The 111,540-nt window shown below is 72.2% G+C and carries 110 protein-coding genes, 9 pseudogenes and 1 riboswitch (1 of these 120 cut by a window edge); of the genes and pseudogenes, 57 read left to right on the top strand and 62 right to left on the bottom strand.

Features of this window, described 5'->3' with window-relative positions; all coding sequences use genetic code 11:
- From ACGFH9_RS07130 to ACGFH9_RS07110, 5 genes are all read left to right on the top strand, one after another.
- Positions 1–50, top strand: the 3' portion of a protein-coding gene (locus ACGFH9_RS07130) for a hypothetical protein (protein WP_393216505.1). It extends 1,228 nt beyond the left edge of the window; the window shows 50 of its 1,278 coding nt (coding positions 1,229–1,278); its start codon lies off the left edge, out of view; the stop codon is at positions 48–50.
- A complete protein-coding gene (locus ACGFH9_RS07125) occupies positions 47–1,813 on the top strand; it encodes a hypothetical protein (protein WP_393216503.1) in 1,767 nt (588 codons plus the stop codon). The genes ACGFH9_RS07130 and ACGFH9_RS07125 overlap by 4 nt, the downstream gene beginning before the upstream one ends.
- On the top strand, positions 1,810–4,188 hold the full coding sequence (locus ACGFH9_RS07120; protein ID WP_393216501.1) for a hypothetical protein: 2,379 nt from the start codon (positions 1,810–1,812) through the stop codon (positions 4,186–4,188). The genes ACGFH9_RS07125 and ACGFH9_RS07120 overlap by 4 nt, the downstream gene beginning before the upstream one ends.
- A gap of 72 nt (positions 4,189–4,260) precedes the next feature.
- A complete protein-coding gene (locus tag ACGFH9_RS07115; protein ID WP_393216499.1) occupies positions 4,261–4,884 on the top strand; it encodes an ATP-binding cassette domain-containing protein in 624 nt (207 codons plus the stop codon).
- Positions 4,881–6,311, top strand: a complete 1,431-nt coding sequence (locus tag ACGFH9_RS07110) for a DUF6297 family protein (protein WP_393216497.1) — start codon at positions 4,881–4,883, stop codon at positions 6,309–6,311. The genes ACGFH9_RS07115 and ACGFH9_RS07110 overlap by 4 nt, the downstream gene beginning before the upstream one ends.
- A 44-nt stretch (positions 6,312–6,355) precedes the next feature.
- Here ACGFH9_RS07110 and ACGFH9_RS07105 read toward each other — a convergent pair whose 3' ends face one another.
- The 6 genes and pseudogenes from ACGFH9_RS07105 to ACGFH9_RS07080 all read right to left on the bottom strand — a co-directional run bounded on the left by ACGFH9_RS07105 (position 6,356) and on the right by ACGFH9_RS07080 (position 14,348).
- The gene (locus ACGFH9_RS07105) at positions 6,356–7,120 is read right to left on the bottom strand and encodes a hypothetical protein (protein ID WP_393216495.1); all 765 of its coding nucleotides are present in this window, start codon (positions 7,118–7,120) and stop codon (positions 6,356–6,358) included.
- A gap of 52 nt (positions 7,121–7,172) precedes the next feature.
- Positions 7,173–8,891, bottom strand: coding sequence for an AIPR family protein (locus ACGFH9_RS07100; protein ID WP_393216493.1), 1,719 nt, complete (start codon positions 8,889–8,891; stop codon positions 7,173–7,175).
- A 21-nt stretch (positions 8,892–8,912) separates the two neighbouring features.
- The gene (locus ACGFH9_RS07095; RefSeq protein ID WP_393216491.1) at positions 8,913–12,128 is read right to left on the bottom strand and encodes a helicase HerA domain-containing protein; all 3,216 of its coding nucleotides are present in this window, start codon (positions 12,126–12,128) and stop codon (positions 8,913–8,915) included.
- The gene (locus ACGFH9_RS07090; protein WP_393216489.1) at positions 12,125–12,805 is read right to left on the bottom strand and encodes a hypothetical protein; all 681 of its coding nucleotides are present in this window, start codon (positions 12,803–12,805) and stop codon (positions 12,125–12,127) included. Before ACGFH9_RS07090 ends, ACGFH9_RS07095 begins: the two co-directional genes overlap by 4 nt.
- A gap of 260 nt (positions 12,806–13,065) precedes the next feature.
- Positions 13,066–13,663: pseudogene (locus tag ACGFH9_RS07085) on the bottom strand (MBL fold metallo-hydrolase).
- Between the two features lie 76 nt (positions 13,664–13,739).
- On the bottom strand, positions 13,740–14,348 hold the full coding sequence (locus tag ACGFH9_RS07080; protein ID WP_393216487.1) for a hypothetical protein: 609 nt from the start codon (positions 14,346–14,348) through the stop codon (positions 13,740–13,742).
- A gap of 159 nt (positions 14,349–14,507) precedes the next feature.
- Here ACGFH9_RS07080 and ACGFH9_RS07075 point away from each other — a divergent pair, with 159 nt between their 5' ends.
- Together ACGFH9_RS07075 and ACGFH9_RS07070 are read left to right on the top strand one after the other, a co-directional pair.
- Complete coding sequence (locus ACGFH9_RS07075; protein WP_393216485.1) at positions 14,508–15,608, top strand: DUF5919 domain-containing protein; 1,101 nt, start codon at positions 14,508–14,510, stop codon at positions 15,606–15,608.
- A 74-nt stretch (positions 15,609–15,682) separates the two neighbouring features.
- Positions 15,683–16,558, top strand: a complete 876-nt coding sequence (locus ACGFH9_RS07070) for a pentapeptide repeat-containing protein (RefSeq protein WP_393216483.1) — start codon at positions 15,683–15,685, stop codon at positions 16,556–16,558.
- Between the two features lie 108 nt (positions 16,559–16,666).
- Here ACGFH9_RS07070 and ACGFH9_RS07065 read toward each other — a convergent pair whose 3' ends face one another.
- Positions 16,667–16,852, bottom strand: a complete 186-nt coding sequence (locus ACGFH9_RS07065; protein WP_393216481.1) for a hypothetical protein — start codon at positions 16,850–16,852, stop codon at positions 16,667–16,669.
- Positions 16,853–16,907: 55 nt separating this feature from the next.
- Between ACGFH9_RS07065 and ACGFH9_RS07060 the strand changes: the two genes are divergently transcribed.
- Both ACGFH9_RS07060 and ACGFH9_RS07055 read left to right on the top strand, forming a co-directional pair.
- The gene (locus ACGFH9_RS07060) at positions 16,908–17,396 is read left to right on the top strand and encodes an MFS transporter (RefSeq protein WP_393216479.1); all 489 of its coding nucleotides are present in this window, start codon (positions 16,908–16,910) and stop codon (positions 17,394–17,396) included.
- 39 nt (positions 17,397–17,435) lie between these two features.
- The gene (locus ACGFH9_RS07055; protein ID WP_355233170.1) at positions 17,436–17,678 is read left to right on the top strand and encodes a preprotein translocase YidC; all 243 of its coding nucleotides are present in this window, start codon (positions 17,436–17,438) and stop codon (positions 17,676–17,678) included.
- Here the strand turns inward: ACGFH9_RS07055 and rnhA are convergent.
- A complete protein-coding gene (gene rnhA, locus ACGFH9_RS07050; RefSeq protein WP_393216476.1) occupies positions 17,675–18,148 on the bottom strand; it encodes a ribonuclease HI in 474 nt (157 codons plus the stop codon). The genes ACGFH9_RS07055 and rnhA overlap by 4 nt on opposite strands.
- Before the next feature lie 198 nt (positions 18,149–18,346).
- On the bottom strand, positions 18,347–19,600 hold the full coding sequence (locus ACGFH9_RS07045) for a lycopene cyclase family protein (RefSeq protein ID WP_393216474.1): 1,254 nt from the start codon (positions 19,598–19,600) through the stop codon (positions 18,347–18,349).
- A gap of 303 nt (positions 19,601–19,903) precedes the next feature.
- Between ACGFH9_RS07045 and ACGFH9_RS07040 the strand changes: the two genes are divergently transcribed.
- From ACGFH9_RS07040 to ACGFH9_RS07025, 4 genes are all read left to right on the top strand, one after another.
- On the top strand, positions 19,904–20,389 hold the full coding sequence (locus ACGFH9_RS07040; protein WP_393216472.1) for a hypothetical protein: 486 nt from the start codon (positions 19,904–19,906) through the stop codon (positions 20,387–20,389).
- A gap of 89 nt (positions 20,390–20,478) precedes the next feature.
- Positions 20,479–21,096, top strand: coding sequence for a class F sortase (locus tag ACGFH9_RS07035; protein ID WP_393216471.1), 618 nt, complete (start codon positions 20,479–20,481; stop codon positions 21,094–21,096).
- A gap of 213 nt (positions 21,097–21,309) precedes the next feature.
- The gene (locus ACGFH9_RS07030; protein WP_393216469.1) at positions 21,310–22,416 is read left to right on the top strand and encodes a magnesium and cobalt transport protein CorA; all 1,107 of its coding nucleotides are present in this window, start codon (positions 21,310–21,312) and stop codon (positions 22,414–22,416) included.
- A 400-nt stretch (positions 22,417–22,816) separates the two neighbouring features.
- Positions 22,817–23,236 carry a YchJ family protein gene (locus ACGFH9_RS07025; protein WP_393216621.1) on the top strand — a complete coding sequence of 140 codons (420 nt, stop codon included), beginning with the start codon at positions 22,817–22,819 and terminating at the stop codon, positions 23,234–23,236.
- A gap of 136 nt (positions 23,237–23,372) precedes the next feature.
- On the opposite strand, the pseudogene ACGFH9_RS07020 reads toward ACGFH9_RS07025, so the two are convergent.
- Positions 23,373–23,882: pseudogene (locus tag ACGFH9_RS07020) on the bottom strand (MFS transporter); the annotation flags it as partial.
- A gap of 708 nt (positions 23,883–24,590) precedes the next feature.
- Positions 24,591–25,376 (bottom strand): annotated as a pseudogene (locus ACGFH9_RS07015) (hypothetical protein); the annotation flags it as partial.
- Between the two features lie 175 nt (positions 25,377–25,551).
- On the opposite strand from ACGFH9_RS07015, the gene ACGFH9_RS07010 reads away from it, so the two are divergent.
- The 4 genes from ACGFH9_RS07010 to ACGFH9_RS06995 all read left to right on the top strand — a co-directional run bounded on the left by ACGFH9_RS07010 (position 25,552) and on the right by ACGFH9_RS06995 (position 29,429).
- A complete protein-coding gene (locus ACGFH9_RS07010) occupies positions 25,552–26,682 on the top strand; it encodes a peptidoglycan-binding protein (protein ID WP_393216467.1) in 1,131 nt (376 codons plus the stop codon).
- 120 nt (positions 26,683–26,802) lie between these two features.
- Positions 26,803–27,216, top strand: a complete 414-nt coding sequence (locus ACGFH9_RS07005; protein WP_393216465.1) for a VOC family protein — start codon at positions 26,803–26,805, stop codon at positions 27,214–27,216.
- Positions 27,217–27,277: 61 nt separating this feature from the next.
- Positions 27,278–28,852: an FMN-binding glutamate synthase family protein gene (locus ACGFH9_RS07000; RefSeq protein ID WP_393216463.1), complete on the top strand. Its 1,575-nt coding sequence runs from the start codon at positions 27,278–27,280 to the stop codon at positions 28,850–28,852.
- Between the two features lie 106 nt (positions 28,853–28,958).
- Positions 28,959–29,429 (top strand): GNAT family N-acetyltransferase, encoded by a 471-nt coding sequence (locus ACGFH9_RS06995; protein ID WP_393216461.1) that lies wholly within the window; start codon positions 28,959–28,961, stop codon positions 29,427–29,429.
- A 78-nt stretch (positions 29,430–29,507) separates the two neighbouring features.
- Here ACGFH9_RS06995 and ACGFH9_RS06990 read toward each other — a convergent pair.
- Positions 29,508–29,990 (bottom strand): annotated as a pseudogene (locus ACGFH9_RS06990) (helix-turn-helix transcriptional regulator); the annotation flags it as partial.
- A 265-nt stretch (positions 29,991–30,255) separates the two neighbouring features.
- Positions 30,256–30,360: pseudogene (locus ACGFH9_RS06985) on the bottom strand (HTH domain-containing protein); the annotation flags it as partial.
- A gap of 121 nt (positions 30,361–30,481) precedes the next feature.
- Here ACGFH9_RS06985 and ACGFH9_RS06980 point away from each other — a divergent pair.
- The 3 genes from ACGFH9_RS06980 (at position 30,482) to ACGFH9_RS06970 (ending at position 32,632) form a co-directional block, all read left to right on the top strand.
- Positions 30,482–30,919: a VOC family protein gene (locus ACGFH9_RS06980; protein WP_393216459.1), complete on the top strand. Its 438-nt coding sequence runs from the start codon at positions 30,482–30,484 to the stop codon at positions 30,917–30,919.
- Between the two features lie 57 nt (positions 30,920–30,976).
- Positions 30,977–32,164, top strand: a complete 1,188-nt coding sequence (gene dinB, locus ACGFH9_RS06975; protein WP_393216457.1) for a DNA polymerase IV — start codon at positions 30,977–30,979, stop codon at positions 32,162–32,164.
- A gap of 120 nt (positions 32,165–32,284) precedes the next feature.
- Positions 32,285–32,632 carry a hypothetical protein gene (locus ACGFH9_RS06970; protein ID WP_393216455.1) on the top strand — a complete coding sequence of 116 codons (348 nt, stop codon included), beginning with the start codon at positions 32,285–32,287 and terminating at the stop codon, positions 32,630–32,632.
- Between the two features lie 74 nt (positions 32,633–32,706).
- Here ACGFH9_RS06970 and ACGFH9_RS06965 read toward each other — a convergent pair whose 3' ends face one another.
- Positions 32,707–33,384, bottom strand: a complete 678-nt coding sequence (locus ACGFH9_RS06965; RefSeq protein ID WP_393216453.1) for a transglycosylase family protein — start codon at positions 33,382–33,384, stop codon at positions 32,707–32,709.
- Positions 33,384–33,554: riboswitch (cyclic di-AMP (ydaO/yuaA leader) on the bottom strand. It overlaps the preceding gene by 1 nt.
- A gap of 222 nt (positions 33,555–33,776) precedes the next feature.
- A complete protein-coding gene (gene htpG / locus ACGFH9_RS06960) occupies positions 33,777–35,693 on the bottom strand; it encodes a molecular chaperone HtpG (protein ID WP_393216451.1) in 1,917 nt (638 codons plus the stop codon).
- A gap of 194 nt (positions 35,694–35,887) precedes the next feature.
- On the opposite strand from htpG, the gene ACGFH9_RS06955 reads away from it, so the two are divergent.
- Complete coding sequence (locus tag ACGFH9_RS06955; RefSeq protein WP_393216449.1) at positions 35,888–36,586, top strand: SDR family oxidoreductase; 699 nt, start codon at positions 35,888–35,890, stop codon at positions 36,584–36,586.
- A 97-nt stretch (positions 36,587–36,683) separates the two neighbouring features.
- Here the strand turns inward: ACGFH9_RS06955 and ACGFH9_RS06950 are convergent, their stop codons facing one another.
- On the bottom strand, positions 36,684–37,190 hold the full coding sequence (locus ACGFH9_RS06950; protein WP_393216447.1) for a hypothetical protein: 507 nt from the start codon (positions 37,188–37,190) through the stop codon (positions 36,684–36,686).
- Between the two features lie 133 nt (positions 37,191–37,323).
- Positions 37,324–39,081 carry a M28 family peptidase gene (locus ACGFH9_RS06945; RefSeq protein WP_393216445.1) on the bottom strand — a complete coding sequence of 586 codons (1,758 nt, stop codon included), beginning with the start codon at positions 39,079–39,081 and terminating at the stop codon, positions 37,324–37,326.
- 203 nt (positions 39,082–39,284) lie between these two features.
- Here ACGFH9_RS06945 and ACGFH9_RS06940 point away from each other — a divergent pair, with 203 nt between their 5' ends.
- The gene (locus ACGFH9_RS06940; protein WP_393216443.1) at positions 39,285–42,113 is read left to right on the top strand and encodes an ATP-binding protein; all 2,829 of its coding nucleotides are present in this window, start codon (positions 39,285–39,287) and stop codon (positions 42,111–42,113) included.
- A gap of 264 nt (positions 42,114–42,377) precedes the next feature.
- Here the strand turns inward: ACGFH9_RS06940 and ACGFH9_RS06935 are convergent, their stop codons facing one another.
- Together ACGFH9_RS06935 and ACGFH9_RS06930 are read right to left on the bottom strand one after the other, a co-directional pair.
- Positions 42,378–43,139, bottom strand: a complete 762-nt coding sequence (locus tag ACGFH9_RS06935; RefSeq protein ID WP_393216441.1) for a hypothetical protein — start codon at positions 43,137–43,139, stop codon at positions 42,378–42,380.
- A complete protein-coding gene (locus ACGFH9_RS06930) occupies positions 43,136–43,636 on the bottom strand; it encodes a SigE family RNA polymerase sigma factor (protein ID WP_393216439.1) in 501 nt (166 codons plus the stop codon). The genes ACGFH9_RS06935 and ACGFH9_RS06930 overlap by 4 nt, the downstream gene beginning before the upstream one ends.
- A 143-nt stretch (positions 43,637–43,779) precedes the next feature.
- On the opposite strand from ACGFH9_RS06930, the gene ACGFH9_RS06925 reads away from it, so the two are divergent.
- The gene (locus ACGFH9_RS06925) at positions 43,780–44,610 is read left to right on the top strand and encodes a DUF3152 domain-containing protein (protein WP_393216437.1); all 831 of its coding nucleotides are present in this window, start codon (positions 43,780–43,782) and stop codon (positions 44,608–44,610) included.
- A 9-nt stretch (positions 44,611–44,619) separates the two neighbouring features.
- Here the strand turns inward: ACGFH9_RS06925 and ACGFH9_RS06920 are convergent, their stop codons facing one another.
- Positions 44,620–45,264 carry a hypothetical protein gene (locus tag ACGFH9_RS06920; RefSeq protein ID WP_393216435.1) on the bottom strand — a complete coding sequence of 215 codons (645 nt, stop codon included), beginning with the start codon at positions 45,262–45,264 and terminating at the stop codon, positions 44,620–44,622.
- A gap of 257 nt (positions 45,265–45,521) precedes the next feature.
- On the opposite strand from ACGFH9_RS06920, the gene ACGFH9_RS06915 reads away from it, so the two are divergent.
- On the top strand, positions 45,522–45,968 hold the full coding sequence (locus ACGFH9_RS06915) for a hypothetical protein (RefSeq protein WP_393216433.1): 447 nt from the start codon (positions 45,522–45,524) through the stop codon (positions 45,966–45,968).
- A gap of 63 nt (positions 45,969–46,031) precedes the next feature.
- Here ACGFH9_RS06915 and ACGFH9_RS06910 read toward each other — a convergent pair whose 3' ends face one another.
- The gene (locus ACGFH9_RS06910; RefSeq protein ID WP_393216430.1) at positions 46,032–46,364 is read right to left on the bottom strand and encodes an L-rhamnose mutarotase; all 333 of its coding nucleotides are present in this window, start codon (positions 46,362–46,364) and stop codon (positions 46,032–46,034) included.
- 134 nt (positions 46,365–46,498) lie between these two features.
- Between ACGFH9_RS06910 and ACGFH9_RS06905 the strand changes: the two genes are divergently transcribed.
- The 4 genes from ACGFH9_RS06905 (at position 46,499) to ACGFH9_RS06890 (ending at position 50,150) form a co-directional block, all read left to right on the top strand.
- Entirely contained in the window at positions 46,499–47,041 is a 543-nt protein-coding gene (locus tag ACGFH9_RS06905) for a Gmad2 immunoglobulin-like domain-containing protein (protein WP_393216427.1), read from the top strand.
- A gap of 130 nt (positions 47,042–47,171) precedes the next feature.
- Positions 47,172–47,783: a TetR/AcrR family transcriptional regulator gene (locus ACGFH9_RS06900; RefSeq protein ID WP_393216424.1), complete on the top strand. Its 612-nt coding sequence runs from the start codon at positions 47,172–47,174 to the stop codon at positions 47,781–47,783.
- A 34-nt stretch (positions 47,784–47,817) separates the two neighbouring features.
- The gene (locus ACGFH9_RS06895) at positions 47,818–49,311 is read left to right on the top strand and encodes an MFS transporter (RefSeq protein WP_355233132.1); all 1,494 of its coding nucleotides are present in this window, start codon (positions 47,818–47,820) and stop codon (positions 49,309–49,311) included.
- A gap of 47 nt (positions 49,312–49,358) precedes the next feature.
- Positions 49,359–50,150 carry a maleylpyruvate isomerase family mycothiol-dependent enzyme gene (locus ACGFH9_RS06890; RefSeq protein WP_393216421.1) on the top strand — a complete coding sequence of 264 codons (792 nt, stop codon included), beginning with the start codon at positions 49,359–49,361 and terminating at the stop codon, positions 50,148–50,150.
- 42 nt (positions 50,151–50,192) lie between these two features.
- Here ACGFH9_RS06890 and ACGFH9_RS06885 read toward each other — a convergent pair whose 3' ends face one another.
- The 4 genes from ACGFH9_RS06885 to ACGFH9_RS06870 all read right to left on the bottom strand — a co-directional run bounded on the left by ACGFH9_RS06885 (position 50,193) and on the right by ACGFH9_RS06870 (position 53,628).
- Positions 50,193–51,392 (bottom strand): RtcB family protein, encoded by a 1,200-nt coding sequence (locus ACGFH9_RS06885; protein ID WP_393216418.1) that lies wholly within the window; start codon positions 51,390–51,392, stop codon positions 50,193–50,195.
- A 137-nt stretch (positions 51,393–51,529) separates the two neighbouring features.
- Positions 51,530–51,655, bottom strand: a complete 126-nt coding sequence (locus ACGFH9_RS06880; protein ID WP_393216415.1) for a hypothetical protein — start codon at positions 51,653–51,655, stop codon at positions 51,530–51,532.
- A gap of 319 nt (positions 51,656–51,974) precedes the next feature.
- Positions 51,975–52,274: a hypothetical protein gene (locus tag ACGFH9_RS06875; RefSeq protein WP_393216412.1), complete on the bottom strand. Its 300-nt coding sequence runs from the start codon at positions 52,272–52,274 to the stop codon at positions 51,975–51,977.
- A gap of 37 nt (positions 52,275–52,311) precedes the next feature.
- The gene (locus tag ACGFH9_RS06870; RefSeq protein ID WP_393216410.1) at positions 52,312–53,628 is read right to left on the bottom strand and encodes an RICIN domain-containing protein; all 1,317 of its coding nucleotides are present in this window, start codon (positions 53,626–53,628) and stop codon (positions 52,312–52,314) included.
- Positions 53,629–53,789: 161 nt separating this feature from the next.
- On the opposite strand from ACGFH9_RS06870, the gene ACGFH9_RS06865 reads away from it, so the two are divergent.
- A complete protein-coding gene (locus ACGFH9_RS06865; protein WP_393216407.1) occupies positions 53,790–54,977 on the top strand; it encodes a spore photoproduct lyase family protein in 1,188 nt (395 codons plus the stop codon).
- A gap of 11 nt (positions 54,978–54,988) precedes the next feature.
- On the opposite strand, the gene ACGFH9_RS06860 is transcribed toward ACGFH9_RS06865, so the two are convergent.
- On the bottom strand, positions 54,989–55,861 hold the full coding sequence (locus ACGFH9_RS06860) for a M15 family metallopeptidase (protein ID WP_393216404.1): 873 nt from the start codon (positions 55,859–55,861) through the stop codon (positions 54,989–54,991).
- A gap of 80 nt (positions 55,862–55,941) precedes the next feature.
- Positions 55,942–56,961: an acetylxylan esterase gene (locus ACGFH9_RS06855; protein WP_393216401.1), complete on the bottom strand. Its 1,020-nt coding sequence runs from the start codon at positions 56,959–56,961 to the stop codon at positions 55,942–55,944.
- Between the two features lie 273 nt (positions 56,962–57,234).
- Here ACGFH9_RS06855 and ACGFH9_RS06850 point away from each other — a divergent pair, with 273 nt between their 5' ends.
- Positions 57,235–58,257 (top strand): LacI family DNA-binding transcriptional regulator, encoded by a 1,023-nt coding sequence (locus tag ACGFH9_RS06850; protein WP_355233124.1) that lies wholly within the window; start codon positions 57,235–57,237, stop codon positions 58,255–58,257.
- Between the two features lie 139 nt (positions 58,258–58,396).
- Here the strand turns inward: ACGFH9_RS06850 and ACGFH9_RS06845 are convergent, their stop codons facing one another.
- The 7 genes from ACGFH9_RS06845 to ACGFH9_RS06815 all read right to left on the bottom strand — a co-directional run bounded on the left by ACGFH9_RS06845 (position 58,397) and on the right by ACGFH9_RS06815 (position 65,136).
- Entirely contained in the window at positions 58,397–59,221 is an 825-nt protein-coding gene (locus ACGFH9_RS06845) for a peptidylprolyl isomerase (RefSeq protein ID WP_393216398.1), read from the bottom strand.
- Positions 59,222–59,261: 40 nt separating this feature from the next.
- A complete protein-coding gene (locus ACGFH9_RS06840) occupies positions 59,262–60,551 on the bottom strand; it encodes a D-alanyl-D-alanine carboxypeptidase family protein (protein WP_393216395.1) in 1,290 nt (429 codons plus the stop codon).
- 149 nt (positions 60,552–60,700) lie between these two features.
- Positions 60,701–61,120, bottom strand: a complete 420-nt coding sequence (locus ACGFH9_RS06835) for a protein-tyrosine phosphatase family protein (protein WP_393216392.1) — start codon at positions 61,118–61,120, stop codon at positions 60,701–60,703.
- 301 nt (positions 61,121–61,421) lie between these two features.
- Positions 61,422–62,006 (bottom strand): hypothetical protein, encoded by a 585-nt coding sequence (locus ACGFH9_RS06830; RefSeq protein WP_393216389.1) that lies wholly within the window; start codon positions 62,004–62,006, stop codon positions 61,422–61,424.
- Between the two features lie 496 nt (positions 62,007–62,502).
- Entirely contained in the window at positions 62,503–63,150 is a 648-nt protein-coding gene (locus tag ACGFH9_RS06825) for a response regulator (RefSeq protein ID WP_393216386.1), read from the bottom strand.
- A complete protein-coding gene (locus tag ACGFH9_RS06820; RefSeq protein WP_393216383.1) occupies positions 63,141–64,289 on the bottom strand; it encodes a sensor histidine kinase in 1,149 nt (382 codons plus the stop codon). Before ACGFH9_RS06820 ends, ACGFH9_RS06825 begins: the two co-directional genes overlap by 10 nt.
- A gap of 55 nt (positions 64,290–64,344) precedes the next feature.
- On the bottom strand, positions 64,345–65,136 hold the full coding sequence (locus ACGFH9_RS06815; RefSeq protein ID WP_393216380.1) for a DedA family protein: 792 nt from the start codon (positions 65,134–65,136) through the stop codon (positions 64,345–64,347).
- Between the two features lie 82 nt (positions 65,137–65,218).
- Between ACGFH9_RS06815 and ACGFH9_RS06810 the strand changes: the two are divergent.
- From ACGFH9_RS06810 to ACGFH9_RS06800, 3 genes and pseudogenes are all read left to right on the top strand, one after another.
- Positions 65,219–65,797: pseudogene (locus tag ACGFH9_RS06810) on the top strand (nitrilase-related carbon-nitrogen hydrolase); the annotation flags it as partial.
- The gene (locus ACGFH9_RS06805) at positions 65,774–66,220 is read left to right on the top strand and encodes a VOC family protein (RefSeq protein WP_393216619.1); all 447 of its coding nucleotides are present in this window, start codon (positions 65,774–65,776) and stop codon (positions 66,218–66,220) included. The pseudogene ACGFH9_RS06810 and the gene ACGFH9_RS06805, both read left to right, overlap by 24 nt.
- A 48-nt stretch (positions 66,221–66,268) precedes the next feature.
- Complete coding sequence (locus ACGFH9_RS06800) at positions 66,269–66,766, top strand: DinB family protein (protein WP_393216377.1); 498 nt, start codon at positions 66,269–66,271, stop codon at positions 66,764–66,766.
- Between the two features lie 60 nt (positions 66,767–66,826).
- Here ACGFH9_RS06800 and ACGFH9_RS06795 read toward each other — a convergent pair whose 3' ends face one another.
- From ACGFH9_RS06795 to ACGFH9_RS06770, 6 genes are all read right to left on the bottom strand, one after another.
- Positions 66,827–67,471 (bottom strand): histidine phosphatase family protein, encoded by a 645-nt coding sequence (locus ACGFH9_RS06795; protein WP_393216374.1) that lies wholly within the window; start codon positions 67,469–67,471, stop codon positions 66,827–66,829.
- A 60-nt stretch (positions 67,472–67,531) separates the two neighbouring features.
- Positions 67,532–68,407 carry an alpha/beta fold hydrolase gene (locus ACGFH9_RS06790; protein ID WP_393216371.1) on the bottom strand — a complete coding sequence of 292 codons (876 nt, stop codon included), beginning with the start codon at positions 68,405–68,407 and terminating at the stop codon, positions 67,532–67,534.
- A 40-nt stretch (positions 68,408–68,447) separates the two neighbouring features.
- Complete coding sequence (locus ACGFH9_RS06785) at positions 68,448–69,911, bottom strand: protein kinase (protein ID WP_393216369.1); 1,464 nt, start codon at positions 69,909–69,911, stop codon at positions 68,448–68,450.
- Between the two features lie 93 nt (positions 69,912–70,004).
- A complete protein-coding gene (locus ACGFH9_RS06780) occupies positions 70,005–70,877 on the bottom strand; it encodes a substrate-binding domain-containing protein (RefSeq protein ID WP_393216366.1) in 873 nt (290 codons plus the stop codon).
- 33 nt (positions 70,878–70,910) lie between these two features.
- A complete protein-coding gene (locus tag ACGFH9_RS06775) occupies positions 70,911–71,525 on the bottom strand; it encodes a zinc-binding dehydrogenase (RefSeq protein WP_393216363.1) in 615 nt (204 codons plus the stop codon).
- Between the two features lie 36 nt (positions 71,526–71,561).
- Positions 71,562–71,732, bottom strand: a complete 171-nt coding sequence (locus tag ACGFH9_RS06770) for a hypothetical protein (RefSeq protein WP_393216360.1) — start codon at positions 71,730–71,732, stop codon at positions 71,562–71,564.
- Between the two features lie 77 nt (positions 71,733–71,809).
- Between ACGFH9_RS06770 and ACGFH9_RS06765 the strand changes: the two are divergent.
- Positions 71,810–72,210, top strand: a pseudogene (locus ACGFH9_RS06765) (winged helix-turn-helix transcriptional regulator).
- A 33-nt stretch (positions 72,211–72,243) separates the two neighbouring features.
- Here ACGFH9_RS06765 and ACGFH9_RS06760 read toward each other — a convergent pair.
- Together ACGFH9_RS06760 and ACGFH9_RS06755 are read right to left on the bottom strand one after the other, a co-directional pair.
- Complete coding sequence (locus ACGFH9_RS06760) at positions 72,244–73,131, bottom strand: helix-turn-helix domain-containing protein (RefSeq protein ID WP_393216357.1); 888 nt, start codon at positions 73,129–73,131, stop codon at positions 72,244–72,246.
- Positions 73,132–73,269: 138 nt separating this feature from the next.
- The gene (locus ACGFH9_RS06755) at positions 73,270–73,509 is read right to left on the bottom strand and encodes a DUF397 domain-containing protein (RefSeq protein ID WP_355233113.1); all 240 of its coding nucleotides are present in this window, start codon (positions 73,507–73,509) and stop codon (positions 73,270–73,272) included.
- A gap of 269 nt (positions 73,510–73,778) precedes the next feature.
- Between ACGFH9_RS06755 and ACGFH9_RS06750 the strand changes: the two genes are divergently transcribed.
- Positions 73,779–74,426, top strand: coding sequence for a GGDEF domain-containing protein (locus tag ACGFH9_RS06750; protein ID WP_355233666.1), 648 nt, complete (start codon positions 73,779–73,781; stop codon positions 74,424–74,426).
- Positions 74,427–74,446: 20 nt separating this feature from the next.
- Here ACGFH9_RS06750 and ACGFH9_RS06745 read toward each other — a convergent pair.
- The 3 genes and pseudogenes from ACGFH9_RS06745 to ACGFH9_RS06735 all read right to left on the bottom strand — a co-directional run.
- A pseudogene (locus tag ACGFH9_RS06745) lies at positions 74,447–74,744 on the bottom strand (FAD-dependent oxidoreductase); the annotation flags it as partial.
- Positions 74,745–75,048: 304 nt separating this feature from the next.
- A complete protein-coding gene (locus ACGFH9_RS06740; RefSeq protein WP_355233110.1) occupies positions 75,049–75,522 on the bottom strand; it encodes an SRPBCC family protein in 474 nt (157 codons plus the stop codon).
- A complete protein-coding gene (locus tag ACGFH9_RS06735; protein ID WP_393216353.1) occupies positions 75,506–75,850 on the bottom strand; it encodes an ArsR/SmtB family transcription factor in 345 nt (114 codons plus the stop codon). The genes ACGFH9_RS06740 and ACGFH9_RS06735 overlap by 17 nt, the downstream gene beginning before the upstream one ends.
- Positions 75,851–76,011: 161 nt before the next feature.
- Here ACGFH9_RS06735 and ACGFH9_RS06730 point away from each other — a divergent pair, with 161 nt between their 5' ends.
- Positions 76,012–76,653 (top strand): flavodoxin family protein, encoded by a 642-nt coding sequence (locus ACGFH9_RS06730; RefSeq protein WP_393216616.1) that lies wholly within the window; start codon positions 76,012–76,014, stop codon positions 76,651–76,653.
- A gap of 22 nt (positions 76,654–76,675) precedes the next feature.
- On the opposite strand, the gene ACGFH9_RS06725 is transcribed toward ACGFH9_RS06730, so the two are convergent.
- Positions 76,676–77,167 (bottom strand): type II toxin-antitoxin system PemK/MazF family toxin, encoded by a 492-nt coding sequence (locus ACGFH9_RS06725; protein WP_355233107.1) that lies wholly within the window; start codon positions 77,165–77,167, stop codon positions 76,676–76,678.
- A 64-nt stretch (positions 77,168–77,231) separates the two neighbouring features.
- Here ACGFH9_RS06725 and ACGFH9_RS06720 point away from each other — a divergent pair, with 64 nt between their 5' ends.
- Both ACGFH9_RS06720 and ACGFH9_RS06715 read left to right on the top strand, forming a co-directional pair.
- Positions 77,232–77,747: an NUDIX hydrolase gene (locus ACGFH9_RS06720; RefSeq protein WP_393216350.1), complete on the top strand. Its 516-nt coding sequence runs from the start codon at positions 77,232–77,234 to the stop codon at positions 77,745–77,747.
- A gap of 49 nt (positions 77,748–77,796) precedes the next feature.
- Positions 77,797–79,068: a hypothetical protein gene (locus ACGFH9_RS06715; protein ID WP_393216347.1), complete on the top strand. Its 1,272-nt coding sequence runs from the start codon at positions 77,797–77,799 to the stop codon at positions 79,066–79,068.
- 87 nt (positions 79,069–79,155) lie between these two features.
- On the opposite strand, the gene ACGFH9_RS06710 is transcribed toward ACGFH9_RS06715, so the two are convergent.
- Genes ACGFH9_RS06710 through ACGFH9_RS06690 form a run of 5 tightly spaced genes read right to left on the bottom strand, consistent with a single transcriptional unit; the run spans position 79,156 to position 83,355 of the window.
- Positions 79,156–79,635: a DUF2267 domain-containing protein gene (locus ACGFH9_RS06710; RefSeq protein ID WP_393216344.1), complete on the bottom strand. Its 480-nt coding sequence runs from the start codon at positions 79,633–79,635 to the stop codon at positions 79,156–79,158.
- 58 nt (positions 79,636–79,693) lie between these two features.
- Positions 79,694–80,092 (bottom strand): NUDIX domain-containing protein, encoded by a 399-nt coding sequence (locus ACGFH9_RS06705; protein WP_393216614.1) that lies wholly within the window; start codon positions 80,090–80,092, stop codon positions 79,694–79,696.
- A 60-nt stretch (positions 80,093–80,152) separates the two neighbouring features.
- A complete protein-coding gene (locus tag ACGFH9_RS06700; protein ID WP_393216342.1) occupies positions 80,153–81,496 on the bottom strand; it encodes a hypothetical protein in 1,344 nt (447 codons plus the stop codon).
- Positions 81,493–82,317 (bottom strand): sugar phosphate isomerase/epimerase family protein, encoded by an 825-nt coding sequence (locus tag ACGFH9_RS06695; protein ID WP_393216339.1) that lies wholly within the window; start codon positions 82,315–82,317, stop codon positions 81,493–81,495. The genes ACGFH9_RS06700 and ACGFH9_RS06695 overlap by 4 nt, the downstream gene beginning before the upstream one ends.
- Positions 82,318–83,355: a zinc-binding alcohol dehydrogenase gene (locus tag ACGFH9_RS06690; RefSeq protein WP_393216337.1), complete on the bottom strand. Its 1,038-nt coding sequence runs from the start codon at positions 83,353–83,355 to the stop codon at positions 82,318–82,320. It abuts the gene before it with no gap.
- A 116-nt stretch (positions 83,356–83,471) separates the two neighbouring features.
- Between ACGFH9_RS06690 and ACGFH9_RS06685 the strand changes: the two genes are divergently transcribed.
- The 4 genes from ACGFH9_RS06685 to ACGFH9_RS06670 all read left to right on the top strand — a co-directional run bounded on the left by ACGFH9_RS06685 (position 83,472) and on the right by ACGFH9_RS06670 (position 87,411).
- Complete coding sequence (locus tag ACGFH9_RS06685; protein WP_393216334.1) at positions 83,472–84,866, top strand: ABC transporter substrate-binding protein; 1,395 nt, start codon at positions 83,472–83,474, stop codon at positions 84,864–84,866.
- Entirely contained in the window at positions 84,863–85,819 is a 957-nt protein-coding gene (locus ACGFH9_RS06680) for a carbohydrate ABC transporter permease (protein ID WP_393216331.1), read from the top strand. The genes ACGFH9_RS06685 and ACGFH9_RS06680 overlap by 4 nt, the downstream gene beginning before the upstream one ends.
- Positions 85,819–86,685, top strand: a complete 867-nt coding sequence (locus ACGFH9_RS06675) for a carbohydrate ABC transporter permease (protein WP_393216329.1) — start codon at positions 85,819–85,821, stop codon at positions 86,683–86,685. The genes ACGFH9_RS06680 and ACGFH9_RS06675 overlap by 1 nt, the downstream gene beginning before the upstream one ends.
- Before the next feature lie 120 nt (positions 86,686–86,805).
- Complete coding sequence (locus ACGFH9_RS06670) at positions 86,806–87,411, top strand: class I SAM-dependent methyltransferase (protein ID WP_393216328.1); 606 nt, start codon at positions 86,806–86,808, stop codon at positions 87,409–87,411.
- 106 nt (positions 87,412–87,517) lie between these two features.
- Here the strand turns inward: ACGFH9_RS06670 and eccB are convergent, their stop codons facing one another.
- Entirely contained in the window at positions 87,518–88,888 is a 1,371-nt protein-coding gene (gene eccB, locus ACGFH9_RS06665) for a type VII secretion protein EccB (RefSeq protein WP_393216325.1), read from the bottom strand.
- A 126-nt stretch (positions 88,889–89,014) separates the two neighbouring features.
- Between eccB and ACGFH9_RS06660 the strand changes: the two genes are divergently transcribed.
- Positions 89,015–89,728, top strand: a complete 714-nt coding sequence (locus tag ACGFH9_RS06660; RefSeq protein ID WP_393216322.1) for a spermidine synthase — start codon at positions 89,015–89,017, stop codon at positions 89,726–89,728.
- Between the two features lie 201 nt (positions 89,729–89,929).
- Positions 89,930–90,106 (top strand): hypothetical protein, encoded by a 177-nt coding sequence (locus ACGFH9_RS06655; RefSeq protein ID WP_393216319.1) that lies wholly within the window; start codon positions 89,930–89,932, stop codon positions 90,104–90,106.
- A 3-nt stretch (positions 90,107–90,109) separates the two neighbouring features.
- On the opposite strand, the gene ACGFH9_RS06650 is transcribed toward ACGFH9_RS06655, so the two are convergent.
- Entirely contained in the window at positions 90,110–91,912 is a 1,803-nt protein-coding gene (locus ACGFH9_RS06650; protein ID WP_393216316.1) for an acyl-CoA dehydrogenase, read from the bottom strand.
- Positions 91,913–92,161: 249 nt separating this feature from the next.
- Here ACGFH9_RS06650 and ACGFH9_RS06645 point away from each other — a divergent pair, with 249 nt between their 5' ends.
- From ACGFH9_RS06645 to ACGFH9_RS06615, 7 genes are all read left to right on the top strand, one after another.
- The gene (locus ACGFH9_RS06645) at positions 92,162–92,935 is read left to right on the top strand and encodes a hypothetical protein (RefSeq protein WP_393216313.1); all 774 of its coding nucleotides are present in this window, start codon (positions 92,162–92,164) and stop codon (positions 92,933–92,935) included.
- A 230-nt stretch (positions 92,936–93,165) separates the two neighbouring features.
- Positions 93,166–93,777, top strand: a complete 612-nt coding sequence (locus ACGFH9_RS06640) for a SipW-dependent-type signal peptide-containing protein (protein ID WP_393216310.1) — start codon at positions 93,166–93,168, stop codon at positions 93,775–93,777.
- A 9-nt stretch (positions 93,778–93,786) separates the two neighbouring features.
- Positions 93,787–94,419, top strand: coding sequence for a hypothetical protein (locus ACGFH9_RS06635; RefSeq protein ID WP_393216308.1), 633 nt, complete (start codon positions 93,787–93,789; stop codon positions 94,417–94,419).
- Between the two features lie 11 nt (positions 94,420–94,430).
- The gene (locus ACGFH9_RS06630) at positions 94,431–95,711 is read left to right on the top strand and encodes a signal peptidase I (protein WP_393216305.1); all 1,281 of its coding nucleotides are present in this window, start codon (positions 94,431–94,433) and stop codon (positions 95,709–95,711) included.
- A gap of 11 nt (positions 95,712–95,722) precedes the next feature.
- Positions 95,723–96,196, top strand: coding sequence for a hypothetical protein (locus ACGFH9_RS06625; protein WP_393216302.1), 474 nt, complete (start codon positions 95,723–95,725; stop codon positions 96,194–96,196).
- A gap of 45 nt (positions 96,197–96,241) precedes the next feature.
- The gene (locus ACGFH9_RS06620; protein WP_393216299.1) at positions 96,242–96,622 is read left to right on the top strand and encodes a VOC family protein; all 381 of its coding nucleotides are present in this window, start codon (positions 96,242–96,244) and stop codon (positions 96,620–96,622) included.
- A gap of 39 nt (positions 96,623–96,661) precedes the next feature.
- Positions 96,662–97,357, top strand: a complete 696-nt coding sequence (locus tag ACGFH9_RS06615; RefSeq protein WP_393216296.1) for an alpha/beta fold hydrolase — start codon at positions 96,662–96,664, stop codon at positions 97,355–97,357.
- 196 nt (positions 97,358–97,553) lie between these two features.
- On the opposite strand, the gene ACGFH9_RS06610 is transcribed toward ACGFH9_RS06615, so the two are convergent.
- The 3 genes from ACGFH9_RS06610 to ACGFH9_RS06600 are packed head-to-tail and all read right to left on the bottom strand — an operon-like array spanning position 97,554 to position 101,036.
- Positions 97,554–98,810, bottom strand: a complete 1,257-nt coding sequence (locus ACGFH9_RS06610) for an MFS transporter (RefSeq protein ID WP_393216293.1) — start codon at positions 98,808–98,810, stop codon at positions 97,554–97,556.
- Complete coding sequence (locus tag ACGFH9_RS06605) at positions 98,807–99,403, bottom strand: ArsR/SmtB family transcription factor (protein ID WP_393216290.1); 597 nt, start codon at positions 99,401–99,403, stop codon at positions 98,807–98,809. The genes ACGFH9_RS06610 and ACGFH9_RS06605 overlap by 4 nt, the downstream gene beginning before the upstream one ends.
- Positions 99,404–99,443: 40 nt before the next feature.
- Positions 99,444–101,036 carry an LLM class flavin-dependent oxidoreductase gene (locus ACGFH9_RS06600; protein WP_393216287.1) on the bottom strand — a complete coding sequence of 531 codons (1,593 nt, stop codon included), beginning with the start codon at positions 101,034–101,036 and terminating at the stop codon, positions 99,444–99,446.
- Positions 101,037–101,149: 113 nt separating this feature from the next.
- Between ACGFH9_RS06600 and ACGFH9_RS06595 the strand changes: the two genes are divergently transcribed.
- The gene (locus ACGFH9_RS06595; protein WP_393216285.1) at positions 101,150–101,731 is read left to right on the top strand and encodes a MarR family winged helix-turn-helix transcriptional regulator; all 582 of its coding nucleotides are present in this window, start codon (positions 101,150–101,152) and stop codon (positions 101,729–101,731) included.
- A 42-nt stretch (positions 101,732–101,773) separates the two neighbouring features.
- Here ACGFH9_RS06595 and ACGFH9_RS06590 read toward each other — a convergent pair whose 3' ends face one another.
- From ACGFH9_RS06590 to ACGFH9_RS06580, 3 genes are all read right to left on the bottom strand, one after another.
- The gene (locus ACGFH9_RS06590) at positions 101,774–103,285 is read right to left on the bottom strand and encodes a phosphoesterase (RefSeq protein ID WP_393216282.1); all 1,512 of its coding nucleotides are present in this window, start codon (positions 103,283–103,285) and stop codon (positions 101,774–101,776) included.
- A gap of 185 nt (positions 103,286–103,470) precedes the next feature.
- Positions 103,471–105,414, bottom strand: a complete 1,944-nt coding sequence (locus ACGFH9_RS06585) for a Xaa-Pro dipeptidyl-peptidase (RefSeq protein ID WP_393216279.1) — start codon at positions 105,412–105,414, stop codon at positions 103,471–103,473.
- An 84-nt stretch (positions 105,415–105,498) separates the two neighbouring features.
- Entirely contained in the window at positions 105,499–105,756 is a 258-nt protein-coding gene (locus ACGFH9_RS06580) for a hypothetical protein (RefSeq protein ID WP_393216277.1), read from the bottom strand.
- A gap of 402 nt (positions 105,757–106,158) precedes the next feature.
- Between ACGFH9_RS06580 and ACGFH9_RS06575 the strand changes: the two are divergent.
- Positions 106,159–106,563 (top strand): annotated as a pseudogene (locus ACGFH9_RS06575) (DUF6624 domain-containing protein); the annotation flags it as partial.
- Positions 106,564–106,597: 34 nt separating this feature from the next.
- Here ACGFH9_RS06575 and ACGFH9_RS06570 read toward each other — a convergent pair.
- Positions 106,598–106,993 carry a winged helix-turn-helix transcriptional regulator gene (locus ACGFH9_RS06570; protein ID WP_393216274.1) on the bottom strand — a complete coding sequence of 132 codons (396 nt, stop codon included), beginning with the start codon at positions 106,991–106,993 and terminating at the stop codon, positions 106,598–106,600.
- An 87-nt stretch (positions 106,994–107,080) separates the two neighbouring features.
- On the opposite strand from ACGFH9_RS06570, the gene ACGFH9_RS06565 reads away from it, so the two are divergent.
- Positions 107,081–107,938 (top strand): SDR family oxidoreductase, encoded by an 858-nt coding sequence (locus ACGFH9_RS06565; RefSeq protein ID WP_393216271.1) that lies wholly within the window; start codon positions 107,081–107,083, stop codon positions 107,936–107,938.
- A gap of 72 nt (positions 107,939–108,010) precedes the next feature.
- Here ACGFH9_RS06565 and ACGFH9_RS06560 read toward each other — a convergent pair whose 3' ends face one another.
- Positions 108,011–108,706, bottom strand: a complete 696-nt coding sequence (locus tag ACGFH9_RS06560; protein ID WP_393216268.1) for a TetR/AcrR family transcriptional regulator — start codon at positions 108,704–108,706, stop codon at positions 108,011–108,013.
- A gap of 176 nt (positions 108,707–108,882) precedes the next feature.
- Between ACGFH9_RS06560 and ACGFH9_RS06555 the strand changes: the two genes are divergently transcribed.
- From ACGFH9_RS06555 to ACGFH9_RS06545, 3 genes are all read left to right on the top strand, one after another.
- Positions 108,883–109,830, top strand: coding sequence for an ion transporter (locus tag ACGFH9_RS06555; protein WP_393216265.1), 948 nt, complete (start codon positions 108,883–108,885; stop codon positions 109,828–109,830).
- Between the two features lie 77 nt (positions 109,831–109,907).
- Positions 109,908–110,198 carry an acyl-CoA dehydrogenase family protein gene (locus tag ACGFH9_RS06550; protein ID WP_393216263.1) on the top strand — a complete coding sequence of 97 codons (291 nt, stop codon included), beginning with the start codon at positions 109,908–109,910 and terminating at the stop codon, positions 110,196–110,198.
- Between the two features lie 37 nt (positions 110,199–110,235).
- Positions 110,236–110,589, top strand: a complete 354-nt coding sequence (locus ACGFH9_RS06545; protein ID WP_393216260.1) for a TraR/DksA family transcriptional regulator — start codon at positions 110,236–110,238, stop codon at positions 110,587–110,589.
- Positions 110,590–110,679: 90 nt separating this feature from the next.
- Here ACGFH9_RS06545 and ACGFH9_RS06540 read toward each other — a convergent pair whose 3' ends face one another.
- Positions 110,680–111,174: a GNAT family N-acetyltransferase gene (locus ACGFH9_RS06540; protein ID WP_393216257.1), complete on the bottom strand. Its 495-nt coding sequence runs from the start codon at positions 111,172–111,174 to the stop codon at positions 110,680–110,682.
- Positions 111,175–111,540 lie beyond the last annotated feature (366 nt).

The following is a 111,540-nucleotide window of genomic DNA, read 5'->3' as shown; positions in this document are numbered from 1 at the left end:
CCACCAGGCAGCTCGCCGCGGCGGCCCGCGACGCGGATGGTGGCCGATGAGCCAGGTCAAGGTGCTCGGCGAGCTGGCGGTGCTGGACGACGTCGGCCCACCCCGACGCGGCAGGGCCTACCCGGCGGCCGGGGCGACCTCCGCGCTGCTGCTGCCGGCAGCGGTGCTGCTCGGCGCGCTGGTGCTGTGGCCGGTGCTGCGTACGCTGCACGCCAGCGTCACCACCGACGGTCGCTGGGTCGGCGCGCAGCACTTCCGGGCCGCACTCGCCGCGCCCGGCACCGGCGCGGTGGTCGGCCGTACGGTGCTCTGGGCGGTCCTGGTGCCGGCGGTGGTGACGGCGCTGGGCTACCTGTTCGCCGTCGCGTCCCGCCGCTCCCAGGAGGGCGGTCTGGTCCGCCTGATCCTGCTGGTGCCGGTCGCGTTGCCGCTGGTCGTCACCGGGGTGACCTTCCGGCTCATGTACGACCCCGACCCGACGCGTGGCGTGGCCACCCTGCTCGCGGCGCGACTCACCGGCCGCGCCGCCGACGACGCCCCACAGCTGCTCGGCCGGGGCCTGGTCACGGTGGCGCTGATGTCGGCGTTCGTGTGGGCGTGGGTGGGGTTGGCCGTGCTGGTCTTCCGCGCCGCACTGGACCGGCTGCCGCCGAGCCTGGCCGACGCGGTCCGCGCCTACGGCGGTGGCCGACGGCACGTCCTGTGGGACGCGCAGTGGCGGCCGCTGCTGCTGCGTACCGTCGCGGTGGTGTTCGCGCTGGTGGCGCTCGGCACCAGCCGGACGTTCGACCTGATCCTCGTCATGACGCCCGGGTCGGTCCGTGACGACGCCACGGTGCTCGCGTTGCAGGTGTGGCAGACCTCGGGCCGCACCACCACCGGGCAGGGCGCCGCGCTCGGCGTCGTCTGGCTGGTGGCGGTGGTCGCCGGGATGCTGGTGGCGGCGTTCTTCGTCCGACAGGCGTGGCCGCCGCCGCGCGTCGAGCCGTCACCCGACCCCGCCCCCACGACGCCGCCGCGACGACTGTTCCGGCTGCTCGCGGCGGGCGGCGCGGTGGCCTGGCTGATCCCGCTCGTGGTGCTCGTGGCGACCTCCGCGCACGGTCCGGTGGACGCCGCCGCGCGCGGCTGGTGGTCGGCACCACCCGGGACGGGCTCCTACACGGCACTGCTCGGTGGCGACGAGCTGTGGCGGGCGCTGGGCTTCACACTACTGCTGGCGACGGTCGTCACCGCCACGGTGCTGCTCGTCGCGCTGCTGGCCGCGTACCCGCTGGCGTGGCTCACCGGGCCGGCCGCACAGGCGACCGGGCTGCTGCTGATGGCCGCCACCGTCGTGCCGGTGCAGGTGATCGCCGGGCCGGTCAACGAGGTGCTCGGCGCGGTGCTCTCCTCCGGCACCGCGCGCGGGCTGGCCCTGGTGCACGTGGCGTTGGGGGTGCCGTTCGCGGTGCTGGTACTGCGCAACGCGTTCGCCGACCTGCCGGCCGAGCAGGTGCGGGGCGCGCGGCTCGGTGGGCGGCGCTGGTGGGGCACCCTGCACCGGCTGGCCCGGCACAACCTGCCGGCGGTGATCGCCGTCTCCGTGCTGGAGTTCGTCCAGGTCTGGAACGACCTGGCGGTGGGGCTGCTGTTCAGTGGGCCGGAGGCCACGCCGGTGGGGCTGTTCCTGGCCGGGCAGAGCCGCGGCTTCGTGTCCAACAGCGGCATCCTGGCCGCCGGGTCGGTGCTCGCCTCGGTGCTTCCGGTGCTGCTCATGGTGGTCGCCCGGCGGCAGCTCGTCGCCGGGCTGGTCTCCGGTGGTGTCCGGTGACCAGCCCCGGCGGCAACGGCCGGGCGCCGCGCTGGCCGGTGCTCATCGCGGTCGGCACGCTGGTCAGCGGGGTGCTCGGCAACCTCGCCAGCAACCTGCTCTCCGAGCTGGCGGCCAGCGTCCTCGGCCCGGCCGGCATCGCGCTGGCGGTCCTCGGTGGCGGGGGCTTCGTGGTGTTCGAGGTGCGACGGCGGCGAGCAGTGCGGCAGACCGGCCCGGAGCCGACCGACGTCGTCCCCACGCCGGTGACCGACGTGCCCAACCTGCCGTACACGGCCGGGTTCGCCGGTCGCGAGGAACACGTCCGGGCGGTGCTCGACCTGCTCGCCCGCGAGCACGCGGTGGCGGTGCTCGGCCGACGGGCGGTGGGCACGTCCGCGTGCGCCGTACAGGCCGCGAACCTGTGCCGGGAGGACTTCCCGGACGGGCAGTACCACTTCGACCTACGCCGTGGTGGTCGTCCCCGGTCCGCTCGGCAGGTGCTCACCGCGCTGGCCGGTGTGCTGGGCACCCCGCCGCCGACCTCCGGCCGCCCGGACGCCCTCGCGGTCGCCGCCGCCGCGCTGCGCCGCAAGCTGGACGGCCGCAAGATCCTGCTGGTGCTCGACAACGTCGACCGGCCCGAGCAGGTCCGGCCGCTGCTGCCACCGACCACGCGCACCTCCCGGTTGCTGCTGGCCGGCGGGCCCACGCTCAGCGGCCTCAACGGCGTGGTGGAGCACTGGATCGCCGAACCCGGCCCGGACGAGGCGGTCGAGTTGTTCGCGGACGCCGGCGGGGCCGCGCCCGCCGCCCGGCTCCGCCGCGCGGACCCGCGCACCGACCCGGCGGTACGCGAGATCGTCGACCTGTGCGGCCGGCAGCCCCGCATTGTGCGTGCTCTCGGCTACCGCACCGCCCAGCACGGCTGGCGGCACTCCGACGTGCTGGACGCGCTGCGCCGCGCGGCACGCACACCACCGCACCAGCGGGTCGCTGTCTCGCCCGCGGTGCAGCTGGTCACCGAGCGGGACACCGCGTACCGGGCGTTGACCCGCGAGGGGCGTCGGCTGTACCGGCTGATGTCCCTGAGCCCGGCCCCGGTGGACCGGCCGACCATCGCCGCCCTGGCCCGCCGCCACCCCGAGCGGGTGACCGCGCTGCTCGACCGGCTGGCCGCCGCCGCGTTCGTGGTCGGCGCGCCCGGCGACCGGTACGAGATCCGCCCGCTGCTCGCGCCGAGCGCCCGGCTGCACCTGCGCGACGCCGATCCGGCCGGCTCCCGGGTCGCCGCGCAGGCCCGGTTGACCCGTCACCTGGCCCGCCGCGCCGAACGGCACGCCGCCAACCTGGCCGTGCTCGGCTCACCGCCGGACCGGGAGTGGTCGCTGCCGCTCGACGACGACCCGTACGGCTGGTTCGACCTGCACCAGGAGCTGCTGCTGGCCGTCGTCCGGGTGCCGGCCGGGGCGGCGGAGGCGCTGCCCCGGCGGGTACGTCGGTGGTGGTTCCGGTTGGCCGTGGCGCTGTGCGGGTGGTTCGCGCACGTCGAGCGGCTCAACGAGTGGGAGCAGGTCTGCCGCACGGTGCTGGCCACCCCGACGGCCGACGACCGTCCGGAGATCGCCGGGTGGGCGCACAACGAGCTGGGCGTGCTGCGCCGGCGTCGGCACGACCCGCAGGGCGCGGCGACGGCGCTCACCCTCGCGGTGGCCGAACGCGGCCGTCGGGGCACCGCACAGGCGCGGATGAACCTCGGCCTGGCCCTGCTCGACCTGAGGCAGCTCGACGATGCCGTGGAGCACCTGGAGCTTTCCCGCCGGCACCGCTCGTCGGCGGACCGGTCCGGGCACGCCCTCACCGACCTGGGCCTGGGCGCGGCCCAGTTGGCCCGGGGTGAGCTGGAAACTGCGCACCGCCACCTGGTGCGGGCGGCGAACACGTTCCGGTCGGTGGGTGACGCGCGCGGTTACGCGGCCGCGCTGACCAACCTGGTGCTGGTGCACGCCAGCCTCGGCGAGCACCTGGACGCGGCGCAGGCCTGGCGGGCGGCCCTGCGCGAGTACGAGTCGGTCAACGACCCGACCAGCCGAGCGGCGGCGCTGCTCAACGCCGGCGCGACGCTGCTGACCAGCGCTCCGGGGCAGGCGCGGGCGGCGTACGAGCTGCTGGCCGAGAGCCGACGGCTGCGTGCCGAGACCCGACCCACGGCGGGGCTGGGGCGTACCCTGCTCTACCTGGGCGACGCCGCCGCCGCGCTGGGCGACCCGACGGACGCGCGGCGGCTCTGGGCGGACGCGGCGACGGTGGCCGAGGAGGTCGACGACGACCAGGCGCTCGCCGCTGCGGACGAGCGCCTGGAACACGACGTCGACGTGCCGCCGGCCATCCCCTGACCGGTGTGTCCCACCGGGTCGGCGTGATGTCGATCGCTCGTCGTGGCCGGTGGCGCGGGTCTGGGAGAGTGTGTGACCGTGGACGCTCTCTCGGTGCGGGGACTCAGCCGCAACTTCGGCAACCTGGTCGTGCTCGACGACGTGACCTTCACGCTGCCGGAGGGCCGGATCGCGGTGGTGCTCGGCCCCAACGGCAGCGGCAAGACAACCCTGCTGCGCTGCGTGGTGGGCGCCGACCGCCCGGACGCCGGTGAGGTGCTGGTGCAGGGCCGGCGCGCCGACGAGACCGACCCCGAGGTGCGGGCGATCGTCGCGGCCGCCCTGGACGACATCGACTTCTTTCCCGACCTGTCCGTGGTCGAGCACCTGGAACTGGTCGCGTACGCCCACGGGGGCGACGCCGAGCCGGTCGAGGAGGTGCTCACCGAGCTGGGCCTGGAACCGGCCCGCGACCAACTGCCGGTGACCCTCTCCAGCGGGCAGCGCCGACGGCTGGCGCTGGCCTCCTGCTTCGTGCGCCCGCGCCGGCTGCTGATCCTGGACGAGCCCGAGCAGCGGCTGGACGTGCGCGGCCGGCAGTGGCTGGCCGACCGGCTCCGCCGGGAGCGGAACGCCGGCACGGCCGTCCTGCTGGCCTCGCACGACCCGGAACTGATCGACGCGGTGGTCGACGAGCGGATCGAGATCGGCCGGTGAGCGCCCCACCGGCCACGGTCACCCCGACGCCCGCTGGGCTGCCGAGCGCCCGACAGGTACGGACGCACCTGCGCCGCGCCCGCCGCCGGCACCACGAGCACTCGCTGGGCGACGTGCTGGGCGACGCGTACGTCATCGTGCTCTTCGTGGGCATGTACGGCTGGTTCGCGGTCAGCGCCAGCCGCGACATGCTGGTCTCCCCCACCGTCGGCCGCGCCGACGCGGGGGTGCGCTGGTGGCTGGCGGTGGCCGCGCTGCTGGCCGGCGCGGGCCTTGCCTGGCGGGGTCTGCGCGCGCTCGGTCCGCTGCTGGTCACCCCGGCGACCCAGAGCTGGGTGACCAGCGCTCCGATCGACCGGCGGGCCTGGCTCGCGCCGCGACTCGGCGTCCTGCTGGTGGGCGCGGCGGCCGGCACGGCGCTGCTGGGCGTGGCCGTGGCCGTACTGGGCGGTGCCACCGACCTGGGCGCCGTGGGGTGGGCCGCGGCGGCCGGCGCCGGCTGGGGCGCTGCCGCGCTCGCCCTCGCCGTCGTCGCCCAGAGCAGTCGGGCGGGCCGCCGCTGGCCGACAGTTGTCGGGGCAACGCCGCTGGTGGCGGCCGCCGTCGTCGCGGCGGTGGTGGTGATCGCGGGTCGCCTCGGCGAGGCGCTGCCCCGGCCGGCGACACTGCCGACCGGCGTGCTGGTCGCCGTCGGGGTGCCGCTCGCGGTCGTCGTCACCGTGCTCGCCCTGCGGGCGCTGCCCCGGGTCGACCGGGCCACGCTGACGACCGGCGCGCAGTTCGCCAACGCCGCCGCGACGGCCACGATCCTGCTCGACCCGAGCATGCTCACCGGCCTCGTCGAGAGCCGCCGCTGGCGTCGCATCGGCCGGGTCCGCAGCCGACGCTTCCTGCCCGGCCCCGGCTGGTGGGCACTGCTCCAGGCCGACGTACGCCGGTTGCGCCGCCACCCCAGCGCCCTGCTGATCTGGGCGGGACTGGCCGGCGTCCAGTACGCGGCCGCGCTCGCCCTGCCCGGGTTGGCCGGCGCCGCGCAGGTGGTGCTCGCCTACGTCGCCACCGAACGGCTCACCGGCGGTCTGCGCGCGGTCAGTCGGTCACCGGGCCTGCGCCGGGCACTGGGCGGCAGCGACGCGGCGCTGCGCGGGATCCACGTGGTGGTGCCGGCGGCTGGCGCGGGCCTGTGGTGGCTGCTGACCCTGCCGAGTCTGCCGACCCTCGATGCCGGCCCGACCTGGCTCGCGCCGACGCTGGCGCTCGGCGTGGTCGCCGCCGCCTGGCGCAGCGGCACCCGCCCGCCGATCGACTACGGCGGCGCGACGGTCAACACGCCGTTCGGGATGGTCCCCGTCGACCTGCTGCGCCAGGGCGCCCGGGGGCGGGCGCTGCTCGCCGTCCTGGTGCTCGTCCAACTGTTCCTGGGCTGAGGGCAGCAGCGCTCTCAGCGGCCCACCCAGCTCAGCCGCCCAGCTCAGCCGTCCAGCCGGCGGACCATGTTCATGATGGTCTCCACCTGCGCGCCACCCTTGATCGGGAAGTTCGTCGCGCCCAGATAGCCCCACCAGTCCCAGCAGCCGTGCAGGGCGACCAGCAGCCGGCACGACTGCCCGGCCGCGCAGGCCGAGGGCACGTAGGCGAAACCGTTGGCGTCCATGCTCAACCCGTTGGCCCGGCCGTTGACCGCGAACGCGTTCTGGTCGAACCGGACGAGCGTGCCGCCGAGCGCCGCGGTGTTGGGCGCGTTCACACCGCCGAGCAGTGTGCGCAGCAAGGCGTTCTGCGGGTCGCTGCCGCAGTCGTCGAGGAACGGTGACGCGGTCGCCGTACACCCCAGCGTGCCGTACGGGGTGACCCACCCGTGACCGGCGGCGGAGCCGCTGTCGTACCGCACGCTCGCCCCGAAGCGCTGGTAGTAGCGGACCAGGTCGTCGGTGACGGACTTCTTGACGGTGGTGTCGTTGGCACCGTGCAGGACGTACACCGGGTCGCCGGAGAGGTCGCCGACCGGGTCGACCCAGCCGTACGCCGCCCACGTCCGGGTGTACGCCTCGAGGGCCGACACGTTCGTCGGGTACAGGTTGTCGCCGCAGCCGTAGAGCGCCTGGGCGACGGTGTTCTGGGAGCAGTAGTAGGGACCGGCCGCGAAGAGACCGGCGGCCTGGGCGGGGGCCGCGACGGTCAGGATCAGCAGCAGGACGGCGGTCAGGGCGGTGGCGGCTCTGCGCGGTGTGGTCAACCCTGTCGACCTGCCCTACAGATGGAACGTCGGAGCGCAGCGGAGGCGGCCGTCATCCTCGTAACACCGCCGCGCGAACAGCGTCGGCGAACCGGCGGTTGCGGACCATCTGCCCGAGGGCCACCCCACTCTGCTGTTCGGCGTCGATGATGCTGCCGAGGGTGGGCAGAAGTTTGAGGATGGCCTGCTCCGAGGCACCGGGATCCCACACCAGATCGAGTAGCCGTCGGCACTGCTCGCTGGCGCGCCGGGGATTGCCGGTGAGACGCTCTGTTCCGAGAACCTGCCACCGCATAGCAGCCATGAGGTGGTAGCGCGCCGGCCGTAGCGTCGCCCGAATTCGCCTTGTTCGCAGCAGCCACTCAAGGCGGTAGTGGGCAGCAGCAGCCGCGTAGTACGCGTCCGGTAGGTGGTCCTCCTGGAATAGCGCGTCGCGGTGACGCTGGGTCAGCTCGCGGTAGTGACCCGCGGCAGCCGGCTCTCCGAGGAACATCGCGGCGTAGGCGCGGGTGAGTTGGGCTCGGTTGACCACCCGTGTCTTCTCCACCTCATTGCGGGCCGCATACTGCTTGGAGCGGCGCTCGTACCACAGTCGACGCGCCTCCGGTTGCGCCGCAAACCAGTCCTCCAACCGTCGGTGGAAGTCCTCCCGCGTTGACAGCTCCTCCTCGCTGACCGCGGTCTGCCGGTTGGTCGCGGCGATGATGCCGGCGATAACCTTCTCGTCCTCGCTGTGCACGATACGTACGCTGACCTGCACATCGTCGGTGAGTCGATCTCGCTCGTCGAACAACACGTGACAGGTCTGGCAGCCGTTGACCACCTGGAAGTCTCGAATGTGCACCTCGTCGCCAACCACGTTGAGGCCCCGGGTGACGATGGTGACGCCGTTGTTGAGTACGGCGAATCGGCGGTGCTGGAGCGGATCTCGGATGGCGTCGCGGATCTGGCCGTTGACCCCGTTGTAGCCCTGGAAGTCCCGGACGTTCTCGTGAAAAAGGGCCTTGCGGATGTTGCCAGCCGGATCGGTCAGCACGCGGGACACCAACTCGCGGGCGGGCAGCAGGCCGAACAGCGACTGAACCACGCCGGGCATGGTCGGGGGTGAGAGCTTCTTGAGCATCTCGAAGGTGGCCGGTACCGCCTGTGTGGCGCGTTGGTACAGCTCACGCAACTCGTCACGGGTCACGCAGCGTACGTCGACTGTGTCGAAGCGGCCGGAGCGCATGAGCCCCCGCTCCGCCGACGCGGCCTTTTTGCGCAGCATGTCCGCCACCTGGCCACCGGTGGTGACGTACCGGACGTGCAACTTGGGACGGCCGCCGGAGAACTTCGCGATGTTCCCGTAGACCGCCCGGAGGCACCCTCGGAGGTTCTCCACGTCCGGCGAGGCGGGGTACGGCAGGTCGGCCTTGTCGACGACATGCGCCAGGTTGTCCGCCAGGTCGGCGATGACCTTCGACTCGAACTTGGGGCTAGTCTTCGCCTGCACGACGATGACCCGTACGTCTAATTGGCGTGCCTGCTCGGTCGCCGCCCTGACATCCGCCTCGTCGTGCAGCAGCTCACCGTTAACCAGTATGCCGAACACGTCGATGCCGAGGTCGTTGCCGCCGCCCATTCGGAAGACGTCTGGACTGAAGTCGCTTTCGTAGAAAGAGCTGAGCACACAGAAACCCGCAAAGGCCTCGAATGCCTCGTCCTGTGGCAGCCCGACGAGGTCGCGGTCGGTCTGAAACTGCCGAACCAGGCTGTCGATGACGATATCCATGCTGTTCCCCCTGCCGGTCTGTCAACTCCGGGCGCGGACCAATACCTCTTCCACGGTCAGCGCGCTCGTCGGGTGGTGGCTGAGGCACATCGGTGTTGCCAACTTCTGAAAGCCGAGGCCCTCACCCACGGCGTAGAACTGCCCGGCGGTCAGTCGGGAGATGTCCAGGACCGCGCTCGCCTTGGCCTGCGCCACCTCCTTCGCCGCCGCGATTTGGATCGGACTGTTGAGAAAGCCGAAAAACTGGGTCGCGGCGTTGCCGACGATCCGGTTGTGGATGCCTTTGGGTGCCTGCGTCGCGAAGATCAGGCCGAGGCCGTACTTGCGGGCCTGACTGGCCAGGGCGAGGGTGCTCTCGGTGCAGGCCGTCAGCGAACCCGACGGCGCGAGCGTCTGCGCCTCGTCCATCACGAAGAGGCCTCCGAGCGGGCGATCGCCGGCGGGATGTTGTTTGATCCACGCGAACAGCGCCATCTGCAACTGGTTCACAAAGCCCTGCCGCTGTTCGTTGCTGGGCAGTCCGACAAGACTGATCACCGAGATCCGCGCTCGTTTACCTGTCGACGGAGTCAGCAGGATGCCCGGATCGAGGGGCACGCCGGCACCGCCGAACAGCGGATCAAGGATCATCGCGGCCTTGAGGGTCTCGGCCATATCGTGGGCCAACTCACCGGCCCGGGTCAGCGTGGTGGCGTTGTCGGGCAGCTCCGCGAGCAACGCGACGAAGTCACGAAGACCCATCCCTCCACTGTGTGCGAAGTACGCCAGCGCCTCGCGCAGTACCGCCCGGCCGCGATCCATCTTCGCGGTCTTGCCGCCCATCCGTGCCCGCGGTGCGAGCCCGGCCACCGCCGTGTCCAGGGCGAGAGCGAGCTCGTCGGGCTCGTCGAGCACGGCGGCGAAGTCGGGTAGCGGCTGAAGACTGAGCGGACGACCGGCCTCCCGGCGGGGAGTCCACACCACCACGTCCGTGCCCTCCAGGTAAGCCGCTGCCCTCTCGGCGTCGCCTGGTTGCCACGATGGCGGGGCCTCCGGCCACGGATCACCGAGCCGCGCCAGGTCGTTGTTCGGATCGAGGACGATCGTGGAGACCCCCTGTAGGGCACACTCCTCGATCAGCCGCCGAATCAGGACGGTCTTGCCCGATCCCGAGCCGGCGAAAATGGCGGTGTGCTTGCGCAACGACTCCATCGGCACCCGAACCGCCGCGCCGGTCTCGACCGCCGTCCCAAGGAGGAGGCCCTCGCCACCGGCCGTCGGTGACCGCCGAACGGCGTCAACATCCCCGGGTGACGTCCTGCCCGGCTGGCCACGCTCGCCGGGATCCGCGGGGACCGGCTCCGGCAGGCGCGGTCCCCCGGTCGGGCCGTCGGGACCTGCGGGGCCGTGAGGCTGCGGATCCGCAGAGCCAGACGGCGTGCCGAAGACCGTCCGGAACAGCGTGGTGCTGCCCGCCGGCCGGTGCAGCCGCAGCCAGTCGCCGAGAGCAGTGGCGTTCTCGTCGAGCAGTGCCGCGAGAGCCGCGAAGGTACGCAGGTCCTCGGTGGACACCCTGGTGATTAACCCGCCTGCGTCTTCGAACTCCTGCAACAGACGTTTGGTCACCGGCCCGGTGGGCCAGCGGGTGTTGCGCAACAGCACTGCGCGCCGCTTGTCGACGGCGGGATCCAGGCCGACGAGCAGGCGAAGCCGCTCGATTCGCGCCTGCACGGCGCGGTGGTGCGTGTGCGACAGCGCCCGGAACGACCAGTGCGCCTCGTCCTCGGTCGACTCGTCGAGGCTCTCCCTGAGCCACGCGTGCATCGACGGGTTGCCGTCCTCGCCGAGCACGACCTTGTATCGCCCGTTCCGGTCGCCCTGTTCGATCGTCCACGCCCGCAGTCCGGCCCCGAGCAGCCGAGGCATCTCGACGTCTTCGCTGACGGGGTCCATCGCGCGGTCGACGCCGATCGATTCGCGCAGCACGACGAATCGTCGCTGCACCGACTCGACATCCTGCGACGGAGCCGTCGGTCCGTCTTCGGCAGGTGACGCGGGTGGTTGGTCCAACTCGCGAAGTGGCTCGACGTGGTCCGTCGTCAGACAGACCCGGAGGTGCTCGTCCACCCGCTCGAGCAGCGAACGCGGGGTGTAGTCGGGGGCGGCGGAGAACGCCGACGGCAGTACCGGCCAGGTCGGGTACGGCGCCACGAACCCCACCGCCTCGAACAGAGGGCCGAAGCGCGCGGCAACCAGCTCCGCGCCGACGTCCGGGGACGGCAGTCGACTCAGCCGCGTCTCCCGACGAAAACGGTCGCGTACGGAGTCGACCGTGTGGTTGCTGATCAGTTGCCAGGAGGTGGGCAGGCAGGCGACCACGGTCACGGTGCGCCGCAGCGCTTCCCGCAACTGCATCAGTCCGCGCCCGAGATCCTCGGCAACAGCGACCGACTCGGTCGGCATGGCTTCCGGCTGGCCGTGATGGACAGCGGAGGTGCGGGCCTGAGCGATGACGGTGTCGATCTGATCGACCGCGAGCATGCTGGCACCGGTGCTGGCCAGCAGCCGCGATATCTCCTCCGCGATCTCCTGTGCCGTCTTCGCCCGGCTCGGCAGACTCCACCGGGCATGGTCGCCCGGGTCCTCATCGGGGATCGACGTCAGGAACGCCTCGCCGAGATCCTGGATCGCGTCGTCAGTAGCGGCCAGCAACACCAGGGCCCGGACCGTGTGCCGGCACTCGCGCCCCAGGCCGGGGTCCGCCCGTCGCAGCGCGGTCACGAAGGCGTCGAGCGCCTCCGTGGTCAACTGTTGTCGCCCACGAATCTGGTCGCGCAGCTTCCGGCCCACGGCGGCGCGCTCACACAGCCGGTCGAGAAGCACCTCCAGCTGCGTGTGCCGGTACGAGCCCGAACGTCGCAGACCACGCAGAAGGGTCTGCACGACGTTCGGCCAGAAGGCCCTGCCGTCGGAGATCCCGAGGAGGAAGAAGTAGCCGCCGCCGCGTTGCACCTGCTCACGTGCCCACCGCAGAAGGTGGGTTTTGCCAGCGCCGTGCTGCCCCTCCAGAATCAACCCGAGCGGGCTCCGCCCGGTGCTGGTAGACGCCTCCCCGTACGCCCGCAGGAGGGCCGCTCCGGCCTCACCGTTGAGAGCGTCGATGTGGATGTCCAGCGGGGACCAGACGTCCTCCTGGGTTGGCGCCCAGTCCAGCCGCCGCAGCTCCAGCAGGGCTAGCCGCTGGGTCTCGTCGATCATGACTGGTCGATGGTGATGAGGTGTTTGTCTTCACCACCGATGACGACCGCCGCATCCCGGGCTGCCTGCGTCAACGCCTTCCGGTTGGGATCCGGCTCAAGGTGGATCTCCCGCCGTCGGTCCATCGCCCGGAGCACACGATCGAGGTCGTCGCGGGCAAGGTCCTCCAGGCTCCCCCGCAGGCGCGCCAGGCTGACCAGGTCGCCGGGCGCGTCGGCCAGCCGGAGGTACACGTTCCGCACCCGGGCCTCGATCCCGTCCGGTTCGCCCGCCGCCCTCTCTTCTTCCGCCGGGGCGGGCTGCCCGTCGATGTCAAGGGTGGCAGGCGGACCAATGTACAGGTCGGCCAGCTGCAGATTGTGGGCCGTGAGCAGGCGGTTCAGGTGCATCAGAGTTCCGTAGTGCAACAGCCAGGCAGACGACACCCGCTCGGGCGGGGCCGCACTCAGCTCGCGTCGCGCGCGTTCCCAGCCTTTCTCGGTCAACTCGTGAATGATCGTTCCGCGCATCCCCTTACGCCAGACGATGAACCCGGCATCTTGGAGCTCCTGCCGGACGTTCTTCTCAATCCGCACGCGGAACTGCTCGTACAACTCCGGATTTGACGCCTCCGAGACGTGGGTCATCAGCGCCACGAGCGCCTGCCGAGCTGACGTACCGAGGGGTTTGTTCGACATGAGGCAGTTCTCCGGGTGTGCGAGGGGGCACGGACGACGGCATGCCTCAGGGACCGGTCGTGAGTGGGAAGCCACGCCGCCGAGAAGAGCATCATTGCGGCACGAATGAATGAGCGCGAGCCCACAAGGGCACCTGACAGGTGTGAAGCGCTGTCGTATTCCGGACTTTCGATCAAGGCTGAAAGACATTGATTCCGTTGCCTCGTCCGGAATGGATCAGCCTTCAACGGCGTACCGCAGTGGCCCGGCGGCGCGGTCGTTCAGGCGGTGTCGACCGGAGCGAGGTGGCGGTAGCCGGGGATGGTCTCGGCGAACCAGCCGACGACGCTCGCCAGACCACGGTCGTTGAGTTGCGCGTCGTGGATGGGGTACGCGGCGGCGCCTACCGCGCGGGCGAAGCGGATCGCCTCGTCGAGGCGTAGCCACGATCCCTGGGCGGGGACGAGCAGGGTGTGCACCGGCTCGTCCGGCACGTGCACCGAGTCGCCCGGGTGGTACAGCCCGTCGCCGATGAGGTAGCCGAGGTTGGGGCAGTCGGGCTGCCCCTCGTGGATGACGGCGTGCCGGCCCCCGTGGGCGCTGACCGGGATGCCGGCGGCGGTGAAGCGCTGTCCCGCGCGTACCCGGGTCACCGGCAGCGGCGCGAGGTCGGGCAGCCGGGCGCTCTCGGGGGCGTACACCGGCACGCCGAGCCCGGCCAGCCGCAGCACGTCCACGTGGTCGGTGTGCTCGTGGGTGACCAGGACGGCGTCCGCGCCGACCAGCGCGCGCGGTTCGCTCCAGGTGCCGGTCGACGACGAGCACTACGCCCTCGTGCTCGATGCGGACGCACGAGTGCGTGAACCGGGTGATCCGCAGCCGGTGACGGTACGCCGCCACCGGGTCCGCAGGCCGACCCGCTGACAAGCGGCCGGGCGTCGGGAAGGAGTGGACGTCAGGTCCGGCGTCCCCTCGACATCCGGACGATGTAGAGGAACTGGGCCACGAATGCCGCGAGCGCGACCGCCACCCCGGCGACGACCATCAGCCAGTGCCAGTCCCCGACCATGCCGAGCACCAGAGCGACGCCCGACCCGACCAGCGCCGCGTTGACCGCGCCCACGAGCGCGGCCGTGGTGAGCAGCAACTCCCAGCGCCCCGACCGAATGCCGACCAGCATCCGGGCCGCCTCCGCGTTGTCCTCGGACGCCACCGCGTCGGCGAAGAAGTCGTGCTCGCTGGCGAGACGGTGGTGGTAGTAGGCGCGGATGCGCTGGATCCGCCTCATGTCCACCGAGTTCTCCACGGTGGTCTCGACCAGCCGCAGGAAGGTCAGTATCCCGATGATCACCAGGATCGGCAGCACCGCGCCCAGGTAGGGCCGGACCACCTGCTCGTTGCCGGCCGCGAAGCCGAGACCGATCAGGGCCGCTGACAGCACGGACAGGAAGATGGTGGCGCGGCCGGTGGCCTCCTCGATCGTGCCGGACCGGGACGTCTGCAGGGCGTGGTGCTCGGTGTTGAGAACGTTCAACAGCGCCTTCTCGCGTTCCGCGTCGTCCACACCGTCACCTTCCGCGCTCGCCCGACTCCGATACCGTCACCCTAAGAGCGGTACGGCGGGTCCAGCCGACGAAACTGCCGGTCCCGAACGGGACGGCGAGCGGCAAAGCCGGCACGTATCCTCCGCATCTCGGTGGGCCGTGACGGAAAAGGGGGCCGGATGCCCGAGTGGGCAGGTCGGGGCGAGGGTGGCGGCCGACAGCGACGTGCCTTCGTCGTCGGCGGGACGCTGCTCGGCATCGCGTTCGTGATGCTGCTCGCCGCCTGGCGCAGCAGCGGCTTCCTCAGCGACCTGCTGCTCAACATCGGCTCCAGCGTGGTCCTCGCCGCCATCTCGTACGTCATCTTCGACCCGCTGTTCGAGGAGGCGCGCCGGGCGCGGGTGCAGGAGCACCTGAGCTTCGACCAGCACGCGTTCGTGACCCGGCTGCACCGCTGCGCCCGCCGGGTGCGCATCCTCGACACCTGGACGATCCTGTTGGAGGACACGCACCGCGAGGAGACGCTGCGAGCGGTGCGCAGGGCCCTCGCCAACGGCGCGCAGGTGCAGTTGCTCCTGCTCGACCCGGACTGCACGGCAGCCCAGCAACGCTCGGAGGAGTTGGAACGGCAGCGGGTGGACGTGCCACGCCAGATCCGCACCAACCTGCGCCACCTGACGCTGTTCCAGGAGACCCTGGACGCCCGGCTACGGCACCGGCTGCAGGTCCGTCTGTACGACGCGTCCCCGTCCATCCAGCTCTACCAGTGGGACTCTCGGGCGCTGATCTCGTTCTTCCCGATCGGGAAGCTGTCGTTCAACGTGCCCCAGCTCGAGGTCGACATGGACAGCCCGTGGGGCGGGTTCGTGCACGCCCGTTTCGAGGAGCTGTGGGAGCACGAGCAGGCGACCGTCAACCTCGAACGGTACTGGTCGGTCACCGTGACGCTGCGCCATGACGACTCCGACGTGGTCACCATGCAGGTGCCCTACGTCAGCGTGGACGGGCAGCACTACGTCGACTGCGGCGGGTTCCAGGTGAACGGTCCGCTGACCGTGCGGGCCGTGCTGCCACCGCGCGCCCCGGGTGGCGCTCCGGCGGTGTTCGCGCTGGCGGAACCCGTCGAGGAGGACCCCACCCCGGCCGCCACCGTGCGCCGACACTTCGATCAGAAGTACGGCGAGGGGCAGCGGGAGATCCACCGGCTGGTGCCGCCGCCGGGCGCTCCGCGTACCCCCGATCCTCGCTCCGCGGCGGCCAGCGACGCGCACGGACGGTGACCCCCGCCCGGGCGGTGGCGACCACCCCCCGGGACAATGGGGTCGCCGCCCCGACCGCCAGGAGGACCGTTTCCGTGTCGACGCACCCCGCCCAGCCGTCGGGGTCGACGCGCCTCGCCGCCGACTGCGCGCGCTGCTTCGGGTTGTGCTGCGTGGTACCGGCCTTCGCCGCGTCGGCCGACTTCGCCATCGACAAGCCGGCCGGGCAGGCGTGCCCGAACCTGCGCCCGGACCACGGCTGCGGCATCCACACCACCCTGCGGGAGCGCGGGTTCGCCGGCTGCGCCGTCTTCGACTGCTTCGGCGCCGGGCAGCAGGTCGCGCAGGTCACCTTCGGTGGACAGGACTGGCGCGACGCCCCGGAGACCCTGCCGGCGATGGCCGAGGCGTTCCGGGTGCTGCGCCCGCTGCACGAACTGCTCTGGTATCTGACCGAGGCGGTGTCGCTGCGCCCGTCAGCCGAACTACGCGCCGAACTCGAGCGCGCCCGCGCCGAGATCGCCGGGCTGACCGCGGCCGATCCGACGCGCCTGCGAGCCGTGGACGTCGACGCGCACCGGGCCCGGGTCAACCCGCTGCTGTCGCGCGCCAGTGATGCGGCGCGCGCTCCCGGGGGCGTCGACCGCCGGGGTGCCCACCTGCTCGGGGTCGACCTGCGTCGGACGGACCTGCGCCGGGCCAACCTGCGCGGCGCGCTGCTGATCGGCGCCGACCTGCGCGGCGTGGATCTCGCTCTGGCCGACGTCACCGGCGCGGACCTGCGTGGGGCCGACCTGCGCGGCGCGGACCTACGGACCACGCTGTTCCTGCACCAGGCGCAACTCGACGCCGCGCGCGGTGACGCCCGCACGGACCTCCCGGGGACGCTGACCCGGCCGGCGCACTGGACGGCGCTCGCGCTCACACCGGTGCGCGCCGCCGCTCCGAGCCGCCGTGGGCGGCGTCGCTGACGACGGTACGGGTGCGCTGCCGGTCAGCTCCTCAGGTATGCATAGGTCGTGGTCGTCAAACTGCCCCGTCGAGCGGTCCTGCTCGTCGCGTCGATGACCGTGGCGCACCTACCGGTCGCCATGCGTCAGCTCCTCGTCGTGCTGCTCGGCCACGAGAACACGGGCAGCTTCGCCGCGGCCGGTGCGGCAAGCGCCGGCTGCGGGATCGGGCTGGCGCTCACCGCACCCTTCGTCGGCCGACTGCTGGGCCGGCTCGGCCACCGACCGGTGCTGCTCGGTACCGGCGTCATCCACCTGCTCGCCCTGGTCGGGCTGGCGGTGACCACCGCGCCGGTGGCGTTCGTGGCAGGTGGGCAGCCTGGCCGGTGGCCTGCTGCTGGCCCGCCGAGGTCGACCCGGCACTCCCGGGGGCGCCTACCTGACACTGGTCGGCACGTTGGCCGTCACCTCGCTGGCGCTGGCGCTGCCTCGGACCGTGCCGCAGATGGCCGCCGCGCTGGCGGTCTTCGGGCTCGCGCTCGCGCCGTTTCTGGCCGTCACCGACGAACTCCTGGCCCGGTCCACCCCGACGCCGCAGCTCGCCGAGGCGTACGGCTGGTTGCAGACAGCCGGACAGGTCGGTCTCGCCGTCGGCTCGGCCACCGCCGGAGCGATCACCGATCACGTCGGCAGCACCCCCGGCTTCCTGGCGGCGTCCGCGGCGCTGGTGCTCGCCACGGCCGTCGCGTTCACCCGCCGGCGGAGCCTGCGCCTGCCGAACGCCGCGCCGCAGGTCGCCCGGGTCGCCCAACCGGCGGCAGCCGCTCCGCGAGGTTTCGCGGGCGACGACGCCGGGTAGCCACTGCCGACGCGGACCGGCATCGACGGGAGGCACGGCGTGGGCTACCGAAAACGCGACGGTGAGCTGCCGGGCGACCCGCAGCACAGCGAGGACGAGAACGGCCAGGTGCCGTTGGTGCAGGTCGAGACGGACACCGAGGTCCCTGCCCCGGCCGATACGGACGAGCGGCCGGACATCGTGACGGAGGGCGACAACTCGGGTGTCGCCGGTGGCTCGTCCGGCAGCAGCGGCGGCGGGTCGAGCATGCCGGGGCACCCCGACGCGACCCGCCGAGGCTAGCGGGTCGCCGGCGCGGCGCGTGCCTCGGTCATGCCCTTGTTGGCCAGACCGTCCGCGCGCTCGTTCTCCGGGTGACCGTTGTGCCCCTTGACCCACAGCCAGGTGACCTCGTGACGCTCGCAGGCCGCCTCCAACCGCTGCCACAGGTCGGCGTTCTTCACCGGCTGCTTCGCGGCGGTCCGCCAGCCGTTGCGTTTCCACGACGCCAACCAACTCGTGATGCCGTTGCGCACGTAGGTGCTGTCGGTGTGCAGCTCGACGGTGACCGGCCGGTTCAGGCTCTCCAACGCCTGGATGGCCGCCATCAGCTCCATCCGGTTGTTGGTCGTCGGCGTGGCCTCGCCGCCGCACAGTTCCCGCTCGTGGTCGCCGTAACGCAGCAGCGCGCCCCAGCCGCCCGGCCCGGGGTTGCCACTGCACGCCCCGTCGGTCCAGATCTGCACGCCCCTGCCGGCCGCCACGTCCACCATGGCAGGCAACCTACCGGGTGGCGACCGTACGCCGGCCGCTCGGGGGCCGGCGCGCCCGCCGAAAATCGTGCGCGCGATCGTGGCCCGGTCTGTCAGAGTCGACCGTCGTGGACGGGAACTGGGACGGCCTGCGAGCCGATGGAGGACCTACGGGTGTTGATCCGCGACGCGGTGACGGCCCGGCGCTGACCGGGCCGGTCAGGTCTCCGAGTCGGCGAGTGGCCGGGGTTGACCACCCACCACGGCCGCCGGAATGGCCGGCGCAGGCCGCGCGGGCCGCAGGCGGTCGCGGACGCGGTGCGCGGCGTCGCCGGCCGTGGCGGCCATCATCGGCAGCAGTCGGGTCGAGTTCATGATCGCGATCTCCTCCGCCGGGGTGGTACGGCCGTCGAGGAAGCGTAGGACCCGCTCGGGTGGGTTGCGGTCGAAGAGCCGGTCGAAGAAGTCCGGCCCGCCGACGCCGCCTCGGTCGAGCGCCCGCAGCGCCACGGCGTCCATCCAGCGGTGCCGGGCCGGGTACGCGGGCGCCGGCACCGGCGGGCGACCGGCGGCCAGGGCACGGGCCACCTGGTCTGCCTGGCGGTACATGGCGGAGAAGGTGAACCCGGTCGAGGGTCGGGTCGCGCCACCGGCCGTGCCGAGGCGTACGACGCGCGGGGAGGGCCGGGCCGGGAACGGCGCGTCGGTCATCGGGATCACCCCGTTCTCGACCTCGCGGACGCGCAGCCCGCTCGGGTCGAGCCCGAGCAGGTCGCGGTAGGCGGCCAGCGCCGTGTCGTACCCGGCGTCGGTGAGCAGGTCGGGCGAGAACTCGGTGTACTCGACGAGGGCGTACCTGTCGTGGACCGGCAGCACGTACCCGAAGGAGACGCCCCGGGCCGGCTGTGGGGTGCGGAAGTCCATGAGCACCGCCCGCCGCCTGTCGAACACCGGCCGGTCGGCCTCCAGCCACCAGCCCCGGAAGTGCTGCAACCAGGTCGTCCGTCCGGCGCGCGCCGGTGGGCGGGGGCGGGAGTCGAGCACCCAGCCGGCCCGCACGACCGACCCGTCACCGCAGCGGACGACCACCCGGTCACCGTCGTCGGTGACCGTCTCGGCCGGGGCGACGATCCTGGTGGCGTCCAGCCGACGCTCGGCCTCGGCAGCCCGGTCGTAGACCGGGCCGGAGCGCAGCATGGCGTACCGCAGCGGGGTGAGGTCCAGGACGCGGCGCCGGGCGGGCGTGACCACCGCGACCTGATGCCAGCTCGCGCTGAGCAGCGGGTCCAGGTCGGTGTCGGGATGGCCCCAGAACGCCCAGGTGCGGTCCTGGCCGCGCCGACGGACCGGGTCGACGACCGCGATCCGCAGGCCCCGCACACCGTGCCGGTCGAGCGCGGCGAGCAGCAGCGAGGCGGCGCCCCCGCCGCCGAGCAGCGCGAGGTCGACGTCGAGCCGGACGGAGTCGGTCACCCGCACCACGCTGCCACACCATCGGGCCGACTCCCCCTTTGCCCAGCGATCTTGCAGTTCCTGTCGCGGTATACCGGGCATGGCACGCATATCGGCGACCGAAAGTGCAAGATCGGCGCAATCTCGTCGGGCTGCACCAGGACCCGCCTTCGGGTGGACACGTGACGGCAACGAAGATTTCTCATTTTCACCTGATCGGGGTCCCAACCCACCTAGTGTTGGGCACACCGGTGCTAGTCACGGAGTTGGCCACCCGAACGACGTCCCACGCAGTCAGCGGACGAAAAGTGAGGGAAGACGCGTATGAAGGTCTCAACAGCACTCTGCTCGACGGCACTCGGCGTGGGTCTCGGCACGCTTCTGCTGCCGGGCGCCGCACTGGCCGACACCGTCGTGTCACCGGCCACCACCCCGGTCGGAGGAACCGTCGTACTCACCGCGACGACCTGCAACCCGAAGTCCGGTGACGTCATCTTCCGGGTCACCGGACCCAACCGCGACGAGAACGTCCGATCCACCACGGCCGCCGCGGGCGGCGGGCTCAGCGCCGAACTGTTCACCGCCGGGTTCACCCTCGGCACCTACACGGTGGCCGCGACCTGCGGCGACGGCAGCTCGGCGGGTAGCGCCACCTTCACCGTCACCCCGATCGGCGGCGCGCCCGCCGGCTCCGGTGGCAACGACCGCGACAGCGGCGCGCTCGCCGCCGGCGGCACGCTGCTCGGCACCGCCGCCGCGGGCGCGGTGCTGCTGCTGCGCCGACGCCGTCCAGCATCCATCGTCGCCTGACCGGCGACCCGCTCCATCCCTGCGGAAGGGTGCCCGTGCCGGCGACACCGGCACGGGCACCCCGACCATCGGCGTACGGAGGTGAACACGTGTGGTGGCGGCGGCGCACTCTGGCGGCGGCGGTGGTCGCCCTGCTCGGCGTGTCCGGACTGGGGCTGATCACGGTCGGCCTCACCGACGGACCAGCACGCCCGCCACGCCCGCCGGCCGTCGCGCCGACACACTCCCGGCCCGCGCCGGACCTGGCGCCGCTGCCCCGCGCCGCGCCCGTCCGGGTCCAGATTCCCACCATCGGTGTACGCGCCGACATCGTCGCCGTCGGCGTGGATGCCGCCGGAGTGCTGGAAGTCCCCCCGCTGGACAAACCGACCCTCGCCGGCTGGTACCGGCACGGGGTCAGCCCCGGCGAGACCGGCAACGCCGTCCTGGTGGGACACGTCGACTCCCCGGCCGGGCCGGCTGTCTTCTTCGACCTCGGTCGCCTGCGCGCCGGCCAGGAGCTCCAGGTGACCCGTTCCGACGCGCGGGTCACCACGTTCACCGTGGACGGTGTCCAGGCGTACCCCAAGGACCGCTTCCCCAGCGGCCTGGTCTACGGCCCGGCGGACGTCGCCGGGCTGCGCCTGATCACCTGCGGCGGCCGGTTCGACGACGCGACCGGCAACTACGTGGACAACATCGTCGTCTTCGCCACCCGCACCGCCTGAGGGGCTGGGTCCGGGGCGGTCGGCGCCCGGTCGTCCGCTTCGGCTGTCCACCATGCCGATGTGCTGGTGAGCGGTATACCTCAGAGGAATGAATATGACTCTGAGGTATACCGATCACGACCACATCCGCCCCCACGAAGGTGGCCGAGCGTTCCGGTGGCACCATGCCCTGCGAGCACCGTGGCCGCGTCGGTGCACGGGAGGGGGCGCGTCGTGGATCAGCGAGCGGTACGGGACCGGGCCGGTCGGGGCGTACGCGCCCTGGCCCGTCGACTGCTCGGCCGTCCCGACGGGGACACTCCCACACCCCGCCGGTCCAACCCGGATGCTGTGGTCGACTGCGCCGTCTACGTCAACGGTCGACGGGAGCCGGGCCGACCGCACTACGACGACGCGTACGCCCGCGCCCGGCGGAGCCGCGACGCGTTCGTGTGGCTGGGACTGCACGAGCCGGGGCCGGCCGTGCTCGCCGCCGTGGGCCGCACCTTCGGGTTGGACGAGCTGACCGTCGAGCAGGCGCTCGCCGACGGGCACCGGCCCACCGTGCAGCGACACGGGCCGGTCACCCTGCTGGTGCTGCGCACCGCCGGGTACGTCGAGCACGCCGAGCTGACCGACACCTCCGAGGTGATCGACACGGGTGACGTGATGGTGCTGCTCGGTGACCGGTTCGCCGTCACCGTGCGGCACGGTGCCGCCGGAGCATTGCGCGACGTCCGCGCCGACATCGAGCGGCGGCCCGCGCTGCTGGCCGCCGGGCCCTGGGCGGTGGCGTACGCGGTCTGCGCCCGCATGGTCGACACGTACCTGGAGGTGGCCGGGCATGTGGAGCGCGACCTGGAGCGCGTCGAGGAGGCGGTCTTCGCCCGGGACCGATCGGCCGACATCCAGCACATCTACCAGCTCAAGCGCGAGGTGGTGGAGTTCAAGCGAGCGGTGCTCCCCCTCCAGACGCCCCTGCGCACGCTGCTCGACCCGACCGGTGACGGACCGCCGCGCGCCCTGCACCGCTGGTTCGTGCACGTGGACGGTCGACTGGGTCGGGCCGTGGACAAGGTGGCCGCGTACGACGACCTGCTCACCTCGATCGTCCAGTCCCGTCTGGCGCAGCTCGGCGTCGACCAGAACAACGACATGCGCAAGATCGCCGCGTGGGCCGCCATCGCCGCGACCCAGACCGGCATCGCCGGCGTCTACGGCATGAACTTCGACCACATGCCCGAACTGGCCTGGCGCTACGGGTACGCGGGCGCACTGGCCCTGATGGCGGTGGCCGCGCTCGCCCTCTACCGGCTGTTCCGCCGCTCCAACTGGCTCTGAACGGCCAAGACGACCGTAACTGTCCGCCGACCACCGCTCGGCGGGCCGACGAGCAGGGAACGACGTCCTGCGTCCCTCCTTCGATGCGGACCAGGTCGCCGAGGACGTCGCGGCGATGCAGCGGGCGCTGGTCGGCCAGGGCGCCACCGTGCTGACCTTCACGATGCCGGACCCGGCGCCGGTGATGCCGCTGGCCAGGCCGCTACGGGGCCGGATGCTGGCGCTCAACGCGGCGCTGCGCGCGGCCACCGCGCGGACCGGGGCCACACTGCTCGACCTGGGTGCGCACCCGGTCTCGTCGGATTCACCGGGTCGCCAAACGGCCGGTGCCCCTGCCGGTGGCGCTGGAAAGGTGACGGCCGGCCGCCGAGACCGCCCTGCGGTGCGGCAGGATGACGGCGTGGGCAAGGGTTCGGCACGCCGGCGGGCGAACGCGACGACGGGACGTACCTGCCCGTGCGGCTCCGGCCGGGCGTACGACGACTGCTGCTCCCCCATCCACGACGGCAGCACCCAGGCGTCGACCGCCGAGGCGCTGATGCGCTCCCGGTTCAGCGCCTTCGCCCTCGGCGACACCGCGTACCTGCTGGACAGTTGGCACTCCTCGACCCGGCCAGAGCGGCTGGAGCTGGACCGGGGTCAACGCTGGACCCGGCTGGAGATCGTCGACACCGAACGCGGGGGCCTGCTCGACGCCACCGGGACCGTGACGTTCCACGCCCACTACCGCGACGCCGGTCGGCCGGGCACGCTGACCGAGCGCAGCCGGTTCCTCCGCGAGGACGGCCGCTGGGTCTACGTCGACGGCGAGCAGTCGTAACGGCGGCGCCGCCGGCAGGACACGCCCATGCCGCGCCTCAGCCCGGGCCGCGCGTGCCGGCGGCGGCGACGCCGCTGCTCACGGTCGCGGCGCGCCGGCGGCGACCCAGCAGCACGAACCCGGCCGAATGCCGGACGAGCGCGCCCCCGGCCAGCGCCACGGCGACCAGCAGGACGGCGGACCGTACGGGTGGTCGCGTCCGGACCTGCGTCACGCCGGCCCGCAGCGTGTCCCACCAGGTCATGTCGCCGTCGTCGTCGGGTCCTGCCGAATCGGGCAGGTGGTCGCCGGGCGGCGGGCGGTGCTCGGGGAACCGGGTCGCGACGAGCGCGGCGAGCAGGCCGGCGAGCACGCTGCCGGCGCCGACCGCCGGGGAGCCGCCGGAGTCGAACACCGGACCGGGCAGCACCCCGGTGACCACCACGCCCAGCACACCCGCCGTCCGCGCTCGGCCGAGCACCCGGGCGTACCTGTCGACGACGTCGAGCCGGGCCAGCTCGGTCCAGACCAGCGCCTCCAGCGCGCCGGAGACCAACGCCCCACCGGCGCCCCAGAGCAGGAACCCGACCGCGAAGGCCGGATACGACGGGAGCAGCGCCCAGAGCGCATACCCGGCGGCGGTCACCAGCAGGGCGAGGCACAGCACCCGTAGCGGGTCGCCGAGAGTCGGCGCACCGCCGGGTCGGGCACGCGCGAGGCGAGGTGGGTCATGAGGCCTTCCCGTGGACGTGGAGACGGACACCGGACGTGCGGTGCCCGTGGCGGCCCACGGGTCGGGCCTACGGCGCTGGATCAATGTCGCCAGGTCATGTCGGCGATGGTAGACCGGCCGCGTCGACGCCGGCCAGCGCTTTCGGTGCAACGGGAGCGGGGGCGTGATCCAGGTGGATCACGCCCCCGCTCGTTCCGCAGCGATTCAGCGCCGGTCGGGGTCCGCCGGCGGGATGACCGTCGTGGTCTCGCTGTCGTCGCTGGTGCGCTGAGCGGGAACCCCGCCGGTGCCACCGCCGATCACCTGGGTCGTGCCGGCGTCCCGGTGGGGACCCACCACCTGCGTCGTGTCGTCAGTGGCCTCCCGGGTCGGAGCGGCGTCGACGGACGTCTCCCGGACGACGAACTGGGTGGTGTCGTCGGTCGACGACCGCACCACCTGCGTGGCGTCCGGGTCGGACGGCCGGGTCACGACCTGGGTGGCCTCCGGGTCGGACGGGCGGGTGACCACCTGCGTCACCTCGGGGTCGGACGGACGGGTCGTCACCTGCGTGGCGTCCGCCTCGGACGGCCAGGTCGACAGCTGCGTGGCATCCGCGTCGGAGGGGAGGGTCGTGACCGGCGTGCTGTCCGCGTCGGCGCGGGCGGCGGTCGAGCGGGCCGCCTCGGTCTCGGCCTTGGCGCGGGCCGCTTCGGTCTCGGCACGGGCGGCTTCGGCTTCGGCGTCGGCGCGGGCGGCCCGGTAGGCGCGGGTGTGCGTGGCGATGAGCTGCGACTCCTGCTCGGCGCGGGTCAGCCACGACTCCCAGCGGTTCTGCATCGGCCGGATGAGACCACCGCCGACCCCGACGACGAGGATGCCGCCGATCGTGGCCAGCACGGCGATCAGCACCGGCGTGGTGACGGCGGTGGCCACGCCGATCTGGTTCAGCGCGGCGATGACGCCCAGGCCGAGGATGAACACCGAGGCGGTACCGGCCAGCACCCGGCCGTAGGACAGGCCGCCGAGCGCGCCACCGATGATGTCCTTGACGGCGTTGGCGATGGCGGCGGCGACCACGACGATGACGATCGCGACGAAGGCGCGGGGCAACCACGCGACGACTGCGGTGATGAGGTCGGAGATCGGGTTGGGCCCCCAGATGCCGAAGGCGAGCTGGAGGGTGAGCAGCAGTACCGCGTAGTAGACGAGCTTCGCGACGATGTCGCTGGCGTCGTACCGGGAGCGGTTGAGGGCCCGGCGGATGCCGCCGCGCTCGACGGCGCGGTCGAAGCCCACCCGTTCGAGGACCTTCGCCACGATCTTCAGCACGGCCTTGGCGATCAGCCATCCGGCCACCAGGATCGCCAGGAAGGCGACGGCCTTGGGCAGGAAGAGCATCACCGAGCGAAGGGCGTCGCCCACCGCATCGCTGACGTTGTCACTCATATGGTCATTCCTTAGGGGCAGCGCGGACAGTCCGCCCCGACCTACCCCCATCAGCGCCCGAGGAAACTCCGAGCGGCCCTAGCGCGGCGGCGACTTTTGGCAATAATCTCCGTGATACGTGCGGCCACTGGAGCTACTTTTCATCCCCCGCCGTCGGCCGCAGGAGGAGATGTCAATGCACGTCGACCATTCCGAAGTGGACCGCCGGACGCTGCTGCGCGCCGGTCTCGGCGCGGCCACGGTCGCCGTCGTCGGAAGCGAACTCGCCTTCGCCGGCGCGGCGCAGGCCGCCCCCGGCACGGACCTGGACTGGATCATCAGTTGCGACGAGTGGGGCGCCCGCCCACCGGCGGACCCGCTGTCGGTCAGCGCCATCGCCACCAACAAGATCATCGTGCACCACATGGCGTTCCCGAACGTCACCGACTACTCCCGCGACCAGGCGGTCAAGCTGGCCCACGACTGCCAGGACCTGCACATGGACGGCAACGGCTGGTCCGACACCGGCCAGCACTTCACGGTGAGCCGGGGCGGCTACGTGCTGGAGGGCCGCAGGGGCAGCCTGGAACGCCTCGAAGCCGGCGACCGCCAGATGATCGCGGCGCACTGTCCGGGCGAGAACGGCCGGGCCATCGGCATCGAGAACGAGGGCACCTACGTCACCGAGACCCCGCCGCGGGCGCTGACCGACTCCCTGGTCGACCTCTGCGTCGCGATCTGCCGGCAGTACGGCCTGCACGCGTACGACATCTTCGGCCACTGGGACTTCCGCACCACCGAGTGCCCGGGCGCGGCCTTCTACCGGCAGTTCCCGGAGCTGCGGCGGCGGGTGCACACCGCCCTGGGCACCACGCTCGGTGATGTGCCGGCGCGCCGCTGGCCGGACCTGTGGCGGTTCGTCAACTCGCCGTCGGTCCGGGTGGTGCAGCACCTGCTCGCCTTCCGGGGCTACGCGGTGACGGTCAGCGGGACGTTCGACGCCGCGACCGTGGCCGCCGTGCAGGACTGGCAGGCCCGCAACAGCATCGCGGTCGACGTGGACGCCACGCTCACCACGCCCACCTGGGAGACCCTGGCGCCGGAGTTGGACCAGCACGCCGCCGGCGCGCCGGTCACGGCCGTCCAGGAAATCCTCGCCACCAAGGGGTACGCGGTCACCGCCACCGGGCTGTACGACCACGCCACCCGCAGGGCCGTGCAGGACGTGCAGGCGCTGCACGGGCTGCCCCGCGACGGCAAGCTCAGCACGAGCACCTGGTGTGTGATCGTCGGCGGCATGGTCCGCCAGTCGTTCAAGCGCCACTGACCTTCGGTCGGAGGCGGCCAGGATTGTTCCGCGCCGCCTCCGACGCGGCACCAGCGCGCCTCGTTGTCCACCCCCTCACGGCCTGCCACGATGATGCCGACCAGGGCGAAGGAGGGTGCTGTGCAGTCACGACTCAACCCGTACCTCAACTTCCCAGGCACGGCCCGGGAAGCGATGGAGTTCTACCATCGCGTGTTCGGCGGAAAGCTGACGATGATGACGTTCGGCGAGTTCGGCGCTGCCGAGCCTGATCTGGCCGACCAGATCATGCATGCGATGATCGAGAGCACGAGCGGCTTCGTCCTGATGGCCTCGGACACCGCGCCCGGCATGGACCACGTTCCCGGCACCAACATCGCGATCAGCCTGAGCGGTGACGACGCGGCCGAGCTGCGCGGGTACTGGGAGCAACTGTCCGTTACGGGTTCGGTGACGACGCCTCTGGAGAAGCAGATGTGGGGCGACGAGTACGGCATGTGTGTCGACGCGTACGGGATCGCCTGGCTCGTCAACATCACCCAGCCGGCGGCCTGAGCAGCGCGATGTCGCCGGCTGGCCGGTTTGGCAGGTGGCCCCGGCGGAAAGGTTGCCCGGCATGACTTGGGCCCGTCGAGCCGTACCTGCCGTCGCCGCCGCCGTCGCGGCTCTCGCCGCGCGCGACCTGATCCAGCGCGACCACGCGCTGCTGCGCAACTTCCCGGTGCTCGGCCGGGCGCGGTACCTGCTGGAGGCGATCGGGCCGGAGCTGCGGCAGTACATCGTGGCCGGCAACAACGAGGAACGCCCGTTCACCCGGGACCAGCGCCGCTGGGTCTACGCCTCGGCCAAGCAGGAGAACAACTACTTCGGCTTCGGTACGGACAACGACATCGAGTACACGCCCGGCTACCCGATCATCAAGCACCGGACGTTCGGCCGGGCCGTGCCACCGTCGTCCCCGACGGCCGGGCACGACGTACGGCTGCCGTGCGCGAAGGTGCTCGGCGCGGCCCGGGGACGGGCGCGCGCCTTCCGGCCGGAGTCGGTGGTCAACATCTCCGGGATGAGCTTCGGCTCGCTCTCGGGCAACGCCATCAGTGCGTTGAACAAGGGCGCGGCCCTCGCCGGGTGCCTTCAGAACACCGGCGAGGGCGGCCTGTCGCCGTACCACCGCAACGGCGGTGAGCTGGTCTTCCAGCTCGGGACGGCGTACTTCGGCTGCCGCGACGAACACGGCCGGTTCAGCCTCGACCGGCTGAAGGAGCTGGTCGCCGAGGCCCCCGTGCGCGCGTTGGAGATCAAGCTGAGCCAGGGCGCGAAGCCGAGCCTCGGTGGACTGCTGCCCGGGGCGAAGGTCTCCGCCGAGATCGCCGCCACCCGTGGCATCCCGGCCGGGCAGGACTGCGTGAGCCCGTCGCGGCACGCCGAGTTCTCCGACTGCGACAGTCTGCTGGACTGGGTGGAGTTGCTGGCCGCCGAGACCGGCCTGCCGGTCGGCATCAAGTCGGCGGTCGGCGACCTGAGCTTCTGGCAGGAGCTGGCCGGCCTGATGCGGGACACGGGTCGGGGCGTCGACTTCGTGACTGTCGACGGCGGCGAGGGGGGCACCGGCGCCGCGCCACTGATCTTCACTGACTCGGTGTCACTACCGTTCCAGCAGGGCTTCTCCCGGGTCTACAAGGTCTTCGCCGAGCACGACCTGCACGAACAGGTGGTGTTCGTCGGCAGCGGCAAACTCGGTCTGCCGGACAATGCCATCGTCGCCTTCGCACTCGGCTGCGACATGGTCAACGTGGGCCGGGAGGCGATGCTGTCGATCGGCTGCATCCAGGCGCAGAAGTGCCACACCGACACCTGCCCCACCGGGGTGGCGACCCAGAACTCCTGGCTGGCCCGGGGCCTCGACCCGGCGCTCAAGTCCGTCCGGGCAGCCAACTACCTGGCGACGTTGCGCCGGGACCTGACCAAGGTCGCCGAGGCCTGCGGCGTCGAACACCCCAGCCTGATCGACACGGATGCCGTGGAGATCCTGGACGGCCGCACCGGCTCCAGCCCACTGCACGAGGTGTACGGGTACCGGCCGGAATGGGGGCTGCCCTCCCCCGCCGACCAGAAGGAGATCATCCGGCTGATGACCCTGGAGGCGCCCCGAGGCGGCAGCGCCCCGCCGTCGGCCACCGCCGTCGGCTGACGGCGGCGGTACCGGGCGCGGCCCTCTGGTCCGGGCGGCCATGCTTCTGACGAGCCCACCGGTAGACGCCTGGAACCGCTGCCGGCGGCGCCCGTATCGTGGCGCGATGCTGATCAGACGTGAGACCCCCGCTGACGTCGACGCCATCCGGGCGGTGCACGCCGCCGCGTTCGCCAAGGCCGGCGACGATGGGAACGGCGACCGCGTACCGGTGGAGGCCACCCTCGTCGACGCGCTGCGCGCCGACGAGGGATGGCTGCCCGCGTACTCTCTGGCGGCTGTCGATTCGGACGGCCAGGTGGTGGGGCACGTGGTGGCCACCCGGGGCCGGGTGGCGCGCCTCTTCGTGGTGCCAAGCGCCAGAGGGTTGGCGCTGGGCGGTGCCTTGCTGGACCGGGTTCGCGAGTGGGCGAGCGCGCGTGGGACCGACCTGGTGCTGGAGGTGACGTCTGACGACGCCGCGGCGGTGGCCCTCTACGAGCGCGCCGGGTGGCGGTACACCGGGAGCAGCACCGCGCCGTGGACAGCACCGGACGGCAGCGCGGTGTCGCTGCGTCACTACACGCTGTCCTTGTGACGCCGTGCCGACCATCGCCGCGAGCCGACGGGCGAGCAGGGCTGCCGCGTCGCGCAACTCCGGAGGCTCCACCACCTCCACCTCGTAACTCAGACGGGCGAGGTGCGCGGCGAGCCAGTCCAGGCGCTCCCCGCCGACGATCAGCACGCACCACCCGTCGCGGTCGTCCTCGACCCGCCCCACCTGGGGCGGCACCAGCTTCCGCACCTGGTCGACCGTCGCACGCACGCGTGCCCGGGCGAGATAGCGGTACGACGCCTCGGTCACGGCCCGCTGCACGAAGGCGACCGGGTCCGGATGCTCGCGCGCCCGAAAACGCCAGGTCGTCGCGACAGCGGTAGCCATCCGGTCCAGGCGGAACGTCCGCCAGTCGTCGCGGTCCACGTCCCAGGCCATCAGGTACCAGCGGCGACCTGTCGTGACCATCCGGACCGGCTCGACCGTCCGCTCGTGTCGCCCACCGTTGCGTGTCTCGTAGGTGAAGCGCACCCGTACGGCATCGCGGCAGGCCCGGGCCAGCGTCACCAGCACCTCGGCGTCGACTTCGGCCACCGGACCCATGAGCGTCTCCGTGGAACCCGTGCACCGCCCGTACCTCGGCGCGTAACCGTGCCGGCATGACCTGGTCGAGCTTCGTGAGGGCCCGCAGGGCCGCCTCGCGCGCGCCGGCGATCGTGCCGCCCGAGGCGAGGCGCAGCGAGACCGCCGTCGCGATCGCCTCCTCGTCGTCGAGGAGCAACGGTGGCAGGCGGGTGCCCGCACCGAGCTGGTAGCCACCACCGACGCCCGGCACCGCGTGCACGGGGTAGCCCAGCGCGCGCAGTCGCTGCACGTCACGGCGAACACAACGGTCGGTGACACCGAGTTCGGCGGTAAGGTCCCGAGCCGTCCAGGATGGCCGCTGCTGAAGCAGCGCCAGCAACCGCAACACCCGCTCGGTCGTCGCCTCGACGGTCACGCACCGATCGTTACACAGATTGCGGAACAGAACTCTCCGCTATCCACGAGAGGCTGGCCCATGACCGACCAGGATCACGAGACAGGGAGCTGACATGGCCCGCGACATACAGATCACCCTCGACTGCGCCGACCCCGCCGCGTTGGCGGCGTTCTGGGCCGAGGCACTCGGCTACCAGGTGCAGGACCCGCCCGGGAACTTCGAGTCCTGGGAGCAGGCGCTCGACGCGATGGGGGTGCCGCCGGAGCACCGCAACGACGCATCGGCGGTGGTCGACCCCGAGGGTTCGCGACCACGGCTGTTCTTCCAACGGGTCCCCGAGCCCAAGCAGGTCAAGAATCGCGTACACATCGATGTGCGGGCCGCACCCGGACTGGAGGGTGACGAGCGGATGGCGGCCCTGGAGAAGGAAGCCGAACGGCTCGCCGCGCACGGCGCCACCCAGCTCAGTCGCCACGAGCCCGCTCCGCCGCTGGGTGCCGGTCACCTCGTCATGGCCGACCCGGAGGGCAACGAGTTCTGCCTCGACTGACGCCATGTTCGCCCAGGTCACTGCCGCGACCACCGGATGCCGTGCGAACATGTGTACGTGTCGCCCGGTGCCAGCATCCTGCACGCCGACCTGGACGCCTTCTACGCGTCGGTCGAGCAGCGCGACGATCCACGCCTGCGCGGCCGGCCGGTGATCGTCGGCGGGGGCGTGGTCCTCGCGGCCAGCTACGAGGCGAAGGCGCGGGGCGTCCGCAGCGCGATGGGCGGCCAGCAGGCACGCCGGCTGTGTCCGGACGCGATCGTGGTGCCGCCTCGGATGTCGGCGTACACGGCGGCGAGCCGCGCGGTCTTCGAGGTCTTCCGGCAGACCACTCCGCTGGTCGAGGGGATCTCCATCGACGAGGCGTTCCTGGACGTGGGCGGCCTGCGGCGGTTGGCCGGGTCACCGGCCGACATCGCGGCGCGACTGCGTCAGGAGGTCCGTGAACGGGTCCACCTTCCGATCACGGTGGGTGTGGCCCGCACGAAGTTCCTGGCCAAGGTGGCCAGCGGGGTGGCGAAACCGGACGGCCTGCTGGTGGTCGCACCGGATGCCGAGGTGGCGTTCCTGCACCCCCTCCCGGTCGAACGGTTGTGGGGCGTCGGCCCGGTCACCTCCGCGAAGCTGCGGGAGCACCGGATCCGTACCGTCGGCGACGTGGCCCGGCTCGGTGAGGCCGCGCTGGTGTCGCTGCTCGGGTCCGGTGCCGGTCGGCACCTGCACTCGCTGGCACACAACCGTGACCCACGCGCGGTGCAGGTCGGTCGCCGACGCGGCTCGATGGGTGCCCAACACGCGTTGAGTCGTACTCCGCACGCCCCGGCGGAACTGGACGCCATCCTCGCCGGTCTGGTCGACCGGGTCACCCGCCGGATGCGCGCGGCCGGGCGGTCCGGTCGCACCGTGGTGCTGCGGTTGCGCTTCGGCGACTACAGCCGGGCGACCCGCTCGCACACCATCGGCAAGGCGACCGCGGACACGACGCCGCTGCTCGCCGCGGCGCGCGCGTTGCTGCGGGCGGCCCGGTCCGAGATCGACGGTCGTGGTGTCACGCTGATCGGTGTGTCGGTGGGCAACCTGGACGATAGTCCGGTCCAGCCGGAGTTGCCGTTCCACCGCGACCCGGGCGCACAGTTGGACGCCGCGGTCGACGCGGTCCGCGACCGGTTCGGCTCGACGGCGCTCACCCGTGCGGTCCTGCTCGGCCGGGAGCCGGGTGTCGAGATACCGCTGCTGCCGGATTGACCGATCTGCGTGCGGTGTCCACGCGCCCAGTTGCGACAGGAGACACATCACAGCAGGTCGGCGGTTTAGCCGGCGGCCGACGGGTGACCCTTGTGGGGTACAGCCTGACGAGGGGGGCACATGTCCGACGACACCAGCAACCGATCGAGCCGCCGCGCCGAACGCCCGCACGACGTGACCGACCCGCTGCTCTGGCAGCTCGCGGTCGACGTGCTCGAGGCCCACGAGCCCGACGACGAGGGGCACTGCCGCAATCTCCAGTGCGCCGGCCAGGCCTGGCCGTGCGCGGCCCGCACGAGCGCCGAGCAGTCGGTGCGGCTGGCCCGCAGCACCCCCGACTCGGCCGAGATGACCGTCGACGGTGACGCCGCCGGCACCGGCTGGGCGGCCGCGCCGGCACCGCGCTGGGGCTGGAACGGCGAGGCGGCGGCGCGCCGTGAGCCCAGGAAGGCCGCCTCGGCAGCGTGACGCGTACCGCGCGGAGACCAGCAGACGAACGAACGCTCGGCCGGTGACCCGGCCGAGCGTTCGTCTGTCGAGCGTCAGAGAGCGAGTCGCTGGCCCGGGAGAATCAGCCCCGGGTCGGCGCCGACCAGCTGCCGGTTGCGCTCGTACAGGGCCTGCCAACCGCCGGCCTGGCGGTGCCGCTCGGCGATCTCCGACAGGGTGTCGCCCGGCTTGACCACGTACGTGTCGCCGCTGGCCGCCGGGGCGGTCCGCTCGTGACTACGGGTCGCCGGCTGGTCGCCCCGCGACGACCGCTCCTTGCCGGCGGTGGACTTCGACGAGCCGGTGGACGACTTTGTCGAGGGCTTCGCGGTGGACGTGGTCGACTTCGTGGCGGAGCCGCCCGACGAGCCGCCCTTGCGGCCGCAGGTCGGCCACGCGCCGATGCCCTGCCCGTCGAGCACCTTCTCGGCGATCGCGATCTGCTCCCCGCGGCTGGCCAGGTCGGCGCGGGCGGCGTACTTCGTGCCGCCGTAGCCGGCCCAGGTGCCCTGGGAGAACTGCAACCCGCCGTAGTAGCCGTTGCCGGTGTTGATCTTCCAGTTGCCGCCGGACTCGCACTGGGCGACCGCGTCCCAGTTGACGCCGGCCTGGGCCGGAGCCGCCGGGCCGAAGAGGGCGACGGCGCCGGTGACCGCGCCGACGGCCAGGGTGCCGACGGCGACGCGGCGGGTGGTGACCCGTCGATGACGGGGGGTGTACGCAGACGTCATGGTTCGTTCCTCCACGCCGGCGAGGTGAGCTGTCGGGTTCGGGCCGAGGAGCCCGGCCGCACGGTGGCGGCTTCACCCCGAGGTGACATGCACCGAGGAACGTTGGGTCCCCCGCTCCTGCCCGGGTTCTGTTTCCGACGACCGGGGGCAGGATTTGGCGTTGCCGGTCGCGGCGTCCACGGTGGTGGACCCGACCGACGGTAGGCACGGTCGGTGACGGTCGCCCACCGCTTGTGAAGTTGTTCACCGGCCCACGCGGGGCGTCCCGGCCAGCGGTTGCGGACGACGTCCACCTGTGCACCGACCATGATGGACCGTTTCCGATCAGGTCCGACGTCCACCTGCCAACCGGCCGACGGACCCCCGGATCGGGGTCCGCCGGCCGGGGGTGATCAGAGGGTGCGCGCCAGCCGGTCCGCGAGCGTACGGGTGAAGCGGGCCGGATCGGCCAGCTCACCGCCCTCGGCGAGGACCGCCAGGCCGTACAGCAGCTCGGCGGTCTCGGTCAGCGCCTCCGAGGAGTCGCCCTGCTCGTGGGCCTTGCGCAGCCCGGTGACCAGCGGGTGACCAGGATTGATCTCCAGGATCCGCTTGGTCGTGGGGACCTCGTGCCCCATCGCCCGGTACATCTTCTCCAGCGTCGGCGTGAGGTCGTGCGCGTCGCCCACCACACAGGCCGGTGAGGTGGTCAGCCGCGACGACAGCCGGACCTCCCGGACACTGTCGGCGAGGGTCGTGCCGAGCCACTGCACCAGCGCGCCGAACTCCTGCCGCTGCTGCTCGCGCTCGGCCTCGGCCTGCTGCTTCTCCTCGTCGGTGTCCAGGTCGACCTGGCCCTTGGCGATCGAGCGCAGCGGCCGGCCGTCGTACTCGCCGACCCGCTCGACCCACACCTCGTCGACCGGGTCGGTGAGCAGCAGCACCTCGTGACCCTTGGCCCGGAACGCCTCCAGGTGCGGGGAGTTCTCGATGGTGGCCCGGGAGTCGCCGGTGGCGTACCAGATGTCGGTCTGGCCGTCCTTCATCCGCGAGACGTAGCCGGCCAGGTCGGTGGGCTCCGCCGCGTCGTGGGTGGAGGCGACCGACAGGATCTCCAGCAGGGTGTCGCGGTTGTCGGTGTCGTCGAGCAACCCCTCCTTGACCACCGCGCCGAACTCGGTCCAGAAGGTGCGGTAGCGCTCGGGGTGGTTGGCCTTCAGGTCCTTGACCGTGGCGAGCACCTTACGGACCAGGCGGCGGCGGACGATCTGGATCTGCCGGTCCTGCTGGAGGATCTCGCGGGAGATGTTCAGCGACAGGTCGTGCGCGTCGACGACGCCCTTGACGAAGCGCAGGTATGTCGGGACCAGCGCCTCGCAGTCGTCCATGATGAACACGCGCTTGACGTAGAGCTGGACGCCGCGGCGGCCCTGCGGGGAGAACATGTCGAGTGGGGCGTGGCTGGGCAGGAACAGCAGCGCCTCGTACTCGAAGGTGCCCTCGCCCTTCATGTGCACGACCTCGAGCGGGTCCGCCCAGTCGTGGCTGACGTGCTTGTAGAACTCGTTGTACTCGGCGGCGTCGACCTCGTCGCGGGGGCGCGCCCAGAGCGCCTTCATCGAGTTGAGGGTCTGCACCTCGCTGGTGGCCGCCTCGCCCTCGGCGCCCGCACGTTCGACGGTCATCCGGATCGGCCAGGCGATGAAGTCGGAGTAGCGCTTGACGATCTCGCGGACCGTCCACTCGGCGGTGTAATCGTGCAGGTTGTCCTCGGTGTCGGCCGGCTTGAGGTGCAGGGTCACCGAGGTGCCCTGCGGCGCGTCGTCGACGGCCTCGACGGAGTAGGTGCCCTCGCCGGCGGACTCCCAGCGGGTGCCGCCGGTCTCGCCTGCCTTGCGGGTCAGCAGGGTGACCCGGTCGGCGACCATGAACGCGGCGTAGAAGCCGACGCCGAACTGCCCGATCAGCTCCTGCGAGGCGCGGGCGTCGGCGGACTCGCGCAGCTGGCGAAGCAGCTCGGCGGTGCCGGACTTGGCGATGGTGCCGATCAGCCGGACCACCTCGTCGCGGTTCATCCCGACGCCGTTGTCCCGCACGGTCAGCGTGCGGGCGTCCCGGTCGACCTCGATGGCGACGTGGAGGTCGTCGGTGTCGGCGACGAGATCCTTGTCGACGAGCGTCGCCAGCCGCAGCTTGTCCAGGGCGTCGGACGCGTTCGAGATGAGTTCCCGCAGGAAGACGTCCTTGTTCGAGTAGATCGAGTGGACGACCAGCTGCAGGAGCTGACGCGCCTCGGCCTGGAACTCCAACGTCTCGGCCTGGTTGCTCACACCGTCTCCCCTTCTCGGCTCGTGCGGAGGTTCGCGCAAAGGATACGAGCCGCCACCGGCGTACACGCGTGCGCCTCCGGGTCGTATTCCCGATTCCCGTGCGCCCGGCGCGCGACCTAGCTGACTTTGCCTAACAGAAGCCAGCCGGATAGCGTTCCGTGCGACACGCCCCGCCACGAACCTGGAGCAACCCCATGAAGATCGCTGGAAGCACCGCCCTCGTCACCGGCGCCAACCGGGGTTTCGGCCGGCACCTGGCCGCCGAACTCGTCTCCCGGGGCGCGACGGTCTACGCCGGCGCCCGCAACCCCGACAGCGTCGACCTGCCCGGCGTGACGCCGGTCCGGCTGGACATCACCGACCCCGCGTCGGTGGCCGCCGCCGCCGAGCTGGCCGGGGACGTGAACCTCCTGGTCAACAACGCCGGCATCGACAGCCGGGCGGACCTCCTCGACGGCGACCTGGACCTGATCCGGCTGGAGCTGGAGACCCACTACCTCGGCAACCTGTCGATGATCCGGTCCTTCGCCCCCGTCATCGCCGGCAACGGCGGCGGCACGGTCCTCAACGTGCTCTCCGTGCTGTCCTGGGTGAATTTCCCCCTGCACGGGGCGTACGGCGCCGCGAAGTCCGCCGAGTGGGCGATGACCAACGCGCTGCGTCTCCAGCTCGCCGAGCGGGGCGTCCGGGTCGCCGGCCTGCACGTCGGTTACATGGACACCGACATGGCCGCGACCATCACGGGCGCCAAGTCGGACCCGGCGGTGATCGCCCGGCTCGCCGTCGACGGCATCGAGGCCGACGCGTACGAGATCGTCTCCGACGACATCAGCCGGCAGGTGCAGGGCGGGCTCGCCGGCGGGGTCGCCGCGCTCTACCCGCAACTCCCCTGACCGCAGACGCGACGGGCCGCCGCCGGGAGCATCCGGCGGCGGCCCGTCCTCGGTTACGCGGCCAGCTCCATCCGCGCACCGGCTCGACATCCGTCGCTCAGCAGCCGCCGCAGCTGTAGAAGAGGATGTCCCAGTGGCTGCCCTCCTTGGTGTAGAGGTTGCCCGAGGCGGCCCGGTACTGGTAACCGAAGCCGGAGATGTAACCGACATAGGTGTAGTTCGCCGAGATGTAGTTCTGGATGCAGGTGCTCAGCGCGATGTCGAGCTTGTAGCCGTTCCAGTGGCTGTACGTGCCTCCGGCGTGCCCGACCTCGGTGCCGGCGGTGACGGTGACGGCGCAGCCGCTGGCCCGCTTGAAGGTGATGATGCCGTCGATGGTGGCCTGCCGAACCCCGTCGAACGAGGTGCAGGTGGCCACGTTGCGGTCGCTGCAGTTGCCGCTGGAGGTCCAGGAGATGCCGGCGGCGCGCAGCTGCGAGGTGGCGCTGGAGTGACTGATCGCGAAGGCCGGCGCGGCCAGGCCGAACGTGGCACAGAGCGTCGCCAGGGTGGCCACCAGCAGCGTGAGCACGCGGCGGCGCGGGGTGGATCGGTCGGGTGACATGGCACTCCCGTTCGCGTGAGGGGCGGAATTCTGCGAATCAGGGGCCGGCCTTGAAAGATTTCTACCAGAGATCGATGGCCATGACCAGATGTCGGATGGGAGCGGTGTGACCGCCACCCCCACCCGACATCCCTCAGCTGGCCTGGAGCGTCACGTCGTCGATCACGAAGCTGGTCTGCAACGACGAGTCCTCGGTGCCGGCGAACTTCAGCGTCACCGTCTGGCCCGCGAACCCGGCCACGCTGAACGTGCGCTGGGCGTAGCCGGAGGCGGCGTTCAGGTTCGAGTACGTCGCCAGCGTGGTCGAACCCACCTGCACGGTCAGCTTGTCGTACGCGGTGGAGCCGGTGGTCTCGGCGGTGTCCACGTGCAGCCAGAACGACAGCGTGTAGCTGGAACAGCCGGCCGGCACGGTCACCGACTGGGACAGGGTGTCGGTGTGGCTGCTGCCGTACCCGTCGAGCCACGCCTTGTACGACCCGGTCCGGGCCGGCTGGCTACCGGAGTTGGTGATCACGCCGGAGGAGGCGGTCCACGGCGTGGTGCCGCTCTCGAAGCCACCGTTGCCGATCACCTGGCCGCCGGCGCAGCCACCGGTGCCGGTGACCGTGAGGGTGAGGCTGGCGGTCCGGGTGACCGAGCCGGTGCCGGTGACCGTGACGGTCACCGTGCCCGTGGTGGCGCTGGACGACGCGGTGAGCGTCACCGTGGCCGACCCGCCGGAGGTCACCGACGACGGGCTGAAGGAGACACTCACCCCGCTGGGCGCTCCGGACGCGCTGAGGCTGACCGTCTGCGCGGAGCCGGAGGTGGTCGCGGTGCTGACCGTCGCGCTGGCGCTGGCGCCCCGGGCGACGGTGAGCGCGGTGGGGCTGACCGCGAGCGAGAAGTCGCTGGTCGGGGTCCCACTGCCCACGGCGAGCTGCCACAGCGCGTACGCGACGCCGTCCGCGGCCCGGTTCAGCACGGTGGCGCTGACGTTGGCGGTGGTGTCGCAGGAACGGTGGTAGCACGAGTCGTAGGCGGCGTTGGCCGTGCCGCCCCACTTGGCCGCCTGGCTGCTGGTCTTGCGGGCGCTCGCACCCGCCGCGTACCCGGAGGTGGGGATGCCGGCCTGCTGGAAGTAGTAGTCGTCGGAGCGGCCCTGGCCCTCGACGTTCTCCTCGGGTTGCAGCCCCAGCGAGTCCCAGTACGCCTTCAGCGGCGCCGCCGTGGTGGAGCTGACCCGGTTGATGAAGTAGCCGCCGTTGGTGGAGCCGACCATGTCGAAGTTGTAGTAGCCCTTGATGTAGCCGCGCTGGGTGGAGGTGAGCGAGTTGACGTAGAAGCGGGAGCCGTTGAGGCCCTGCTCCTCGTCGGTCCACCAGGCGAACCGGACCTTCTTCGTCACTGTCGGGTTCTGCGCGGCGAGGACCAGCGCGTTCTCCAGCAGGGTGGCCGAGCCGGACCCGTTGTCGTTGATGCCCGGACCGGCCGAGACGCTGTCCAGGTGCGCGCCGAACATGACCACCTGGTCGGACGGGCCGCCGGGCCACTCGGCGATGAGGTTGTTCGAGGGGTACGTGCAGCTGGAGCAGTACTGCTCGCTGACGGTGTAGCCGGCCGCCTGGAGCTTACCCTTGACGTAGCTGAGCGAGGCGGTGTAGCCGGCCGAACCGGCCCGCCGGTTGCCGCCGTTGCTGCTGGCGATGGAGTTGAACTGGGTCAGGTGCGCCTGGACGTTGCCGACGGAGATGTCCGGCGCCGCCAGGATGGCGGCGGACGCGGCGATCGGCCGGGCCGCTGTCGTCGTGGCGGAGGGTGACGCGGTCGCCGGCTGGGCGGCGAACGTCACCGTCATCCCGGTGAACACGGCGAGCGCGATTCCCGCGCTCAGCGTTCTACCTCTCATGAGGGCTCCTCGGGGTCGGAGAGATAACCGAGACACTTACAGATATCTATGTCTGTGACATCGGACGTTCGTCCCGAACCCCCGCCCGTTAGACGGTGGGTGCCGGCGTCGGCACAGGTGAGTAGAGGTGTCAGGATGGGTAGGTAACGCCAGCAGGGGTCGTCGGGCCCGGACGGGGGGCTAGCGATGAGGCCGGGGCGAGCGTGACACGACCCCGCACCGACCTGTTCGACGACGGCGGTGACACCGGCCGGCTGATGGCGGAGCTGGACTGGGCCGACACACCGCTCGGCGCGGTGTCCGACTGGCCACAGAGCCTGCGATCCGCCGTACGGGTGGTGCTCTCCTCCCGCTACCCCATGCTGCTGCTCTGGGGCGAGCGCTTCTCTCAGCTCTACAACGACGCGTACTCCGCGCTGATCGGCGACAAGCACCCCACCGCCCTGGGTGGCGACGTGCGGGTGACCCTGGCCGAGGGCTGGGACGTCCTCGCCCCCCTGATCGAGCAGGCCATGGTGACCGGCGTGGCCAGTTGGGTACCCGCCCTCCAACTCCTGCTGGAACGCGCCGGCTACCGCGAGGAGGCGTACTTCAGCGTCTCGCACGCCCCGGCCCGCGACGACGACGGCCGCACGGTCGGCGTGCTGACAGTGTGCAGCGAGGTCACCGAGCAGGTCGTCGGCGAACGGCGGCTGCGACTGCTCCGCGACCTGTCGCTACCCGGCGACGGGCGCACCGTCGACGTCGACGCGACGTGCGCGCGGCTGATCGACGCGATCGACGGCGATCCCATGGACGTACCCTTCGCCGCGATCTACCTGCGCGACGGCGCGACCCTGCGCCGGATCGCCTGCGCGGGCGGCGGCCCACACGATGCCACCGTCACCGGTGCGCTGCCGTCCGTCGTCGACCTGGCCGACCCGAGCCCGACGGCCCGGGCCTGGGCGCTGCCGGAGGCGGCGTCGGGTCGACCCACCGACCTGACCGGCGTCGCCGACCGGCTGTCGCTGCCCGCCGGCCCGTGGGGCGACCCGGCCCGCGCCGCGCTGGCCCTGCCGCTGCCCTCGGCCGCCGGGGACCAGCCGCTCGGCGTCCTGCTGGTCGGCGTCAGCCCCAACCGGGACCTGGACGAGGCCTACCGCTCCTTCTACCAACTGCTGACACAGCAGGTGTCCGCGGCGGTGCACAACGCCCAGGAGTACGAGCGGGAGCGACGCCGGGCCGAGACGCTGGCCGAGCTGGACCGGGTGAAGACCACCTTCTTCACCAACGTCAGCCACGAATTCCGTACCCCGTTGACCCTCATGCTCGGGCCGCTCGCCGACGCTCTCGCCGACACCGCCGCGCCGCTGGCACCCGCACAGCGAGAGCGGGTGGAGACCGCCTGGCGCAACGCGACCCGCCTCTTGACCCTGGTCAACAGCCTGCTCACCTTCTCCAGCCTGGAGGCCGGGCGGGCTCGCAGCGACGCCCACGAGGTCGACCTGCCCGCGCTCACCGCCGAGCTGGCCAGCGTCTTCCGCGCCGCCGTCGAGCGGGCCGGCCTGACGTTGGAGGTCGACTGCCCGCCCCTGCCCCGCCCGGTCAGCGTCGACCCGGTCAACTGGGAACGGATCGTCACCAACCTCCTGTCGAACGCCCTCAAGTACACGTTCATCGGTCGCATCCGCATCGCCGTGGACGCGGACCACGACGAGGTACGCCTCACCGTCGCCGACACCGGCATCGGGATCGCCGAGGCGGACCTGCCGAAGCTCTTCGAGCGCTTCCATCGCGTGCAGGGCGCACGGTCCCGCAGCCACGAGGGCACCGGGATCGGCCTGGCCCTGGTCCACGAGCTGGCCCGTCTGGAGGGCGGTGAGGTCCGGGTGACCAGCCGCGTGGGCTCCGGCACCACCTTCACCGTGGCCCTGCCCTGGTCGGCGACGCGACGCCCGGCCACGACCGAACCGCCCGCCGAGGGATGGGGCGACGCGGCACGCGCCGCCGTCCAGGAGGCGGTGAGCTGGCTGACCGACCCCACCGGCGACGTCGCCGAGCCCGCCACGGCGCCGGGCCCGGCCGCCGACGAGCTGGTCGGGGCACGCATCCTGGTCGCCGACGACAACAGCGACATGCGCGCGTACCTGAGCCGGCTGCTCGCCGCCCAGGGCTGGCGGGTGCGGTCGGTCACCGACGGGCTCCAGGCTCTCGACGCGATCCACCGGGAGCCACCGGACCTCGTGCTCACCGACGTCATGATGCCGGTGCTGGACGGCTTCGACCTCGTCCGCCGGTTGCGGGCCGACCCCGCAACCCGGACGCTGCCGGTGCTGGTGCTCTCCGCGCGGGCGGGCGAGGAGGCCAGCGTGGCCGGTCTGAGCCTCGGCGCCGACGACTACCTGGTCAAGCCGTTCGCCGCCGCCGAGCTGATCGCCCGGATCCGGACCGCCATCCGCCGCGCCCGCACCGAGGTAGCCGGCGACGACGCCCCCGCGCCGAGCGCCGACGGCGAGCCGGCGTCAAGCGCTCCCGCCCGGCACACAGTGGTCGAGGTCCAGCCCGAGCAGAGCGCGCCCCTCGCGGATCGTGTTGTCGATACCGTAACCGGCGACCCGGCCAGCACGTCGACAACCGACACGTCGACAGCCGGAGCCCCGCACGGCGACGGGTTCGGCGACCGGCTGGACGAGCAATGGACGTACCCGTCGGTGCCCACCTCGGCGGCCGCCATGCGACAGGACGTCCGGCTGGCGTTGGACGACCTCGACGTCGACGGGGAGGTGGCGGAGGATCTGCTGCTCGCCGCCTCCGAGGCGATGAACAACGCCGTCGAGCACGCGCAACGACCCAGCCGCCCCGAGGTGCGGGTCCGGCTCCAGGTGGGCGACACGCTGGTCCGGATCTCGGTACGCGACTTCGGCACCTGGCGGGACCGTCGGCCGGCCATGGACCGGGGCCGGGGCGCGCTGCTGATGAACGCCTACGGCGACGTACGGCTAATCTCCACCGGCGAGGGGACGACGGTGACCATCGAACGCCGGTTGGCCTGAAACGGGTGGCGCCGTTCCGCGTCTGCTCTGCTGAGTGGGGCTGGCGTCCCGCTCAGCTCTCCGGCGGCGGGGTTTCGTCCGCTCCCCTGGCCTTCCAGGGCTGATGCGCCGCTGTGGCTGCCCGCCCTGTCGATGTGCTGATGAGCGGTATACCGCCTACCAGCACATCCGCCGTCACGAAGGCGACCCAGGGTCACCGCAGGTCGCCGGCTACGCCCACCGCCCCAAAGGGTGGGAACTACTCGTCTAGGGCCCGTCCCGGTATCAGAGCCGGCGACCCGCGCTGTCGTGGGCGACGATGCCGTCCAGCCGGGCCCCCGGCGTGAGCGTGGTCGGATCGAACCAGAAGATCACGACCTGCTTGTCGAGACTCCACCGCGCCACCGTGGCGTCGACCTGCCGACCGTCGACGGTGCCGATGATCCGTGCCGCCGGGCCGACGAAGTAGCCGAAGGTGGGCACCGGAAAGGCCGACTCGCTCTCCTCGTACCCGATCTGGTGGAAACCGGGACTGCGGTCGGCGCCCTCGACGTCGTTGACCAGGATGTCCGTGCTCACCGTTCCGTCCGGGGCTTGGCGACCGGCGGCCAACCCGATGGTCACCCTGGGCGCCCCGGGGACCGTCACCGCGACGACGAAATAGACCCTCCGGTCGATGCCGTGCCCTATCCCGGAGTCGATCACCTGCCCCAGGGGCTTCGGATTCGGCACGCCACGAGCCCGCGTGGGCGGTGGCGTCGGCCCGTCCGACGTCGCCGCCGTCGTCGGCGCGACACCGGCCGGGGGCGAGGCCACGGCGACCGGGGACGCGGGCTCGGTCGGCAACGGATCGCGCGACCCGGTCGGGTCGACCACCACCGCGGTGACGGCGACCAGGCCGGCGGCGAACGTGGCCGCCGCAGCCCCGGTGATCCGCCGACGGGCGCGCAACCGCCGTCCCTCGCGCATGACGCTGGCCAGGTCGAGGATGGCGTCGGGGCGTTCGGTCGCCCGCATGGCCTCCCGGAGGCGATCCAGCTCGCTCATCGGCACGCCTCCTCGTCGGCGGCGCGCGGCGCTGCGGTCCGCAGCTTCTCCAAGGCTCGCGAGCTGGTGCTCTTGACGGTGCCCACGGACACGGCGAGTTCCCGAGCCACCTGTGCCTCCGGCAGGTCGAAGTAGTACCGCAGCACGACGATGGCCCGCTCCCGAGGGCTCAGCGCGCCGAGGATGGCGACCAGCCAGCGCCGGGTGGCCACGTCGTCGGCCACGTCCCCACATCGCTGCTCCGGCACCGCGTCGGTCGGGTACTCCCGCATCGGCCGCCGCCACCGGTCCACGAGGTGGTTGACGAGGGTGCGGCGCGCGTACCCGTAGGCGTCGTCGTCGTGGATCCGCGACCACGACACGTACGTGCGCACCAGCGCGGTCTGTGCGGCGTCCTCGGCCTGGTGGTGGTCGCCGGTCATCAGGAACGCTGCGTGCACCAGTCGCGCGGACGCCGCCCGCGCGAACTCGACGAACTCCGCGTCACCGCGCGCCACCGCGAACCCTCCCCCGTGCCACACCACTACAGACGGCACAGGCCGACAAAAAGTTGAGACCGGGGTCACTTCAACTTTTCGCCGCCCGCACCCGTCTTCTCCTTTGCGCGCCGCCACACTAGGCGGCGCGCGAGGGGAGAGACATGTCGACGAAGGGTACCCGCCGGTGGCTTCCTGCCTCTGGGGCGTCACTGCTGGTGGTGGCGCTGCTCACCGGGTGCACGGGACCGACGGCCGGGCAGTCCGGCGCCGGAGACCCCACCACCGGACCGCGACCCGGTGGTCACGCCGCAGCCTCGAACCGGCCGACCGGTGTCGGTATCCTCCGCCCCAGCAGCACGCCCAGTCGCCCGGTCAGCTATCCCGCCACCGGCGACAACCGCTGGACGGTGGCCGGGGCCGAGACGACGGGTGGCGGCGGGGACAGCGGCACCCTGCTGCGCTACCGGGTCGCCGTGGAACGCGACATCCATGGCCTTCCAGCGGGTGACATCGCCACCGCGATCTCCGCGACGTTGAACGACCCCCGCGGGTGGACGGCGGGCGGGAACTGGCGGCTGCGCCGGGTGGGCGCCGACCAGGCGGCCGACTTCACCATCTACCTGGCGACCCCCGGCACCCGCGACACCCTCTGCCAGGACGTGCCGGACGGCTACACGTCCTGCCGCAACGGGGCCAAGGTGGTGCTCAACGTGGCGCGCTGGGTCTCGGGCGTGCCGAACTACGGCGCGAGCCTGGCCACCTACCGGCAGTACATGGTCAACCACGAGGTCGGGCACAGGCTCGGATTCGGCCACGAACGCTGCCCGGGGCAGGGCCGGCCGGCGCCGGTGATGCAGCAGCAGACGTTGGGCCTGCACGGCTGCCGAGCCAGCGCGTGGCCCTACCCGAGCGGCACGGTCCGCTACCGCGGCCCGTCCGGGGCGTACGACGACGCGATTCCACGGCGCGAGGGCGCGTACCCGAAGCACTGAGACCGCCGGTCAGGGTCGGCGGCGGCGCTCCTGCTCGAGGCGCTCGTCGAGCCGACCCAGTTCGTACACGGCGTTGAGGCTCGTCGGCAGACGGCGGACGTTGTCTGGTCCGGGGTCGGGATCGTGGTCGGGAGTCGGTTCGGTGTCGGGTGTCGGTGGTGCGGGAGCGGCGGCATCACCGCGGCGCCGCAGCAGCAACGCTGCCAGCACCACCAGGAGCACCGCGACCAGCAGGTAGGACACGGGCGGCCAGCCATCGCGGACGGGGTCGGCGAGCGACGGCGCCACGACCGGAGCCGGCGTGTCACCACCGCGCAGGGGCACGGCCGCCTCGCGGTCGTCGGCACCTGCGCCCTTGCCGGGGCGGTCGGGGGAGACCACCGGCCGGCCACCGGATTGCGACCCGGCGGGCGCGCCGGGCGTCGACGGGCTGGACGGCCCGGTCGTCGATGGTCGGCTCGGCCCGGTGGTCGGGGCGCGGGTGCCCGTCGGGCTCGGCGTCGGAGTTGGCGTACCGTCGCCGCCCAGCAGGTCGCCGATAATCCGGCCGACACCACCGATCAGTTCACCGATCGGACCGGGGGTGACGGACACCGACGGCGTGGGCGTTGGCGCGAGCGCGAGGGTCAGCGCGAGGACGACGACGGCCGGCATACATCCACCTCCGATGTGCCGATGCGAGGCACCGTATCGCAATGTGGGATCGCCTGGGTGCCGCGCCACGCTGTACTGCGGCTGACGCTGATTGCGGCGGGGTGGACGGCTGTTACCCGGCGGTTACGCCACGGCGAGGTGCCCGTGTCCGGACGGGACGACGGTGACGGCAAAGGGTCACCGGCAGGGCCGCCGCGACGTGACCCCGGGACACCGAACAGAGAACGACGATGAGGATCAGGAGCACTCTGACCGCGATGGCGGTCGTCCTCGCCGGACTGCTCGGCAGCGCCGGCACCAACAGCGCGACCAGCACCAGCAGCGCGACGGGCAGCACGGCCAGCGCGGGCAGCACGGCCAGCGCGGCCGAGGCGGCGTACTGCGGGATCACCTGGGGCAGCGCGGACAAGTCGGCCGGCGCGCTGAGCGACGCCCCGCTCGTCGACGTGCGGACGGGCCGGCAGGACTGCTACGACCGGGTGGTGTTCGAGTTCGCCGGCCCGGTCGACGGTTACGCGGTCGACGCGCACGTCACGAACCTGCTGCGTTACCCCACGCTGCGCGACGTGGTCTTCGGCGGCAGCTTCGAGGGCTACACCACCTTCGCGGTCGGGGTACGGGCCCGGCTTCCGTGCCGCACCTTCGTGCTGGCCGGTCCGGGCACCCACAGCCGGATCGTGCTCGACGTCGCCCACCAGTGGTGACCACCGCCGGCCGACCTCCGCCGCGAGCAGGGCGGATGTCGGCCGGCGCGATCCGTTGAACGGCTAGCCAGCGGAGTTCTCCGGGGCCTCGTCCGCGAGGTGCCAGACCTCGCGCATCGGGGCCCACCAGTCCCCCGAGCCGGGCTCGGCCAGCGACTCCTGACACGGGTCCGTCAGCTTCCACCACTCCTGGGTCTGCGGGTCCGCGGCGATCAGTCGCAGGTCGGCCTCGTAGTCGTCGCCGACGTACTCGTAGTAGCCGAAGAGCAGGTCGTCGTGGAGAACGATGGTGTAGTTACGGAAGTTCGCCTCGCGCAGCGTCTGCTCGACGCTCGGCCAGACGGCGGCGTGTAACCGCGGGTAGGTCTCCCGCTGCTCGGGGCGGAGTCGAATCACGCAGCCATGACGTTGCACGTCGTGCACTTTCGTGTGAGGGGTGCCGAAGGCACCTGACCGTAGCCCGTGGACAGTGCCGGGCCGAGGACCCGACCGGCCCGGCGATGACGACCGTTCCGCCAGGGTTACGCACCGTGGCCGCGGTCTACCCTCGAATGGTGGAGGGCCGCGTACTGGTGGTCGAGGACGACGTCTCCATCCGGGAGGTCACCGCCCTCGGCCTGCGCAGCGCCGGCTTCCGGGTGGACACCGCGGCCGACGGGCGGCAGGCACTGGTGACGTGGACCCTCACCCAGTTCCCGACCGTCCGACAGGTCCGCTTTTCCGGCGGCGCACCGGTCGGTCGGGCCGACTATCCCCTGCTCGCGCCGATCGTGGTCACCGGCCCGAGCGTCGGCGACCGGGTCACCGCCCCACTCACCGTCACCGGCACGGCGGACGCGTTCGAGGCCACCGTGAGCGTCCGGGTGCTGGACGCCGACGGCCGTCAGGTGGCCGCCGCCTTCGGCGCCGCGAGCTGCGGCAGCGGCTGCCGGGGGGCCTACCGGGTGGTGGTCACCTGGCGCACGGCACGGGAGCAGCACGGCACGATCGAGGTGTACGAGGTGTCGGCCCGCGACGGCGCCCGGATCAACGCCGTGATCGTGCCGGTGCTCCTCGGCCCGCACGGGAGCTGACGGGAAACGTGACCGTTTCGCTCGTGCGGTGCGACACAACTCATAAAACCCTGCGCGAACCGCTACCAGCGAACTATGGTCGGTACGACATCGTTTCACGGGGGGTTTTCGGGTGGTGGAGGGTCAGCAGGTGAACACGGGCGTCGGGGTGCCGGCCGCCCGGGCAGCGCGGTGCACGACCACCGACCTGTTCACGGTGGTGATCGACCTGCTCCGCGAGGTCGGCTACGACCGGATGACCATCGACGCCGTCGCCGCCCGCGCCCACGTGAGCAAGGCCACCATCTACCGGCGGTGGGACGGCAAGGCCGAACTGGTCGTCGCCGCCCTGAGCGATCGCCAGGTCGGTGTGCTCAACCCACCCGACACCGGCTCGCTGCGGGGCGACCTGATCGAGCTGCTCCGCGCCACCGCCGCGATCTGCGTCGCCGACTGCGACCTGATGCAGGCGCTGACCTTCGCCATGCGGACCAGCCCGGAGCTGGAACGTCTGGTACGCCACCAGGTGCTGCCCGCCGGCCGGGTGGCCAGCACCGCAGTCCTCGTCCGTGCCGCCGCCCGCGGGGAGATCCCTCCGGAGGCCGGCGAACGGGAACTGTTCCACGACCTGGCGCCAGCGCTCCTCCTGTCCCGACTGGTCGCGCACGGCCTGCCCGCCGACGACGCGTTCCTCACGCAGGTCGTCGACCAGGTGCTCATCCCGGTTCTCCGCTACCGGCACGACCGCCCGTCCCAGGCCTGATCCCATCAACATCCGCACCACGGAAGGCTTCACCATGCCCGGAACCACCTCGACCGCCCCCGGAGCACCCGGCGCCGGGACGTCGACAGGCGCGCCGCACCCGCGGCGTTGGATCGCGCTCGCGGTCATCGCGGTCTCGCAGCTGATGGTCGTCCTCGACGCCACCATCGTGAACATCGCGCTCCCGCAGGCCCAGGCCGACCTGGGCATCACCGACGCGAACCGGCAGTGGGTGATCACCGCCTACACGCTGGCCTTCGGCGGTCTGCTCCTGCTCGGCGGCCGGATCGCCGACTACTGGGGGCGCAAGCGCACCTTCATCGTCGGCATGACCGGTTTCGCGCTTGCCTCCGCCCTGGGCGGCCTGGCCACCACCGGCGGGATGCTCTTCGCCGCCCGCGCGTTGCAGGGTGCCTTCGGCGCGCTGCTCGCGCCGGCCGCGCTGGCGCTGCTCACCGTGCTGTTCACCGAGGCCACCGAGCGCGCCAAGGCGTTCGCCGTGTACGGCGCGATCGCCGGCGGCGGGTCCGCGGTGGGACTGCTGCTCGGCGGCGTGCTGACCGAGTACGCCGACTGGCGCTGGTGCCTGCTGGTCAACATCCCGGTCGCCGCCATCGCGATCGCCTTCGCCCTCCCGCTCGTGCCGGAGAGCCGGGCCCAGGGCAACACCCGCTACGACGTGCCCGGCGCGGTCGTCGTCACCGCCGGTCTGGTCTCCCTCGTGTACGGCTTCACCAAGGCCGCCGAGGACGGTTGGGACGCCACCGCGACGCTCGGGTTCATCGCCGCCGGCGTGGTCCTGCTCGCCGCCTTCGTGGTGATCGAGCTGCGCACCAACCACCCGCTGCTGCCGCTGCGGATCATCCTGGACCGCAATCGGGGCGGGGCGTACCTGACCTCGACGCTGATCGGCGCGGGCCTGTTCGGGGCGTTCCTGTTCCTGACCTTCTACTTCCAGGTGGTCCTGCAGTACAAGCCCCTGGAGGCCGGTCTCGCCTCGCTGCCGGTGACCGCCGGTGTGCTGATCGCCGCGGGTGGCGCCAGCCAGCTCATGCCGCGACTGGGCGCCAAGCCGCTGATGGTCGCCGGAGCGGTGCTCGCCGCCCTCGGCATGCTGGTGCTGACCCAGATCGACGTGGACACCCCGTTCCTGACCCACCTGCTGCCCGCGCAGGTCATCCTGGGCCTGGGACTGGGCTTCACCTTCGTGCCGCTGTCCAGCCTCGCCCTGGTCGGAGTGCCGGAGCACGACGCCGGCGCGGCCAGCGCGACCCTCAACGCCACCCAGCAGGTCGGTGGCTCGCTCGGCACCGCGCTGCTGAACACCTTCTACACCAGCGCGGTCGCCGCGTACCTGGTCGGCCGGGCGCCGAGCCCGGTCACCCAGGTGGAGGCGCTGGTGCACGGCTACCGCGTCGCGTTCGCCTGGGGCGCGGTCCTCATCGTGCTCGCCGGGCTGGTCACCCTGGTCCTGGTGAAGGTGCGCAAGGAGGACATCCCGGCTGGCAACGCCGTGCACATGGGCTGAAGCGGGTAGCGTGCCGAACCCTGTCGAAGATCCGTTGAGGAGACATCATGTCCACGCCTGCCGACCAGATCATCCACGCGCTACGGGCAGGCCACGAGGAGCTTGCCGCGCTCGTGCGCGACCTCAAGGAGGACGACCTGCGCCAGCCCTCGGGCGCCAGTGAGTGGCAGGTCTCCCAGGTGCTCAGCCACCTGGGCAGCGGCGCCGAGATCGGCCTCGCGGGGCTGAAGGCCTCCATCGAGGGCACGCCCGCTCCGGACGGCGACTTCAACCGCGGCGTGTGGCAGCGCTGGGACGCCATGTCCCCGGAGGACCACGCCGCCGGCTTCCTGGAGTCCAACCAGCGGCTGGTCGAGGCGTACGAGGCACTGGACGCCGAGACCCGCGAGACGCTGCGGATCAACCTCGGCTTCCTGCCCGAACCGGTCGACGTCGCCACGGCCGCCCGGTTCCGGCTCAGCGAGTTCGCCTTTCACCAGTGGGACGCCGAGGTGGCGTTCAACCCGTTCGCGGCGGTCACGCCGGAGGCGGTGCCGCTGCTGATCGAGCAGATCGGCGGCATGCTCGGCTGGACCAGCCGACCGAAGGAGCTGGACGGCCGCGAGGCGACCCTGCTGGTACGGCTGCGCGACCCCGAGCGGACGTTCGGGCTGCGGCTGGGCGAGCAGATCACGCTGACCGACGCGCCGGAGCAGCCGGACGGCGAGCTGTCCCTGCCGGCCGAGGCGTGGCTGCGCCTGGTGGTGGGCCGGCTCGGGTCGCGCTACACCCCGGACGGCGTGCAGGTGAGCGGGCCGGTGACCCTCGACGACCTGCGCCGGGTCTTCGTCGGCTTCTGAGGGATTGCGCGCGGGCCGGGAGTCCCGGCCCGCGCGTACCCCTCAGCCCTTCACGCAGACGACCTGCTTGAGGTGCGCGACCACCTCCACCAGGTCGTCCTGCTGGGCCATCACCGCGGTGATGTCCTTGTACGCGCCGGGGATCTCGTCGACGACCCCGGCGTCCTTGCGGCACTCCACGCCGGCGGTCTGCGCGGCCAGGTCGGCGGTGCTGAACGTCCGCTTCGCCTGCGCCCGCGACATGCGCCGACCCGCCCCGTGCGACGCCGAGCAGTACGCGTCCGGGTTACCCCGACCCCGCACGATGTACGACCCGGTGCCCATCGACCCGGGAATGATGCCCAGGTCACCCCGGCCCGCCCGGATCGCGCCCTTGCGGGTGACCAGCACGTCCACGCCGTCGTAGCTCTCCTCGGAGACGTAGTTGTGGTGGCACGAGATGGGCTCGTCGTAGCCGACCTGCGGGAAGTGCTCGCGCACGACACCGCAGAGCAGCGCCAGCATGACGGCCCGATTGCGCCGCGCGTACTCCTGCGCCCACCACAGGTCCCGCCGGTACGCGTCCATCTCCGGCGTGCCGGCGAGGAACACGGCCAGGTCCCGGTCGGGCAGGTCGGCGTTGTGCGGCAACTTCCGGGCGACGCCGATGTGCCGCTCGGCCAGCTCCTTGCCGATGTTGCGCGACCCGGAGTGCAGCATCAGCCAGACCCGGCCCTCGTCGTCACCGCCCTGCTCGAGGCAGACCTCGATGAAGTGGTTGCCGCCGCCGAGGGTCCCGATCTGCTTCTGCGCCCGGGTCTCCAGCTGTGCCACCCCCCGGTCGAGGCCGGCGAAGCGGCTCCAGAAGTCGTCCCAGCCGGCCTGCTCCAGCCCCCGTATCCGACGCGGGTTGACCGCCTCGGCCCGCTGGGCGAAGCCGACCGGGATGGTGGCCTCGATCGCGGACCGCAGCCCGCCCAGGTCGTCCGGCAGGTCGGCGGCGGTCAGCGAGGTGCGCACCGCCGACATGCCGCAGCCGATGTCGACGCCGACGGCTGCCGGCGAGACGGCCTGTCGCATCGCGATCACCGAGCCGACGGTCGCGCCCTTGCCGAAGTGCACGTCCGGCATGACGGCGACACCCTGCACCCAGGGCAGCGCGCCGATGTTGCGCAGCTGCTTCGCGGCCTGCGGCTCGATGGCGTACGGGTTGGTCCAGACCCGGACCGGCGCCCGGGTGCCGGCGAGCGGGGCGAATCCCATGGTGGTCTCCTTCTGTCGTGCGGGCGACCGATATCGATCATGCGCCGGCCGGTGACGGCGCGGCGGTGGTACGCGGAAACGAAAGGGCCGCCGATCCCGGTGGGATGGGCGGCCGGCGGACGCGGTGAGCGTCGGCGTCAGTCGCGCCACCCCGGCCCGCTGTGCCGCAAGGTGCGATAGGCGCAGGTAGCGGTGATGTCGAGCGCGGGGGTGCCGGCGGGGAGCAGACACCGGCGGGCGTCGGTGCGGACGCGGCGCGACATGGCGTACTCCCTCCGGGGTTGATCGGTTGGCCGTGCGCTGATGAGAGTAGGAGGGGCGGCGGCGAGTCCGCAATGGATATCGCCGCCGCCCGAGCGGCGCAGGACGGGAGCGCACCTGTGTGTCCCGCGTGTCCCGCGTCTCTCGTCGGAGGGCAAGGGTGGTCGAGTCTTCCTTTGCTCTGCTTCAATCCAGGCAGCACCTGACGTCCGATAATCGGACACCACGTGTCTCCTCCGCTGAAGCAGAGCAAAGGGTCCGAGGCGCACGGTGCCCTCCCCCCGGCGTGGGGCGCCGGGGGGCCCTCCTCGACAGGACGACTCAGGTGTCGTAGCAGCCGTCCCACGGCGGGTCGAACCCGAGGTCGTCGGGCAGGAACTCGGCGTGGTCGTCGCCGTCGTACTCCGCGGACCAGTCGACCAGGGCGAACACGTGCCCGTCGACCCCGACCTGGAACAACCGGATGGCGATGTCGGCGAAGACACGGCCGGGCAGCGCGTCCAGCCAGTCGGCGAGGCGCGCCTCCGCCCGGTCGATGGAGGCGTCCTCGTGCTCGCTGGTGCCGGCGAACCAGATGTCCGAGTCGGTGTACGCGCCGTCGGCGTCGAACCGGTGCAGCACCGCGTACCACCGTTTGTGGCGGTACCAGCCCGGTGATCTACGACAGGGCCACCAGCCGGAACGACTGCGCAGCGGTGCCGCTGCAGGTGTACTGGACGAGCTGGACGCTGTCCGCCGTGGACGCTCCCGGCACGTCCAGACACTTGCCGCTGCTGCGGTTGACCAGCCGGTAGTAGCCGCCACCCTCGGACTCCGCGCGCCACTGCTGGTTGGTGCCGCCGCTGTACGACCAGAGCTGGATGGGTGCCGAGTCGGCGGTCGACCGGTCGGTCACGTCGAGCACCTGGGTGCTGTCGTTGCGGTTCTTGACGCGCAGGTAGCCGTCGCTGGTCGGAACGAACTGGTACTGCTGGGCGGCGCTGCCGTTACAGGCGTACTGCTGGATGGCGGTGCCGTTCGCGCTGGCGGCGGCCCGCGCGTCCACGCACTTGCCGCTGCCCCGGTTGACCACGGTGTGCCAGGCCGTCGGCGAGATCGGGCCCGCGCTGCCGGTCGGGGTGGGCGTCGGCGTGGGTGACGTGCCGACACCGGCGAGCCAATGCAGCCCGTCGACCAGCAGTTTGTTCTGCTGCGCGCTGTCGAACGTGGACGACAGGCCGGTCTTGGTGGCGTAGTCCATCTTGTTGTGCCCGAAGTTGGCGTAGATCATCTTGTACTGCCGGTTACTCCAGACCAGCGGGTAGTAACCGCTGTACCAGGACTGGTTGGGGTCGGTGCCGACCGGGAAGCTCGACGGGTCGACCGAGGCCAGGATGTCGATGTTGGAGTTCTGCCGCAGGTCGTTGCTCCACGAGTACCACTCGCTGATCGACGATCCGAAGGTCGCCGGCAGGTTCCGGGTGGCGGCGTGGGTGCGGTTGTCGACGCGCATGGTGACCCGGGTCGGCAGCCAGGTGTTGGTCCGGAACGAGCCGGAGCCGAGGAAGGTGTTGTAGTACCAGCTCCAGCTCGACGGGTTGTCGGTCCACGCGCTGACGTGGAAACCCATCCACGCGCCGCCGTTCTGCATGTACTGCTGGAAGGCGGGGCGTTGGGCGGCGGGCGGCGCGTCGTCCAGGAACATGACGACCTTGTACTGGGCCAGGTTGGAGGTGTTCAGCAGACTCCAGTTGTTGGTGGCCTCCCAGGAGAAGCCGTACTGGGCGGCGGCCTGCGGGAACCAGGCACGCGCGTCCTTGATGAAGTCGATGTGCGCGTCGTCCCAGGTGCCGTTGTAGAAGGCCAGGACCTTGAACGTCGGCGCGGCCTGCGCGCTGCGCGCGACGCCGAGGCCGACGCCGGCGCTCACGGCGACGACAAGTGCGACGAACAGCGACAGGAGCCTTCTGGTACGGGAGGAGAGTTCTGCGATCACCTGATCGTCCCTTCGGTGGGGACGCGCGCCGCCGCGTCGTCGTCGTAAATCTGTTCACAATGTTTACAGATAGACGAAAGGTTATTGGTTTCCGATACGTGACGTCAATCGCCGAGCGGGCGATCGGGTGGGATTCCTGCGGCAGCGGGTATCCCGGCCCGGTGACCAGCTCTGATGCCGTCGACGTCGACCAGCCGCTGGCCGTGGACGTACCCGCCGCGCCGCACGACGCCAGCGGCGAGCGAGTGCCGACCCGCGACCTGGCCGGCCTCGCCCCGGCCGCCCGGCCCGCACGACGCTGGACCCCGGGCCGGGTGGTGGCCACCCCCGCCGCCCTGGACCACCCACACGGACAGCGGATCGTCGACCGGGTACGGGCGCTGGGCATCGAGGTGGAACACCTACGATCCAACCGGCTCACCGGGGTACGCGGACGGACCGACGCCGAGACGTACGCCCGGGCCAAGGCGACCATGGCGATCGTGGTGAGCCCACCGTCGCGGCGCAACCTGCAACCCATCGCGCCCAGCGCCGACTGGCGCGTCGACCTCGCCGAGGGCTGCCCCGCGCACTGCCAGTACTGCTACCTGGCGGGCTCGCTCTCCGGGCCGCCCGTGACCCGGGTGTACGCGGACCTCGACGACATCCTGGCCGCGCTGACCGCGTACGCCGGGCGCGGCACGGTGACCAGCCGCAACGCGCGTCGCGCCGACGAGGGCACCACGTTCGAGGCGTCCTGCTACACCGACCCCCTCGCCCTGGAACACCTCACCGGCAGTTGGCGGCGCGCGGTCCAGCACTTCGCCGACTGGGACGCGCCCGTGCAGTTGCGCTGGACCACCAAGTACGCCGACGTGGACACCTTCGTCGGACTGCCGCACCACGGCCGTACCCGGGTCCGGTTCAGCGTCAACTGCGCACCGGTCAGCCGGCGGTTCGAGGGTGGCACCGCCCGGGTGCCGGACCGGCTCGCCGCCCTGCGCCGCCTCGCGCTCGACGGGTACCCCGTCGGTCTGACCATCGCGCCGATCATCGCGCTGCCCGACTGGCGGGAGGCGTACGGCGAGCTGCTGGACCAGGTCCGCGCGGCGGTCGACGGGGTCCCGGAGCTGGACCTGACCGCCGAGCTGATCACCCACCGGTTCACGCCCGGCAGCAAGGAGGTGTTGCTGGGCTGGTATCCGCGCACCCGGCTGGAGATGGACGAGGAGGTCCGCAGCCGCAAGCACGGCAGGTTCGGCGCGGTGAAGTACGTCTACCCCCGCGACATGATGGCCGAGCTGCGGGGCTGGTTCACCGACGAGCTGGCCGCGCGGGTACCAGCCTGCCGCATCCTCTACTGGACGTGAGCGCCCGACGGTCAGCCGAGCGAGGAACGGGCCACCGGCGCGGCGAAGTACGTACGCGGGTGCGGCTCGTCGCGGAGGCTGTAGTGCCACCACTCCCGGTCGTAGTTGACGAACCCGGCGGCGGTCATCAGCCGCCGCAGCAACTGCCGGTTGTCCCGTGCCGCGCCGGTGATGCGGGTGTCGTCGGAGTGCGCCCGGGAGTCGAAACAGTCGAACCCGGTCCCCATGTCGACGCTGTTGTCGGCGAAGCGCCGCCCCGGCGGCGCGGTGCACGGGACCAGCCGCTGCCCGGGGACGTACGCGGGCTGACCGGCGGGCGGCTCGTCGACGAGCGTGAGGTCCAGCGTGCTGCCCCGGCTGTGCGCGGTCGGCGCGCCGATGTAGCCGTCGGCGAAGAGCCGGTCCTTCGCCAGGTCCGGATAGAACTCGGCCTTGGTCTGCTGCTCACCGGGGCGCTTGGACCAGGCGACGAAGTCGTCCACCGCCGGCTGTGGGCGGTAGCAGTCGTACACCTTGAGGCTGTGACCCCCGGCGAGCGCGGCGTCCTGGACCCGGCGCAGCGCCTCGGCCGCCTGCCGGGTGAGCAGGCACAGCGGTTCGCGGTAGCCGGCGATCGGCCGGCCCACGAAGTTGTGCGCGGTGGCGTAGCGGATGTCGGCGTGGATACGCCTGTCGACATCGGTCAGCACCACGAAGCCCGGTAACCCGCCGGTGGTCGGCGGGGCGGTGCTCGGCCGCGCGGTGGTGCTCGCCGGCGGGCTCGGGCTCTCGGGCGTCGGTCGTGGGCTGGCGGACGTCGGGGTGGAGACGCTGGGTCCGGGGCGTGGCGGCTCGGAGCAGCCGCCGAGCACCGCGACGAGCGCGAGCACGGCGGCGCCGCCCACCCGCCCTGACCTGCGCACAGGTCCTGTCTACCAAAGCGGCCGTGGTGACGCGCCGGATCAGCCGGGCGCGCCGGACCGGCTCACGCGCCGGGCGTCAGCGGCGCCGGGCGGGCTGCGGTCGGCGTCGCCGCGGGGTCCTCGACCAGGTGAGCGCCGAGGAAGCGCAGGGCCGTCTCGTCGTCGTCGATCCCACCGGCCTCGTGACCGTTGTACCGCCACACCGAAAGCTCCGTCGGACCGGCGTGGGAGTTGTGGGCGGCGTACACCGTCGAGGGCGGCACGATGTCGTCCATCAACGCCACCGAGTACCGGGTGGGCTGGCGGCAGCGCCGCGCGAAGTTGACGCCGTCGACGTACGACAGGGTCGTCAACGTCCGTTCCTCGGCGTCCCGGTGGATCGCCAGGTAGTCGCGGATCTCCCGGTACGGATGGGCGTCGGTGATCACCACGGCGCGCGGGATGTCGCACAGGAACGGCACGAGGGCCACCACTGCCCGCACACCGGGCGCCAGGGCGCCGGCCGCGAGCGCCAGCGCGCCGCCCTGGCTGTGGCCGAGCACCGCCAGCCGGGTCGGGTCGACCATCGGCAGGGTACGGGCGGCGTCCACCGCCCGCACCGCGTCCGTGATCAACCGTCGGTAGTAGTACGTACGCGGGTCGGCGATGCCCCGCGTCGCCACGCCGGGCGCCTGCGCGCCAGTGGCCCCCAGGTCCGCGGTGTCGCCCCGGCTCCAGCCCGAACCCTGCCCTCGGGTGTCCATCTGCAGGTGGGTGAACCCGGCCGACGCCCAGAGCAGGTTCTCCAGCGGGTGCCCACGCCCGCCGCCGTAGCCGACGTACTGCACGACCGTCGGCAGCGCGGTGCCGGTGTCGTGGGGCACCCGTAGCCAGGCCCGTACGGGCTGACCGCCGAACCCGGGGAACGTCACGTCGTACACGTCGATGGCGGTCAGGCTCGTCACGATGGGTTCGAGCCGGACCGGCCAGGCGGCTTCGCGCGCCTGGGCGAGCGTGTGAGCCCAGAAGTCGTCGAAGTCGGCGGGCTCGCGCACCACGCCGCGGTACGCGCGTAGCTGCTCCTCGGGCAGATCGGTGTACATGGCGTCCTTGTCTGTCGCGTGGCGCTGGACAGGGTGCGCCCACGGCGTGCGCGGCGCCGACAGTCAGGCGCCAGAGGCGGGACGGTACGCCGAGACGCGTCCGACAAGTTACCGGAACATTTCCGCAACTCCGCCGAACGCTATGACCGACCTGGCGTGTCGTCAACCCCCCTTCGTGAGGCAAGATGGCGCGAGGAGCGGGCGTGCCGTTCCGGGACACGGGACGGGCGGACACAAGCGGTCGCCCCTCCCGGAGCGGTGAAGGAGACACGGGTGGACGCGGACGACGGACGCAGGGTGACCATCACCGCGATCGCACGGGAGGCCGGGGTCTCGGTGCCGACCGTGTCACGGGTGCTCAATGGCCGGTCCGATGTGGCCCCGGACACCCGGGAACGCGTCGAGGAACTGTTGCGCCACCACGGCTACCGACGCCGGAGCAGCCGCAGCGTCCGCCGCGCGGGCCTTGTCGACCTGGTCTTCAACGACCTGGACAGCCCCTGGGCCGTGGAGATCATCCGAGGCGTGGAGGACGTCGGCCACAGCGCCGGCGTCGGCACCGTCGTCTCCGCGATACACCGCCAGCCCACCGCCGCCCGACAGTGGTTGCAGAACCTGCGTACCCGCGCCACCGACGGTGTCATCTTCGTGACGTCGCACCTGAGCCCACCGCTGCACGCCCAACTGCGTCGCCTCAACGTGCCGGTGGTGGTCGTCGACCCGGCCGGCGTCCCGGCCATGGACGTCCCGACGATCGGCGCCACCAACTGGGCCGGCGGGCTCGCCGCCACCGAGCACCTGCTGGCGGTCGGCCACCGCCGGATCGGTTTCGTGGCCGGGCCGACGCATCTGCTGTGCAGCCGGGCCCGCCTGGACGGCTACCGGGCCGGCCTGGAGGCCGCCGGGGTGCCGGTGGACGACAAGCTGATCTACCCGGGCGACTTCTACCACGCCTCCGGCTTTGCCGGCGGCACGGCGCTGCTCGACCTGCCCGACCCGCCGACCGGCATCTTCGCGGCCAGCGACCAGATGGCGTTCGGCGTCTACGAGGCCATCCGCCGTCGTGGACTGCGCGTTCCGGACGACGTCAGCGTGGTGGGCTTCGACGACCTGCCGGAGGCCCGGTGGGCGTCCCCGCCGTTGACCACCGTGCGGCAACCCCTGGTGGAGATGGGCCGGCTCGCGGCGCGGACGGTGCTGCGACTGGCCCAGGGGGAGGGCATCGACTCACCCCGTGTGGAGCTCGCCACCGAACTGGTCGTCCGAGACAGCACCACCGAGCCGCCGACCGGGTGACCCTCGTCGTTCCGACGGTCCGAACCGGGTCGGATTCTGGTTCCGCCGATACCGGTCCGGCTTCCGAAAATTGCGGCCCGCGAACGCGGACACCGGCGACGCGGTGAGCGACCTCGGGCCGCCCACCGCGCCGAGCGGATCAGTGGTGGTGTGCCCGGACGGCCCGACGGATGGTCACCGGCAGCGCGGGCGCACCGTCGACCGGTGCCGGATCCTCGGCCGTCGGCGCCACGCCGCCCGCGGCGATCCGGTCCAGCGTGTCCAGCCCGACGGCGTCGACCGTGCCGAAGATCGTGTAGTTGGGGCGCAGCGCCGAGTCGGCGTACACCAGGAAGAACTGGCTGCCGTTGGTGTCCGGCCCGGCGTTGGCCATCGCCAGTACGCCCCGCGCGTAGAGCCGACGTACGCCGGTCGGGTCGGTGGGCGCGGGCGGCAGGTCGGTCGGCAGCTCGTCGCGGTAGCGGTAGCCCGGTCCGCCCTCGCCCGTGCCGGACGGGTCACCGCACTGCAGGACGCTCAACGTCGGGTACGCGGTGAGTCGGTGGCACGGGGTGCGGTCGTAGAAGCGCTTGCCGACCAGGTGCAGGAAACTCTGCACGGTGCACGGCGCGGCCGCCCGGTCCAGGGTCAGCCCGATCGGCCCCTGGTTGGTGGAGAGGGTCACCCGGACGCTGCCCCGGTCCGGAGTGCGGCGCGGGTCGGGCGGCAACGGCACCGGTCGCGCGGCCGGCTCGTCCGGCGTGTCGGTGTACGCGCACGGGCCGTGCGTGGTGCGCGGCGGGCGGGCGTCGGCGGCGGGCGCGCTCACCGCGTCGTCGGACGCTCCGGGCGCGGCCACCGCGGTAGCCGACGCGCCGACGATCAGCGTTGCGGCGAACGCCGTCACACCGACGAGGCGGGTCAGCGCGCGCACCGACGGGCGGGGTGCCGCCGCGCTGGAGGGCGTTTCGCGTTCACTCGACACAGGGATCCTCCTGAGCTCGTGCTGCCAGAAAGACCGGAGTCTATGGATGCCGGGGCTGGTTGTCGATCTGACCGGGCAACCGGCGGCGGCGGTGCCACAGCAGACCACCCAGCAGGGCCAGCACCGTCGCGCCGCTGAGCGCTACCACCGTCCAGAGCCACCCCGAGCCGGTGTGCGCCGGACCGCTGGCCGCCGCCGGGCGCGGTGGAATGGGCGCGGCCAGCGCGGACGGGGTCGCCGACGGTGTGGCGGTCAGCTCTCCCGGCTCGACCAGGCGGCCGACGCCCGCGTCGCGAGGCAGCGAGAAACCCCAGTCCAGCAGGGCCGCACCCTGCTCCCAGCCACGCATCGGCGCCGGCTCGGCACCCAGCAACGTCACCACCAACCGACGTCCGTTCCGTTCCGCCGCGCCGACGTACGTGTGCCGGGCCAGATCGGTGAAGCCTGTCTTGCCACCCAACGCGCCCGGGTAGCGGTAGATGAGTTGGTCGTCGTTCTGGATCTGGAAGCCCTTCGTACGCTGCGCCGGCTGCGCCGGAATCGTCGCCAGCTCGGTGAGCGCGTACCGGCGGAAGGCCGGCTGGACGAAGCAGGCCCGGGCGATCAGCGCCAGGTCGTACGCGCTGGTGAACTGTCCCTTGCCGTCCAGACCGGACGGGGTGACGGCGTGCGTCTGGAGCGCACCGAGGTCGTGTGCCCGCTCGTTCATGGCGCGCACTCCCCCGACGGCTCCGTCGGGGCCGCCGCCCAGCCGGGCCAGCGCGTTCGCCGCCTCGTTGCCGGAGTTCAGCAACAGTCCCAGCCAGATCGTCTCGATCGTGTAGCGGCCACCCTCGACCAGGCCGACCGCGGAGGAGCCGGGCTCGATGTTCATGTCCACCTCGGTGACCGTCACCGTCTCGGTCGGGTCGAGCCGGGGCATCATCGTGGCCACCAGCAGCAGCTTCTGGACGCTCGCCGGGGTGCCGTACTCGTGCGGGCCGCAGCCCCCGAGCACCTGACCGGAGTCCAGGTCCGCGACCAGCCACGACGTGGCGGTGATCGCCGGTGGCGCGCCCACACCGGCCGGTACGACCAGGCCGCTCGTCGCCAGCCCGGCGCCCCCGACCACCCGCGCCTCCGGCACGGCGGGCGGGGGTGACGGACGCGGCGGCCGGGACACCGCCGGCGCCGGCGTCCGTGGGCACCGCACGGCCGGCCCGGCGGCAACCGCACCCGTGGCGGCGGCTTCCGTCGCGGCGACGGGCGTGGGGTCCGCCGCGGCGGCCGTGACCGGCGCGGCAGCGAGCAGGATGGCGGACGCCGTGACCGCCAGCAGCGCAGCTCTCATGTGCCCGACCCTAGACAACAAGATCGCCCGGCGGAGGCTGTTGGCCGCTGGACCATCCGGCGACGGACCGACGGACCGACGGCCCGTGCGGCCGGCCCTACGGTCGGTGCGCGTGCCGGCCCTCTCGCCTGGCCGGGCGACACCCCTGGTCAGACGATGTGGCGCAGCCAGCGCCGCTGCCAGGGCGTCTCGACCGCCTTCGGGTGGTAGCCCGCCCGGACCCACGCCACCGCCCGCTCGGCCGGCAAGCCGTCGAGGATCGCCAGCGCGGCCAACGCGGTTCCCGTGCGGCCGACTCCGCCCCGGCAGGCCACCTCCACGCGCTCGCCGTCGCGTGCCCTCCGCAGCGCCGCGCGCAACGCGTCGAGCGCGTCCGCCCGGTCGAGCGGAAGCCAGAAGTCGGGCCACCTGATCCGCCGGTACGGCCAGGCGGGCTCCGGGCCGGGCGCCAACAGCAGCGCGAAGTCGGCCGACGAGGCGGTCGCGGCGATGCGGCGTCCACGCACCACCGCACCGCTCGGCAGGACGAGCAACCCCGACTGCTCCGACCAGGTCTGCGCGGCGGTCACCGGCACATTGTGCCGTGACCGGGGGCAGGCCGTCGTGCCCGGTGGGCACAGAAAAGCGCCGCCCCCGACCACGTGGGTCGGGGGCGGCGCCGGTGTCGGTGTGCAGGTCGCCTCTCGGCGAGTGGCGCGACGCGGCTCCAGCCGAACGGTATTCCGCGAGGGCTATGTAGGTGAGGCCCGGGGACACTGAGTCACACCGACACCGGTTACAACCAGCCGACGCCGCCCGGTGTTCCCGGGTGGGGACGCCGATGGCCGGCACCCGATGGGGTGCCGGCCATCGGTCGGGTCGTGCGATGGGTCAGCTGTTCCAGTACCGGCCAACCAGGTCGGCCGCCTGCTGCTCCCACTGGGCGTACGCGTCGGGGTACGCGGAGACCTGCACGGTCTGCGCGGCCTCGGTCAGCGGCATGTCCTGCCAGCCGTCGACCTGACGCAGGCCCTTGAGGAACGCGGTCGTCGAGTACTCCGGGTCGGTGATCTGCTCCGGCGTGCCCCAACCACTGGACGGCCGCTGCTGGAACAGACCCAGCGAGTCGTGGTCGTTCATGTCGCCGAGGTGGCCCAGGTTCTCCAGCTTCGACTCCTGCAGGCTCGTCGCGATCGAGATGACCGCGGCCCGCTCGGGCAGGCCGGCCTTCTTGGTGGCCGCGATGATGGCCTTGGCGTTGGCGGTCTGCTCGTCGTTCAGGTCGATGTGCGACTGCTCGCCCTGGGTGCCGTGCGGGATCAGCTTGCTCGTGTCGGGCTTGTCGGCCTGCACCACGGCGACCGGCCGAGGATCGGTGCTCGGGGCGGCGACATGGGCGGTCGGGCCGGCGAAGACACCACCGGCGAACGCGAGACCGGCAACGGACAGCATGCTCTTACGGAAGATCGTGTTCATGGGGGTAGCTCCTTCGGGGGTAGGAAACACCCGCCTCACCACAGGGAAACCGGTGACGCGGATGTGAGCACCTCGTCCGGCGCTGCACATAACACGGGGAAAGTCTTCGGGCGGCGGCCCGCGGGCGAGGGTGTCGCTCGGGGCGCCGGGACCGTGTGGAACGACAGCCGGTCCGGGGTCATTCCCGGGCCCTCAGCGGGACCCGGAAGGGGACCCGGGGGCGGGCCTGCGGTCGTTCGGGGGTCTGCAACGACCTGGCCGGGCCGGCCATTCCCATGCCGGTCGAGCGGGCGGGGTGGCCGTGGTCCTGCGATCGTCAGGCTGTGTAACGACCCCGGGGCGGCCACGATTCCGGCCCTGCGGTGCACCCGGTCACACGCAGGTCAGCCGTGACCGGACACCACGCCCAAGGGCCACCACCTTCGAGGTCCGGAAGGTGACGATGCTTCCGGGCTGGCCGATACCGCCCGGCCCGGAGTGATCGGGACATTTCGCCCTAGGGCGTGCCCAGGTAGCGCAGAACCGCGAGGATCCGGCGGCTGCAGCCCGTCGCGTGGGCGAGGCCGAGCTTGTCGAAGATGGCGTTGACGTGCTTCTCCACCGCGCTCTGCGACACGTGCAACCGCTGGGCGACTGCGGCATTGGTGTGCCCCTGGGCCAACTCGTGCAGGACGTCCCGTTCACGCGGGGTGAGTCGCCCGAACGGGTCGGGTCGCTCCGATCCGGCCACCACCTGGCGAACCACCTCCGGATCGAGCGCGGTGCCCCGGGCGGCGACCCGGTCAAGGGCGTCGAGGAAATCGTTTACCTGGGCGACCCGGTCCTTGAGCAGGTAACCGATTCCTTCGCGACGGTCCGCGAGCAGCCGGGCGGCGTAGCGCCGCTCGACGTACTGGGAGAGCACGAGGACTCCGGTGTCGGGCCAGCGTTCGCGGATCTCCAACGCGGCACGCAGGCCGTCGTCGGTGTGGCTGGGCGGCATCCGGACATCCGTGACGACCACGTCGGGACGGGACCGGCCGACCGCCTCGACAAGCTCGTCGGCGCTGCCGACGGCAGCGGCCACCTCGTGGTCCTCCTCTGCCCGCAGCCGGGTGAGGCCCTCCCGGAGCAGGGTCGAGTCTTCGGCGAGAACTATTCGCACGGCAGTTCCGCGAGCATTGTGGTCGGACCGCCGGCCGGACTCGTCACGCCCAGTCGACCGTCCAGCGCGGCGACCCGTCGGGCCAGCCCGGACAGCCCGCGCCCGGTGAGATCCGCGCCGCCGACGCCGTCGTCGTGCACCCGCATGCGGATCCACCCTTCCCGTACCCCGATCTCGACCGTGACCAGGGTAGCGGCGGCGTGTTCGACGGCGTTGGTGAGCGCCTCGCAGGCCACGAAGTAGAGCACCGTCTCGATCTGCCGTGCGGGGCGCAGCGGCAGATCGCAGCGCACCCGTACCGGCACCTCGGAGCCACGGGCGACCATGGTTAGAACCTCACCCAGATCGCTGGCGTCCAACGCCGACGGGTACACCCGCCACGCCACCTCCCGCAACTCCGCGACGGCCCGCTGCAAGTCCTCGTGTGCCTGGTCGACCAGTGCGCGGGCGCGGTCGGCGTCCCGGGCGCGGCGGGCCCTCCCGAGCAGCATGCCGAGGGCGACAAGCCGCTGCTGAAGGCCGTCGTGCAGGTCACGTTCGATGCGCTGCCGTTCGGCGTCGACCGCTGCGATCACCGCTGCCCGGCTGGTGGTCAGCTCCTGCACCCGCCGGGTCAGCTCCGCCCGACTCCCGGGGCGCAGCAGTCGCCGCGCCAGCCGGACGTCCAGCGCGGCGATGCTGGCGATGGCCTGGACGTTGAGCAGGAGCAGCACCGCCCCCACGGCGACCTGGGTGAGCGCGTCGAGCAGGCTCGACTCCCCGCGTACCGCCGCACGCAGCACGATCCCCGCGAGCACCAGGCCGACGCCCAGCACGGCGTACGCCAGCAGGCCGAGCGCACCGGGCAGCAGCCGGGCGGCCAGGTAGCCGACCTGCCGCCGGGTGGACACTCCGTGTGCCGCGGGCGACTCGTCCGCGGCGAGCAGACCGGCGAGACGCCGACGTTCCAGGCGTACGAGCTGTCCGGCGTACCGTCTGGTCAGCTCGGTGGTCCTGCGGCCGGACGCGGACGCGACGAGCGCGACCGCCGCGACGGCCAGGAAGCCGAGCTCGACGGCGGCCGTCGCGCTCCCGGCGGCGACGACCACCGGCAGCCGCAGGCGAGCCCACCACGGGCGGTTCCGCCACTCCCCTGTCACCTGGTGTTTCTCCCTCGCTCCGCTGCACCGGAGACAACTCGCGGCAGGCAGCGGGCTAGCGCTCGTCCGAGGCCCGGGAGGCACCCCGGTAGAGGGTGCCCCGACCATCGGGATCCGGCGTTGCCGCCGGTGGCGCATCACGGCGAGAGAAATCCGAGTCCGATCCGGACTTTCGGGCGGCGCGGCGGGCCTTCAGCACCCGCGAGCCGACGAACCAGGCGACGGCCGCGACGCAGCCGACGATCACGACGTTCTGGAGGGTGCCGACGTAGCCCTCGACGAGGTGCCAGTTGTCACCGAGCAGATAGCCGGCGAGCACGAAGGTCGTGTTCCAGATCAGGCTGCCCAGCGTCGTGTAGAGCAGGAAGGTCCGCACCGGCATCCGCTCCACTCCGGCCGGGATGGAGATCAGGCTCCGGAAGATCGGGATCATCCGGCCGAAGAACACCGCCTTCACGCCGTGCCGGAGAAACCACGCCTCGGTCCGGTCGACGTCGCTGAGCTTCACCAGGGGCAGTCGGGCGACGATGGCGCGCATCCGGTCGCGGCCCAGGGACGCGCCGATCAGGTAGAGCGCCAGCGCGCCCAGCACCGAACCCAGCGTGGTCCAGAAGATCGCGCCGGCCAGGCTGATCCGGCCCTGCGCGGCCACGAAGCCGGCCAGCGGCAGGATGACCTCGCTGGGGATCGGCGGAAACAGGTTCTCCAGCGCCACCGCCACGCCCGCGCCGGGCCCGCCGAGCCGTTCCACCAGATCGCTGACGTAGCCGACGATTCCGCCCTGCGGTGGTTCGGCCGCGGCGGTGGGGGTTCCGGTGGCGAGGACGGCGTGCGACGTTCGAATCATGTCCCCACGCTACGAACCGATCCTGAGAGTCGACCATGAGGCGGACCGTCCGACCTCGCGGGTCGCCCCCACCGGCGGGGGTGTGGAAAACCGCACCCCGCTGCGGCTCGCGGTGGCGCAGCCGCCGTGCGTACCCCTGGACGTCGCACAGAACGCGCGGGCGCACGCCGACGCGGTCCGCGCGGCGCGCGCCCGGGTGGTGGTCTTCCCGGAGCTGTCCCTGACGGGGTACGAGTTGTGGGGCCCGACCGTGGCGGTGGACGACCGGCGGTTGACGCCGCTTGTCGACGCGTGCGCCGAGGCGGGCACGCTGGCGCTGGCCGGCGCGCCGGTGACCGGTGACCACATCGGGGTGCTGGCGGTGACCGGCGACGGGGTGACCGTGGCGTACCGGAAGATGTGGCTGGGCGGCGTGGAGGCCCAGCGGTTCCGGCCGGGAGACACACCGGGCGTGCTCGATGTGGACGGGTGGCGGATCGGGTTGGCCGTCTGCAAGGACACCGGCATCGCCGCGCACGCGGCGTCGACGGCGGCGCTCGCAATCGACGTGTACGCCGCAGGCGTGCTGAAGTCGGCCCGGGACGCCTCCGTGCCGGACGAGCGGGCACACTCGATCGCCACCACGCACCGGCTCTGGGTGGCGGTGGCGAGCTTCGCCGGACTGTCGGTGGTCACCCTGGGCGCCCGTGACCTGGGCCGGCTGCGGTCCTTCTACCGCTCCCTGGGCTGGCCCGAGCTGCCGGCCAGCGACGACGGCTGGTCGGCTCTCCTGCTCGGCGGCGTCCTGCTCGCCCTCTATCCGCTGACGGACCTGGCGGCCGAGGCGGCACCGGATGTCACCGATCCGGCCGGCGGCTGGTCCGGTGTGACGCTGGCCTGCAACGTCGACGGTCGCGCGGAGGTCGACGCGGCTTTCGCGGCGGCCGTCGCGGTGGGTGCGGCGGTCGTGGCGGAGCCGACCGACCGTTCGTGGGGTGGCCGCTCGGCGTACATCGCCGACCCGGAGGGCAACCGGTGGGAGATCGCCTGGGCGGGCACGGCCGTCTTCGACGAACGGGGCGCCCTGGTCTCCTTCGGCGGGTGAGCCGTGCCGTGGTTGCCCCCCGGCGAGGGCCTTGGCATGCTTCGGTCCATGACCATCTTCCCGCCGACCTTCGCCGACGACGTCGTCGATCAGCCAGCCAAGGAGCAGTTCGAGGCCTTCATCGACGAGCACCGCCGCGCTCTGGACGAGGCCCTGGACGGGCTGACCGAGGAGCAGGCACGCCGCTCCCTGGTGCCGTCGCGGACGACGCTGCTGGGTCTGGTGAAGCACGCGGCCTTCGTGGAGAAGGTCTGGTTCGACGAGGCCCTCACGTGCCGGTCGCGCGCCGAGATCGGCATCCCGGCGACGCCGGACGAGTCGTTCATCCTCGACGACGGCGACACGATCGCCGGCATCCAGCAGGCCCACCGCGAGGCGTGCGAGGCGTCGCGCCGCGCGACGGCGTCGTTGGGTCTGGACGACGTGCTGCGCGGCAACCGGCGCGGCCCGCTGCCGCTGCGCTGGGTCTACCTGCACGTGCTGCGGGAGCTGGCACAGCACTGTGGGCACGCGGAGATCCTGCGCGAGCAGATCCTGCGCGACTGACGCGCTCCTGGGCAGGTCGGTGAGGCGGCGGTGCGGCGCCGATCGTCCGAACTGGACGGATCAGAGCGCCAGCCGACCCTGGACGGTGTCGCCGAAGCGGCGCAGGGTCCAGCGGGCCGGCGGCCAGCCGCCGGTGTCGTGGTCGGTGACCCACTCGCTTATCGAGGCCGGGGGCACGTCCAGGTCGAACGCCCGGAAGATCGGCTGCGCGGCCAGTGCGTGGAAGGCGCTCTCCACGGTCTCGCTGTGGCCGACCAGGACCACGGTGCCGCCCAGGTGCCGATGCGCGATCTCCATGATCGCGCGGCTGACGCGTACGACCAGTTCGGCCCAGCTCTCGTTGCCGTCCTCGAACGGGCGGAACACTCCCCCACCGGGCACCGCGTGCTCGGTACGGAAGCGGGCGACCGGCAGCCCGTCGGCGTAGGGCGGGGTGTGCCAGGTGCAGAGGCCGCAGTCGGCCAGCGGCCGGACGCCGAACGCCGCGGCGATGGGCTGCGCCGTCTCGACGGCCCGGCGCAGCACGGACGAGTACACCGCCACCGGCCCCTCGACGGCATAGTCGTCGACGAGCCGCTTGGCCAACCGGTCGGCCTGGTCGTAGCCGAGCGACGTCAGCCCGCGGCACCCGTGCGGGCCGCCCACGATCCCGTCGACCTGGTGGACCGACTCACCGTGACGCACGAAGATCAGCCGTGTTCGCATCGGCCCATCATGCCAGCGACGCCCGCGGATGGATCAGCCGTCCGGACGAGACGACGGCCCTCAACCGGCGTCCAGGACCTCGCGCAGTCGTGCGGCGAACTGCTCGGGCTGGCCCGCGTACCCGAACTCCCCGCCGAGGAATCCGCCGTGGTGACTCGGGAACACCACGGCCTCCTGGCCGAGCAGCGCCGCCGTGCCGAGAGCCGTACGCGCGGTGTAGGTGCCCGTCGACTCCACGCCGACCGCGATCACGATCCGGGTCGACGCCGCCGTGAGAACGCCCGCGTCGGGGCGGTAGTCGGTGATCGCCCACGAACTCTTGGACAGCAGTGGATTGTCGCGGCTGCCGTCGTCGTCGGTGGGCATGCCGACCGTGGCGGGGTCGGACGCGGGCTGGGCGAAGTAGGCGTCGGTGAACTCGCCCTGCCACGACGTCATCGCGATGAACGCGGCCATGCCGTGGCCGAAACCCTTTGCCTGGTACGCGTCGTGAAAGCCGGCACGAGCGCGCTCGGCCGCCGTCGCGTCCGGGAGCACCGCGTTGATCGGCGGCTCGTGGGCCACCAGCGTGACGACGTCGGCGGGGTGGGTCGCGACGAGTTCGAGTGCGGTCACCGCGCCGCCGCTGCTGGCGAACACGTCCACCGGGCCGGCGTCGAGCGCCTCGATGAGCAGGTGCAGGTCGGCCGCCTGCTGCTGCGGCGTGTGGTCGGACCGGCCGTCGGTGCGGACGCTGCGGCCGAGACCGCGCGGGTCGTACGTGACGACGGTCCGGTCCGTGAAGTGCGGGGCGAGCGCGTCGAAGCCCTCCGCCGTCATCGGCTGACCGATCATGAGCAGCGCGAAACGCCCGTCGGCCGGGGGCAGCGGACCGCGGACGTCGTAGACCAGGTCGACGCCGGGTAAGGCAAGGTGGTGCGTCTGCTTCGTCGTCATTCGGGTGAGACTACGACGGGTGGGACCACGACAGGTGCCCTCAGTCGTCGGCGTGTCCGGCGGACAGCCCACGGGTCTGGTCCAGCAGCGCGTCGAGCTGGGCCCCGATCTGCTGCGGCAGCCGGTTACGGTCCACCAGTTCGGTGATCGTGCGCCGCAGGTCGGCGATACGCCGCTGGCGGTCCCGGGACCGTCGGTTCATGTCGGCGAGATCGTCGCGAAGGTCCTCGGCGGTCCTGCGGTCGACGTCGCCGCGGGCCACCGCTGCGGCGAGCACCTGCGTGAACTCGTCGCTGACCTGCTGGAAGCTGACCGGTACCTGCTGGCCGACGGTGGACGGGGCGGCGCTGCTGACCCTGGGCGACGGGGAGGCCGGCGGCGTCGGCTTCGGTGACTGCGTGCGGGGCGGGGGCGCCGGTGTGGAGCGCGACGGCGACGCCGCGACGGACCCGGGGCCGGGGGTGTCGGGCGCCCCGAAGCCCTGCGTGAGCAGCGCGCCGAGGCCCACCAGCACGGCGAGGCCGGTCGCGACGACGAGCGCCAGGGGCCGGCGCGAGCGGCGTCGGGCCGGCGTGGCCGCCACCGGTGCCGGGCGGGCGGCCGAGCGGTCGACCAGGGTGGGCGGATGGGCCGCCGGTGTCGGCGGGACGATTCGCAGCAGCTCGGTGGGCGGCTCGACGGGCTGGCCCGCGCCGAAGCGGCGGGCGAGTTGCGCCGCGCTGGGCCGTCTGGCCGGGTCGGCGGCGAGGCAGGCGAGGGTCAGCTCGGCGATGTCGGCGGGCAGGCCGGTCACGCGCAGCGGCGGCACCGGTGTGCCGCGCCGGTGCACCTCGAGGGCGTCCTCCCAGCTCTGCACGGGCAGCGGCGCCGCACCGGTGAGCGTGCGGTAGAGCAGCGCGCCGAGGGCGTACACGTCGCTGGCCGGGTCGGGCGGGCCGGCGGCGAGACGTTCCGGGGCGAAGTACGCGGGTGTGCCCATCAGCGGCTCGCCGGACTGGCTGTCGAGCCCACCGAGCGCGGCGATGCCGAAGTCGAGCACCTTGGCACCGGTGTCGGTGAGCATGACGTTGCCCGGTTTCACGTCGCGGTGCACCACCCCGATGCGGTGCGCGGCGGCCAGCGCGGCGGCGATGTGCCCGGCCACACGCACCGCCTCCGGCCAGGGCAGCGGGCCGGAGCGCAGCCGGTCGGCCAGGTTGTGTCCCTCGACCAGCTCCATCACCAGGTACGGGACGACGACGCCATCGGCCAGGGTCGCCTCGGCGTAGTCGTACACCTGGGTGACGTGTGGGTGGGTCAGCCGGGCGGCCGCGCGGGCCTCGCGCTGGATGGTGGCCCGCAGGTGCGGGTCAGCGGCGAGCTGTCCGGCGAGCACCTTGATCGCCACCGGACGGCCGAGGACCTCGTCGTCGGCCCGCCACACCTCGGACATGCCGCCGAGACCGATCCGCTCGTGCAGGACGTAGCGGTCGTGGAGGCGGAGGGTGGGCGTGAAGGGTGACATGGCCAGACCAGTCTGCCCGGCGAGTGCGCGATCGACCACCCTACGTGTCCGGACCGACACTGTTCGTCCCCGGAGTGCCGGAATGAGCGGTGATCAGGAGCAGCGGGGCACCGGTCGGGGCTGGATCCGGTCGGCGATCCGGCCCTTCTCCTGCGCCGGCTGCCGGACGGTGGTGAGGCCGGCCGCCGCCGCCTCGGGGACGTCGTCGAACCCGGTCACCGAGACCGGCTGGCGGGTGCCGCCCGGTCGCCGGGCCAGGGCGTCGAGCACGCCGAGGGCGAGCACGTCGGAGCCGGCCAGCACGGCGGTGGGCGGCTCGGGCCGGTCGAACAGCCCGGCGACGGCGGCCGACGCGGCGTGGCCGCTGTCGCCGGGGGCGTTGAGCAGTGTCAGCTCCGACCAGGCGACGCCGACCTCGGCGAACGCGTCGGCGAAGCCGGCGAGCCGGCCACGGGTCGTCGGGTGCGTGGCCTGCTCGAACCCGGCCAGGGTCACCGGTCCGGCGGGCGCGTCGGGCCGGACGGAGTCCACGAGCAGGGCGACCCGCCGGTGGCCGAGACCGGCCACGTGCGCGGATGACGCCAGCGCCCACTCCTCGCCGGCCACGCAGTACACGCAGAAGCCGTCGACGGCGGCGTTCTCCACGGCCCGCCGGGCGTCGGCCTGCCCCTGCGGCAGGGGCACGAGCAGCATGCTGGTGCCGTGTCGCTCGGTCGCGGCGCCCACCCCGGCGAGGAGACGGACGGCGAAGGGGTCGGTGAAGGCGTACGACAGCTGGGAGGTGAACAGCACCCCGATCGAGCCGACGAAGCCACGGCGCAGGGAGCGGGCGGTCGGGTTGGGCCCCGGGCAGCCGAGCTGCCGCGCGGCGGCGAGGATCCGCTCGCGCAGGGCCGAGGAGAGCTGGTCGGGGCGACTGTAGGCATTGGACACGGTGCTGCGGGAGACACCGACGGCGTCCGCCACGGCTGCAACAGTCAATGCCGACCCGTGAGCCCTTCAGGGCACCAGCACCACACGCCCGCGCAGACCACCGGTCGCCAGCCGCTCGTGCGCCGTTGCCACCTCGCCCAGTGGCAGGCGGTGCGCGAGCCGCAGAGTGAGCCGTCCACTGTCGACCAGCGCCGACAGCTCGGCGAGCCGGGCACCGTCGGCGCAGACCTCCTGCACCACCACCCGCGTCGACCGTGACGGCGGCGGCGCGAACGGCGCCACCAGCGCGACGAAGAATCCCCCGCCGCGCAACGCCTCGTGCGCGGTCACACCCACGACCGCCGCGTCGACCACCGCGTCGACCCCACCCGGGACCAGCGCGCGCACCGCGCTCCCGAGCCGGTCGGTCCGCGCTACGAACCAATCCGCGCCCAACCCGCGTACCAACTCCTCGTCCCGCCTGTCGGCGACCGCGACGGTCCGGATGCCGCGCGCCGACGCCAGCTCCAGCAGCAGCCCGCCCACGCCGCCGGCAGCGCCGGTGACCAGCAGCGTCCGCCCGGCACCCAGGCCGGTCAGGGCGAGTGCGCGGGCCGCGGTGAGCCCGATCAGCGGCAGCGTCGCCGCGACCTCGGGAGCGACGGTACGCGGCGCCGGCGCGACCGTGTCCTCGTCCAGCACGACCACTCGGCTTGCGCTCCGGGCGCGCTGAGCACATCACGCAACCCGATCACGGCAAGCACCACTGCGGGTGGACAGGTCGATCCGGTTGACTCCGGTGGCGGCCACACGTATCCGGACCTGCCCGTTTCCCGGCTCCGGCCGGGGCAGGTCGGCGATCTCCAGAACCTCGGGGCCGCCGAACCGGCGGACGATCACAGCTCTCATGCCACCGACGCTAGGAGCGATATCCTGCGGCGAGGAGGAGGCACCTTCGGGTGCCCTGGGCACCCCGGAGGTACGCGATGGCCACCACGACCGCCGCCGAACGCCGCGAGCAGGAACGCCGCCGCTACAACGTGTTCCTCGCCGAATGCCCCGGCCACGAGCTGCTGGCGACGCTCAGCGACAAGTGGCTGACGCTGGTGGTGAGCGCGCTGGCCGACGGGCCGCTGCGGCACAGCGAGCTGGCCCGTACGCTGGCCGGGGCGAGCCAGAAGATGCTCACCCAGACGCTACGCAAGCTGGAACGCGACGGCCTGGTCAGCCGATCAGTGACCGTGGGCGTGCCGGCCCGGGTCGACTACCGGCTGACGCCGCTGGGCGAGAGCCTGCTGCCAGTCCAACGCGCATCAAGGCGTGGGCCGAGACGCACATCGCCGAAGTTCACGAGGCCCGGGACCGGTACGACGCGACGAGCGCCTGACCCCAGCAGAGCTGGGCACCCGGCCCTCGGCCGTCACTGCGGGTAGGTCTCCTCCAGCAGCCGGCCCAGGATCTCCGGCGTACGCTCCGGCGGCTCGGCCTCGACGCACAGCCGCTCCATGGCCACGGCGTAGTTGTCGAGGTCGTCGCGCTTGTCCAGGTAGAGGGCGCTGGTCAACTGCTCGATGTAGACGATGTCGGGCAGCTCCTGGTCACCGAAGCGCAGGATGGTGAAGGCGCCGCCCGCCGCCGCGTGACCACCGGCGGCGAAGGGGATGACCTGGAGTCGGATGGTGGGCGACTTGGTCGCCTCGATGAGTGCGGTGAGCTGGCCCCGCATCACCTCGGACCCGCCGATCGGACGGCGCAGCGCCGCCTCGTCCACCACGGCCCAGAGCAGCGGAGGGTTGTCCCGGTGCAGCAGTTGCTGGCGCTGCATCCGCAACGCCACCCGGCGGTCGATCTCGGCGGCGCCGGCCGCGCCGTGCCCGAGCAGCACGACCGCCCGGGCGTACTCCCGGGTCTGCAACAGGCCGGGGACGAACTGCACCTCGTAGCTGCGGATCAACGCCGCCGCGGCTTCCAGGCCCAGGTACGACTGGAACCAGGTCGGCAGCACGTCGCCGTACCGGTGCCACCAGCCGGGGCTGTTGGCGTCCCGCGCGAGCTTGAGCAGCGCCTCGCGCTCTTCCTCGTCGCTGACGCCGTAGAGGGTGAGCAGGTCGGCGACGTCGCGTTCCTTGAAGCCGACCCGGCCCAGCTCCATGCGACTGATCTTCGACTCTGAGGAGCGGATCTCCCACCCGGCGCCCTCCCGGGTCACACCGCTGGACTCCCGCAGCCGACGCAGTTGGGCACCGAGCAGCATGCGCAGCACGGTGGGCCCGGTTGTCGGGCCGCCCTCGGCGGGAACCATCGTCACGTGCGGACCTCCGGATACCGACGACGCGATCGGGCACCGAGCCCGACCGACGTGTAAGCATGCCATGGACCGACAGTGAGGTGAACTCCTCCGGACCGGCGATTCAGTCCCATCGCCGGGACACCCCTGCGCGACCGGTCAGTCGATCAGGTGATCGAAGTCCCCGTCCCGGGCCCCGAGGACGAAGGCGGCGATTTCGTCCACTGTGTAGATCAGCGCCGGCCCCTCCGGATGACGCGAGTTGCGGACGGCGATGCCGGCACCCCCGGGCAGTTCGGCGAGTTCGACACAGTTGCCGCTCGGGTTGCTGCGGCGGCTCTTCTGCCAGCTCAGCGGGGGCAACTGAGTAATCGGAACGCCATTGGGTGGCTGCTGCATGGGAGGCGTCTTTCTGCTCACGAGCCCGCCGGTGGCCGTGGGAGGAGCGGTGACGGCGAGGGGTGCGGTATCAACATTGGGCCGTGCTGCACGTGCATCTGCTATTGCATCTGCACTTGATCGCGAGCATGATAACGCACGTGATCGGTGCTTATCCGTTCACTTTGCGTTACCCCGAGCGGGGTGACGACCAGGGAAAACTGGCCCTGACGCGGCACGCGCGCCGCGTGGACCGAAGGCGGGAGGCGGTCGCGGCGATGGGAGGACTCCTGCCGGATCCGATGAGCGTCGCCTCCGGCGTCTGTGCGGCGGGGGCTCTGCTCTCCTCCTGGCAACTGCGCCGCCGCGCCGTGCGGGCCGAGGCCGAGATAGAGCACCTCCAGGCCGAACTGGCCGCCGAACGGCACGCCGCCAGCCACGACCCGCTCACCGGTCTGCCCAACCGGCGTGCCTTCTACCGCCTCGCGGCCGCCCTGCTCACCAACGCCGACGGCCAGCCGCTGATCGCGATCGTGCTCGACCTCGACGACTTCAAGCAGATCAACGACCGGTACGGGCACGCCGCCGGCGACCAGGTGCTGATCAGCGTCGCCGAACGACTGGCCGGGTTCGCCGGCGACAACCTCGTCGCCCGCCTCGGCGGCGACGAGTTCGCGGGGCTGCTCGCCAGCCCGACCGTCGACCGACGCTGGATCGAGCACGCCACCCGACGTCTCAGCGAGACCGTTGCCGCACCGATTCGCCTGAGTGGGTGCAGCGTCCGGGTCACCGCGTCGGTGGGACTCGCCCCGGTGAGCGGCCCGGCCCAGCTCACCGACGCGCTCAGCCGCGCCGACGCGGCCATGTACCAGGCGAAGAGCCTCTCCGGCCCGCGGGCGCCGCGCCAACTCGTCGACAGCGCCCGCTTCGGGGAGTAACGACTCAGGTGGCGCTCGGCGCCGAACCACCGGCGCAGAGGTCCCATCAGGTCGGCCTGCTCGTCACCAACCCACGCGACGTGGCCGTCGGGGCGCAGCAGCAGCGCGGGTACGTCCAGCTCGTCGCCGACGTCGACGACGTGGTCGACCCGATCCGTCCACCCGGCGGCCGAGAGTCGACCCGTCCCGTCGAGCAGCAGCCCCCCGGCCGGCGCGCATCAGTTCGTAGAGACGTCCCCGCGTGAGCCGCACGTCCCGCAGGTGCCGGCCGAGCAGTTCGTGACCCGCGCCGAAGTCGTAGCGGACCCCGATCGCGGATCGGCGGCGCGACACCGGGTACGCCCCGCTCCGCGAGGTGCACGGTAACGATCAGGCCGGCCGGCGTGCCCCCACCGCTGACCTTGACCGCGTAGGACCCGCCACCGACCGCTTCACCACGCCAGAGCCGGGCGTGCACGTCGGCGCCGTGCGTCACCTCGTCCAGTGCGGACAGCCGAAGCCCGAACGCCTCCGCAACCCACCCCACCACCCCCACGACCGCCCCCACCCGTGTTGATCAAGAGGTTCGTCACGATCGGCTCGTATTCTGACGCGAAACTCTTGATCAACGCGGTCTCGTTCGTCAGCGCAGGGTCGACAGGTGGCGGTCGAGGGCCGCGTACGACTCGGCGGTGCCCTGGGCCATGCCGGTCTCGACCATGCCGTCGCGTTGGGCGGCGGTATCGAAGCGGGTGGTGCTGGTGAGCAGCGTGCCGCCGTCCTGCTCGGTGAAGACAAGCGTCTCCACCGCCACCTGGCCGGGCATGCCCTCGAACTCGAAGGTCTGCACGATCCGCTCCGGCGCGGCGATCTGCCGGAACTCACCCCGGAAGGCGTAGTCGTTGCCGTCCGGGGCGTGCTCGACGATGCGGTAGCGGCCACCCTCGCGGAAGTCGATCTCGACGTCCGCCGGATTGCCCCGACACCACCAGTGCTTGAGGTGCTCGGCCTTGGTGTGCGCGGCGAAGACGAGGTCTCGCGGGGCGTCGAACGAACGGACCATCGTGATGTCCCGCTCGGAGGACACGTCGACCGTCAGGTCACGGGTCTCGGTCATGGCTGGTCTCCTTCAGGTCGTGTAGATAGTCGTCAAGGGCGTCGTAGCGCTCGGCCCAGAGCCGGCGGTACTGGTCGACCCACTCGGCGACGGTGCGCAGCGGCGTCGGATCGAGGCGGCACCGCCGCCACTGGGCGTCGCGGGTCCGCACGACCAGCCCGGCACGCTCCAGCACGCCCAGGTGCTTGGAGATGGCCTGGAGGCTGATCGGGAATGGCGCCGCCAGTTCATTGACCGTCGCCTCACCGGCGGCGAGCCGGGCCAGGATGGCCCGGCGGGTCGGGTCGGCGAGCGCGCCGAACACGGCGCTGACCGGGTCCGCTGTCATGTCGCTTTCAACCACCTAGCTGATTAACCGACAGGTTGAATCTACAGCTCGAACGCTGACTGTCAACGGTTTCGCCGGAACAAGAACGTGATTCGACCCGACACACGGGTACGGGAGGAACAGCCCGATACGACCGACGAGAGGAACCGCTCGTCGCGAGCATCCGTGCCCTCGTACTCAACTGCACCCGCAAGCCGTCGCCCGCCACCTCCAGCTCCGAGCAACTGGTCCGGGAGGTGCTGGCCGAACTGGCCCGCCAGGGCGTGGACGGTGAGATCGTCCGGGTGGTCGACCACGACGTGCGCTTCGGGGTGTCGACCGACGAGGGCCACGGCGACGGCTGGCCCGCCATCCGCGCCAAGCTGCTCGCCGCCCAGATCCTGATCGTGGCCATGCCGATCTGGCTCGGCCAGCCCGCCAGCGTCGCCAAGATGGTCCTCGAACGCCTCGACGCCGAGCTGTCCGAGACCGACGACGAGGGGCGACTGCTCCCCTACGGCAAGGTGGCCGGCGTCGCGGTCGTCGGCAACGAGGACGGGGCGCACCACAGCATCGCCGAGGTGCAGGCGGCGCTCAACGAGGTGGGCTTCACCGTCGCCGCGGCCGGCGCGACCTACTGGGTCGGCGAGGCGCTCCACACGCTGGACTACCGCGACGCCGGCCCCAAGCCGGACACCACCGGCCGCACCACCAAGGCCCTCGCGCTCAACAGCGCCCATCTGGCCCGACTGCTCGCCGATCAGCCGTACCCGCCGCCGGAGGCGCAGAGTGCCGCTGTCGGTCCGAGCCGTGAGCGAGCCTGACGGAACGGCCGGGGGGGTACGGTCAGCGCCAGCCGTAACCGGTACGCAGCGCCTGCCCGACCCGGTCGAACCGGGGCCGATCCAGCACGGCGCCCTCGCGGCGAATGCTGTCCTCGCGCATGGTGAGCACGCGGTCCAGCCGGACCCAGCTCGGCCGGTTGTCCCGGTCCCACTCTCCCGGGCCGAGCGCGAACCAGTGCCGCTGCCCGTCGCGCTCGCTCTGACTGGACAGCATCAGCCCGAACAGCGTCCGACTGTGCCGCCCGACCACCAGCACCGGGCGGTCCTTGCCCTGGCGGGGGTCGTCCTCGTACGGCACCCACGTCCAGACGATCTCACCCGGGTCGGCCTGGCCGTCGACCTCCGGCGCGTAGCTCAACTCGCGCCGCTGCAACGCGTTCACCTGACGGGGACGGGCCACCCGCGCCGGCGACGGCCCGGTCCGCCGGGGCGACGGAATTGCCGCGCCCACCCGGGAGATGCGTTGCGCCACGTTCCTCAACAGACCAGCCACGGCGGGCAGCCTACCGGTCGCCGGGAGGACCGCCGGAGTCGGCGCACTGCGGCAGACTGACCCGATGGACGAACTGCCCGACGACCTGCCGATCCTCGAGCGGCGCGCGGTACGCGTGGTCGTCTGCGACGACTCCGACCGGGTGCTGCTGTTCCACACCCGCGACCCGGACCACACCCGGCTGGGCACCTGGTGGGAGCTGCCCGGCGGCGGCATGGACCCGGGCGAGACGTACCGGGAAACAGCCGTGCGGGAACTGCGCGAGGAGACCGGCATCATGGTCACCGCCGACCAGGTGGGCGCGCCGACCTGGCGACGGCGGGCCACCTTCCTGCACCGCCAGCTACGCCATGTTCAGGACGAGATGGTCGTCGCCGTACGACTGACCGGTCCCGGCCCGGACGTGGACGAGACGGACCGGCTCGACTACGAGCTGGAGGACTACTTCGGCTTCCGCTGGTGGCCCTTGACCGAGGTGGTTGCCAGCCGGGAGCGCTTCTATCCCGGCCAGTTCCCCCGACTGATCACGCCCTTCCTGGCCGGCGAGCGGATCGAGGAGCCGTTCGAACTGTGGTCGTGAGGGGGTCGGCGGGGATGCCGGACCGGGGTGGGCCGGGCAGAGTGGGGGCATGACGACCGACCTGCACGGCCCGCTGTCCGCGTACGCCGAGCGGCTGCACGCCACGATCGGCGACCGGCACCACGTCGCTTCGCCGCTCGGCGCCTGGCTGCTGCTCGCTGTCACCGCCGCGACGACCGGAGCCGGCCAGGCGACCGACTCGGACCCGGCGACCGGCCCGGACCCGGCGGCCGAGGGGCTGGCGTCCGCGCTGGGCACCGACCTGGCCAGCGCCGCGACTGTGGCCCACGCCCTGCTGGACGCGCCGCATCCGCTGGTCACGTCCGCCACCGCGCTGTGGCTCCGCACGCGTCACCTGGTCGACGAGCCGGCCGGGTGGCGGGCGGCGCTCCCCGCGACGACCGAGGTCGGCACGTTCCCCGACCAGGCCGGGCTGGACGCCTGGGCGCGCGAGCACACCGACGGCCTGATCGAGACGTTCCCCCTGAAGGTCAGCCCGGACGTGGTGTTCGCCCTGGCCAGCGCGCTCGCGACCCGGATCTCGTGGACCGAGCCGTTCGACGTCGCCGACGCCCGCGTGCTCGGCCCGGACAGCTCGTGGACGGACCTGCGCCAGGTGCTGCGCAGCCCGGGTCACGGGCACCGGGGTGCCATCGTCGCGACCGAGCGGTCGGGGGACGTGATCGTGCACGTCGCCCGGGCCCAGGCGAGCGAGGGCGCGGGGCTGGTGGTCCTCTCGGTGGCCGCCGAGCGGCACGTGCCGGCGGCCGATGTGCTCGCCACCGCGTACCGGCTCAGTGCCGGCGCGGCCGACGGCGCGCAACCGGCCGGTCGCCGCTCGCTGTTCGACCTGCCGCTGGGCGAGACCCCTCTGTGGACGCTGCGCGAGGAGCGGGTGCGGACCCGCGCCCGCGACGGCCGCGAGGAGCGGCACCAGGCGGTCCTCCCCTGCTGGTCGGCGCGCAGCGACCACGATCTGACCGCCGAGTCGCTGGGCTTCCCCGCGGCCGCGACGACGCTGTCCCGGGCGCTCGACCAACCGGTGCAGGGCTTCGAGGCGCGGCAGGTGGCGATGGCGCGGTACGGCCGATACGGGTTCGAGGCGGCGGCGGTGACCGGCATGTTCGGCACGGTCAGCCTGCCGCCGGAGGGGGTCGCCCGGACCGCCGAGCTGCGCTTCGGCCATCCGTACGCCGTGGTGGCGGTCGCCACCGACAGCAGGGCCGACGGGACCAGCGGGCCGTGGCACGGGGTGCCGGTCTTCTCCGCCTGGGTCAGCGAGCCGGACGACCTGCCGGACGCCGAGAGGTGCGGCCGTTGATCCACTCCAGCTCGGCGATGTCGCGGCATCCCCGCGCGCGGATGCCGCGATGCCGGCGATCTGCCGTGGAACACTGACCGTCCTCGGTCACGCCGAGTCGGAGTGGTCCTCGTCGAGCGGCAGTCGGGCCACCATCTCGTGGAACTCCCGTACGGTCAGCGCCTCGCGCAGGGTCGCGAAGACGGCACCGGTGCCGACCCGTGCGGTGGCCGGGTCCACTCCGGCACGCTGGGCCACCCGACGGAGGAAGTCCACCGGCCCGGCGTCCATCGGCGGCGGGGTGGCAGCGGACCCACCGAGGTCGAGGCCCGCACCGGTGTCGGGCCCGTCCGCGCGGGTGGTCGGGGCCGAGGGCGGGGCGGCGTCCGGCGCGAAGTCGTACAGGTAGCCGTCGACCTGGTCGGGCAGGTGTCCGGCGGGGTCCGGCGGCGCCTCGGTGACCCGTTCCGCCATCGTGGTGAGCACCGCGCGGGCGAGGACAGCGGCCTGCCCCGCCGGTAGGCCGGAGCGCCGGGACACCGCGTCGATGAACTGCGGGAACCCGTCGCCGCCCGCGCTGTCGGTCACGCCGGGCGGTTACCCGTACTCGACGGGGGCAAACGACGCCCCGGCCCGGCCGCGCCCGTCAGCGCAGCAGGTCGACGGCCAGCAGGTGGTCGAAGATGAGCTGGTCGACCGGGGAGGTGCGATGCCGGTCGGCGTACCCGAGCCAGGCCATCTCGGCGATCTCGCTGGCCGGCCGCAACCCACCCCGGTACCCGGCCCGGTAGCAGGACATCCGCACGGCGACGCCGGCCGCGTGCCCGTGCGCCTGGGCGGTGAACGTGCCCAGGTGCGTCGCGCCGCGTACGTCCACCTCGACGCTCAGCTCCTCGGCGATCTCCCGGCGCAGGGTCTCCAGGTCGCTCTCGCCGGACTCGCGCTTGCCGCAGGGCAGGTACCACACGTCCCTGCCCTGCGAACGGGTGCTCAGCACCCGTCCGTCCTCGATCAGGAGCCAGGCCACCTCGTCGATCTCGCGCACGTCATCCGCCCTCAGGGCCACCGGGACGGGCACGCTACCAGGCGTCGGCGTTCAGGGCGGTTACTCGTCGGCGAGCAGGTCGAGCAGCAGCGCGGCGGTCCAACTGAACGCCGGTGAGCCCAGGCCGGCACCTGTGTCGGGGTGGAAGTACTCGTGGCAGCCCGCCCCGGCGACCAGGTCGATCATCGAGCGGCGCAGGCCCGCCGCCAGCTCGGGGTGCCCGTGGGTGGCCAGGCCGCGCCGCACCAGCCAGCCGACGTTCAGCCAACTCGGCCCGCGCCAGTAGCGCAACGGTTCGAAGTCGGGCGCGGTGCGGTCGTAGCTGGGCAGTGGGCGGTCCATTCCCCGGGCCACCCCGAAGCGCCCCGACGTCGCCTCAACGACGAGCGCCTCGGCCTGCCGGGTGGGCAGGTCGGGCAGGAGCAGCGGGGCGAGCCCGAGCACGGTACGCGCGCCGATCAGCCGGTCGGTGCGCAGGTCACGCGGCTGGAACGTGCCGGTGCCCGGGTCGTACAGCCGTCGTACCAACGCCTCGGTGACACGGTCCGCGCGGACCCGGTGCGGGCCGGGGTCCGCGCCGACCAGCGTGGCGATCTCGGCCAGCGCGTGCTCGGCGGACCCGAACGCCGCGTTGAACAGCGGGCACTCCACCAGGAACGGATGACCGTCGGCCAGGTCGTGGTCGGCGTAGCCGTGGTCGCGGTAGGCCGCGACGATCGCCAGGTAGCGCGCGTAGTCCAGGTCCGTGGGGCGGTGGGCGGCGTCGGCGTGCGCGGTGTCGTGCCGGCGGTACGCGCGCATGACGGCCGCCTCGGCGTCGACCGCGGCCATCGGCTCGTCCCAGGCGGGGCTGTTGTCCAGACCGGACTCCCACGGGTGTACGACGCACACCAGCCCGTCGCCGGCCACGTCCCGCCGCTTCGCCAGGTAGCTCTGCTGGGCGACAAGCGCCGGATAGAGCCGGTGCAGCGCCACCAGGCCGGCCTGATCAGGCGCCCGGCGGTAGGCCAGCAGCGCGGCGAGCGCGTGCACCGGCGGCTGCACGAGGCCGGAGGTGTCCACGCTCGGCACGCCCTCGGTGTCGGCCGAGCGCCACAGCTCCGGGCCGGGGAAGTACGCGCCGACGCGCAGCGCCGGGTTGAACACGATGTGCGGCACCCGCCCGTCGGCCCACTGCGCCCGGAAGAGGCTGGTCAGCTCCCGCCAGGCCCGCTCGGGCCGGACGTGCGCCAACCCGATCGCGATGAACGCCGAATCCCAACTCCACTGGTGCGGGTAGAGCGTGCGCGACGGCACCGTGTGGTCGTGCTCCCAGTTCGCGTCGAGGGTGGCGACGGCCAGCCGGCGCAGCCCGGCCAGGTCGGTCGGACCACCGGTGCGGGTGGGGACAGCGCCGGCGGTCATGCGGCGGCCCGGCGGCGGGGTAGCGCGTGCCGCAGCACCGTCGCGGCGTCCTGGAGGGCGCGGACGGGATCGCCGCGCAGCCGGCACTCCAGGGACAGCCAGCCCCGGTAGTCCAGCTCCAGCAGGGTCCGCACGAGCGCCGGCCAGTCCAGGTGCCCCGCGCCCGGCTGGTACCGGTTGGAGTCGCTGACCTGCACGTGCCCGAGGTACGGCGCTGCGGTGCGCAGCGCCAGGTGCACGTCGTCCTCCTCGATGTTCATGTGGAAGGTGTCGGCGACCACCTGGACCGAGGGCAGCCCGAGGGCGGCGCAGAGGGCGACCGCCTCGTCGAGCCGGTTGACCATGTGGTCCTCGTACCGGTTGAGGGGTTCGAGGAACAGGGTGACCCCCTCGGCCCGGGCGTGCTCGCCGAGGATGCCGAGGGCGTCGAGGAGCACCTGTCGGTCGCCGGCCGGCGGGCGCGGTGGCTCGAACGGCGGCAACCGCCGGGAGAACATGCCCCACGCGGCCGGGGTCATGACCCCGACGCCGCCCAGCTCGGCGACGACCGAGAGCTGGGAGCGCAGGTTGCGGATGGCGTCGGCGGACCGGTCGGGGTCGAAGTCGCCGATGAAGTGGTCCATCTCGACGCAGACGGTGGGCATCACCACCCCGGCGGCGCGGGCCCGGCGCAGCTCGGGCAGGCGGCGGGCGAAGGCGAGGTCGCCGCGACCCCGCAGTTCGATGCCCTGGTAGCCCAGGGCGGTGGCGAGGGCGTACTTCTGGATCAGGTTGGTGCCCGGCAGGAGTTGTTCCTGGCAGGCGAGCGCGATGGTGGTCATCTAGAACCTCAACACCACTTGGAGGACGTCACCGGCGCCGCGGTCGAGCAGCGCGAGGGCGTCGGCGACCGCGCTGGCGTCGACGATGTGGCTGACCAGCGGCAACGGGTCGACGCTGCGGTCGGCCACCAGCTCCATGAAGGTCTGCGCCACCCGGTCGCCGGTCCACCGGCCGGCCATGCTCGGCGCGGGCGTGGGTCCGGAGACCTGGGCGGCCACCAACTGGATGCGGTTGTGGTGGAACTCCTCGCCGAGGCCGAGTCCTTCGGCGTGGCCCTGGTAGAAGCCGGCGGCCACGACCCGGCCGGCGTGTGCGGTGGAGCGGATCGCCTCGTGCAGCGCCGGGTACGCCCCGGACAGCTCCAGACAGACGTCCGCGCCCCGGCCGCCGGTGGCCTCGCGCAGCACGCTGGCGGCGGACTGCGTACCGGCATCCACGGTGGACCTGGCACCGTAGCGGGTGGCGTGGGTCAGTCGGCCGGGCACCCGGTCGACGGCCACCACCCGGGCACCGGAGAGAGCCGCGAGACGAGTGGCCAGCAGCCCGATGACACCCTGCCCGAAGACGCCGACCCAGTCCCCCAGGTGCAGGTCACCGGCGAGCACGGCGGTCAGCGCGATGGCGCCGGGCCGGGCGAAGACCGCGACGAGCGGGTCCAGCCCGACGGGCAGTGGACGCACCGCGTCGGCGGGCAGCACGGCCTCGGCGCGGTGCCCCCAGATGCCCCACACGAGCTGGCCCGGATGCCGGTCGGGGACCTCCGCGGCCACCTCGACCACCTCGCCGACCTCCTCGTAACCGAAGCCGATCAACGGGTACGGCACGGGGGCCTGGCGGGGGACGAACATGCGGGCTGTGTCGTCCCAGTCCTTGCTGAGCCGGGGATTGCTGCCCCGGTAGAGGGTCAGCTCGGTGCCGGCGGAGATGCCCGAGTAGCAGGTGCGGACCCGGACCTGGCCGGGGCCGAGCGGATCTGGTGGACAGGGCTCGAGACTGATCCGTCGAGGCCCGGCGAGGGAGACCACCCAGTTGCCCATGTGTCACATCCCGGTAGCACTGGGCTCCAGGATAGCCAAAAAATAGCCATATGTCTTGCTATTGATCAATCGAAGGTGTTGAATCCCTCTTGTACCCTTCGAGAGGAGTGCCACCGATGTCAGCACCTCCGAGGCGGATACTCGCCACCACCCTGATCCTGGCACTGGCCGGGTCGACCCTGCTGGCCTGCGGAGACGACGGATCCGACAGCAACAGCAAAAAGATCACCGTGTGGAGCCTGGAGGACGTCGCCGACCGCGTCACCGCCACCAAGGCGATCATCGCGGACTTCACCGCCAAGACCGGGATCCAGGTCGACCTCGTCACCGTCAACGAGGACCAGTTCCCCTCGTTGATCGCCGCAAACGCCGCCGCCGGCGAGCTACCCGACGTGGTCGGCTCGGTGTCCCTGGCCGGCATCCGCACCCTCGCGGGTAACGAGCTGCTGCACGCCTCGGCGAACGCGGAGGTCGTCGACAAGCTGGGCCGGCAGACGTTCTCGCCCCGGGCGCTGGAGCTGACCTCGGACGACGGCAAGCAGTTCTCCGTCCCCAGTGACGGGTGGGGCCAACTGCTCGTCTATCGCAAGGACCTGTTCGACGCGGCCGGCCTGCCCGCCCCCGACACGTACGAGCGGATCGCCACCGCGGCGGCGAAGCTGAACACCGGCGGCGTCGCCGGCATCACCGCGGCGACCTCGCCCAGCGACGTGTTCACCCAGCAGACCTTCGAGCACCTGGCGCTCGCCAACGGTTGCCAGCTCACCGACGACTCCGGCGGGGTCACCCTCGACTCGCCACAGTGCGTCGAGGCGTTCCGCTTCTACGGCGACCTGATCCGCGCCAGCTCGGTGAAGGGCGCGCAGGACGTGGACACCACCCGGGCCACCTACTTCGCGGGCAAGGCGGCCATGGTGATCTGGTCGCCGTTCATCCTCGACGAGTTGGCCGGGCTCCGGAACGACGCCAAGCCGACCTGTCCGCAGTGCCAGACCGACCCGACGTTCCTGGCCAGGAACAGCGGGTTCGTCACCGCGATCAAGGGTCCGAACGGCACCGGACCCGCGCAGTACGGCGAGATCAGCTCGTGGGCGGTACTCGACGGCGCGGTGGCCGACCCGGCCAAGTCGTTCGTGGAGTACATGCTCGGTGACGGCTACCCGCGCTGGTTCGGCATGTCCCCCGAGGGTCGGTTCCCGGTACGCAAGGGCACCCCGGCCGAGCCGGAGGCGTTCCTGACCGCGTGGAACACCAGCCCGGCCGGTGTGGACGCCAAGAAGCCCCTCGCCGACGTGTACGGCGACGACGTGCTGGCCACGCTGCGACGCAGTCCGGACACGTTCGGGCGCTGGGGGCTCAGCCAGGGGCAGGGCAAGTTGGTGGGCGCCATGCTCGGTGAGCTGCCGGTGCCCAAGGTGCTGGGCGACCTCATCGCCGGCAAGTCCGACGCGGCGGGCGCCGCCGGCCGGGCCGAGAAGGACGTCGAGGCGATCAAGGCAGGCGTCAATTGACCACCACCGCCCCCGAGACCGGCCGCTCCCCCGCCGGGGAGCGGCCGGAGCGCGCCCGCCGCCGACCGCTGACGCTGCGCCGCCGTGAGTCCCGCGCCGGGCTGGCGCTGGTCGCGCCGACCCTGCTGGTCACCATCGCCGTCATCGGCATCCCGATCGTCTGGACCGTGGTGCTCGCCTTCCAGCGGGTCCGGCTCGCCACCCTGCGCAAGACCGGCCTGTTCGGCGAGCTCACCATGGACAACATCGACCGGGTGCTGCACACCCCCGGCTTCGCCGACACGCTGTGGGTCACCCTGCTCTACAGCGTCGGCGGCACCGCCGGGTCGATCCTGCTCGGCATGGTCGCCGCGCTCGTCGTCCGCCGCCCGTTCCGGGGTCGCACCCTGGTACGGGCGTCCATGCTGCTGCCGTACGTGGCGCCGGTGGTCGCGGTGACGTTCCTCTGGCAGGTGATGCTCGACCCGCAGCTCGGCATTGTCAACCACTGGGGTCAGCGCCTGCTCGGCTGGGACGCGCCCGTGCCGTTCCTCACCCAGGAGTCGACGGCGCTGGCCACGGTCGTCGTGTTCGAGACGTGGCGATACTTCCCGTTCGCGTTCCTGTTCCTGCTGGCCCGGCTCCAGGCGGTGCCGGGCGAACTGGAGGAGGCCGCCCGTGTCGACGGCGCCACTCCCACCCAGCGGTTCCGGCACATCCTGCTGCCGCAGCTCCTGCCGGTGATGGCCCTGCTGGGGGTGCTGCGCTTCATCATGACGTTCAACAAGTTCGACGACGTGTACCTGCTCACCGGCGGGGCCGCCGGCACCGAGGTGGTCAGCGTCCGGGTGTACGAGTTCCTCACCGCCCGTACCGACATCGGAGCGGCCGCCGCGCAGGCGGTCGTGCTGGCCGTGGTGCTCATCGTGTTCGTGCTGATCTATCTACGCTTCTTCGGACGGAGGGTCGGCTGATGGACCGCGACATGATCGAGACGGTGAGCCTGCGCTGGCTGCGCCGCCTGGTGATCGCCGCGTTCCTGGTGGTCACCGTCTTCCCCTTCTACTACATGCTGGTGCTCTCGGTACGCCCCATCGAGCGGCTGCTGCTCGACCCCGGCTCGCTCGTCGTCGGCTTCGGCGAGCTGACCGTCGCCACGTACGCGGAGGTGCTCAAGGCCACCGACGACGGCGGCCAGGGATTCCTCACCTTCATCCGCAACAGCGGTCTGGTCGCCGTCGCGGCGACAGTGCTCACGCTGCTCGTGGCGATCCCCGGCGCGTACGCGGTGGCCCGGCTGCGGTTCTTCGGTCGGCGGCAGGTCGACTTCCTGTTCCTGGCGGTCTACCTGTTCCCCTCGATCGTCATCGCGATCCCGCTGTTCGTGGTGTTCAGCCTCGCCGGCCTGCGCGGTTCCCTGTTCGGGCTGGTGCTGGTCTACATCTCGCAGACCCTGCCGGTCTCGGTCTACATGCTGAAGAACTACTTCGAGACCATCCCCGTCAGTCTGGAGGAGTCCGCGGCCATCGACGGCGCCGGCCGGCTCGGCATCATCCGCCGGGTCAGCCTGCCGCTCGCCGCGCCATCGATCATGGCAGTCGCGCTGTACGACTTCATGATCGCCTGGAACGAGTTCCTGTTCGCCCTGCTGTTCCTCGTCGACAAGCCCGACCGGTGGACGGTGTCGCTCGGGTTGTCGCTGCTCTCCGACGGCGTGGAGGTGCCCAAGACGGTGTTGATGGCCGGGTCGGTCGTCCTCACCCTGCCCATCGTGATCCTCTTCTTCGCGAGTGAACGGCTGCTGACCGAGGGTCTGACCAGCGGCGCGGAGAAGGGCTGAACCTGCGGCCCGATCGGTGGCGGTCCAGCGGCTCGACACGCCGACCCCGGCGTTGCTGGACCGCCACCGATCGGCGCACCCGTCGGACCGACCCCGTCCGACCCGATTACCGTGGGCCGTATGGCCAACCCGACCCGCTGGGCGACCGACACCGGTCCGGAGCACTCGCAGTGGTACATCGACCGGTTTCGCAAGCTCGCCGCCGAGGGAGCCGACCTGGCCGGCGAGGCCCGGCTCGTCGACACGCTCGTCGTACCCGGTTCGCGGATCCTCGACGCCGGCAGCGGCACCGGCCGCGTCGGCGCGGCCCTGGCCCAGCGCGGGCACACGGTGGTCGGGGTCGACGCCGATCCCGCGCTGGTGGAGGCCGCCCGCGCCGACCACCCGGGCCCGCGCTGGCTGGTCGCCGACCTGGCCGAGCTGGACCTGGCGGCGCTCGGCGAGACGGAGCCGTTCGACGCGGTGGTCCTCGCCGGCAACGTCCTCGCGTTCGTCGCCGTCGGCACCGAGCCGGAGGTTCTTCGACGGCTCGCCGGGCACCTGCGCCCGGACGGCGTCCTGGCGGTGGGCTTCGGCACCGAGCGCGGCTACCCGCTGAGCGCGTTCGACGCCGACGCGGTCGCCGCCGGGCTGCGCCTGGAGCACCGCTTCGCCACCTGGGACCTGCGCCCGTGGCGCGACGACGCCCCCTTCGCGGTCAGCATCCTGCGCCGCCCGGCCACCTGAGCCAGGACCTGCGTCAGGGCAGGGCCGCAATGCCGCGCGCGGCCTCACGGCAGAGCCGCGACACCCCAAGCGGCCTCAAGGCAGAGCCGCTACCTCCCGAGCGGGGTCAGGATGGGGCGGCGACGGCCCGGGCGGCGGCCGGGTCGAGGGTCGCGCCGGCCGGCACGAGGCTGACCAGGCCGGCGGGAAGCCGCACCGGTCGCACGTCGCGGTAACCGAGCATCGCCAGTACCTCCCGGTCGGCCAGGACGTACCGCCGGCCGAGGTCGGTGACCACGGACAGCGCGCCCCCGGACGCGCCGGGCGCCGCGGCGGACTCGACCAGCGCTCCACCACCCGGCTGCACCACCACGTGGTCGGCCAGCGCCGCGCCGCCGGTCGGCGCGGTCCGCGGAACGGCCGACAGGTCCGGCAGGTGTACGCCCCAGCGCACCTCGCCCGCGCCGTCGTCGCCGACGCGGGTGCAGATCGCCGCGTCGTCGGTGGCGGCGAGCCGGGGCGGTACGGGCGGCGGAGCGGTCGGGCCGCTCGGGGTGAGGTCGGGCATCGTGGGCACGGCGGCGAACCGCCCCAACGTCATCGGTTCCGACTCCCCCTGCCCGGTGCGGGCCAGCAGCAGCCCGGCCTGCAACTCGGTGATCCCGGCCAGCCCGTCGTCGAGTGCCACCGCGTACTGGCGGCCGCCGCCCGAGTTGCGCACGAGGTAGACCTGACCGATGGTGGCGTCGGGCACCCGTGTGGAGGGTCGGCCCTCGCCGGGCAGCGCCGGCGGAGCCAGGTCGACGCCGGCAGGGAAAGCGTTGAGCAGGGCGGGAGCGACCGGCACCGCCCGCGTCCGGGTGGTCGCCAGCGCGGCCAGCACCCGGCTGGGATCGCGGATCAGGTAGCGGCGCTGGTGCCAAACGAGGTAGAGCCCGCCGTCCGGATGGCGCAGCAGCAACGCGTCGTCACCGAGCGGCCGGCCGCCGTCGGGGTCGACGCCGATGAGCAGCGCCGAACGACTGTCCGCACCGGCCGTCGTCGAACAGACCGTCCAGGCCGCCTTCGCGAGCCCGCCCGGCGCGGGCAGCGAATCCGGTGCGTCGGCGATGCCCAGTGGCAGACCACGCGGCACGCCGTCGATGGAACGCCGGGAGACCAGCACCGTCTTCGCCCGGTCCGCCCCGACGATCAGCAACGCCGAGGCGTAGTTGAGCACCGGGTGCAGCTTCTGCTCGCGGTAGACGAACCGGGCGCCGGACTCCTTCTCGACGATCACCGCGCCCGGGTCGCGCCATCCGGTGCCGCCACCGGCGAACAGTCCGTAGAGCGCCGCACCCCCGAGCCCGATCACCGCCACGAGGACGCTGGCCAGGCCCGCGCCCGCCAGCCGCCGAAACGGCGACTGCGCCGGGTCGGTCTCCCGCATCACCAGCGCGGCGACCGCCCGCTGGACGCTGAACTGGTAGGAGTGCAGCTGATCCTGCCGCGACGGCATGACGTCCCTTCCGCTGGTTCGACCGGGCACAGGATATGCGCTGCGTCGATGTCCCGTGGACCCTGCGTGGCGGGCCGGGGTCCGGTCGGTACCATCGGGGACGAATCCGGCGTCGAGAGGGCATCCGTGGGCGCGCGCTTCGAGGAACTGGCCTGGCGGGAGACCCCGATCGGCGCGATCAGCCTGCGGCGGCGCCGCGATCCGGCGCTCCACCTCGAGGTGTACGAGGTCAAGCTCGACGACGAGTACCTGATGTCCAGCCTCTTCCCCGTCGCCGAGATCGAGCTGGCCCGCCTCGGTCTCGCCGAGCTGACCGGGGACACCCTCGACGTGGTGGTCGGCGGCCTCGGACTGGGCTACACGGCGTGCACCGCGCTGGCCGACCCACGGGTGCGGGCGCTGCTCGTCGTGGAGGCCATCGAGGACGTCATCGACTGGCACCGGCGGGGACTGCTGCCGTTCGCGGCCGGGCTGGCCGAGGACCCGCGGACCCGGTTCGCGCAGGCCGACTTCTTCGCCGCCGTGGCAGGTGACGAGGGGTTCGACGCGCAGAATCCCGGGCGACGGTTCGACGCGGTCCTGCTCGACGTCGACCACTCGCCGCGCAACGTCCTGCACCCGAGCCACGCGCCCTTCTACACGCCGGACGGCCTCCGTCGGCTCGCCGCGCTGCTCCGGCCGGAGGGGGTCTTCGCGCTCTGGTCGGACGACCCACCGGACAACGACTTCGTCGCGGCGCTCGCGGAGGTGTTCGCGACCGTGCGGGCACACGTCGTGCCGTTCGCCAACCCGCTGACCGGGGGCCAGTCCGCCAACACCGTCTACGTCGCCCGCCGCTGACCCCCCGGGCCTGCCCCACCGTGCTCGCCGATCTTGCAGATTCTGTCGACGTTATGTCCCATCGGCCCCCTTCTGTCGGCACCGAAAGTGCAAGATCGCGGGGGTGGAGCGGCGGGGGCGGCGTTTGGGGTCGGCGGGATCGGGAAGGTGGGGCCGGGGGTCGCCGCATCTCGCGTCGCGGCCGGGTTACTGGAGGTCGCGATGCGTGCCCTGCTCTGGGTCGTCGGCGTGGTGGCTGGCGTGCTGATTCTGCTCGGGCTGATTCTCGAGGCCGTCCGCTGGCTGATCATCATCGGTCTGATCGCGCTGGTGATCGTGATCATCCTGGGGGTGGTCAAGGGTCGGCAGGCCATGAACCACCAGAGCCGTCGACGGTGATGGTCAGAACCAGTCCGCGTGCATGTCGAGCGCGGTGCGGTCGAGGCTGTCCAACAGGTCGAACTGAGGCCCGGTGCGGGGCAGCTCGACGGTGAGGAAGTAGCGGGCGGCCTGCCGCTTGCCAGCGTGGAAGGGGTCGCCGCTCTCCTCGGACGGCAGCGCCAGCACCTGTTCGAGCCACATCCAGGCGATCACCACGTGCCCGACCGCCTCGAGGTAGACGCTGGCGTTCGCGAGGGCGAGCACCGGGTCTCCGCCGGCCCAGAGCGACCGGGTGGCGGTGACGATCCGCCGTGCCGCCGCGTCCAGTCGGTCGGCCAGCTCGGCGACCTCGCCCCCGGCCCGACGGCCCCGGCTGACGGTGTCGCCCATCGTCTCGGTCAGCAGGAGCAGACCCGCGCCGTCGCGCATGGTCATCTTGCGCCCCAGCAGGTCCAGCGCCTGGATCCCGTGGGTGCCCTCGTGGATCGGGTTGAGCCGGTTGTCTCGGTAGTGCTGTTCCACGTCGTGGTCCCGCGTGTAACCCGCGCCGCCGAGGACCTGGATGGCCAGGTCGTTGGCCGCCAGGCACCACTGGGACGGCCAGCTCTTGGCGATCGGGGTGAGGACGTCCAACAGTAGGTGCGCCCGCTCGCGGTCCGCGTCGGTCGGCGCGGTCTTCTCCTCGTCGAGCAGCCGGGCGCAGTAGAGCACCAGGGCCAGCGCCCCCTCCACGTAGCTCTTCTGCGCCAGCAGCATCCGTCGTACGTCGGGGTGGTCGATGATCGGCACCTGCGGCGTCGCCGGGTCCTTCGCGCCGACCGGTCGGCCCTGCGGGCGTTCCCGGGCGTACGCCAGGCTCTTGAGGTAGCCGGTGTAGCCCAGCGCGGTAGCGCCGGCCCCGACACCGATCCGGGCCTCGTTCATCATGTGGAACATCTGGGCCAGCCCCTGGTGGGGCGCGCCGACCAGGTGGCCCACCGCGCCCGGCTCACCGCCGGGGGTGTGGCCACCGTCGCCGAAGCTGAGCAGTGCGTTGGTGGTTCCCCGGAAGCCCATCTTGTGGTTGAGCCCGACCAGCGTCACGTCGTTGCGCTCCCCGAGCGAGGAGGCCGGGTTGACGAGCACCTTGGGTACGACGAACAGCGAGATGCCTTTCACCCCGGGCGGGCCGCCGGGTATCCGTGCCAGCACCAGGTGGACGATGTTCTCGGCGAGTTCGTGGTCACCACCGGAGATCCACATCTTGGTGCCGAACAGCCGGTACGTGCCGTCCGGCCGCGGCTCGGCCCGGGTGGTGATGTCGGCCAGCGAGCTGCCGGCGTGCGGCTCGGAGAGGCACATGGTGCCGAAGAACCGCCCCTGGAGCATGGGTCGCACGTACGTGTCGACCTGTTCGGCGCTGCCGTGTGCCAGCAGCAGGTTGGCGTTGCCCAGGGTCAGCAGCGGGTACGCGGAGGTGGCCACGTTGGCCGCCTGGAACCAGGCGAAGCAGGCGGCGGCGACGGCGTGCGGCAGTTGCAGGCCACCGACGGATTCGTCCATCCCGGCCGTGAGCAGGCCCGTCTCGGCGAAGCTGCGCAGCGCCGCCTCGATCTGCGGGATCGTCCGCACCCGATTCCCCTCGACCGTGGGCTCGGCGAGGTCGGCGGCCCGGTTGTGCGGGGCGAACTGGTCGGTGGCCACCCGCTCGGCGAGGTCGAGGGCGTCGTCGAAGGTCTCCCGGGAGTGCTCGGCGTAGCGGGGGCGCTCGACGAGGTGCGACACCCGTAGCCAGTCGTGCAGCAGGAAATCCAGGTCACGGCGGGAGAGCAGGGTGGATGGCACGGTACTCCTCGGCGGGCGCAGGGGTGTGTCGATGCGGGCGGCGGCCCGGCGTCGCCCCGGCCCATACTGGCGGATCGGCCGGGCGGACACTACCGCCGTCGTCGCGGCCGATGGGTCGCGCCAGCTGGGCGTTGGGCACGACGTGGCGTTTCGTGAGGTCCGGCCCGGGGATACCGCGTCGATGGCGACCGGTCCGGTCGGCCACCGACGGGAGCCGGAGACGCCGCCGGGCGCGTGAGCAGCGGGCCGATGCCGCTGCTGCCCACCGAGGAGGACCCTCGGTTGACGTTGGCGCTCACCGAGAATCGGGTGTGCACGGGTGTGACCACCCTGCGGGGTCGGGCCTTCGTGAGTTACCCGTCCGCGGACGGGCCGGGCGTGCAGGTGGCGGAGGCGCTACCGGACGGCGGTCGCAACCCCTACCCGGACGCCGCGTGGAACCGTCCGGACCAGTCGCCGGACGGCGCGTTCGTCCACGTCAACGGGTTGCGTGCCGGCCCGGACGGCAGGCTGTGGATCGTCGATTCGGGAGCGCCCCAGCTCGGCGCCCGGCAGATCCCCGGTGGCGCGCGGCTGATCGTCGTCGACGTGGACCGCGACCGGGTGGACCGCATGCACCACCTCGACGCGGCGGTACGCCCCGACAGCTACATCGACGACGTCCGGTTTCACGACGGCACCGCGTACCTCACCGACGCCGGCGCCGACCAGTTGGAGGTGTCGCCGGACGGCCGACCAGCCGGCCTCCGGCGGCATGTCCCGGATCGGCACCCGTTGGCTGGACGACCCGACCCTGTCGCCCGCGGAGTTGGCCCGACGGGTCGAGCCCTGGTGGGACAAGCCGAGCACCGCCTGTCGTGGGTGGATGCGATGTGGCTCGACACCGACGGCCAGCTCTGGATGCCGGCCGCCCAACTGCACCTGACCGCCGGTCTCAACGGGGGACACTCGGCCGTCGACTATCCGGTCGAGGTCTACCGCATGCCGGTGGACGCCGTCCCGCCGCCGCTGGGCACTGCCTGAGCGACATCCCGGCACAGCCCTTGGCTTTTCGCCCATTTCACGTTTTTCGTTCTTCCTGGCCGTTTATTGTGTCCTTGCGTAACAGCGACCGGTCTGTACGTTTTTGTCTGATTGTCGGTTCCAAGACGGCGGCAGCCGGTCCGATCACCGCTGCGTCGTCGTCACCGGCCCAGGACAACCCACCGCGTTGTACCCAGGAGGACAAGTTGAGTGAACCGACAGGAACGGCAATGACTGAATCGAGCGGTCGAGGACGCCGTCGCAAGCTCAAGGCCATCATGGCGGGAGGGATCGCCCTGGGCCTCGGGGCGACGATCACCCTCGCGGCCTGGAACGACTCGGAGTACGCCACGGGCACGTTCACGGCCGGCACGTTCAGCATGGAGGGCAGCACGAACGGCACCACCTACGCCGAGCACCCCACGGCCGGCACCGCGGCCGCGTTGACCTTCAGTACCGGCTTCGACAGCATGAGCCCGGGTAGCGTCGTCGCGGCACCGTTCGCCGTCCGCCTGACGGCCGCCACGACGTACAACGCGACAGTGACGGTGGCTTCGGCCACCCCCGCGCCGCCCGCGTTCGTCGGCCTCACCTACGGCATCGCGACCGTTCCGGCCTTCGCCAACTGCAGCGCGACACCTACGAGTCCGACCTGGATCGTCGCGCAGGGCACGGCGCTCAACTCGGTGACCGGCGCGGTGTCGTTCAACCTGACGCAGGGCACCCCTCCCACGACACCTGGCGCTCCGGCCTTCCTGTGCTTCGTCGTCACGGCGGGAGGCACCCTGGTGCAGGGCACCTCGGTGACGCAGACCTGGCAACTCCTGGCTACGTCCGTATAGGTGGTGGCCGTGGTCAGCCGTCGGACCTCGACCGGACGACCACGGCTCCGTCGTACCCGTGCCGTACTCGCCGGCACCCTCGTTCTCGGACTGGGAACGACGTCCACGCTCGCCGCGTGGACCGATGGCGAGTACGGCACCGGGTCGTTCGCCGCAAGCGTCTTCGGCACGGAATCGCAGACCGCGTCCAGCGCCTGGGCGAGCCACACTCCGGCGGCGAACGCCGCGACGCTGGCATTCGCCGCGACGGCGATGTCCCCGACGGTCTCCTTCTACGCCTTCATCGACATCCGGACGACATCGACGACGAATGTCGGTGGCGCTGTCGCGCTGACGAGTTCGTCGAACGACGCAGGTGCCCTCCTGCCCGCCCTCGAGTACCGCGCCGTGCGGACGGCCAGCACCAGCACCACGTGTGCTGCCGCCGCCTTCACCGGTACGCCGACGTGGATCGTCGGACCCGGCTATCTGGCCGTCACCTCGGTGCCCGGAGCCCCGGTCTCATCCACCATCACCGTGCCGAGCGGCGCGACGCCGCAGGTGCGGTTCTGCTTCGAGGTGCGGATCCAGTCCGGAGCCAGCAACGCGTACCAGGGCAAAAGCGGTGCCGTCACCTGGCTGTTCACTGCCACATCGACGTGAGGGATCTGCACATGATGGGACGAGCGGGTCGACGGCACAGTCTCCTCGCCCGGATCGGTGACCTGGCGCTGACCGTGCTCGCGGTCGGCGGGACGGTGTGCGTCGTCCTCGTCCCGCTGGCGTTCTTCTTCGACATCTCACTCATCCTGTTCAAGACCGGGTCGATGGGCCCGACCATCCCCGCCGGATCGCTGGCGGTGGTGCGGGAGATTCCCGCGTCGCAGGTGCGGGTGGGCGACGTGGTCACCGTCGACCGCACGCCGCTGCCGCCGATCACCCACCGGGTCGTCGACATCGGTGCTGGCGAAGGGGCTTCCCGCTCGCTCACCCTGCGCGGGGACGCCAACGAGTCGAACGACGCCGCGCCCTACACGGTGGCCAATGTCCGGCTGGTGGAGTGGTCGGTGCCCAGGCTCGGCTACGCGGTGCGCACGGTGTCGAACGTGTACGCGATGAGCGCGATCACGATCGGGACGGCCGCGATCGTGACCTGGGCGTTCTGGCCACGTGTTCCTGAGCGGCGGACCAGCCGTCGGCGATCGAGCCCGTCGCGGTCGGACCAGGCCGGACCAGGTTCCGGGGTCCCCCCTTCGTCCAGTGGCGCGACGCCCCGAGGTGACTCGACCGTCGGGCGCCTTTTCGTCGTACTGGCCGTGCTGCCGGGCGTCGTCGCCGCCGTCCTGGCGACTCCCGGCCGGGCACGCGCGGACACCACCGAGGATGTCACCCGCAGTCGACACCTCACCCTGATCTCGGTCGGCGACCGCGATCGCATGTCGAACATGACGCCGAACGAGCCGGTGCCCTGGCAGGTGGGGGTTCTGGCACAGACCAGGCAGCCCGGCACGGTGAGCATCTCGCTGTCGGCGCGGGGACCCCTCGCGGCCGATCCAGACGGACTCCAGGTGATGGCCGCCATCTGCGCGATGCGGTGGGTACAGGGTGCCTGCCCCGACGGCCGGGGAGAACAGGTTCTCGCCGACGGTCCCGCCACCCGACTCGCCGCGCACTCGATCACCCTCAGCTCGATGCCCACCGACCAGCAGCGTTGGGTGCTCGTCACCGCGAGCCTGCTCGCCAACTCCACCGCCTCGGGTTCGGCGGACCTGGTCGTCATGGCCACCGGCTCCGGCGACCAGGCCTCGGCGGACGGCCGGGTCGGCCCGCTTCCGCGTACCGGAACGAACCTACGGACACCGGTGCTCGCCGGCACCGGCGCGCTGCTCGGCGGTCTGTTGCTCATGCTCGTCACGCGCCGGCACCGGATCAGGATCAGGATCAAGCAGCAGTGAAGCTCTCGCGGATGTCGACTCCGCCACGACGTCAGCGGACCGGTCACGCCCGGCGGCGCTGGGTCGCGGGCGCCCTGGCCCTGGTGCTCGCCGGAACGGTCGTCGCGCTGGGGCCGCCGTCGTCGACGTTGGCCTCCTGGACCGACACCGAGTACGGCAGAGGTTCGCTCCAGGCCGGCACGGTCAACCCACCGACCAACCTCCAGTGCAGCGCGGGCGCGCTCACCCCGCCGACCTTCACCTGGACCCTGCCGGCCGGCGGTCTGACGCGCAGCGGCTTCACCTGGTCGCTGACGGGCGGCTTCTCCGGTGGCGGCACTCTCGGCCCGACCGCCACGTCGGTCACCATCCCGGGCGGACTGTTGGGCATCGGAAGTGGCACCTTCCGCCTGGTGGCGAACGGCCCGGGTGGCTGGACGTCGACCCAGGTCACCGGATCGGTCGGCATGCTGACGGCGGTGCTCTACTTCTGCAGCGTGCCGTAGACGTCACTTCTGCAGCGTGCCGTAGACGTCGATATCCTGCCTCGCATGCATCGAAGCCGTGTGTACGCGTTGCTGATCGACGCGCCCGAGGCGGAGGCCGCGCGGGCGGCAGAGTTCTGGTCGGCGGCGCTCGGCGTCGGTACCCGGTCCGATCCGGCCGAGCCGCAGTTCGTGGGTCTGCACGAGGCGTTGCCGGGCCTGGTCACCGCCGTCCAGGCCGTCGACGACGCACCGCGCTACCACCTCGACATCGAGACCGACGACGTGGCGGCGGAGACCGCTCGACTGGTCGGTCTGGGCGCCACCGAGGTGTCGCAGTGGTTGGAGTGTCGGATTCTGCGGGCGCCCGGCGGGCACCTGCTCTGCGTCCTGCCGGTCGAGAGTCCCCCCGAGGTGTTCGACGACCAGGCCCGGACCTGGTCGTGACGCGCCGGGCTGTCGGGGGCCGACGGTAGGGTTCCGGCCATGGCTGATCTGGTGCTCGTGGCAGGCGCGTGGCTGGGGTCGTGGGCATGGGACGAGGTGGTGCCGGGCCTGCGGGCGGCCGGCCACCGGCCTGTTCCCCTGACCTTGTCCGGTCTCGCCGAGAGGCAGGGCGTGCCGGCCGGGCAGCAGACCCACGTGCAGGACATCGTCGGTGAGATCGAACGACGCGATCTGCGCGACGTGGTTCTGGTCGGGCACAGCTACTCGGGCATCCCGGTGGGGCAGGCCGCTGAGCGGATCGGCGACCGGTTGACCCGCGTGGTCTTCCTCGACGCGGAAGTGCCGGTCGACGGCGGGTCGTTCGCGTCCGGCTGGTGGCAGGGTCAGGCGGCGTTCGAGTCCGTGCTCGCCGACAACGGTGGCGACTGGCCGCCGCTCGCCCCGGCCGATCTCGACGGTCAGGGTCTCACCGACGAGCAGGTCGCGCGGCTGGTCAAGGGTGCCACCACGCATCCGGGCCGCACGCTGACCGAGCCGGCCGCGCTGACCCGTTCCCTCGGCGACCTGCCGGCGACGTACGTCAAGTGCCTGCTCGACGGGCCCGAGCCGAACGACGTGGTGGCGGCGTTGCTGACCAGCGAGCGCTGGCGGCTCGTCACCATGGCCACCGGGCACTGGCCGATGTTCTCGCAGCCCGTCGAGCTGGCCGCGTTGCTCGCGGCGGAGGCGAGCTGACCGGCGACCGGTGCCGGCACGCCGCCGGGGTCGGCTCGGGGGCTGTCGGTGCGATGAGCCTGATGCCGGTGGGTCATCGTGATGACTCACCGGCATCACGCTTCGGAAGGTAGGTGCCTCCGGTCAGGAGCGGCACAAACGGAGCGACGGCCAGTTCAGGAGCGGCACAAGCGGGGCGACGGCCAGGCCCGGTCGGTCACGGCGCGACGCTGTCGAGGGTCCTGATGTGGCGCACGGGGGACGCGAGCAGCCACAGTACGGCGAGCGTGCCGCCCAGTCCGGCGACGACCAGGGTCGGCCGCAGCCCGAGCGTGGTGCCAAGCGCACCGCCGACCAGAGCACCGAGCGGCCGGATGCCGTAGTTGACGGCGCTGTACGCACCGGCCCGACGACCGCGCGCGTCGTCGGGTGTGACGGCGGCGAGCAGGGCGTTGAGGTTGACGTCCATCAGCATCACACCGACGCTGGACACCAACTCGATGGCCGCCAGCATGACGATCTTCGTCCAGGTCGGACCGTCGATGAACGCCGTGAGCGCCAGTGGGGCGGGGAACACCACCGCGCCGATCATCGCCGTGCGCCCGAGCCCGATGGCGCGCGAGACGCGGGGTGCCAGGGCCGCGCCGGCCAGGCCGCCGAGCGCGCCGATGCCGAACGCGACGCCGATCGCGCCGGCCGACAGGCCGAGTTCACGGTTGGCGTAGAGCACCAGCAGCGCCGAGGCGATGAAGGTGAAGAAGTTGACCGTGCTGGTGCAGCCGAGCGCGGCGCGCAGCACCGGGTGGCGCAGCACCAGCGCCATGCCCTCGCGGACCATGCCGAGCGTGGACGTCTGCGGTGGTGGCGGCGGAGGCTCGATGACCGGGATGCGACGCAGCAGCAGGGCGGAGGCGAGGAAGGACACCGCGTCGACGACGATCGCCACCGGCGCGCTGAGCGCCTGGACGAGTCCTCCACCGACGGCCGGGCCGACGATGAACGAGAGGGAGCGGCTCACGCTGAGCTTGCTGGTCGCGTCCACGTACGCCGGTCGGGGCACCAGTGCGACGAAGAACGCCTGCTGCCCCAGGGCGAACAGGACCGCACCGGCACCGGTCAGCAGCGCCACCAGGTAGAGCTGGGTCAGGGTCACCGCGCCGAACAGGTAGGCCACCGGGAGGCTGAGCAACACGCCCGCGCGGACCAGGTCCGCGATGATCAGGAGTCGGCGTTTGTGGGTGCGTCGGTCCACCCACGCGCCCAGGAACAGGCCGAGAAGGTTGGGTAGCCAGATCAGTGCGGTGAGGACGCTGACCTGCACGGGCGTCGCGGCGAGCAGGGCGACAGCGATCAGGGGCAGGGCCAGCTCGCTGATCCGGTCGCCGAACGCCGAGATCGTCTGGCCGATCCAGAAGGTGCGGAACCGCCGGTCGCGGTGCAGGGCGGGGACGGGCGGGGCGTCGACGGCGGTCATGACGCGGACGTGTCGGCGGCGGCCTCGGGCAGCAGGTAGCGCAGCATCCGCACGAGCTGTGCCCCGGCCGGTGGCGCGTCGTCGTCCTTGCGCCGCACGTACGGGGCGAGCAGTTCCTCGATCGCCTCTTCGAGCTGGCGCAGTTCGTCGGCGGTGGCGACGAAGCGGGTGTCGGCCACCCCGGCCAGCCCGCGCCAGGTGTCGTCCAGTCGGGGCTCCTCCTGCAACAGCCACTGCTGGGGCGTCTCGGCATAGCGGGCGAACATCTCGCCGCGCAGTTGCCGGGCTGCGGCCTGCCCCTCGGGGTCGTCCGGCAGGCTGAAGCGGAACCCGCGCGCGGCGGCCTGCCACCAGCGTTCCCGCTTGCTGGTGCTCCCGTCGGCGTCGGTGACCAGGCCGAACGTCGCGAGGTGGCGGAGGTGCCAGCTCACCACCGACGGCGTGGCCCCGACGTGCGGAGACAGGCCGGTGGCCGTCGACGGGCCGTGTTTTTGCAGCCGGTCGAGGATGGCCAGGCGGACGGGATGCGCGAGCGCCCGCAGGGCCTGCGGCTCGGTGATCTCGAAATCCCCGTACGGATTCTTGAGAGACATGTTTCGAAAGTAGTCTCTCAGGTTGTCCGGCGCAACCGGCTCAGCTCACCCCCAGGCGGGCCAGCGGCTCGACCAGCTCCCGTTCCTCGTAGCTCAGGTGCGACAGCAGGGCGTCGGTCAGCAGGTTCACCGCCGCGCGCAGCTCGGCCAGCCCGTCCGGCGCGCCGACGTACGCCACCAACGCCTTGTCGACGCCCTCCAGCACGTCGTGGATGACGTGGTGCTCCTGCTCCAGCCGGTCGACGACCGGGCGCAGCCGCGGGTCGGCCCGCCGCAGTCGCGGAAAGAGCGCCTGGTCCTCGATGGTGTGGTGGGTGGTGACGATGCGGCAGTAGGACTCGCAGTACGCGCCCAGCGTCCACCGGTTCTGCCGCATGGTCATCGTGTTGATCTGCGACCGCGCCGCGCCGGCGTCGATCTCACCGGCCGCGACCTGCTCGATCAGGTCGTGGATCTGCGCCAGTTCCGCGCGCAGCCCGTCGTGCACCTGCACCAGGTGCTGACCGGTGGCCTGCTCGTGCGCGGTGTAGGTGCGTGCGGGATCGGGGACGGGCCCGGTGGGGCGCGCCGCCTCGTCCCAGACCTGCCGGTCGCTGAGCCGCCGGCCGTCGTCCGGCGTCGGCACCACCGCGAAGGAGCCGGCGGTCACCCGCGCGCGGGTGAGCGGCGCGGAGGGCGCGACGACCGCCGCCGGCTGCGTGGCCGCGAAGACTTCGGCGGGAGTACGCACCGACGCGGCGGCGCGGTCACGCTCGGCCGCGACCAGTTCGCGCACGGCGGGGGCCACCTCACCGGCGAACCGGCGCAGATCGTCGGGGTCGTCGGTGGCGAGAATGAACGTGCCGATGCCGTCACTCAGCGCCACCTCGACCAGTTCCCGCACCCACTGCTCGGCGGGCCCGTGCAGCAGACCGCCCCCTGCCGACGAGAAGGTGCCGGAGATGTTGAGCAGTCGGCGGACGTCCCCGGGCGAGCGGCCGGCCTCCTGCGCGGCATCGTCGATGATCTTGTTGCCCCGGGCCAGGTCACCGGGTTCGAGGTAGCCCAGCGAGGGGAGCCAGCCATCGGCCCGACGACCGGTGAGCGCGAGCATGCGCGGCTTGTACGCCCCGAGCCAGATCGGCACCGGGTGGGCCGGAGCCGGTCCGCGCTTCGCGCCGACCACCCGGTGGAACTCACCCTCGACCCGCACACCCCCGCGCGCCTGGGCGTCCCACATCTGCCGGAGGACGTCGATGCCCTCCTCCAGCGCCCGTACGCCCTGCCCGGGCGTCAGCCGCCGGCCGCCCATCGCCTCGATGGCGTCCCAGAACGCTCCCGCGCCGAGGCCCAGCGCGACGCGACCACCGGTGAGCAGGTCGAGGCTGGCGACGCTGCGGGCGAGTACGGCGGGCGGGCGCAGCGGCAGGTTGGTGACGTTCGCCGAGAGGTGCACCCGGTCGGTGCGGGCGGCGACGAAGCTCAGCAACGTCCAGGTGTCCAGGAAGCGCGGCTGGTACGGGTGGTCCTGGAAGGTGACGAGGTCCAGTCCGACCTGCTCGGCCAGGACGGCGAGCCCGACCGTGCGGTCCGGATCGTCGTTGCCGGGCGTGGTGAACGATCCGAAGACCAGGTCGTGGCCGTAGTCGCTCATGTGGGCGCCTCCTGTCGTACGCGCCGCGTTCCGCGATGCGTCGTGACCCCGACCTTATGTCAGACAGAACATCTGTTGCCAACAAGGTCTGCGTCTTCGGCTATCGTCGGGGTATGACGGGTGCAACCCACCGGCCGGACCGGCCCGATCCGCTCGACGACGATCTGGGTTGGATGCTGGGAATCGTCTTCCGTGGCTACGTCCGGGCGGCCGAGCACGCTCTGACCGATTTTCCCGGCGGCCCGCGGGGTTATCAGGTGCTCACGGCTGCGGTCACCGACCCGGGGCGCAACCAGGGCGCGATCGCCGAGGAGCTGGGCATCGACCGCACGGTGTTCACCTATCTGGTCGACGACCTCGAACGTCCCGGGTTCGTCGCGCGGCGGGCCGACCCGGCCGACCGGCGCAGCCGACTGGTGGACGTCACCGACGCCGGGCGTGCGGCCTGGGAGCAGCGGCGCGAGGCATTGCGGCAGGTGGAGGCACACCTGCTGCGCACGCTGACGCCGGCGGACGCGGCGACCCTGCGGACCCTGCTGCAACACCTCGCCTGCTCGATCCAGGCGGTCGACCCGCTACGTGACCTCTGCCAGGCGGTCGCCGACGCACGGCCCGACCCGGTCCCAGCCACCCCGCCGGAGCCACCCGCGCCTCGTCGATCAGGAGGTTCGCGTCACCGCAGGCCAGAATCCTGACGCGAACCTCTTGATCGACAGGGCTGGGCCGGCGGGCCCGGATCAGCGGACGTGCACGAACACCGGGTTCGAGTAGAACCAGAGGTCGTCCCACGGGCTCTCCAGCCCGTCCGCGAGGGGCTCGGCCTCGTCGGTGCTGGTGCCGCGCACGCGGGCGTACGTGTCGGCCTCGACGTTGCGCAGGGTGTGCCGGATGACGTAGTCGTGTCCCTGGCGACGCCAGTCGCGCGGACCGAACCTGGCCACCACCTTGGTGGTGGGGTTGGTGTCGGCGTCCAGGTTGGCGCTCGGCCCGGTGATCTGGCCGACGATCAGGTCGACGCGACGGACCTCGGGACGGACCCCGTTGCCGTTCACGCCGTCCTGCGGGCGGAACCGGATCTCGATCTCGACGTCGGTGCGGTTGCGGCGGTTGACCGTGATGGTCTCGCCGACCTCGGCCGTGTGCCCCTGGGAGGTGGCGGTCACGTCGAGGCTGCGGATCAGGTCACCGGTGGTCACCCAGATACGGCCGTTGCGCAGGCCGTCCATGATGTCGCCGTAGTCCTGGCGGGCGTACACGTAGGTCTTGCTGTACTCCCCCGGCCAGAAGTCCGAGCCGCCGCGCGTCCAGTGCACGTGCGAGTCGGACGTCGCGGTGATCCACCAGCGCCGCCCCTCACCGAGAAGCGAGTCCCACAGTCCACCGACCCGCGCGGTCATCTGGTCGAAGCCACCGTAGGTGGGGTGGTTGCCGTACCCGCCGCGCTTGCCGCCGTTGAGCGGACCGGCCTGGTGGCCGGGCGCGCCCTCGAAGCCGATGTAGACGTCGGGCGCGGCGTTGTTGCCGTTGCGGAACTCGCGCGGGGTGTCCTGGCCGTAGACGCCGAGGCCGGGCGCCGAGCGGGACGCGTGGTGGGCGATGACCAGGGGCTTGTGCGGCATGCCCCGGGCGACCTTGAGGAACTCCACCATCTTGGCCTCGGCGTCGCGGGCCGGGTCGGTGGGGAACGCGTCGTACTTCGCGAAGCGGCTCTCCAGCTCGAAGAGCTGCTTCGCCTCGTCGGCGTGGCGCGGGATCATCAGCGTGTGGTGGTCCAGCGAGGGCGCGTCGAACTCCATGCCCCAGAACTGGAGCACCTCGGGGACGAGCTTGCGCGAGCGCAGCAGGTCCGGGTACGCCTGCTCGATGTTGACCTTCGAGTGCGTCGGTCCACCGTGGTCGGTGCACATCGCCCAGGTCAGGCCGAAGTTCTTGGCCATGATGGCGTTGGTGACGATCGGGTAGACCGCGTCCGCGCCCTTGTGGAAGACGATCGGGCTCTTGGTGGTGTCGAACTCGCCGCTGTACTCGGAGTGGACGTGGTGGTCACCCGCGCGCCACGACCGGTTCTTGGCGCCACTCCGGTCGCCCGTGTCGTCGCCGGGTCGGCGCTCCTCCTCGTCGGCCCACGCCGCGCCAGCGCCCACGAGAGGGCTGGCGGCGGCCAGCGTCGCGCCGACGCCGGCGTACTTGACCAGCTTGCGGCGCGACAGCTGCGCCCGCTCGGCCTCTTCGGCTTGCTTCTCTCTCACGTCGGAGCCTCTCCTCGATCAAGCGAATGCTCTTTCGATCGAGAAGCCTCGGAGAGGTCGGTGAACGACCGCCGTACGACGGGCGTTCACGTGGTGAAATCCCAGGCAGGGCCCGTTGAAGGGCGCGCCGGGGAGCGGCAGCGGGTGACCGGACGACAGCGGGGCGTGCCCCGCTACAGCGAGGGTCAGGGCCGCTGCCGCTCGGTACGCGCCGACCTGGCCGCCGACGGCTCGGCCGGTGCGGTGACCACCGCCGGCGCGACGTCCACGGTGGGCAGCCCGGCCCGTCCGGTGACCGGAAGAACCAGCTCGCTGCGACCGAGGTCGACCCGGACTGTCGCGTCCCGGTCGTCGGTCACGGTGAACTCCGGGTCGCTCTGGCCCAGCACCAGGCCGAGGACGTGCCCGGCGGGCACCACCGTGTCGTACGCGTTCAACGGCACCGTCACCGTGTACCACCGGTCCGGCCGCAGCGGCGTGGTGAGTCGCAGCGAGCGATGGTGCGCGGCGTCGAGCCAGCCCCGGGTCAGCACCGCGTGGTCGGAGACCCCGGTGATCTCCTCGGTGTCGCGGTAACAGGCGTCGTCGACCTCGGTGGACTCTCCCCAGCAGGACTCGGTGTCCAACGTCCGCACCGCCCCGAACCAGCTGCGCTCGGCGGTGCCGTAGTCGACCAGGCGGGCGCTCAGCTCGGTGGTCGGCCGGTCCACCCGCACGCGCAGCCGCACCGACGGGCTGCCGGAGATCCGCAGCGCGGTGCTCAGCGTGCCGGAGAGGAAGACCAGCCGGCCGGCGGTCGCGGTGGTCGGCGCGGCGACCACCACGTCCTCGGTCAGCGACTCGTCGACGTACGCCCGCTCCTGGCCCGGTCGTGCGCCGCGACCGCCGAGGGTGCCGGTCACGCCGTCGCCGACGCCGAGGGGCACCCGCACGTCCCGGGTGCCGGGGGCGGGCCAGTCCCGCTGCGTCGTCCACCTGCCGGGCGCGGTCTCCAGGTCGACCCGCGGTTCCTCCATCACCCCGTTGCGCAGCCCCTGCAACCAGTAGTCGAACCAGCGGTGCAGGAGGGCCACCCACTCGGCGCGTCGCACGTCGAACGGGTCCTGATGGCCGGCCTGGGAGAGCCACAGCCTGCGCGGTACGCCCCGCTCGGCCAGCTCCTGCCACCAGCTGGCGAACTGACCGGTGGTGACGTTCAGGTCGTGCAGACCGTGCGCCACCAGGACACTGGCCCGGACCCGGCCCGCCGACGGCCGGTAGTCGCGCTGCGCCCAGAACCCGTTGTAGTCACCGGTCTGCTCGGCGCTGTCCGCGCGCAGCCGGGCGAGCACTGTCGCGCAGGCGTCCTCGGGGCGGCTGCTGACGACCGAGTGCAGCCAGCCCGGATAGTCGGTCGACGTCAGCGCCCCCTGGTAGCGCGTGTAGTCGTACCAGCTGGAGATGGCCGACACCGGCACGATGGTGGCCAGGCCCGGCACGCCAGTGGCGGCGACACCGTTGGCGACCGAGCCGTCCCACGACTTGCCGATCATGCCGACCCGACCGGTGCTCCAGCCGGCATCGACCGGCCGCCCGTCGGCCGTGTACGCGCGGGCCCGGCCGTTGAGCCAGTCGACCACCGCCCTCGCGCTGCCCACCTCCAGCGGGCCGCCGACGTCCTCACACCCGGTCGAACGGGCGGTCCCGGCGAGGTCCACGGCGACGAAGGCGTAGCCGCGCGGGACGAAGTAGTTGTCGTAGAACAGGGGCACCTTGGCGATCACACCGGACGCGTCGTACGCCTTGAACTCGCCCTCGTTGCCCCGGCCGCAGCAGAGGTAGTAGGGCGACGCCTCCATGATGACCGGCACGCGGACCCCTGCGGCGGCGGCCTCCCGGGGCCGGACGACGTCCGCCGCGACCCGGTCGCGTACGCCGTCGCCGTCGCTGTCGACTCGGGTCTCGACCCAGACGCTCTCCCGGATCGCGTCGGCGAAGGAGTAGGCGGGGACCGTGCCGGTGCCGACGACGTGGGGTGGGGTCGGGCGGCGGCCGGGCGGGTCGGCGGTGGCGGGAGCGGCGGCGAGCGCGGTGACCAGCAGGCCGGCCATGACGACGGCGATCCGTGCGCGGGTTCGGGCGGTCGGCATCGGTGTCCTTTCAGGTACGACGCGTTCAGGACATTCCATCGCATCGATGTCGCTTTGCCCAGAGCCGACGGCGACGCGTCGTCGTCAGATCCGCGCGTGGGGCAGCCAGCCCAGGAAGCGGTGCCGCGCGTTCGGCAGGGGCAGCGTCGGCAGGTCCTGGGCGGCGGCGACGACGAGGCACGAGCCGAGGTAGACGGCGAGGGAGGCGCGCGCCCCGCCGAACTCGGCGAGCAGTTGGCTCTGCTTGGTCGCGCAGGGCCACTCGCGGCCACAGCCGGTACAGGTCCAGCTCGGCGGGTTGGGCAGGTGCTCGGGCAGCTTGGCGCGCCGGTAGCGGCCCACGACGCTGTTGTCGGCGCGTACGTCGCGCCGCCGGGGCTCGGGGGCCGCCGTTGCGGCGTACGGGCGGCCGGGCGCCGGGCAGGTAGCGCCGGACGGTGCCGAGGAGCGTCCCGACGCGTACCAAAGCGTCCGGCCCGACGTGATGGGCCAGCAACGCCGTGAGCAGGCTGGCGAGCCTCCTGCTCCTCGCCGCGTGCGACACCTCGCCCGGGCCGACCGGCGGATCGGCGGGCGGCACCCCGCCCGTTTCCCCCACCCTCGGGGCGTCCGCCTCCCCGCCGCGTCACCCACCCTCGTGGTTTCCGCCTCCTCCGCCGCCTTCGACAACGCGCTGCACGACGAGTTGATCGCGATGCTGGAGCGCGACCGGCGGACCGCGAAGGCACCCCGCAGACCGAGTCCGACCAGGCGCGGACCGCCCGCCTCAAGGAGATCATCCGTACCCGCGGCTGGCCGACCTTCGCTCTCGTCGGCGAGGACGGCGGCAACGCCGCCTGGGCCATCGCCCAGCATTCCGACCTGGACCCCGCCTTCCAGCAGGAGGCGCTGGAGCTGCTGCGGGCGGCCGTCGCCGCCCGCCAGGCGTCGCCGGGCAACCTCGCGTACCTGCAAGACGGGGTCGCGGCGGCCAAGGGCGAGCCCCAGGTGTACGGGACACAGATCCGCTGCGGACCGGACGGTCCCGTCCCGGCGACCCCGATCGGGGACGAGGCGGGCGTCGAACGGCGCCGCGCCGAGGCCGGCCTGCCCTCCCTTGCGAGCTATCTTGCCGAGATGACCACGATCTGCGCCCAGGACGCCAACTAGCGTCGAGGGACGGCCTCGCGAGGCCCGGTGTGCTCTAGCCGCGCTCGCGTTCGCGGGCGGCACGCACCTCGGGTACCGAGGCTTCCAGCAGGTCGGCGAGGCCGCGTAGCTGCTCGGCGACCCGGGCCCCGAGCGGGGTGAGCGTGTACTCGACGCGCGGCGGGATCGCGGTGAGCACCTCGCGAGTGAGCATCCCGTCGCGTTCCAGGGTCTGCAGGGTCTGGGAGAGCATCCGCTCACTGACCCCTTCGATGCGCCGCCGCAGCGCGTTGAACCGGTAGCTGCCCTCACCGAGGGCGAGCAGAGCGAGCGAGGCCCACTTCGAGGTGATGTCCTCGAAGGCGGCGCGCGAGGTGCAGCTCCGCGCGAATACATCGCTGACGAGTTCCTGGGTAGGCCCCGGCGGGCCCTGGGCCGGCACGTCGCTCATCACACCAGCGTACCCGACGCTTACTCATCGTTGCGTGCTATACATTAGTAAGTGCTTTCAACCAGTCACCGCTCATCGGAGGTCCGCATGCCCACCTACGCCGTGACCGGCGCCACCGGTCGACTCGGACGCCTGGTGGTCGGGCACCTGCTCGACGCAGGTGTGCCCGCCACCGAGATCGCCGCCGTCGTCCGCGACCCGCAGAAGGCTGCCGACCTGGCCGCGCGCGGTGTCGAGATCCGCCAGGCCGACTACGACGACCCCTCGACGCTGCCCGGCGCCGTGGCCGGCGTACGCCGACTGCTGCTCATCTCCGGGGACACCCCGGGGCAGCGGGTCGCGCAGCACACCGCGGTCATCGACGCCGCCCGGCTCGCCGGGGTCGAGCGCCTGGTCTACACCAGCATCCTCAAGGCCGACACGACCACGAACCCGCTCGCTCCCGAGCACAAGGCCACCGAGGAGGTGCTGGCCGCGTCGGGCCTGGCGTACACGGTGCTGCGCAACGGGTGGTACACCGAGAACTACACCGACCAGCTCCCGCAGTACCTGGCGAGCGGCACCATCCTCGGCGCCACCGGCGGCAGCAAGGTCTCCGCCGCTCCCCGCACCGACTACGCGGCCGCCGCCGCGGCGGCGCTGACCCGGGACGAGGACGGCGACACGGTCTACGAGTTGGGCGGCACCGCGTTCACCTTCGACGAGCTGGCCGACGCCGTCACCGAGGTCACCGGCACCACAGTCGTGCACCGGGACATGTCGACCGCCGAGTTGGCCTCCGCGCTCCAGAACGTCGGGCTCGACGCCGGCACCGCCGGGTTCGTGGCCGCCCTCGACCACTCCATCGCCATCGGCGAACTGGCCACCGACAGCGACGACCTCAGCCGGTTGATCGGTCGTCCGACCACCGGACTGCACGACGCCATCCGGGCCGCGCGCGCCTGACCGGTCGCGGTCCGTCGGGCGGGCGGGCGGGCGGGCGGGCGACGGGGGTACGTCCTGTCGTCGCCCGCCCGTTCAGTCGTCCGACGGCGGCGACGTGAGCAGGCCGGTCAGCAGACTGCGCAGCGTCCGCTCGAAGAGGTCCGTCGGCGGCGTCGGCGGCGCGGGCCGACCGAAGGCCGCCACGAGATGGGGGTACGCCCCGAGGTCGACGCCGGCGAAGCTCGGCGACCCGGCCGCGGCCTCGTTGCGGGCGAACAGGCTCACCACGCCGGTCATCAGGGCGATCGCCTCGAACTTGGCGGTGACGGCGCAGCGCACCGGCTCCAGGATGCGGATGCAGTTGTCGAACCAGGCCAGGCTCTCGGGTCCGACGCCCGAGGGCCGCTGGATCACGTCCACCAGCCACGGGTGGGCGCGGAACAGGCGCAACTGTTGGCGAGCCACCAGCAGCATCTCGTCCCGCCAGTCGGCCCGCTCCGGCGGGTACGGCCGCAACTCCCCCACGACCCGGTCCGTCATCAGGTCGAGCAGGTCGTCACGGGACGACAGGTAGCGGTAGAGCGATCCGGCCCCGGTGCCCAGCGCCCCGGCGACGGCCCGCATCGACACCGCGGCAAGCCCCTCGGTGTCGGCCAGGGTGATCGCCGCCGCCACGATCGCCTCCCGGCTGTGCGCCGGCGCGGGGCCTCGGGTGCCCCGTTCCGGTCGAGCCCAGATCGGCTGCCGGCCGGCCTCGCGGTCTCCGGACCTCCCGGCTGCATCGGTCACCGACCCACTCTAGAGCCGCTTCCGGGGTCCGCCCCGCAGGTACCGCGCAGGGGCGCGCGGCGGGTCACTCCTTACGCACCAGGCACTAGGGTGGTCGCCATGCTCCCGCGCCGCCACCACGACCAAGGGTGGGTCCCCGCGGTGACCCCGACACACCTCCACGGATCGGTCGCCCGGTGAGCGGTGCGTCCGCTCCCGTGCAGCGAGGTGACCGGTCACGCCCCGACGGTCGCCCACCCACGGTCGCCGACGCCTGCGCGCGGCTCGCCCGGTCGCGTCCCTTCGAGATCGGCATCGTCGTCGTCATCCTCGCCAACGGGATCGTCCTCGGTCTGGAGACGTACGAGGGGCTGTTCCCGGGGACCGGCGCGCTGCACGGGCTGGAGCTGTTCTTCCGCGCCGTCTTCGCCATCGAGATCGGCGTCCGGCTGACCGCGTACGGCCGGCGTCCGCAGGACTTCTTCCGGCACGGCTGGAACGTCTTCGACTTCGTCGTGATCGCGGCCATCTTCGTTCCGGGCCTGCATGGCGACACGGCGCTGCTGCGCGTGGTGCGGGTCGCCCGGATGGTGCGGCTGGTGCGCTTCTCACCGGGCCTGCGGACGATCGTCTCCGCGTTGTGGCGCAGTCTGCCGGGCGTCACCGGGTTCCTCGCGCTGGCCGTCGTGACCCTCTACGTGTACGGGATGGCCGGCTGGCTGATCTTCGGCGACCGGTATCCCGACGAGTACGGGGACATCGGCCGGTCGTTGCTGACGCTGTTCGTCCTGCTGTCGCTGGAGACGCTGCCGGACCTGATCGAGCAGGGCCTGGCCATCTCGCCGTGGACGCTGCTCTACTACGTCAGCTACGTGGTGATCACCGTCAACCTGCTGCTCAACATCCTCATCGCGGTCATCGTCAACTCCATGGAGGAGGCCCGGCGCCTGGAGATGACCGAGCGGTTGGCCCCGGGCTACGACGAGGACGGCGACGGCGTACCCGACGAGGTGGACCGCATCGCCCTCACCCAGCGCCTGGACGACCTGCGGGCGGTCATCGGCGAGCTGGAACGGGAGTTGCGGATCGACCGGGACGACGCGCACGGCCGGCCGCACCGCGCCCAGGCCCGCTCCGAACGGTGACCGCGCACTGCCCTTCGGTGACACAGGGATCGGATAGTCTCGATCCCGTTCCCCGGTTCCGACTGAAGGGCGCCCGTATGACGGTCAGTGTCGACAATGTCCAGTCCAGCACCGACGTCCTGGCAACACTCGACACAGTGATCGACGACGTGGTCCGCCCGCAGGCGGAGACGATCGACCGGGAGGGCGCCTTCCCCCGCGCCGGCGTCGACGCCCTCGCCACGGCGGGTCTGCTCGGCCTGGCGTCGTCACCCGAGGTCGGTGGCGGCGGCCAGGGCATGCGCCGCCAACGCCGGCTCGTCCGGTTGGGTTTCCGGCCCGACGAGGCGGTGGCGCTCTCGGCGCTGCACACGCGCAATTTCATGTAGCTCCCGTCCGCGTCCGGGGGCGTAGCGTGGAACCGCCATGGACACCGAGCCCACCGCGGTCCGCGCGGACCTCCTCCGGCGACGCGACGAGGCCACCGTCGAGATCGCCGCGCTCGAGGGCGACCTGCGGAGCCTGTTCGAGGCGTCCCGGTCGTCGAACGCCGACGACGAACACGACCCCGAGGGCAGCACGATCGCCTTCGAACGCGCACAACTCAGCGCCGTCCTGGACGCGGCCCGACGACGCCGCGCCGAACTGGACGAGGCCCTGATCCGCGTCGCCGCGGGCAGCTACGGCACCTGTGAACGGTGCTTCCGCCCCATCCCGGCCGAACGGCTCGCCGCCCGCCCGTCGGCGCGTACCTGCGTCGCCTGCGCCAGCCGACGGTGACGCTGGCGGCGACCGCGGACCCGGTTGCCGGCGGACGTCGCGGGGTCGGCAGCGGGCACGGCAGCCGCCGGCCGCCTCGACGGCTGCCGCTCAGACGACGGTGGAGCTGCGGCGTTCCAGCAGGACGACGTCGCGCCAGCGGTCGTGGTGGCGGCCGATCCGCTCGCGTGTGCCGATGACGCGGAACCCGGCCCGCCGGTGCAGGGCCAGGCTGGCGGTGTTCTCCGGGAAGATTCCGGACTGGATCGTCCAGATGCCCGCCGCCTCCGTCGAGGTGATCAGCGCGTCGAGCAGCAGCCGACCGACACCGCGCCCCTGGGCCGCCGGGTCGACGTAGATCGAGTGCTCGACGACGCCCGCGTAGACCGCGCGGCTCGACGTCGGTGACACGGCGACCCAGCCGAGGACCGAGCCGTCGGCGACGGCCACGTACCGGTGCGCGGCCAGACGGGTGTCGTCGAACGCGGCCCAGGTCGGTGCGGTGACCTCGAAGCTGGCGTCCCCGCCGTCGAGGCCGAGCTGGTAGATCGCCAGGATGCGGTCCGCGTCGCCGGGGCTCATCGGTCGCAGGGTCACCTCGGGCATCGTCGGGCTCCGATCTGGTGTGTCGACCACGTCGCCGGGGACGGTGCCGCCGGTCTGTCGGACCAGACGGTTGTACCGTGCGGAGGCGTCGCCTTCCGGCCGCCCCGGGCGGCGTCCCGCAGGCCCGCGACTCGCGCACCGAAAGGTGTGATGTATCGAATCGACGACGACCGGGTGCTACGCCCGTGACATTGGCCGTGACGGTGAACGTCGAACCTTCCCCGGCATTCGCAGGTTCCTTTACCGCCAGCGGACCCTGTCGGCAAGAGGCGTCGTGAGCGACCACCCCGCCTCGCTCCCGGCGATCCGAGGAAACGTTAGATGTCTATGGATGCAGGCTGGTTGACGTCGTTGACGCGCCTGAAG

It is taken from the genome of Micromonospora sp. NPDC049102 (genome assembly GCF_043197485.1).
Classification (GTDB): domain Bacteria; phylum Actinomycetota; class Actinomycetes; order Mycobacteriales; family Micromonosporaceae; genus Micromonospora.
Note: the sequence above shows the minus strand (reverse complement) of the source record. Positions and strands in the feature narration are given on the sequence as shown.

Excerpts from the sequence above, each read along its gene's own strand:
- ACGFH9_RS07125 (WP_393216503.1), top strand. The coding sequence starts at position 47 with ATGAGCCAGGTCAAGGTGCTCGGCGAGCTGGCGGTGCTGGACGACGTC.
- ACGFH9_RS07100 (WP_393216493.1), bottom strand. The coding sequence starts at position 8,891 with ATGGATATCGTCATCGACAGCCTGGTTCGGCAGTTTCAGACCGACCGC.
- ACGFH9_RS07095 (WP_393216491.1), bottom strand. The coding sequence starts at position 12,128 with ATGATCGACGAGACCCAGCGGCTAGCCCTGCTGGAGCTGCGGCGGCTG.
- ACGFH9_RS07090 (WP_393216489.1), bottom strand. The coding sequence starts at position 12,805 with ATGTCGAACAAACCCCTCGGTACGTCAGCTCGGCAGGCGCTCGTGGCG.
- ACGFH9_RS07075 (WP_393216485.1), top strand. The coding sequence starts at position 14,508 with ATGCCCGAGTGGGCAGGTCGGGGCGAGGGTGGCGGCCGACAGCGACGT.
- rnhA (WP_393216476.1), bottom strand. The coding sequence starts at position 18,148 with ATGGTGGACGTGGCGGCCGGCAGGGGCGTGCAGATCTGGACCGACGGG.
- ACGFH9_RS07040 (WP_393216472.1), top strand. The coding sequence starts at position 19,904 with ATGAAGGTCTCAACAGCACTCTGCTCGACGGCACTCGGCGTGGGTCTC.
- ACGFH9_RS07010 (WP_393216467.1), top strand. The coding sequence starts at position 25,552 with ATGCACGTCGACCATTCCGAAGTGGACCGCCGGACGCTGCTGCGCGCC.
- ACGFH9_RS07000 (WP_393216463.1), top strand. The coding sequence starts at position 27,278 with ATGACTTGGGCCCGTCGAGCCGTACCTGCCGTCGCCGCCGCCGTCGCG.
- ACGFH9_RS06995 (WP_393216461.1), top strand. The coding sequence starts at position 28,959 with ATGCTGATCAGACGTGAGACCCCCGCTGACGTCGACGCCATCCGGGCG.
- ACGFH9_RS06980 (WP_393216459.1), top strand. The coding sequence starts at position 30,482 with ATGGCCCGCGACATACAGATCACCCTCGACTGCGCCGACCCCGCCGCG.
- ACGFH9_RS06970 (WP_393216455.1), top strand. The coding sequence starts at position 32,285 with ATGTCCGACGACACCAGCAACCGATCGAGCCGCCGCGCCGAACGCCCG.
- ACGFH9_RS06965 (WP_393216453.1), bottom strand. The coding sequence starts at position 33,384 with ATGACGTCTGCGTACACCCCCCGTCATCGACGGGTCACCACCCGCCGC.
- ACGFH9_RS06955 (WP_393216449.1), top strand. The coding sequence starts at position 35,888 with ATGAAGATCGCTGGAAGCACCGCCCTCGTCACCGGCGCCAACCGGGGT.
- ACGFH9_RS06950 (WP_393216447.1), bottom strand. The coding sequence starts at position 37,190 with ATGTCACCCGACCGATCCACCCCGCGCCGCCGCGTGCTCACGCTGCTG.
- ACGFH9_RS06945 (WP_393216445.1), bottom strand. The coding sequence starts at position 39,081 with ATGAGAGGTAGAACGCTGAGCGCGGGAATCGCGCTCGCCGTGTTCACC.
- ACGFH9_RS06935 (WP_393216441.1), bottom strand. The coding sequence starts at position 43,139 with ATGAGCGAGCTGGATCGCCTCCGGGAGGCCATGCGGGCGACCGAACGC.
- ACGFH9_RS06925 (WP_393216437.1), top strand. The coding sequence starts at position 43,780 with ATGTCGACGAAGGGTACCCGCCGGTGGCTTCCTGCCTCTGGGGCGTCA.
- ACGFH9_RS06920 (WP_393216435.1), bottom strand. The coding sequence starts at position 45,264 with ATGCCGGCCGTCGTCGTCCTCGCGCTGACCCTCGCGCTCGCGCCAACG.
- ACGFH9_RS06915 (WP_393216433.1), top strand. The coding sequence starts at position 45,522 with ATGGCGGTCGTCCTCGCCGGACTGCTCGGCAGCGCCGGCACCAACAGC.
- ACGFH9_RS06895 (WP_355233132.1), top strand. The coding sequence starts at position 47,818 with ATGCCCGGAACCACCTCGACCGCCCCCGGAGCACCCGGCGCCGGGACG.
- ACGFH9_RS06890 (WP_393216421.1), top strand. The coding sequence starts at position 49,359 with ATGTCCACGCCTGCCGACCAGATCATCCACGCGCTACGGGCAGGCCAC.
- ACGFH9_RS06885 (WP_393216418.1), bottom strand. The coding sequence starts at position 51,392 with ATGGGATTCGCCCCGCTCGCCGGCACCCGGGCGCCGGTCCGGGTCTGG.
- ACGFH9_RS06880 (WP_393216415.1), bottom strand. The coding sequence starts at position 51,655 with ATGTCGCGCCGCGTCCGCACCGACGCCCGCCGGTGTCTGCTCCCCGCC.
- ACGFH9_RS06855 (WP_393216401.1), bottom strand. The coding sequence starts at position 56,961 with ATGTACACCGATCTGCCCGAGGAGCAGCTACGCGCGTACCGCGGCGTG.
- ACGFH9_RS06840 (WP_393216395.1), bottom strand. The coding sequence starts at position 60,551 with ATGAGAGCTGCGCTGCTGGCGGTCACGGCGTCCGCCATCCTGCTCGCT.
- ACGFH9_RS06830 (WP_393216389.1), bottom strand. The coding sequence starts at position 62,006 with ATGAACACGATCTTCCGTAAGAGCATGCTGTCCGTTGCCGGTCTCGCG.
- ACGFH9_RS06815 (WP_393216380.1), bottom strand. The coding sequence starts at position 65,136 with ATGATTCGAACGTCGCACGCCGTCCTCGCCACCGGAACCCCCACCGCC.
- ACGFH9_RS06800 (WP_393216377.1), top strand. The coding sequence starts at position 66,269 with ATGACCATCTTCCCGCCGACCTTCGCCGACGACGTCGTCGATCAGCCA.
- ACGFH9_RS06795 (WP_393216374.1), bottom strand. The coding sequence starts at position 67,471 with ATGCGAACACGGCTGATCTTCGTGCGTCACGGTGAGTCGGTCCACCAG.
- ACGFH9_RS06790 (WP_393216371.1), bottom strand. The coding sequence starts at position 68,407 with ATGACGACGAAGCAGACGCACCACCTTGCCTTACCCGGCGTCGACCTG.
- ACGFH9_RS06785 (WP_393216369.1), bottom strand. The coding sequence starts at position 69,911 with ATGTCACCCTTCACGCCCACCCTCCGCCTCCACGACCGCTACGTCCTG.
- ACGFH9_RS06770 (WP_393216360.1), bottom strand. The coding sequence starts at position 71,732 with ATGAGAGCTGTGATCGTCCGCCGGTTCGGCGGCCCCGAGGTTCTGGAG.
- ACGFH9_RS06755 (WP_355233113.1), bottom strand. The coding sequence starts at position 73,509 with ATGCAGCAGCCACCCAATGGCGTTCCGATTACTCAGTTGCCCCCGCTG.
- ACGFH9_RS06740 (WP_355233110.1), bottom strand. The coding sequence starts at position 75,522 with ATGACCGAGACCCGTGACCTGACGGTCGACGTGTCCTCCGAGCGGGAC.
- ACGFH9_RS06735 (WP_393216353.1), bottom strand. The coding sequence starts at position 75,850 with ATGACAGCGGACCCGGTCAGCGCCGTGTTCGGCGCGCTCGCCGACCCG.
- ACGFH9_RS06720 (WP_393216350.1), top strand. The coding sequence starts at position 77,232 with ATGGACGAACTGCCCGACGACCTGCCGATCCTCGAGCGGCGCGCGGTA.
- ACGFH9_RS06715 (WP_393216347.1), top strand. The coding sequence starts at position 77,797 with ATGACGACCGACCTGCACGGCCCGCTGTCCGCGTACGCCGAGCGGCTG.
- ACGFH9_RS06700 (WP_393216342.1), bottom strand. The coding sequence starts at position 81,496 with ATGACCGCCGGCGCTGTCCCCACCCGCACCGGTGGTCCGACCGACCTG.
- ACGFH9_RS06695 (WP_393216339.1), bottom strand. The coding sequence starts at position 82,317 with ATGACCACCATCGCGCTCGCCTGCCAGGAACAACTCCTGCCGGGCACC.
- ACGFH9_RS06690 (WP_393216337.1), bottom strand. The coding sequence starts at position 83,355 with ATGGGCAACTGGGTGGTCTCCCTCGCCGGGCCTCGACGGATCAGTCTC.
- ACGFH9_RS06685 (WP_393216334.1), top strand. The coding sequence starts at position 83,472 with ATGTCAGCACCTCCGAGGCGGATACTCGCCACCACCCTGATCCTGGCA.
- ACGFH9_RS06675 (WP_393216329.1), top strand. The coding sequence starts at position 85,819 with ATGGACCGCGACATGATCGAGACGGTGAGCCTGCGCTGGCTGCGCCGC.
- ACGFH9_RS06670 (WP_393216328.1), top strand. The coding sequence starts at position 86,806 with ATGGCCAACCCGACCCGCTGGGCGACCGACACCGGTCCGGAGCACTCG.
- eccB (WP_393216325.1), bottom strand. The coding sequence starts at position 88,888 with ATGCCGTCGCGGCAGGATCAGCTGCACTCCTACCAGTTCAGCGTCCAG.
- ACGFH9_RS06655 (WP_393216319.1), top strand. The coding sequence starts at position 89,930 with ATGCGTGCCCTGCTCTGGGTCGTCGGCGTGGTGGCTGGCGTGCTGATT.
- ACGFH9_RS06645 (WP_393216313.1), top strand. The coding sequence starts at position 92,162 with ATGCCGCTGCTGCCCACCGAGGAGGACCCTCGGTTGACGTTGGCGCTC.
- ACGFH9_RS06640 (WP_393216310.1), top strand. The coding sequence starts at position 93,166 with ATGACTGAATCGAGCGGTCGAGGACGCCGTCGCAAGCTCAAGGCCATC.
- ACGFH9_RS06630 (WP_393216305.1), top strand. The coding sequence starts at position 94,431 with ATGATGGGACGAGCGGGTCGACGGCACAGTCTCCTCGCCCGGATCGGT.
- ACGFH9_RS06625 (WP_393216302.1), top strand. The coding sequence starts at position 95,723 with ATGTCGACTCCGCCACGACGTCAGCGGACCGGTCACGCCCGGCGGCGC.
- ACGFH9_RS06620 (WP_393216299.1), top strand. The coding sequence starts at position 96,242 with ATGCATCGAAGCCGTGTGTACGCGTTGCTGATCGACGCGCCCGAGGCG.
- ACGFH9_RS06615 (WP_393216296.1), top strand. The coding sequence starts at position 96,662 with ATGGCTGATCTGGTGCTCGTGGCAGGCGCGTGGCTGGGGTCGTGGGCA.
- ACGFH9_RS06610 (WP_393216293.1), bottom strand. The coding sequence starts at position 98,810 with ATGACCGCCGTCGACGCCCCGCCCGTCCCCGCCCTGCACCGCGACCGG.
- ACGFH9_RS06605 (WP_393216290.1), bottom strand. The coding sequence starts at position 99,403 with ATGTCTCTCAAGAATCCGTACGGGGATTTCGAGATCACCGAGCCGCAG.
- ACGFH9_RS06600 (WP_393216287.1), bottom strand. The coding sequence starts at position 101,036 with ATGAGCGACTACGGCCACGACCTGGTCTTCGGATCGTTCACCACGCCC.
- ACGFH9_RS06595 (WP_393216285.1), top strand. The coding sequence starts at position 101,150 with ATGACGGGTGCAACCCACCGGCCGGACCGGCCCGATCCGCTCGACGAC.
- ACGFH9_RS06585 (WP_393216279.1), bottom strand. The coding sequence starts at position 105,414 with ATGCCGACCGCCCGAACCCGCGCACGGATCGCCGTCGTCATGGCCGGC.
- ACGFH9_RS06570 (WP_393216274.1), bottom strand. The coding sequence starts at position 106,993 with ATGAGCGACGTGCCGGCCCAGGGCCCGCCGGGGCCTACCCAGGAACTC.
- ACGFH9_RS06565 (WP_393216271.1), top strand. The coding sequence starts at position 107,081 with ATGCCCACCTACGCCGTGACCGGCGCCACCGGTCGACTCGGACGCCTG.
- ACGFH9_RS06550 (WP_393216263.1), top strand. The coding sequence starts at position 109,908 with ATGACGGTCAGTGTCGACAATGTCCAGTCCAGCACCGACGTCCTGGCA.
- ACGFH9_RS06545 (WP_393216260.1), top strand. The coding sequence starts at position 110,236 with ATGGACACCGAGCCCACCGCGGTCCGCGCGGACCTCCTCCGGCGACGC.
- ACGFH9_RS06540 (WP_393216257.1), bottom strand. The coding sequence starts at position 111,174 with ATGCCCGAGGTGACCCTGCGACCGATGAGCCCCGGCGACGCGGACCGC.